100 protein-coding genes, 1 other RNA gene, 3 pseudogenes and 1 riboswitch (1 of these 105 running past the window's edge) are annotated in these 115343 nt (G+C 36.0%); of the genes and pseudogenes, 75 read left to right on the forward strand and 29 right to left on the reverse strand.

The window, feature by feature from the left end; translation table 11 throughout:
* The first annotated feature begins 9 nt into the window (after positions 1-9).
* The 3 genes from rnr (at position 10) to ssrA (ending at position 3286) form a co-directional block, all read left to right on the forward strand.
* Entirely contained in the window at positions 10-2364 is a 2355-nt protein-coding gene (rnr, locus tag FGL66_RS01975) for a ribonuclease R (protein WP_180809949.1), read from the forward strand.
* A gap of 16 nt (positions 2365-2380) precedes the next feature.
* Positions 2381-2845 (forward strand): SsrA-binding protein SmpB, encoded by a 465-nt coding sequence (gene smpB / locus FGL66_RS01980; protein WP_180809950.1) that lies wholly within the window; start codon positions 2381-2383, stop codon positions 2843-2845.
* Positions 2846-2925: 80 nt separating this feature from the next.
* Positions 2926-3286: a transfer-messenger RNA gene (gene ssrA / locus FGL66_RS01985) on the forward strand.
* A 189-nt stretch (positions 3287-3475) separates the two neighbouring features.
* Here ssrA and FGL66_RS01990 read toward each other — a convergent pair.
* A complete protein-coding gene (locus tag FGL66_RS01990; protein ID WP_180809951.1) occupies positions 3476-3868 on the reverse strand; it encodes a hypothetical protein in 393 nt (130 codons plus the stop codon).
* Between the two features lie 594 nt (positions 3869-4462).
* Here FGL66_RS01990 and FGL66_RS01995 point away from each other — a divergent pair.
* The 3 genes and pseudogenes from FGL66_RS01995 to FGL66_RS02000 all read left to right on the forward strand — a co-directional run bounded on the left by FGL66_RS01995 (position 4463) and on the right by FGL66_RS02000 (position 13067).
* Positions 4463-5230: a helix-turn-helix domain-containing protein gene (locus FGL66_RS01995; protein ID WP_180809952.1), complete on the forward strand. Its 768-nt coding sequence runs from the start codon at positions 4463-4465 to the stop codon at positions 5228-5230.
* A 1261-nt stretch (positions 5231-6491) separates the two neighbouring features.
* A pseudogene (locus tag FGL66_RS09905) lies at positions 6492-6600 on the forward strand (YSIRK-type signal peptide-containing protein); the annotation flags it as partial.
* Positions 6601-6662: 62 nt separating this feature from the next.
* Positions 6663-13067 carry a GA-like domain-containing protein gene (locus FGL66_RS02000; RefSeq protein ID WP_500862569.1) on the forward strand — a complete coding sequence of 2135 codons (6405 nt, stop codon included), beginning with the start codon at positions 6663-6665 and terminating at the stop codon, positions 13065-13067.
* A gap of 172 nt (positions 13068-13239) precedes the next feature.
* Here the strand turns inward: FGL66_RS02000 and FGL66_RS02005 are convergent, their stop codons facing one another.
* Entirely contained in the window at positions 13240-13659 is a 420-nt protein-coding gene (locus FGL66_RS02005; RefSeq protein WP_180809954.1) for an Ohr family peroxiredoxin, read from the reverse strand.
* A 137-nt stretch (positions 13660-13796) separates the two neighbouring features.
* Between FGL66_RS02005 and FGL66_RS02010 the strand changes: the two genes are divergently transcribed.
* The 3 genes from FGL66_RS02010 to FGL66_RS02020 are packed head-to-tail and all read left to right on the forward strand — an operon-like array spanning position 13797 to position 16154.
* Positions 13797-14801, forward strand: a complete 1005-nt coding sequence (locus tag FGL66_RS02010) for a D-2-hydroxyacid dehydrogenase (protein WP_180809955.1) — start codon at positions 13797-13799, stop codon at positions 14799-14801.
* Positions 14802-14821: 20 nt separating this feature from the next.
* A complete protein-coding gene (gene aroD / locus FGL66_RS02015) occupies positions 14822-15547 on the forward strand; it encodes a type I 3-dehydroquinate dehydratase (RefSeq protein WP_180809956.1) in 726 nt (241 codons plus the stop codon).
* A 58-nt stretch (positions 15548-15605) separates the two neighbouring features.
* Entirely contained in the window at positions 15606-16154 is a 549-nt protein-coding gene (locus FGL66_RS02020; protein WP_180809957.1) for a nitroreductase family protein, read from the forward strand.
* 59 nt (positions 16155-16213) lie between these two features.
* On the opposite strand, the gene FGL66_RS02025 is transcribed toward FGL66_RS02020, so the two are convergent.
* The gene (locus FGL66_RS02025; protein WP_180809958.1) at positions 16214-16537 is read right to left on the reverse strand and encodes a thioredoxin family protein; all 324 of its coding nucleotides are present in this window, start codon (positions 16535-16537) and stop codon (positions 16214-16216) included.
* A gap of 166 nt (positions 16538-16703) precedes the next feature.
* Here FGL66_RS02025 and FGL66_RS02030 point away from each other — a divergent pair, with 166 nt between their 5' ends.
* The 7 genes from FGL66_RS02030 to FGL66_RS02060 all read left to right on the forward strand — a co-directional run bounded on the left by FGL66_RS02030 (position 16704) and on the right by FGL66_RS02060 (position 21848).
* Positions 16704-17057, forward strand: a complete 354-nt coding sequence (locus FGL66_RS02030) for an arsenate reductase family protein (RefSeq protein ID WP_180809959.1) — start codon at positions 16704-16706, stop codon at positions 17055-17057.
* Between the two features lie 71 nt (positions 17058-17128).
* The gene (gcvH, locus tag FGL66_RS02035; RefSeq protein ID WP_180809960.1) at positions 17129-17509 is read left to right on the forward strand and encodes a glycine cleavage system protein GcvH; all 381 of its coding nucleotides are present in this window, start codon (positions 17129-17131) and stop codon (positions 17507-17509) included.
* Between the two features lie 264 nt (positions 17510-17773).
* Positions 17774-18091: a thioredoxin family protein gene (locus FGL66_RS02040; RefSeq protein ID WP_180809961.1), complete on the forward strand. Its 318-nt coding sequence runs from the start codon at positions 17774-17776 to the stop codon at positions 18089-18091.
* Between the two features lie 39 nt (positions 18092-18130).
* Positions 18131-18240: riboswitch (SAM riboswitch) on the forward strand.
* A gap of 93 nt (positions 18241-18333) precedes the next feature.
* Positions 18334-19362 carry a methionine ABC transporter ATP-binding protein gene (locus FGL66_RS02045; protein ID WP_180809962.1) on the forward strand — a complete coding sequence of 343 codons (1029 nt, stop codon included), beginning with the start codon at positions 18334-18336 and terminating at the stop codon, positions 19360-19362.
* Positions 19355-20050 carry a methionine ABC transporter permease gene (locus tag FGL66_RS02050; RefSeq protein WP_180809963.1) on the forward strand — a complete coding sequence of 232 codons (696 nt, stop codon included), beginning with the start codon at positions 19355-19357 and terminating at the stop codon, positions 20048-20050. Before FGL66_RS02045 ends, FGL66_RS02050 begins: the two co-directional genes overlap by 8 nt.
* A 23-nt stretch (positions 20051-20073) precedes the next feature.
* Positions 20074-20889 carry a MetQ/NlpA family ABC transporter substrate-binding protein gene (locus FGL66_RS02055; RefSeq protein ID WP_180809964.1) on the forward strand — a complete coding sequence of 272 codons (816 nt, stop codon included), beginning with the start codon at positions 20074-20076 and terminating at the stop codon, positions 20887-20889.
* A 137-nt stretch (positions 20890-21026) separates the two neighbouring features.
* Positions 21027-21848, forward strand: coding sequence for a MetQ/NlpA family ABC transporter substrate-binding protein (locus FGL66_RS02060; RefSeq protein ID WP_180809965.1), 822 nt, complete (start codon positions 21027-21029; stop codon positions 21846-21848).
* 390 nt (positions 21849-22238) lie between these two features.
* Here the strand turns inward: FGL66_RS02060 and FGL66_RS02065 are convergent.
* Positions 22239-22655, reverse strand: a pseudogene (locus FGL66_RS02065) (transposase); the annotation flags it as partial.
* On the opposite strand from FGL66_RS02065, the pseudogene FGL66_RS02070 reads away from it, so the two are divergent.
* Together FGL66_RS02070 and FGL66_RS02075 are read left to right on the forward strand one after the other, a co-directional pair.
* A pseudogene (locus FGL66_RS02070) lies at positions 22608-23160 on the forward strand (transposase); the annotation flags it as partial. The pseudogenes FGL66_RS02065 and FGL66_RS02070 sit on opposite strands and share 48 nt — an antisense overlap.
* A gap of 331 nt (positions 23161-23491) precedes the next feature.
* A complete protein-coding gene (locus tag FGL66_RS02075) occupies positions 23492-24682 on the forward strand; it encodes an Abi family protein (protein WP_180809968.1) in 1191 nt (396 codons plus the stop codon).
* A 535-nt stretch (positions 24683-25217) separates the two neighbouring features.
* Here FGL66_RS02075 and popT read toward each other — a convergent pair.
* Positions 25218-26066 (reverse strand): polyprenyl-phosphate transporter PopT, encoded by an 849-nt coding sequence (popT, locus tag FGL66_RS02080; RefSeq protein ID WP_180809969.1) that lies wholly within the window; start codon positions 26064-26066, stop codon positions 25218-25220.
* 367 nt (positions 26067-26433) lie between these two features.
* On the opposite strand from popT, the gene sufC reads away from it, so the two are divergent.
* The 13 genes from sufC (at position 26434) to FGL66_RS02145 (ending at position 38970) form a co-directional block, all read left to right on the forward strand.
* On the forward strand, positions 26434-27204 hold the full coding sequence (gene sufC, locus FGL66_RS02085; protein ID WP_180809970.1) for a Fe-S cluster assembly ATPase SufC: 771 nt from the start codon (positions 26434-26436) through the stop codon (positions 27202-27204).
* 24 nt (positions 27205-27228) lie between these two features.
* Positions 27229-28536, forward strand: a complete 1308-nt coding sequence (sufD, locus tag FGL66_RS02090) for a Fe-S cluster assembly protein SufD (RefSeq protein ID WP_180809971.1) — start codon at positions 27229-27231, stop codon at positions 28534-28536.
* Between the two features lie 27 nt (positions 28537-28563).
* Positions 28564-29805, forward strand: coding sequence for a cysteine desulfurase (locus FGL66_RS02095; RefSeq protein WP_374757668.1), 1242 nt, complete (start codon positions 28564-28566; stop codon positions 29803-29805).
* Entirely contained in the window at positions 29795-30253 is a 459-nt protein-coding gene (gene sufU / locus FGL66_RS02100) for a Fe-S cluster assembly sulfur transfer protein SufU (protein WP_180809973.1), read from the forward strand. The genes FGL66_RS02095 and sufU overlap by 11 nt, the downstream gene beginning before the upstream one ends.
* Before the next feature lie 112 nt (positions 30254-30365).
* The gene (gene sufB, locus FGL66_RS02105; RefSeq protein ID WP_180809974.1) at positions 30366-31763 is read left to right on the forward strand and encodes a Fe-S cluster assembly protein SufB; all 1398 of its coding nucleotides are present in this window, start codon (positions 30366-30368) and stop codon (positions 31761-31763) included.
* A 296-nt stretch (positions 31764-32059) separates the two neighbouring features.
* Entirely contained in the window at positions 32060-32395 is a 336-nt protein-coding gene (locus FGL66_RS02110; RefSeq protein ID WP_180809975.1) for a nucleoside triphosphate pyrophosphohydrolase family protein, read from the forward strand.
* A gap of 218 nt (positions 32396-32613) precedes the next feature.
* Positions 32614-33117: a YagU family protein gene (locus FGL66_RS02115; RefSeq protein WP_180809976.1), complete on the forward strand. Its 504-nt coding sequence runs from the start codon at positions 32614-32616 to the stop codon at positions 33115-33117.
* Positions 33118-33455: 338 nt separating this feature from the next.
* Positions 33456-34454, forward strand: coding sequence for a hemolysin family protein (locus FGL66_RS02120; protein WP_180809977.1), 999 nt, complete (start codon positions 33456-33458; stop codon positions 34452-34454).
* Positions 34455-34556: 102 nt separating this feature from the next.
* Entirely contained in the window at positions 34557-35405 is an 849-nt protein-coding gene (locus tag FGL66_RS02125) for a DUF72 domain-containing protein (RefSeq protein WP_180809978.1), read from the forward strand.
* A gap of 12 nt (positions 35406-35417) precedes the next feature.
* Positions 35418-36242 (forward strand): sulfite exporter TauE/SafE family protein, encoded by an 825-nt coding sequence (locus FGL66_RS02130; RefSeq protein ID WP_180809979.1) that lies wholly within the window; start codon positions 35418-35420, stop codon positions 36240-36242.
* Between the two features lie 15 nt (positions 36243-36257).
* Entirely contained in the window at positions 36258-37577 is a 1320-nt protein-coding gene (locus FGL66_RS02135) for a bifunctional metallophosphatase/5'-nucleotidase (RefSeq protein WP_180809980.1), read from the forward strand.
* An 85-nt stretch (positions 37578-37662) separates the two neighbouring features.
* Positions 37663-38580, forward strand: coding sequence for a lipoyl synthase (gene lipA, locus FGL66_RS02140; protein WP_180809981.1), 918 nt, complete (start codon positions 37663-37665; stop codon positions 38578-38580).
* A gap of 18 nt (positions 38581-38598) precedes the next feature.
* The gene (locus FGL66_RS02145) at positions 38599-38970 is read left to right on the forward strand and encodes a YutD family protein (RefSeq protein WP_180809982.1); all 372 of its coding nucleotides are present in this window, start codon (positions 38599-38601) and stop codon (positions 38968-38970) included.
* 35 nt (positions 38971-39005) lie between these two features.
* Here the strand turns inward: FGL66_RS02145 and FGL66_RS02150 are convergent, their stop codons facing one another.
* Positions 39006-39272: a DUF3055 domain-containing protein gene (locus tag FGL66_RS02150; protein ID WP_180809983.1), complete on the reverse strand. Its 267-nt coding sequence runs from the start codon at positions 39270-39272 to the stop codon at positions 39006-39008.
* Between the two features lie 102 nt (positions 39273-39374).
* Between FGL66_RS02150 and FGL66_RS02155 the strand changes: the two genes are divergently transcribed.
* From FGL66_RS02155 to FGL66_RS02165, 3 genes are read left to right on the forward strand one after another with little or no spacing between them, the layout of a single operon-like run.
* On the forward strand, positions 39375-39806 hold the full coding sequence (locus tag FGL66_RS02155) for a DUF86 domain-containing protein (RefSeq protein ID WP_180809984.1): 432 nt from the start codon (positions 39375-39377) through the stop codon (positions 39804-39806).
* Between the two features lie 3 nt (positions 39807-39809).
* Positions 39810-40595: a 5' nucleotidase NucF gene (gene nucF, locus FGL66_RS02160; protein WP_180809985.1), complete on the forward strand. Its 786-nt coding sequence runs from the start codon at positions 39810-39812 to the stop codon at positions 40593-40595.
* 4 nt (positions 40596-40599) lie between these two features.
* Entirely contained in the window at positions 40600-41556 is a 957-nt protein-coding gene (locus FGL66_RS02165) for a 2-hydroxyacid dehydrogenase (RefSeq protein WP_180809986.1), read from the forward strand.
* A 105-nt stretch (positions 41557-41661) separates the two neighbouring features.
* Here the strand turns inward: FGL66_RS02165 and FGL66_RS02170 are convergent, their stop codons facing one another.
* A complete protein-coding gene (locus tag FGL66_RS02170; protein WP_180809987.1) occupies positions 41662-41982 on the reverse strand; it encodes a YuzD family protein in 321 nt (106 codons plus the stop codon).
* Positions 41983-42084: 102 nt separating this feature from the next.
* Here FGL66_RS02170 and FGL66_RS02175 point away from each other — a divergent pair, with 102 nt between their 5' ends.
* Complete coding sequence (locus FGL66_RS02175) at positions 42085-42327, forward strand: NifU family protein (protein ID WP_044360536.1); 243 nt, start codon at positions 42085-42087, stop codon at positions 42325-42327.
* 95 nt (positions 42328-42422) lie between these two features.
* Here the strand turns inward: FGL66_RS02175 and FGL66_RS02180 are convergent, their stop codons facing one another.
* Positions 42423-43487 carry an NAD(P)/FAD-dependent oxidoreductase gene (locus FGL66_RS02180; protein WP_180809988.1) on the reverse strand — a complete coding sequence of 355 codons (1065 nt, stop codon included), beginning with the start codon at positions 43485-43487 and terminating at the stop codon, positions 42423-42425.
* Positions 43488-43913: 426 nt separating this feature from the next.
* Between FGL66_RS02180 and FGL66_RS02185 the strand changes: the two genes are divergently transcribed.
* The 8 genes from FGL66_RS02185 (at position 43914) to FGL66_RS02220 (ending at position 50881) form a co-directional block, all read left to right on the forward strand.
* A complete protein-coding gene (locus FGL66_RS02185; RefSeq protein ID WP_180809989.1) occupies positions 43914-44150 on the forward strand; it encodes a YuzB family protein in 237 nt (78 codons plus the stop codon).
* A 12-nt stretch (positions 44151-44162) separates the two neighbouring features.
* Positions 44163-44522 (forward strand): HesB/IscA family protein, encoded by a 360-nt coding sequence (locus FGL66_RS02190; RefSeq protein WP_180809990.1) that lies wholly within the window; start codon positions 44163-44165, stop codon positions 44520-44522.
* Between the two features lie 311 nt (positions 44523-44833).
* Positions 44834-46036, forward strand: coding sequence for an NAD(P)/FAD-dependent oxidoreductase (locus FGL66_RS02195; RefSeq protein WP_180809991.1), 1203 nt, complete (start codon positions 44834-44836; stop codon positions 46034-46036).
* 126 nt (positions 46037-46162) lie between these two features.
* The gene (locus tag FGL66_RS02200; RefSeq protein WP_258007296.1) at positions 46163-47659 is read left to right on the forward strand and encodes a leucyl aminopeptidase; all 1497 of its coding nucleotides are present in this window, start codon (positions 46163-46165) and stop codon (positions 47657-47659) included.
* A gap of 281 nt (positions 47660-47940) precedes the next feature.
* Complete coding sequence (locus FGL66_RS02205; protein WP_180809992.1) at positions 47941-49254, forward strand: Na+/H+ antiporter family protein; 1314 nt, start codon at positions 47941-47943, stop codon at positions 49252-49254.
* Between the two features lie 24 nt (positions 49255-49278).
* Positions 49279-49650 carry a PaaI family thioesterase gene (locus FGL66_RS02210; protein WP_180809993.1) on the forward strand — a complete coding sequence of 124 codons (372 nt, stop codon included), beginning with the start codon at positions 49279-49281 and terminating at the stop codon, positions 49648-49650.
* 773 nt (positions 49651-50423) lie between these two features.
* Positions 50424-50675, forward strand: a complete 252-nt coding sequence (locus tag FGL66_RS02215) for a hypothetical protein (RefSeq protein WP_180809994.1) — start codon at positions 50424-50426, stop codon at positions 50673-50675.
* Positions 50672-50881 carry a hypothetical protein gene (locus tag FGL66_RS02220; RefSeq protein WP_180809995.1) on the forward strand — a complete coding sequence of 70 codons (210 nt, stop codon included), beginning with the start codon at positions 50672-50674 and terminating at the stop codon, positions 50879-50881. Before FGL66_RS02215 ends, FGL66_RS02220 begins: the two co-directional genes overlap by 4 nt.
* Positions 50882-51003: 122 nt before the next feature.
* Here the strand turns inward: FGL66_RS02220 and FGL66_RS02225 are convergent, their stop codons facing one another.
* The 8 genes from FGL66_RS02225 to kapB all read right to left on the reverse strand — a co-directional run bounded on the left by FGL66_RS02225 (position 51004) and on the right by kapB (position 57279).
* Positions 51004-51360, reverse strand: coding sequence for a Na+/H+ antiporter subunit G1 (locus FGL66_RS02225; RefSeq protein WP_180809996.1), 357 nt, complete (start codon positions 51358-51360; stop codon positions 51004-51006).
* A complete protein-coding gene (locus tag FGL66_RS02230) occupies positions 51338-51631 on the reverse strand; it encodes a Na(+)/H(+) antiporter subunit F1 (RefSeq protein WP_180809997.1) in 294 nt (97 codons plus the stop codon). The genes FGL66_RS02225 and FGL66_RS02230 overlap by 23 nt, the downstream gene beginning before the upstream one ends.
* Positions 51621-52109, reverse strand: coding sequence for a Na+/H+ antiporter subunit E (locus FGL66_RS02235; protein WP_180809998.1), 489 nt, complete (start codon positions 52107-52109; stop codon positions 51621-51623). The genes FGL66_RS02230 and FGL66_RS02235 overlap by 11 nt, the downstream gene beginning before the upstream one ends.
* 1 nt (position 52110) lies before the next feature.
* Positions 52111-53610, reverse strand: coding sequence for a Na+/H+ antiporter subunit D (locus FGL66_RS02240; protein ID WP_180810451.1), 1500 nt, complete (start codon positions 53608-53610; stop codon positions 52111-52113).
* Positions 53600-53947 carry a Na+/H+ antiporter Mnh1 subunit C gene (mnhC1, locus tag FGL66_RS02245; RefSeq protein WP_180809999.1) on the reverse strand — a complete coding sequence of 116 codons (348 nt, stop codon included), beginning with the start codon at positions 53945-53947 and terminating at the stop codon, positions 53600-53602. Before mnhC1 ends, FGL66_RS02240 begins: the two co-directional genes overlap by 11 nt.
* Positions 53947-54375 (reverse strand): Na(+)/H(+) antiporter subunit B, encoded by a 429-nt coding sequence (locus FGL66_RS02250; protein ID WP_180810000.1) that lies wholly within the window; start codon positions 54373-54375, stop codon positions 53947-53949. The genes mnhC1 and FGL66_RS02250 overlap by 1 nt, the downstream gene beginning before the upstream one ends.
* Positions 54356-56773 (reverse strand): Na+/H+ antiporter subunit A, encoded by a 2418-nt coding sequence (locus FGL66_RS02255; protein WP_180810001.1) that lies wholly within the window; start codon positions 56771-56773, stop codon positions 54356-54358. Before FGL66_RS02255 ends, FGL66_RS02250 begins: the two co-directional genes overlap by 20 nt.
* A gap of 125 nt (positions 56774-56898) precedes the next feature.
* Entirely contained in the window at positions 56899-57279 is a 381-nt protein-coding gene (gene kapB, locus FGL66_RS02260) for a sporulation phosphorelay system protein KapB (RefSeq protein ID WP_180810002.1), read from the reverse strand.
* A gap of 71 nt (positions 57280-57350) precedes the next feature.
* On the opposite strand from kapB, the gene FGL66_RS02265 reads away from it, so the two are divergent.
* Both FGL66_RS02265 and FGL66_RS02270 read left to right on the forward strand, forming a co-directional pair.
* Positions 57351-57959, forward strand: a complete 609-nt coding sequence (locus tag FGL66_RS02265; RefSeq protein WP_180810003.1) for a peptidylprolyl isomerase — start codon at positions 57351-57353, stop codon at positions 57957-57959.
* Positions 57960-57969: 10 nt separating this feature from the next.
* A complete protein-coding gene (locus tag FGL66_RS02270; protein ID WP_180810004.1) occupies positions 57970-58230 on the forward strand; it encodes a DUF1871 family protein in 261 nt (86 codons plus the stop codon).
* Between the two features lie 174 nt (positions 58231-58404).
* Here the strand turns inward: FGL66_RS02270 and ygs are convergent, their stop codons facing one another.
* On the reverse strand, positions 58405-58794 hold the full coding sequence (ygs, locus tag FGL66_RS02275) for a S1 domain-containing post-transcriptional regulator Ygs (protein ID WP_374757669.1): 390 nt from the start codon (positions 58792-58794) through the stop codon (positions 58405-58407).
* A gap of 477 nt (positions 58795-59271) precedes the next feature.
* Between ygs and pruA the strand changes: the two genes are divergently transcribed.
* The 3 genes from pruA (at position 59272) to FGL66_RS02290 (ending at position 63562) form a co-directional block, all read left to right on the forward strand.
* On the forward strand, positions 59272-60816 hold the full coding sequence (gene pruA / locus FGL66_RS02280) for an L-glutamate gamma-semialdehyde dehydrogenase (protein ID WP_180810005.1): 1545 nt from the start codon (positions 59272-59274) through the stop codon (positions 60814-60816).
* 194 nt (positions 60817-61010) lie between these two features.
* Entirely contained in the window at positions 61011-62210 is a 1200-nt protein-coding gene (locus FGL66_RS02285) for an ornithine--oxo-acid transaminase (RefSeq protein ID WP_308413116.1), read from the forward strand.
* A 107-nt stretch (positions 62211-62317) separates the two neighbouring features.
* A complete protein-coding gene (locus tag FGL66_RS02290; RefSeq protein WP_180810007.1) occupies positions 62318-63562 on the forward strand; it encodes a Glu/Leu/Phe/Val family dehydrogenase in 1245 nt (414 codons plus the stop codon).
* Between the two features lie 115 nt (positions 63563-63677).
* Here FGL66_RS02290 and argH read toward each other — a convergent pair whose 3' ends face one another.
* Entirely contained in the window at positions 63678-65057 is a 1380-nt protein-coding gene (argH, locus tag FGL66_RS02295) for an argininosuccinate lyase (RefSeq protein WP_180810008.1), read from the reverse strand.
* Positions 65050-66252, reverse strand: a complete 1203-nt coding sequence (locus tag FGL66_RS02300; protein WP_180810009.1) for an argininosuccinate synthase — start codon at positions 66250-66252, stop codon at positions 65050-65052. Before FGL66_RS02300 ends, argH begins: the two co-directional genes overlap by 8 nt.
* Before the next feature lie 381 nt (positions 66253-66633).
* Between FGL66_RS02300 and FGL66_RS02305 the strand changes: the two genes are divergently transcribed.
* The 6 genes from FGL66_RS02305 (at position 66634) to FGL66_RS02330 (ending at position 77689) form a co-directional block, all read left to right on the forward strand.
* The gene (locus FGL66_RS02305) at positions 66634-67965 is read left to right on the forward strand and encodes a glucose-6-phosphate isomerase (protein WP_180810010.1); all 1332 of its coding nucleotides are present in this window, start codon (positions 66634-66636) and stop codon (positions 67963-67965) included.
* A 285-nt stretch (positions 67966-68250) separates the two neighbouring features.
* Entirely contained in the window at positions 68251-68829 is a 579-nt protein-coding gene (lepB, locus tag FGL66_RS02310) for a signal peptidase I (RefSeq protein WP_180810011.1), read from the forward strand.
* Positions 68830-68965: 136 nt separating this feature from the next.
* Complete coding sequence (addB, locus tag FGL66_RS02315; protein ID WP_180810012.1) at positions 68966-72433, forward strand: helicase-exonuclease AddAB subunit AddB; 3468 nt, start codon at positions 68966-68968, stop codon at positions 72431-72433.
* The gene (addA, locus tag FGL66_RS02320) at positions 72430-76074 is read left to right on the forward strand and encodes a helicase-exonuclease AddAB subunit AddA (protein ID WP_180810013.1); all 3645 of its coding nucleotides are present in this window, start codon (positions 72430-72432) and stop codon (positions 76072-76074) included. The genes addB and addA overlap by 4 nt, the downstream gene beginning before the upstream one ends.
* Positions 76075-76156: 82 nt before the next feature.
* Positions 76157-77071, forward strand: a complete 915-nt coding sequence (locus FGL66_RS02325) for a fumarylacetoacetate hydrolase family protein (RefSeq protein ID WP_180810014.1) — start codon at positions 76157-76159, stop codon at positions 77069-77071.
* A 228-nt stretch (positions 77072-77299) separates the two neighbouring features.
* Positions 77300-77689 (forward strand): YisL family protein, encoded by a 390-nt coding sequence (locus FGL66_RS02330; RefSeq protein WP_180810015.1) that lies wholly within the window; start codon positions 77300-77302, stop codon positions 77687-77689.
* A gap of 73 nt (positions 77690-77762) precedes the next feature.
* Here the strand turns inward: FGL66_RS02330 and FGL66_RS02335 are convergent, their stop codons facing one another.
* Together FGL66_RS02335 and FGL66_RS02340 are read right to left on the reverse strand one after the other, a co-directional pair.
* Complete coding sequence (locus FGL66_RS02335) at positions 77763-79088, reverse strand: CoA-disulfide reductase (RefSeq protein ID WP_180810016.1); 1326 nt, start codon at positions 79086-79088, stop codon at positions 77763-77765.
* A 22-nt stretch (positions 79089-79110) separates the two neighbouring features.
* Positions 79111-79929: a Cof-type HAD-IIB family hydrolase gene (locus tag FGL66_RS02340; RefSeq protein WP_180810017.1), complete on the reverse strand. Its 819-nt coding sequence runs from the start codon at positions 79927-79929 to the stop codon at positions 79111-79113.
* A gap of 112 nt (positions 79930-80041) precedes the next feature.
* Between FGL66_RS02340 and FGL66_RS02345 the strand changes: the two genes are divergently transcribed.
* From FGL66_RS02345 to clpB, 3 genes are all read left to right on the forward strand, one after another.
* Positions 80042-80350 (forward strand): metal-sulfur cluster assembly factor, encoded by a 309-nt coding sequence (locus tag FGL66_RS02345; RefSeq protein ID WP_180810018.1) that lies wholly within the window; start codon positions 80042-80044, stop codon positions 80348-80350.
* Positions 80351-80534: 184 nt separating this feature from the next.
* Entirely contained in the window at positions 80535-82355 is a 1821-nt protein-coding gene (locus tag FGL66_RS02350) for an acyltransferase family protein (protein WP_180810019.1), read from the forward strand.
* A gap of 374 nt (positions 82356-82729) precedes the next feature.
* Positions 82730-85345: an ATP-dependent chaperone ClpB gene (clpB, locus tag FGL66_RS02355; RefSeq protein ID WP_180810020.1), complete on the forward strand. Its 2616-nt coding sequence runs from the start codon at positions 82730-82732 to the stop codon at positions 85343-85345.
* A 49-nt stretch (positions 85346-85394) separates the two neighbouring features.
* Here clpB and FGL66_RS02360 read toward each other — a convergent pair whose 3' ends face one another.
* Positions 85395-85592, reverse strand: coding sequence for a DUF2929 family protein (locus FGL66_RS02360; RefSeq protein ID WP_180810021.1), 198 nt, complete (start codon positions 85590-85592; stop codon positions 85395-85397).
* 152 nt (positions 85593-85744) lie between these two features.
* Here FGL66_RS02360 and FGL66_RS02365 point away from each other — a divergent pair, with 152 nt between their 5' ends.
* The gene (locus FGL66_RS02365; protein ID WP_180810022.1) at positions 85745-86686 is read left to right on the forward strand and encodes a beta-ketoacyl-ACP synthase III; all 942 of its coding nucleotides are present in this window, start codon (positions 85745-85747) and stop codon (positions 86684-86686) included.
* A gap of 17 nt (positions 86687-86703) precedes the next feature.
* Positions 86704-87951, forward strand: a complete 1248-nt coding sequence (gene fabF, locus FGL66_RS02370) for a beta-ketoacyl-ACP synthase II (protein WP_180810023.1) — start codon at positions 86704-86706, stop codon at positions 87949-87951.
* Between the two features lie 79 nt (positions 87952-88030).
* On the opposite strand, the gene FGL66_RS02375 is transcribed toward fabF, so the two are convergent.
* Positions 88031-88408, reverse strand: a complete 378-nt coding sequence (locus FGL66_RS02375) for a DUF3899 domain-containing protein (protein ID WP_180810024.1) — start codon at positions 88406-88408, stop codon at positions 88031-88033.
* 251 nt (positions 88409-88659) lie between these two features.
* On the opposite strand from FGL66_RS02375, the gene opp3b reads away from it, so the two are divergent.
* The 5 genes from opp3b to FGL66_RS02400 are packed head-to-tail and all read left to right on the forward strand — an operon-like array spanning position 88660 to position 94358.
* Entirely contained in the window at positions 88660-89586 is a 927-nt protein-coding gene (gene opp3b / locus FGL66_RS02380) for an oligopeptide ABC transporter permease (RefSeq protein WP_180810025.1), read from the forward strand.
* Positions 89586-90641 carry an oligopeptide ABC transporter permease gene (gene opp3C / locus FGL66_RS02385; RefSeq protein ID WP_180810026.1) on the forward strand — a complete coding sequence of 352 codons (1056 nt, stop codon included), beginning with the start codon at positions 89586-89588 and terminating at the stop codon, positions 90639-90641. The genes opp3b and opp3C overlap by 1 nt, the downstream gene beginning before the upstream one ends.
* 14 nt (positions 90642-90655) lie before the next feature.
* Positions 90656-91729, forward strand: a complete 1074-nt coding sequence (locus FGL66_RS02390) for an ABC transporter ATP-binding protein (protein WP_180810027.1) — start codon at positions 90656-90658, stop codon at positions 91727-91729.
* Positions 91729-92670 carry an ABC transporter ATP-binding protein gene (locus FGL66_RS02395; RefSeq protein WP_180810028.1) on the forward strand — a complete coding sequence of 314 codons (942 nt, stop codon included), beginning with the start codon at positions 91729-91731 and terminating at the stop codon, positions 92668-92670. Before FGL66_RS02390 ends, FGL66_RS02395 begins: the two co-directional genes overlap by 1 nt.
* Before the next feature lie 56 nt (positions 92671-92726).
* Entirely contained in the window at positions 92727-94358 is a 1632-nt protein-coding gene (locus tag FGL66_RS02400; RefSeq protein ID WP_180810453.1) for a peptide ABC transporter substrate-binding protein, read from the forward strand.
* 124 nt (positions 94359-94482) lie between these two features.
* Here FGL66_RS02400 and trpS read toward each other — a convergent pair whose 3' ends face one another.
* Positions 94483-95478 (reverse strand): tryptophan--tRNA ligase, encoded by a 996-nt coding sequence (trpS, locus tag FGL66_RS02405; RefSeq protein ID WP_180810029.1) that lies wholly within the window; start codon positions 95476-95478, stop codon positions 94483-94485.
* 320 nt (positions 95479-95798) lie between these two features.
* On the opposite strand from trpS, the gene spxA reads away from it, so the two are divergent.
* The 4 genes from spxA to pepF all read left to right on the forward strand — a co-directional run bounded on the left by spxA (position 95799) and on the right by pepF (position 100207).
* Complete coding sequence (spxA, locus tag FGL66_RS02410) at positions 95799-96194, forward strand: transcriptional regulator SpxA (RefSeq protein ID WP_044360477.1); 396 nt, start codon at positions 95799-95801, stop codon at positions 96192-96194.
* A gap of 341 nt (positions 96195-96535) precedes the next feature.
* Positions 96536-97243: an adaptor protein MecA gene (locus FGL66_RS02415; protein WP_180810030.1), complete on the forward strand. Its 708-nt coding sequence runs from the start codon at positions 96536-96538 to the stop codon at positions 97241-97243.
* 113 nt (positions 97244-97356) lie between these two features.
* Positions 97357-98322, forward strand: coding sequence for a competence protein CoiA (locus tag FGL66_RS02420; protein WP_180810031.1), 966 nt, complete (start codon positions 97357-97359; stop codon positions 98320-98322).
* A 73-nt stretch (positions 98323-98395) separates the two neighbouring features.
* Complete coding sequence (gene pepF, locus FGL66_RS02425) at positions 98396-100207, forward strand: oligoendopeptidase F (RefSeq protein WP_180810032.1); 1812 nt, start codon at positions 98396-98398, stop codon at positions 100205-100207.
* A 476-nt stretch (positions 100208-100683) separates the two neighbouring features.
* Here the strand turns inward: pepF and yjbH are convergent, their stop codons facing one another.
* The 3 genes from yjbH to FGL66_RS02440 form a co-directional block, all read right to left on the reverse strand.
* Complete coding sequence (yjbH, locus tag FGL66_RS02430) at positions 100684-101472, reverse strand: protease adaptor protein YjbH (RefSeq protein ID WP_180810033.1); 789 nt, start codon at positions 101470-101472, stop codon at positions 100684-100686.
* Between the two features lie 15 nt (positions 101473-101487).
* Positions 101488-101859: a truncated hemoglobin YjbI gene (locus FGL66_RS02435; protein ID WP_180810034.1), complete on the reverse strand. Its 372-nt coding sequence runs from the start codon at positions 101857-101859 to the stop codon at positions 101488-101490.
* A 308-nt stretch (positions 101860-102167) separates the two neighbouring features.
* On the reverse strand, positions 102168-102767 hold the full coding sequence (locus tag FGL66_RS02440) for a CYTH domain-containing protein (RefSeq protein ID WP_180810035.1): 600 nt from the start codon (positions 102765-102767) through the stop codon (positions 102168-102170).
* A 131-nt stretch (positions 102768-102898) separates the two neighbouring features.
* Here FGL66_RS02440 and FGL66_RS02445 point away from each other — a divergent pair, with 131 nt between their 5' ends.
* The 7 genes from FGL66_RS02445 to FGL66_RS02475 all read left to right on the forward strand — a co-directional run bounded on the left by FGL66_RS02445 (position 102899) and on the right by FGL66_RS02475 (position 113626).
* Positions 102899-103246 (forward strand): UPF0738 family protein, encoded by a 348-nt coding sequence (locus FGL66_RS02445; RefSeq protein ID WP_180810036.1) that lies wholly within the window; start codon positions 102899-102901, stop codon positions 103244-103246.
* Between the two features lie 16 nt (positions 103247-103262).
* On the forward strand, positions 103263-103895 hold the full coding sequence (gene yjbM, locus FGL66_RS02450; protein ID WP_180810037.1) for a GTP diphosphokinase: 633 nt from the start codon (positions 103263-103265) through the stop codon (positions 103893-103895).
* An 11-nt stretch (positions 103896-103906) separates the two neighbouring features.
* Positions 103907-104716, forward strand: coding sequence for an NAD kinase (locus FGL66_RS02455; protein ID WP_180810038.1), 810 nt, complete (start codon positions 103907-103909; stop codon positions 104714-104716).
* Positions 104713-105567, forward strand: a complete 855-nt coding sequence (locus tag FGL66_RS02460) for an RluA family pseudouridine synthase (protein WP_180810039.1) — start codon at positions 104713-104715, stop codon at positions 105565-105567. The genes FGL66_RS02455 and FGL66_RS02460 overlap by 4 nt, the downstream gene beginning before the upstream one ends.
* Positions 105568-105591: 24 nt before the next feature.
* Positions 105592-106977 (forward strand): magnesium transporter, encoded by a 1386-nt coding sequence (gene mgtE, locus FGL66_RS02465; RefSeq protein WP_180810040.1) that lies wholly within the window; start codon positions 105592-105594, stop codon positions 106975-106977.
* Positions 106978-106988: 11 nt separating this feature from the next.
* Entirely contained in the window at positions 106989-108821 is a 1833-nt protein-coding gene (locus FGL66_RS02470) for a monovalent cation:proton antiporter family protein (RefSeq protein ID WP_180810041.1), read from the forward strand.
* A gap of 353 nt (positions 108822-109174) precedes the next feature.
* Entirely contained in the window at positions 109175-113626 is a 4452-nt protein-coding gene (locus FGL66_RS02475) for a G5 domain-containing protein (RefSeq protein ID WP_180810042.1), read from the forward strand.
* A 125-nt stretch (positions 113627-113751) separates the two neighbouring features.
* On the opposite strand, the gene fabI is transcribed toward FGL66_RS02475, so the two are convergent.
* Together fabI and cozEa are read right to left on the reverse strand one after the other, a co-directional pair.
* Positions 113752-114522 carry an enoyl-ACP reductase FabI gene (gene fabI, locus FGL66_RS02480; RefSeq protein ID WP_180810043.1) on the reverse strand — a complete coding sequence of 257 codons (771 nt, stop codon included), beginning with the start codon at positions 114520-114522 and terminating at the stop codon, positions 113752-113754.
* A 166-nt stretch (positions 114523-114688) separates the two neighbouring features.
* On the reverse strand, positions 114689-115343 hold the 3' portion of the coding sequence (gene cozEa, locus FGL66_RS02485; RefSeq protein WP_180810044.1) for a lipoteichoic acid biosynthesis protein CozEa. Its footprint extends 443 nt past the window's final position; 655 of the gene's 1098 nt are visible here — the last part of the coding sequence; its start codon lies beyond the right edge, outside the window — the gene reads right to left on this strand; it ends in the stop codon at positions 114689-114691.

A 115343-nucleotide genomic window follows, 5' to 3' on the forward strand; every position in this document is an offset into this window, starting at 1 on the left:
AGGCATATCATGGATTTAAAACAAGAAATTTTAGCGTTGATACAACAATCAGATTATCGTGCAATGTCAGTATCAGATTTTCAAGATGCGCTCGGTTTAAGCAGTGCAGATTCGTTCCGTGATTTGATTAAAGTGTTGAATGAGTTGGAACAGGGAGGCGTTGTCACACGAACGAAGCAAGATCGCTATCAAAAATCAAGTACACAACAAAAGATAGTGAAAGGGATACTAAGCCAAAATAAGAAAGGGTTCGCTTTTTTACGTCCAGATGATGAAACGATGGAAGATATTTTTATCCCACCACATAAAATTCACTACGCTATGGATGGCGATACGGTAACAGTAGAAATACAAAAATCACGCGGAGAACATCGTAAAGGCAAGACAGAAGGAGAAGTTAAATCTATTGAACGTCATGCGATACGACAAGTGGTAGGTACATTTTCAGAGGCACGTCATTTTGGTTTTGTTGTACCAGATGATAAAAGAATCATGCAAGATATTTTTATTCCAAAGGGGCACGATTTAGGTGCAGTAGAAGGTCACAAAGTCCTCGTTCAAATTACGCAATACTCTGATGGGACAAATAACCCAGAAGGGCATATTTCTGCAATATTAGGACATAAAAATGATCCAGGTGTGGATATTTTGTCCATCATTTATCAACATGGTATTGAAATTGAATTTCCAGATGATGTATTGCGAGAAGCAAAGGCGATACCAGAGACAATTGGAACAGATGAGATTACGGGACGCCGTGATTTGAGAGACGACTTAACCATTACTATTGATGGTGCAGATGCAAAAGATTTAGATGATGCTATTGCACTGAAACAACTTTCTAACGGTCATATAGAACTTACAGTAAGTATTGCAGATGTGAGTTACTACGTTCAAGAAGGAAGTGCATTAGACCGTGAAGCGTATGATCGAGCGACAAGTGTCTACCTTGTAGATCGTGTAATACCTATGATTCCACATCGACTAAGCAATGGAATTTGTTCATTAAATCCTGACGTCGATCGTTTAACGATGAGCTGTCGTATGGAGATAGATGAACGTGGAGAAGTGGTGAGTCATGATATTTTTGAAAGCGTGATTCACTCCAATGCACGTATGACATATGATGAAGTTAATGAAATCATTACTGAAAAGAATCAAGATGTACGTCAACAATACGCACATATTACGCCGATGCTAGATTTAGCCAAAGATTTATCTCAACGTTTGATTGCAATGCGTAAACGACGAGGAGAGATTGACTTTGATATTCCTGAAGCACAAGTACAAGTCAATGAAGAAGGTATTCCACAAAATATTGTTACGCGTGATCGAGGGGAAGGCGAGCGCTTGATTGAATCATTTATGCTTGCGGCGAATGAAACGATAGCAGAACACTTTGATAAGTTAGAAGTGCCTTTCTTGTATCGTATTCATGAGCAACCTAAGTCAGAGCGTTTACGTCAGTTTTTTGATTTTATTACGAATTTTGGCATCATGGTTCGAGGAACAGGAGAGACGATTCATCCAAGTACATTGCAACACATTGCAGAAGAAGTGACAGGTCGTCCAGAAGATAGAGTGATTTCAACGATGATGTTACGCTCTATGCAACAAGCACGTTATGAAGCGGATAACTTAGGTCATTTTGGTTTGGCAGCTGATTATTATACACACTTTACATCACCGATTCGTCGTTATCCAGATTTGATTGTCCATCGTTTAATTCGTAAATACTTAATTGAACAATCAATGAATGGTAAAGCACAACATGAGTGGGAAGAGAAACTGCCGCAGATTGCTGAACATACCTCTCAGCGTGAACGCCGTGCAATTGATGCAGAGCGAGATACAGATGAATTGAAAAAAGCAGAATTTATGATTCAGCATATTGGTGATGAATTTGAAGGGGTTATTAGTTCTGTTGCAAACTTTGGCATGTTTATTGAATTACCTAATGCGATTGAAGGACTCGTCAGTATTCAAAATATGACAGACGACTATTATCACTTTGATGAACGTCATATGGCATTAATAGGTGAGCATCAAGCTAAAGTATATCGTATTGGCGATACAATAAAGGTTAAGGTGATACATGTCGATGTAGATGAACGTCAAATTGACTTTCAAATTGTAGGCATCCCCATAGATTTCGGCTCCAAACGGGATAAAAAAGTTCAAGGTACAACCATTCAGATTAAATCTAAGGGCGATCAATTTAAAAGTAAAAAAGACGGGAAGAAAAAGCGTAAACAGCGTAAAGGAAAACACGCACGTCGTCGTGATAAAAACAATAAAACAAAACATAAACCTTTCTATAAGGATAAAAGTTTGAAGAAAAAAGCACGTAAAAAGAAAAAATAAGTTGAGGTGAGGCTTCATGGCTAAAAAGTCAGGCAAAGGAACCTTAGCAGAAAATCGTAAAGCACGTCATGATTATCAAATTGAAGATACGATTGAAGCAGGCATTGTGTTGCAAGGCACAGAAATTAAATCAATTCGTCGAGGGAGTGCCAACCTAAAGGATAGTTATGCACAAGTCAAGCATGGAGAGATTTTCTTACAAAATATGCATATTGCGCCCTATGAAGAAGGCAATCGTTTTAATCATGACCCTTTACGTGCACGCAAGCTATTGTTACACAAGCGAGAAATTTTAAAGCTCGGTGAACGTACAAGGGAAATTGGTTATGCGATTGTACCGCTTAAACTTTATTTAAAACATGGAAATTGTAAAGTATTATTAGGTATTGCAAGAGGTAAGAAAAAATTTGATAAACGCCAAGCATTAAAAGAAAAAGCAGTCAAACGTGATATTGATCGTGCAATGAAACAAAAATATTAAGTCATTGCGTAGGGGTTAAATATTTGTTAAGATATAATGTGCTTTCAAATATTTATGTGGAAGCACATATATCACATGACGGGGGCGTTTTTGGATTCGACAGGGGTCCCCAGAGCTTATGAAGCGTGTCGGAGGGTTGGCTTCGTTACAAACACACTCAGTTTATAATAACTGGCAAAACTAACAATAATTTAGCAGTAGCTGCCTAATCGCACTCTGCATCACCTAGCAGTATCGCCTATGTACTGCTAACGTGATTCAACTTGAGTAGGATACGCACGTCACTGCCGTTTGAAGTCTGACGTGAAGAGATCAATCAAGCTAGCACAATGTTGGTTGTCTATCACCTTGCATTGTGTGAAATATATCGATAGACTACACACGTAGAAACATTTGTATCAGGACCTTTGGACGCGGGTTCAACTCCCGCCGCCTCCATTAATAATAGTTTGAACCGTTGATATAACGGTATTTAAGAGTAGTGAGTGTCAAATATGTGTCAAGAAAATAATTTTTTGACACGTTGACCTTGCTCCTTTTTTACATTGAAAAACACCACAAAATCCAATTCAAAGGATTTTGTGGTGTTTCATTTGCGGAACTGAAACCTTATGCTCCAGTCTCTTTTGTTTAATTATCAATGTTATTAGGATTAAAATACTTGTATATTGTGTGACCTTCTTCACTTATGATACGGTTAGCTATTTGTTGAAGTTCGGGATAATAATGGTGAGCAAAACCTATGATTATTTTATTTAATATAACATAAGAAAGCTCTCGATCCTTAGGTAATGTGTTATTAATAATGTCAATCAAATCTAAGTATTTAATTTTGTCAATGTTTCTATGGGCTAAATATTTAAGAAATGCACTTTGAATCTCTTCGAAAACACTATATCTTAAATCCATTTCTACAAAAATTAAACTTACAGTATTAGTACCATTTCGATTTAATCCAACAGATGAATTTAATTCTTGTATGGCTTGGTAGAGAAGTTTAATATCTCCTTCATCCTCTAACATTTATATCACTCTCCTTAAAATAACCAAGTAATGGTTTCTTTGGTTGATGTCAATAGAACAGCACTAGCAACTAATGCAACAATTGTTTTTGTGGCTTTCATTATACAGTTATTCCCCTTAATTATATAATTACAAAATCAACAGTTTGTAATATATGTATACAATATTTAAAAACAAAAAGATTGAAAATGCTTAAGTGGTGGGGGATGAGGGCAATTGTTTTTTATAAATAGCAAAAAATAAACGGTACGACTTATATAAATAACAACTATAAATATTAAAAAAGTGATTATTAGGGGATAATTCGTCTTAAAATGGCATGTCGTAATAAATAGTAGTTATTCAGTAAATAAAAAAGATAAAAATTAATGTAAAATTTATAAATAATTGCTCATAATGAAATTCCTATGTTTACAGATTATGTAAAACGGTAAAATGATAAGGCTGAATGATTAATGAATTTAGCAATATTATTAATGTAAGACTTATACTTTATAGTTTCTACTAACAGCTGATTTCAATGGGAGTGCTTGTAGAGCTGATAAAGTATGAGAACGATATGAGTAATTTGTATTTTTGAAAAAGGGGACGGCTATGGATTATAAACAAAGAATTTTAAGCGATACTGTCAATATTAAGTCGAGTTTTGAGCATGTCGTGATATATTACATTTTATCTGGAGAAACAGAATTGAATAAGAACCATACAACAACAATATTTCAGGAAAATGAATTCTTTTTGATTAACCCGTTTTCTCCGCCAATTATTATTAAAAATACAGGAGAAGTTTTAGAACTCACGATCAATAAACTGAGCTTTAATCGTTTTTCATTGTTAAATTCCGATAAAAATTATAAGGCGGATACAGATATAAATGTAATAGAAGGCGCTATTAAGCGTGAAATTATAAGTTTAATACACGCAGAGGAACAAGCGAATACGTTTAATTCCGATATGCATATGATTAGGCTGATTAACTATATCGATTTGGGAGATTATTACAACAATCATTCTAATGTCACCAATCCACTTATTGTGAAGGTTTTGAATCATATTAATGAAAATTATAAGCAACAGTTGACAGTAACTAAAATAGCAGAACACTTTTTTGTTAATGCGAGTTATCTTTCAAGGTTATTTTCAGAAACATTAAATATACCCTTGTTAAAATATATTCGTAAAATAAAAATGTATAATATTGCTGCTGATATTATTATTATCGGGAGCGATCAAGATTTATGGAAGTTGTATGGATTTAAGTCATATGAATCCTATTTAAAAAACTTCAAAAAGATATTTAATATGACACCTACAGAATTTTTGAAGAAAAATCGCTCAGACGATATCTACTATAAACAATAAACATGCTCCATAATTCATTTATAACGCATATTAGGCTACAAACACACTATCTTCGTATGGGGATAGGTAGTCTCGATGTGCGAAGCCTTCATAAATACATATTAGGAACTTTTAACTCTTTTGATTTTAACGCTGCATAACACCTCTTAATCTTTTGAAATAAAAAACACCCTGAAAGAAGCATATTACTATTTCTCTTCCGTTTTTTACTGTTTCCTAGAAGTAATAGCTTTACTAACAAAATACTGTATAGAATGAATATACTTGCTCAATGATTTGACAGGACAGATTTATTATATTTTATAGGTGTTCCATTTATTAATATGAATGTATGGTCTTTTTTTGTTATTAGAAATAGGTTAGAGAATTTGATATGAGATTTGGGAAGCCTTGAGCGGTTTTGGAATGTCTTTTAGTAATTTAATCAGAGTAAGTACAATTTTTAGACCATGATGGGAATCAATCTTGATTTGAGTGTAGCAGAGCCAAGACTTAAGTTTACATATCAAGAGTTATTAGTTTAAAAATAAAGCTATTTTAAATATTCAGTGCATTCACTATTGTTATAGTTATCAAGATTTTTCAGATAATGAAGAGATTATAAGCCCCAAACTTATTAGCCAAAGATATTATAGTGAATAGTTGCTGAATACGACTTAAATAGAAAAATAACCCAAGCTAAGGTGCTAAATGTAAACACGGGCTAAGAGAAGAGATAAATACTTAAAGGATTGTTATAACCATAGCATTTGTAATAATAAAACATATTGAATGAACTATGTTTAGACATTAGGATCGACCTAATTCTAATATGAAATATAGAGAATAGCGATAAAGGAATTCTGTAATAATTGATTTCTTTGTCGCTATTTTTAGGTACTTATTTTCTGTGAAGATTAAATAAGTACCTAAGTTTATTTTGATCATACTTTTATATTATGTAGGAATAGTCAGGTATATCTAAGCATTATGGTAGGTTGTGTTTGTATGCCAAAAAAGTAAAATACTTTTTGTTATTCTATCATGAAAAATGAAGAGTATTAATGAAAAATATAATCTATATCTAGCTACTTTCATAAAGAGAATAGCTGAAAAATATAAAATAATGTATGGGTTATTGTGTTATATTACAACACTATTTTTTACTATTTGTTATACTTTTTGTTTTGATATTAGCTGATTGTATTTTTAGTATCTAAAAATACTTTAATATAGGCAACAGGAAACGAAATATTAATTAACATGGAGGAATTCCAAATATATGAAAAATCAAAAACGTAAGACGAGATGGGATTTTTTGCCGAATAGGTTAAATAAATACTCAATTCGTAAATTCACAGTAGGAACAGCTTCATTATTAATTGGAGCAACTTTAGTATTTGGTGTCAGCAAGGATGCAGTAGCATCAGAGGAAGATTCACCAAATACTCAGTTGTCGGAAAATACTTCAAAAAATAATGATGTATTAAATGAACAGCCTGATAATTCAGAACAATCAACAGTTAATACACCAGACCTGACGACAGAAGGAACTATTGAACAAAACTCACAAACAGAGAATAATATAGATGCATCATTAGAAGAAGGGTCAGTAGAACAAGAAACTGAAACAGCAGAAACTAAAAATATAGAAGATAAAGTATTAGATGTTAAAGAAAAAAATGAACAAACAAAAAATGTAATATCTAATGAAGAAAGTGATTTAAAAACTCAGGAAGAGTTAGATACTAAAGAGCCAGAAATAAATAAAACAGAAGAAAAATATATAAATAAACAAATAGAAAATAAGAATAATACAGTTGACTTAACATCAGAGAAGAAAACAATTGTCGATGAAAATGTGGACAATCCATTAGATGCAAAGGTTAGGGAATTAGAACAAAAATTAACAATGTCATCGGACAAAGCGCAAATAATAAAAAGTGAACTGTCAGAAGTTTATTCAGAAAAAGATGTTGAAGGTATTTCAAAACTGATTGATATTGATTATGAAAATGCGACAGCACAAGAAATCCTTGATGCTATTATTTATGCAGGTATTCAATACAGTGCAAACCAACAAAAAGCACATAGTTTTGTTGCGTTACCTAGGTCTGTAAGTACTCAAACAAGAGCTGTTAGTGATACAGGTAATAATACAATTTCAGAAACAAGTAGAGATTTTTATGATCACTTTGAAACATACTTTGGTGCTGCTTACACACCAGATGGAGATCGAGATATCGTTACATTGACACCAGATATAGGTGGGCAAATGGGCGCAGTGACATTAAAAACACAAGTAAATTTAAAGAACGATTTCTCCATAAGTGGGAAAGTTAATTTGGGTGATAAGTATGAAGGAAATCCTAAAAATGGTCGTTATGGTGGGGACGGCATATTATTTGGATTTGCAGAACATAATGTAGGAAGTACACCAGGATTACCTGGTGCTGGACTAGGTGCTGCAGGAATGAAGAATATGTTTGGATTTAAACTTGATACATGGCATAATACTAGTCACCCAAGTGCTAAAGATAAAGCTTCAGCAGACCCAGCAAGATTACGAGACAAAGGTGCTTTTGGTGCATTTGTATTTTCAGATGGAGTTGGAAAAGTAATAACTCATGATGGAGGGATAAGAGGAACTGATGGTGCAGCACCATTAGAAATACAACCTGATGATAGTAGCTATGTCTCGTTTGAGTTGACGTATACAAGTGCGGATAGAACATTAAGCTTTGAATATGGTGGACAAACGTGGATTAAAGATGTCACTTCATGGGTGAATAGAGTTAGATCCGGTAACTATTTATTTGCGATAACAGCTACGACAGGTCAAGGAAGTAACTTACAAGCAGTTGACTTAACGTCTGGTAGTTACACACAAGCACCTAACTCAGAACCACTACAAGATGTTACACCGCCTAAGCCACCTACAATAGTTGAAGAATTAACACCTGCTACTACTTCGATATCGGGGATTGCTGAACCAAATACGCAAGTGACTATCACTCTCCCAAATGGTAATTCAGTTGAAACAACTGCCAATGAAAATGGGGAATATACTGCACCGGTAGAAGGTTTAACTGCAGGTGGAGAAGTGAGTATTATTTCAACTGATAATGCTGGTAATGTTTCAGAACCAACGAAAAAAATTGTTGAAGCAGGTGATTTTGATTTAAGACCGGCAGAAGAGGCAGTAGCGAAAGCGGAAGCAGCGGAAAAAGCAGCAGAAGATAAATTAGCGGAAGTGAACGAAGATGGCGTCGTAACACCAGCGGAACAAGCGGAAGTAGAAGCAGAGAATACGAAAGTCACAGCAGCGAAAGAAGCAGCTGAAAAAGCGTTAGCAGAAGTACCAGAAGGTACAGAAGGTAAGCAAGACTTAGTAGATCGCTTAGCGGAAGTGAACCCAGTTGCGGTACCAGCTGTGACAGATGCGAACGATAATGGAAAAGCAGATACAGCAGACTTAGCGTTAGCAGAAGAGGCAGTAGCGAAAGCGGAAGCAGCGGAAAAAGCAGCAGAAGATAAATTAGCGGAAGTGAACGAAGATGGCGTCGTAACACCAGCGGAACAAGCGGAAGTAGAAGCAGAGAATACGAAAGTCACAGCAGCGAAAGAAGCAGCTGAAAAAGCGTTAGCAGAAGTACCAGAAGGTACAGAAGGTAAGCAAGACTTAGTAGATCGCTTAGCGGAAGTGAACCCAGTTGCGGTACCAGCTGTGACAGATGCGAACGATAATGGAAAAGCAGATACAGCAGACTTAGCGTTAGCAGAAGAGGCAGTAGCGAAAGCGGAAGCAGCGGAAAAAGCAGCAGAAGATAAATTAGCGGAAGTGAACGAAGATGGCGTCGTAACACCAGCGGAACAAGCGGAAGTAGAAGCAGAGAATACGAAAGTCACAGCAGCGAAAGAAGCAGCTGAAAAAGCGTTAGCAGAAGTACCAGAAGGTACAGAAGGTAAGCAAGACTTAGTAGATCGCTTAGCGGAAGTGAACCCAGTTGCGGTACCAGCTGTGACAGATGCGAACGATAATGGAAAAGCAGATACAGCAGACTTAGCGTTAGCAGAAGAGGCAGTAGCGAAAGCGGAAGCAGCGGAAAAAGCAGCAGAAGATAAATTAGCGGAAGTGAACGAAGATGGCGTCGTAACACCAGCGGAACAAGCGGAAGTAGAAGCAGAGAATACGAAAGTCACAGCAGCGAAAGAAGCAGCTGAAAAAGCGTTAGCAGAAGTACCAGAAGGTACAGAAGGTAAGCAAGACTTAGTAGATCGCTTAGCGGAAGTGAACCCAGTTGCGGTACCAGCTGTGACAGATGCGAACGATAATGGAAAAGCAGATACAGCAGACTTAGCGTTAGCAGAAGAGGCAGTAGCGAAAGCGGAAGCAGCGGAAAAAGCAGCAGAAGATAAATTAGCGGAAGTGAACGAAGATGGCGTCGTAACACCAGCGGAACAAGCGGAAGTAGAAGCAGAGAATACGAAAGTCACAGCAGCGAAAGAAGCAGCTGAAAAAGCGTTAGCAGAAGTACCAGAAGGTACAGAAGGTAAGCAAGACTTAGTAGATCGCTTAGCGGAAGTGAACCCAGTTGCGGTACCAGCTGTGACAGATGCGAACGATAATGGAAAAGCAGATACAGCAGACTTAGCGTTAGCAGAAGAGGCAGTAGCGAAAGCGGAAGCAGCGGAAAAAGCAGCAGAAGATAAATTAGCGGAAGTGAACGAAGATGGCGTCGTAACACCAGCGGAACAAGCGGAAGTAGAAGCAGAGAATACGAAAGTCACAGCAGCGAAAGAAGCAGCTGAAAAAGCGTTAGCAGAAGTACCAGAAGGTACAGAAGGTAAGCAAGACTTAGTAGATCGCTTAGCGGAAGTGAACCCAGTTGCGGTACCAGCTGTGACAGATGCGAACGATAATGGAAAAGCAGATACAGCAGACTTAGCGTTAGCAGAAGAGGCAGTAGCGAAAGCGGAAGCAGCGGAAAAAGCAGCAGAAGATAAATTAGCGGAAGTGAACGAAGATGGCGTCGTAACACCAGCGGAACAAGCGGAAGTAGAAGCAGAGAATACGAAAGTCACAGCAGCGAAAGAAGCAGCTGAAAAAGCGTTAGCAGAAGTACCAGAAGGTACAGAAGGTAAGCAAGACTTAGTAGATCGCTTAGCGGAAGTGAACCCAGTTGCGGTACCAGCTGTGACAGATGCGAACGATAATGGAAAAGCAGATACAGCAGACTTAGCGTTAGCAGAAGAGGCAGTAGCGAAAGCGGAAGCAGCGGAAAAAGCAGCAGAAGATAAATTAGCGGAAGTGAACGAAGATGGCGTCGTAACACCAGCGGAACAAGCGGAAGTAGAAGCAGAGAATACGAAAGTCACAGCAGCGAAAGAAGCAGCTGAAAAAGCGTTAGCAGAAGTACCAGAAGGTACAGAAGGTAAGCAAGACTTAGTAGATCGCTTAGCGGAAGTGAACCCAGTTGCGGTACCAGCTGTGACAGATGCGAACGATAATGGAAAAGCAGATACAGCAGACTTAGCGTTAGCAGAAGAGGCAGTAGCGAAAGCGGAAGCAGCGGAAAAAGCAGCAGAAGATAAATTAGCGGAAGTGAACGAAGATGGCGTCGTAACACCAGCGGAACAAGCGGAAGTAGAAGCAGAGAATACGAAAGTCACAGCAGCGAAAGAAGCAGCTGAAAAAGCGTTAGCAGAAGTACCAGAAGGTACAGAAGGTAAGCAAGACTTAGTAGATCGCTTAGCGGAAGTGAACCCAGTTGCGGTACCAGCTGTGACAGATGCGAACGATAATGGAAAAGCAGATACAGCAGACTTAGCGTTAGCAGAAGAGGCAGTAGCGAAAGCGGAAGCAGCGGAAAAAGCAGCAGAAGATAAATTAGCGGAAGTGAACGAAGATGGCGTCGTAACACCAGCGGAACAAGCGGAAGTAGAAGCAGAGAATACGAAAGTCACAGCAGCGAAAGAAGCAGCTGAAAAAGCGTTAGCAGAAGTACCAGAAGGTACAGAAGGTAAGCAAGACTTAGTAGATCGCTTAGCGGAAGTGAACCCAGTTGCGGTACCAGCTGTGACAGATGCGAACGATAATGGAAAAGCAGATACAGCAGACTTAGCGTTAGCAGAAGAGGCAGTAGCGAAAGCGGAAGCAGCGGAAAAAGCAGCAGAAGATAAATTAGCGGAAGTGAACGAAGATGGCGTCGTAACACCAGCGGAACAAGCGGAAGTAGAAGCAGAGAATACGAAAGTCACAGCAGCGAAAGAAGCAGCTGAAAAAGCGTTAGCAGAAGTACCAGAAGGTACAGAAGGTAAGCAAGACTTAGTAGATCGCTTAGCGGAAGTGAACCCAGTTGCGGTACCAGCTGTGACAGATGCGAACGATAATGGAAAAGCAGATACAGCAGACTTAGCGTTAGCAGAAGAGGCAGTAGCGAAAGCGGAAGCAGCGGAAAAAGCAGCAGAAGATAAATTAGCGGAAGTGAACGAAGATGGCGTCGTAACACCAGCGGAACAAGCGGAAGTAGAAGCAGAGAATACGAAAGTCACAGCAGCGAAAGAAGCAGCTGAAAAAGCGTTAGCAGAAGTACCAGAAGGTACAGAAGGTAAGCAAGACTTAGTAGATCGCTTAGCGGAAGTGAACCCAGTTGCGGTACCAGCTGTGACAGATGCGAACGATAATGGAAAAGCAGATACAGCAGACTTAGCGTTAGCAGAAGAGGCAGTAGCGAAAGCGGAAGCAGCGGAAAAAGCAGCAGAAGATAAATTAGCGGAAGTGAACGAAGATGGCGTCGTAACACCAGCGGAACAAGCGGAAGTAGAAGCAGAGAATACGAAAGTCACAGCAGCGAAAGAAGCAGCTGAAAAAGCGTTAGCAGAAGTACCAGAAGGTACAGAAGGTAAGCAAGACTTAGTAGATCGCTTAGCGGAAGTGAACCCAGTTGCGGTACCAGCTGTGACAGATGCGAACGATAATGGAAAAGCAGATACAGCAGACTTAGCGTTAGCAGAAGAGGCAGTAGCGAAAGCGGAAGCAGCGGAAAAAGCAGCAGAAGATAAATTAGCGGAAGTGAACGAAGATGGCGTCGTAACACCAGCGGAACAAGCGGAAGTAGAAGCAGAGAATACGAAAGTCACAGCAGCGAAAGAAGCAGCTGAAAAAGCGTTAGCAGAAGTACCAGAAGGTACAGAAGGTAAGCAAGACTTAGTAGATCGCTTAGCGGAAGTGAACCCAGTTGCGGTACCAGCTGTGACAGATGCGAACGATAATGGAAAAGCAGATACAGCAGACTTAGCGTTAGCAGAAGAGGCAGTAGCGAAAGCGGAAGCAGCGGAAAAAGCAGCAGAAGATAAATTAGCGGAAGTGAACGAAGATGGCGTCGTAACACCAGCGGAACAAGCGGAAGTAGAAGCAGAGAATACGAAAGTCACAGCAGCGAAAGAAGCAGCTGAAAAAGCGTTAGCAGAAGTACCAGAAGGTACAGAAGGTAAGCAAGACTTAGTAGATCGCTTAGCGGAAGTGAACCCAGTTGCGGTACCAGCTGTGACAGATGCGAACGATAATGGAAAAGCAGATACAGCAGACTTAGCGTTAGCAGAAGAGGCAGTAGCGAAAGCGGAAGCAGCGGAAAAAGCAGCAGAAGATAAATTAGCGGAAGTGAACGAAGATGGCGTCGTAACACCAGCGGAACAAGCGGAAGTAGAAGCAGAGAATACGAAAGTCACAGCAGCGAAAGAACTACCAGAAACAGGTCAAGAAGCTGCAAATACAACTTTACTAGGAACATATGCAGCATTACTCGGTTCACTCTTCCTTTTAGGTAGACGTAGAAAAGAGAATGAAGAGAAGTAATACTCACATTTAAAATTTATCGATGAGTACTAAAGAAAGACCATCAAAGTCCTTTTGAGGATTTTGATGGTCTTTTGTTATATCATTTATAGAACAAGAAACCTATAAAAGAAAAACTGAGCTAAAAGTGAGGAAATATCATACCTCTCAGCTCAGTTAGGGCGTTATATAATTATGCTACAACTTCGACGTCTAACTGTACATCAACGTTTCCATTAATAGCTTTTGAATATGGGCAAAATGCATGCGCTTCTTGTAATGATTTTTCAGCGTCTGCCTGTGACATATTTTTAACTTGTGCATGAATAGCGACTTCAAGTTTTGGGCTTTCTGATTCTGAATCGTCCACTAAGCGTACTGTTAAGTTAACAACAGGTTCAGCATTACGGAATTTATTGCGTTTTAAGATTAAATCAAATGCGCCGTTGAAACATGATGCATAGCCTGCTGCAAATAATTGTTCAGGGTTTGTTGCTTTGCCGTCTGCTTTATCTGGTGGTGTAATTTGTAAGTCTAAGGCTTTATCGTCTGTGTGTACAGTGCCTTTACGACCACCTGTATTTGTTGCAGTTGTTTCATAAATGATTGACATGCTTGATTCCTCCTTAAAAATGTTTCTTCATTATACTACTTGTTTCTTATATTTCCAATAATTTAGTCTTTTCAAACATAGAGATATAAGGTATAGTTATTTTATTCTGAATTGACAGACAAATTAGGGGTGACATTATGAAAAAGATCAAAGTATTTGATGTGAGAGTAGACGAAAAACAAGCATTGCAACAATGGATTGAACGCCATCAAGATGAGGTAGAAGTTGTTTTGACGACTGATTCTTTTGGTGGAGAACATTTGACACAGTTGGAAGATATTGATGGTATCAGTATTTCTCAGACAACGACATTCAATGATGAATATTATCCTATCTTAACTGAGAATGGTATTTATCATATTGCCCAACGTTCAGCGGGTTTTGATATGTATAATTTGGTGGCAGCAACGGCATCGGGTGTTAAAATATCTAATGTGCCAAGCTATTCACCTCAGTCTATTGCAGAGTTTGCAGTGACTCGAACATTAGCACTTGTTCGTCATACACATCGTATTGATCGTAATGTTGCACTTCAAGATTTTACATGGGATTTAGCAGTACAAGGACGAACAGTTGAGTCTTTAAAGATAGGTGTATTGGGGACAGGACGTATTGGTAGTCGCGTTGCAAAAATTTTTAAAGGGTTTGGTGCAAAAGTATATGCGTATGATATTGCTCCAGACCCTACGCTTGAAGGCATTGTGACCTATGTTGATACACTTGAAGCGTTAGTCAAAGATATTGATGTATTGACATTACATATCCCGGGATCTCCAGAAAATAAATATGTTGTAGACGAAAAGATTCTTGAACAAGCTAAACCGGGCTTATTTGTTATCAATACAGCTCGGGGTATCGTATTAGATACAGAGGCTTTGATTCGTAAATTAGATGATGGAACGGTGGCTGCTGCAGCATTAGATACGTATGAAAACGAAGGCGCTTATTTTAAAAATGACTGGACAAATAAACCACTAGGGGATCCAATATTAAGCCATTTGTTAGAACGTGATGATGTGATTGTTTCACCACATGTTGCATTTTATACAGATGAAGCTGTCCAAAACCTTGTTGATATTCCATTGGACGACGTATTATCCTATATCAATAAGCATACAGCCGAAAATATTGTCAATCCATAAAGAGAGAAAGGAAGATAGGTGTGAAACCCAAAATTGTAGCAAGTTTAATGCCTAAACACCGTATGTTAACATCTGATGAAGTCACTCAAGTTGTACAAAATGTAAGTTATTTTGATATTTTAGAACTACGAATAGATGCAATACCGTCGTGTGATGTCACAAGCGTGTCAGAAATGATGACAACACTAAAACGGATAAAATCAGATATACAAGTGTTAGTAACGTATCGTAGTGCACAGCAGGGTGGGAAGGGATTATTAGATAATAATGCATATGGTGAGCTACTGGAGGCATTAAGCCAAGTGTCTACAATCGATATGATTGATGTAGAGTGGGATTTTCATTATTCTGATCGTCAAAATCTTGTGCAAACGATACAAGCACAAGACAAAAATGTCGTAGTGTCATATCATGATTTTGATAAGACACCATCCATCGATGAATTGAAGAAAATATATTTCCATCTATCTCAAATGAAGGGAAATTATCTTAAAGTTGCTGTAATGCCAAATAGTCGTCAAGATGTACTTGTATTATTGCAAGCTATCTCAGAGGCGAGTGAGTCTTTGAACCAGTTGGTTGCAGGGATTTCAATGTCTGAGTTAGGCATAGTGACAAGGATAGCACAAGGTACATTTGGTGGGGCATTAACATTTGGTGCATTAGGGAGCGAAGCAGTAGCGCCAGGACAAATCCCCGTCCAACAGCTCATACAAGCCATTCAACCGTATCATTTGTTTGATTAATGTATTTAGTTTGCGTATAATTGATAATTGTTATCAATATTGAAGGGGAAGATAAAAAATGGAACTTCAAGACGCCATTAAGTATAGAAGAAGTATCAAGAAGTTCAAACATGATATGCACATTGACGAAGTAGCAGTACGTCAAGCATTAGTAGATGCAGCAGAAGCACCAAACCATGGTATGAGGGAGCCTTGGCGAGTCGTTTATGTACCTAAACATAAACTAGGTGAAATGAGTAGAGATATCTCGAAATATGCATTTCCAAGAGATCATGACAAACAACAAAGTCACTATGACGCGGTAACAAAGTTAGGTGGCTTTGTAGCAGTTATTATGAAGTGTGATGCACGTCAACGTGAAGAAAATGAAAATTATCTTGCAGTTGGTGCATTTGCCCAAAATTTATTGTTATTACTTTATGAACAAGGAATTGGTTCATGTTGGAAAACGCCACAATACATTTTTAATCCTAAAATTCGTCAAGTGTTTGGTGTTTTACCTGATGAACGTTTAGTTGGCTTTATCTATCTTACAGATTTACAAGAAGAGGATAATACTAAGCATGCAGTGCGTCAAAATAGAGGACTTGTGACAGATTACATTTAGCTATAATTATAAAAAAGGGACGGTAGTTATAGAGCCGTCCCTTTTTGATGTTTCAATTACTATTGACCTAAACTGTCTGCTAAAAAAGATTCAACTTGTTCAGGTGATTTTGCGTTTGCAGAGTGTAAATGATGAAGTTTTTTACCATCTTGGAAGATTAAAATACTTGGAATGCCCATCACTTCATTTTCCACAGCAGCTTCCTCTACTTCATCGCGATTAACAGTATACCAGCTGTATGCACTGTATTTTTCAACGATAGGGTCAATCCACATATCCATTGCTTTACAATCTGGACACCAACCTGCTTCAAATTTAACAATTACAGGTTCAGTATTTTGGATAACCTCGCGAAATTGATTCATATCTTTAATGGCTTTCATGACATTGCCTCCTTATAATGTTTCGTAGCACTATTATAGCGAACCTTGATTATGAAGTCATTCAATGTGCAACTTTACTGTTCAAATGACAAAAAAATTATAAAAAATAAGCAATGTTTTTAAATTTTTGTTATATTTGAAATAAGCGAGTACAGGAGGGTTCATTATGATTAAATTTTATCAATACAAAAATTGTACGACTTGTAAAAAGGCAGCTCAGTTTTTGACAGATCATGGTGTAAGTTTTGAACCGATTGATATTGTTCAACATACACCAACACAAGAGGAATTTAGAGAAATCGTTGATAAAACAGGGATTGAAGTCAAAAAGTTGTTTAATACACATGGTGCAAAATATCGTGAATTAAATCTTAAAGATAAACTTTCAGATATGTCAGACGAAGAAAAATTAGAATTATTGGCTTCAGATGGCATGCTTGTTAAAAGACCGTTAGCCATTTTAGGTCATAAAGTCACAGTTGGCTTTAAAGAAGATACTTATCGTGATATATGGCTATAAGAAAATAGTTGATAGAAACACTTCAATATGTCATGATTAATCTATAATTATAAATTTTGGAGGGGATTTAAGTGGCAGTACCAAACGAACTAAAATATTCAAAAGAACATGAGTGGGTAAAAGTTGAAGGGAATACAGCAGTTATCGGTATTACTGACTTTGCACAAAATGAATTAGGCGATATCGTATTTGTTGAGCTTCCAGAAGTAGATGACGAAGTATCAGAAGGTGATACATTTGGTAGTGTTGAATCAGTAAAAACAGTATCAGAACTTTATTCTCCTGTATCTGGTAAAGTGATTGAAGTCAATGAAAATTTAGAAGATGAACCAGAAGCGGTAAACGAATCACCATATGAAAATGCTTGGATGGTTAAAGTTGAGTTAAGTGATGAGAGTGAATTAGATGCATTAATGGATGCAGCAAGTTACGAAGCAATGATCGGTGAATAATTTTATAATTTCAACTCGGAATAGTGCGATGAGATATTGTGCTGTTTCCGAGTTTTTTATTTGCAATAATAGTTGTAACTTTTTATATTGAGTGATATAAGCATCAGGTTTAAATTTAAAAAGCGACAAGACATTGATCTTGTTCAAGTTCAGTAATGTGTATACACTCTTGTAACAGATGAGGAAGTTTTGTTGTACGCTCACTTTTATTACGATATGTGTTGAAAGAAAATGTAAGCGTAAGTTGAGAAGGAACGAAGGTATATGACATACAATGTAGAACGTAATGTATCAATAGATATAAACTTTGATAAAGCGATACACCTTATATTTGGCTATACAGCAATGTGTGGTACGTGCAAAGTATCTGAACGTATGTTGGATATTGCGAATGATATTGTTCAATTGCCAATAATAAAGGTGGATCTTAATTATTATCCTGAATTTAATCAAGCGCAGAGTATTCAATCTGTACCTGTATTATTAATTATGAACTATGATCAAGAGGTTGAACGACTCTATGCGTTTCGCTCTGTACCATTTTTATTAGAAAAAATGAAAAAAGTCATTGACGAAACTTGATTAGGGTGGTAAGATTTAAACAATTCAATATTCAGAAAACTCTTATCAAGAGTGGTGGAGGGATGTGCCCTGTGAAGCCCGGCAACCGTCTAGTAATAGAAATGGTGCCAAGTCACATAAAGTTGTTGATTAACTTTTGGAGATGAGAGAAAGGTTGCATCATTTTATACTTTCTCTTTCATTAGCAAAAGAGGAAGTATTTTTATTTGGTGTAAAAGATGTTTTGCACAAGGAGGAGCAGTATGATTGAGCTAAAGAATATTGTTAAAAAATATGAAAGCAAGTCGAAAACAGTTACTGCGGTAGATCATGTCAACTTGGAGATTGGCAAAGGAACGATCTATGGTATTATCGGTTTTTCTGGAGCTGGTAAAAGTACACTCGTTCGACTCTTTAACTATTTAGAGACACCGACTTCGGGTGACGTTATTATCGGTGGCGATAATATTGGTACATTAGATAAACAGGCATTACGCCAAAAAAGACAAAAAGTAAGTATGATTTTCCAACATTTTAACTTACTATGGTCAAGAACTGTTTTAGATAATATTAAGTTTCCGCTGGAGATAGCTGGTGTATCAAAAGCTGAGGCAACACACAAAGCAGAAGAGTTAGTCAAAAGAGTAGGACTAGCAGGACGTGAACATGCCTACCCGTCAGAACTTTCGGGAGGACAGAAGCAACGTGTGGGTATTGCAAGAGCATTGGCAAATGATCCAGAGGTTTTGCTTTGTGATGAGGCAACCAGTGCATTAGACCCACAAACAACAGATGAAATATTGGATTTATTGTTGCAACTTAAAAAAGAACAAAACTTAACAATTATTATTATTACACATGAGATGCATGTTATTCGTCGTGTATGTGATGAAGTAGCCGTAATGGAAAATGGACGTGTTATTGAACATGGAGAAGTATCAGAAGTTTTTGAAAATCCACAACATCAAGTGACGCGTCGATTCGTACAAGAAGATTTACAACCAGAAGACGATTTTAATAGCATTATTAATTCGTTAAAACTCGAGGCAAATGATTGTATTGTTAAGTTAATATTCGCTGGTGAAAATACGATGCAGCCAGTCGTATCTTATATTGCACAAAAACATCATGTTGCAGTTAATATTTTGGAAGGTAATATTAAGCATTCTAAATCTGGGTCTGTTGGATTTTTACTTGTACACATTCCGGACATTTCAGGTGATCGCTTTAATCAATTAAAACAAGATTTAATTGCACAAAACATTCAAGTAGAGGTGATCGAGCATGGGTAAAAGTTTCAGTGAAATATTACAAGAGATGATTACGATGCCGAATGTTCGTTGGCCTGATGTATGGATAGCTACATATGAAACATTATATATGACGGTTATTTCAACAGCTTTCTCATTTGTTTTAGGATTAGTATTAGGTGTTATTTTGTTTTTGACATCTAAAAGTAAATCAAAAGTTGGACGCCTGTTTTATAGTATTGTATCGTTCTTTGTTAACTTATTCCGTGCGATTCCATTTATTATTTTGATTCTATTACTTATTCCATTTACAAGTTTGTTACTTGGTACGATTAGTGGTCCTACGGGTGCACTACCAGCACTTATTATTGGCGCTTCTCCGTTTTATGGTCGCTTAGTTGAAATCGCATTAAAAGAAATCGACAAAGGTGTTATTGAAGCTGCACGTTCAATGGGTTCGACAACATGGACAACCATCTTAAAAGTGCTTATACCAGAGTCATTACCTGCTTTAATTTCAGGTATTACGGTAACAGCTATTGCCTTAGTAGGTTCGACAGCAGTAGCCGGTGTTATCGGTGCAGGAGGTCTGGGTAACTTAGCATACTTAACCGGTTTTACACGAAATCAAAATGATGTCATTTTAGTTTCAACCATTCTTATTTTAGTCATCGTTTTTGTAATTCAGTTTCTTGGAGATTGGTTTACAAATAAAATAGATAAACGATAATAATTTTAAAGGGGTTTATAAATATGAAAAGAATTTTATCCGTTGCACTTATTTTTGTTTTAACGGTTGCACTTGCTGCTTGTGGAAACAAAGAAGAGAAAAATGACAAAAAGATTGAAGTGGGTGCTTCGCCAGCACCACACGCTGAAATTTTAGAGGAAGCTAAACCATTGTTGAAAGATAAAGGTTATGATTTAGAAATTAAAACAATTAATGATTATACAACACCGAACAAATTGTTGGATGCAGGTGAATTGGATGCGAACTTTTTCCAACACACACCTTATTTAGATACTGAGAAAAAAGATAAAAAGTATAAAATCGAATCAGCAGGCAATGTACATTTAGAACCAATGGCTGTTTATTCACAAAAATATGATAGCTTAAAAGATTTACCGGATGGGGCTGAAATTTTTGTATCAAACAATCCAGCTGAACAAGGACGTTTCCTTAAGTTCTTTGTGGATGAAGGGTTAATTAAAATAAAAGATGGCGTTAAAATCCAAGACGCTACATTTGATGATATCGTAGAAAACAAAAAGAATATTAAGTTTAATAGTAAGCAAGCTGCAGAATTTTTACCTAAGACATATCAAAATAATGAAGGGGATGCAGTGATTATCAACTCTAACTTTGCGATTGAGCAAAAGTTAAACCCACAAAAAGATTCTATTGCAGTTGAAAATGGGAAAGATAATCCATATGCGAACTTAATCGCAGTACAAGAAGGTCACAAAAACGATGAAAAAATCAAAGCATTGATGGAAGTTTTACAATCTAAAGACATTCAAGACTTCATCACTAAAAAGTATGATGGTGCTGTAACGCCAGCGAAATAAGATGTGCTTTGACAAGTAAATAAGAAGATGGGGGTAGGATAGGCGATGCACTGAGCAATGATTTGACAGTGTATGACACGCTATGATGCTAACCTCGTCTTCTTTAATTTTACATAGAAAATGAAAGGGGTATTCTGATGAGAAAGATAGCATTGATGATAACAGGGATTGCAGCGTTACTACTTGTGTTAGCAGGGTGCGGTAATACGAAAGAAGCAAATAAAGAAGACAAGAAAATCGTCGTTGCGGCAACACCAACGCCACACGGTGAAGTAGTTAAAAAAGCAGGGGAAATATTGAAAAAAGACGGCTATGATGTAGAAGTGAGAGAAGTGAACGACTACAAAATTCCGAACAAACTTTTGGACAAAGGGGACGTCGATGCGAATATGTTCCAACACGTGCCATACTTAAAGGCCGAGCAAAAATCGCACGGCTATCAAATTGAAGAGGTGGGCAAAGTGTTGACAACGCCAATGGGTGTCTATAGTAAAAAGCACAAAAGCTTGAAAGACTTGCCAGATGGCGCCAAAATTTACATTTCAAACAATCCAGCTGAAGAAGGACGCTTTTTATCATTTTTCGTTAAAGAAGGTCTCATCAAAATTAAAGACGGCGTCAAAATTGAAGATGCCAAGCTAGACGATATTGTCGAAAACAAAAAGCATTTGGAGTTCGATAATCAACAAGGCGCAGAGTTTTTGCCAAAAACATACAATAACAATGAAGGTGATGCGGTCATTATGAACTCAAACTATGCGATTGATAATGGCTTGAAACCATTGAAAGATAGCATTGCCGTTGAAGATGAGTCTTCACCATTTGCCAATATTTTAGCTGTACAAAAAGGGCACAAAGACGACAAAAAATTCCAAGACTTGATCAAAGCATTGCAATCCGATGAAGTGCGTGACTATATCAATGAAGAATTTGACGGTGCCGTAATTCCAGCGAAATAATCGTTAACAAAACGCCCCTTATCCTACATGAATAGTGGATAAGAGGCGTTTTGCGCTAATAAGTCCTCTCAACTAAAAGCGTTGAGTCAGATACTTATTGCTCTAGGGCTGAGACATTGTAGATGCCATTCTTCCTTAGAAAACTACAAAGCATAAAATGGCAGTAGGTATCGGAAGTGAAAATGCGTTTTAACAAACTTTTTCCACTTCTCGTTACCCTTGCCGGGGTGGGACGACGAAAACGTTTAAGATTAATACGTTTTCTGTCCCACTCCCGTTCCTACGATTAGTCAAGAACTTTATTCAAGTGAGCACTAAAAAAGACATCACTAAATAAACCTACAACAGTAAAAGTTTTTTGAATATGTTAACATAGGGTTGGATAGGTTATCAGTGTGGTGACATTCGATAATCGTATTCTTTATTGTTAATAACTAAGTGATGAATAGTTTTTAACAGCTTGTTCACACAAGCAATTATCGCAGTCTTATGGCCTTTTCCATAAGGCTGTTCTTTTAATTTATAGTAGTAATCAACGATATGGCTGGCATATAACCTTTGTCCCTTTAATATGTTTTGTATAACGATATAAAATAATGCTCTTGCGTGCTTGTTTCCCCGTTTATTAATTTTGTCTTTGTAATGTGTTTTTCCGGACTGGTATCTTTTTATATCAATGCCAATATAAGCATTCAACTGTTTGTGAGAAGAAAAAGCACGTATATCCCCTAGCTCCCCAATAATCATAGCTGCAGTTAACTCACCAATGCCTGCGAAAGCGATCAAAACAACCTTGATATTTTCATAGATGATAAGGAATGTACGTATGTTTTTGATCGTGGCTATATGAACTATGAACGCTTTGATTGCATGTTTGACATATGATGTAGCTGAAAGTCATAATGTTCTATCAGATCAAATGGTTTATATTGGTACGCCACAAAACCGTTCAGAGAATCCATATCGGTTATTAAAAGTCTATGACCATTCTGGCAAGCTGTTTTTGATTATTACGACGAGATTCGACTTATCCCCAGAAGAAATAGCGGATATTTACCAATCACGTTGGGCAATTGAGCTCTTTTTCAAATGGGTTAAACAACATGTGAATATCAAAAAATTTTATGGACACTCACAAACAGCTGTAACCAATCAAGTGTATATCACATTGATTGTGTACTGTCTTAATGTTTTAATGAAACTCAAGACCAACAGTCAAAAGACACTTCTACAAATCGTTCGATTACTTAAAGCTGTAATTTGGGAAGATCCAAAAAATTGGCTAAAAAATATTAAAGAGACAGTACCATAACACACAGTCTTGTTTGTCACGATTGCCATGCGAAATTGAATATGTCAAAAAATGGATGATTACTACCTTTATTAAAGTGTTTTCCTTTTTGGGATTCAAACAAAACAATTTAGTTCAGAATATTCTGTATGGTTTTGTGCGACACTAGTGATTGAAGTTGAAATGACGAAATTCCTTCAATTTGATACGCAAAAATGAATCAATAGTTAAAAAATACTATGATTTTTGTAGCATATACTGTATAATATGAAATGTAAAGATCAGTTTATGAGGGTTTGTTATACGTGAATTCGTATAGGAAACCCCTTTTTTATGAGGTGGATGGTTAAAAATGGAGGAGAAAAAATATCGAAGTCATCGTAAAAGACTTGAATTATTAAGAAATAGAAGAATGAGTATACCAATTAATTCGAGTAAAGAAAGAAATATTATAAAAAAATATAACTATTATACTTTGGTTAATGGGTACAAAGATCCCTTTTTGGTTAATAGAAGAGATTATCCTGCAGATTATCCTCAAAATGAAGATTTATACATAAGGGGTACAAATCCATCGCATTTAGAGGCGCTATTAAATTGTGACAATAATTTAAGAAATATATTTTTAAAAAGATTATTATTTATAGAAGAAGAAATTAAGAACGCTATAGTGGAATCTTTTTATGACTACTATTCGAAAAACCTAACAAGCAAACACAAAAAAGATAATTTACATAGAGAAAATGAGTATTTAAGAAGAGATTATTATGATTTAAATAATAATAAAAAGAAAATAATAATGTATAAAAGCGGGAAAATAAAGATTTTTGATTCTGAATTTAGTGATATTCCATCAGATAAACCTATAAAAAATTGCAAAAAAGGGGAAATTAAAAGAGTAAATCAATATGAAGAATTTGTTTCTAATGTGTATGGAACAATAAGCAGGCAAAGAAACAAAAAACAGTCTTTGAAATATTATTTAGATAACCATAGATATATACCTATGTGGGTGCTTGTTCAAGTATTAACATTCGGAAATATATCGAAAATGTTTGATATCCAAATATTTGAAGTTCGAAAACAAATTGTAAATATACTTAATTTGAATAGCGGAAATTTAAACTTGAATGAAAATTTCCATACAATTTCCAACATATTTAATATTTTGAACATTTATAGGAATATTAGTGCTCACGGTGAAAGGCTTTTTTGTACATCTACTAAAATTGAAATTGATGATGATTATCAAAAATTCAGTTTATTATTACCAGGTTATAATAGAGTGGAACGTTGTCATAAAAGGAACGTAGAATTATATGCTCGAGAATTCACTACTTTACAAAGAAGAAAAAATGGTCTGTTCAAACTTATTTTTTGTATAAGTCTTTTTTTAAACAAAACTGAATTGAAAAAACTAGTTAAAGAAATAAAAAAAGAATTAAAAGATTTAGAAAGTGTTTTAAAATCAACTAGTTATAATAATGTTTTGTTTATGATGGGGTTGGATTTTGATTGGGAAGAAAGGTTATTAAATCGTTAAAATAGTTGAATTAAGTTGAGAAATGAGAAATACAATAGGTAGGGTTAGTATTATAAAAGAGATACAGACAAAATTGTTCGTTACTAAAATATTTTAATTTGTAGTAGTTTGTAGTATGTTAATAAATAAGTCTGACGCATGGAATGTATGCTTCAGTTTTTCGCCAGTTTTAAAAATTAATTTGCTCTTAAAATAAAAAGGGCGAGATATTGATAGAAAGTGCGAGGTCATGAAAGAATTTTACGATTAAGAACGTCTATAACCCTTGATATAACAACACTTTGAATAACTAAGAATAACCACCGATATAAGTGCAATTATCCCAGCGAAATAATTATTCATTTTATTAAGAACCAACAAAACGCCCCTTATCCTACATGAATAGTGGATAAGAGGCGTTTTGCGCTAATAAGTCCTCCCAACTAAAAGAGTTGAGTCAGATACTTATTGCTCTACTTGAATGTTATTCTAGCGTTACTTTACTTAAATATCAAGTGTGGATGTCATCTGTCCTTATTCTAATGCGCTATGACAATCAATCTTTTGTGAAGATGCCAAGAATATAGCTGATCACAAAACCTAGACCGAGTGTTACGATCGACACCAGCCAAGTGAGTGGGCTAGTAGGCAGTCCGGGATAAACGGAAAACAAGGAGCCGATGACGAGCCCTAAAATCGCGGCGTATGTCATAAAAGTATAGTGCTGTAATAAGTAGGTGATCAGTTTACTTGCAATAAGAAAACCGGTCACAACACCTAAACCGACTGTCATAATGACAGGTAGAGCTGCAAAGTTCAACCGAACTATCTCTGAAATTGAATAAGTGACTGTACTATAAACGCCGAAAAGTAATAGAATGAATGATCCTGAAATACCAGGTAACAACATCGCACTAGAGGCGCATATTCCAGCAATAAAGTATTTAAATAACATAGGCATCGATAAATCAATATATGATGGAGCACCGTGAGTAGTGTCACCTTTGAAAAAAGCCATTGCACCTAAAAGGACAATAGAGATAATCATAATCAACCAATGTCGGATTGTAAATGTTTGTTTGACTTTGGAAATCCGGAGTAAAAAAGGGATGACGCCTAAGATGAGACCAAAGAAAAAGAACATAGTCGGTACTTCATGAGCTGCAAGCAGATAGTTAATAACACTGCTTAAAATACCTATTGCTAAGCCCATTCCAATTACAATAGGAAGTAAAAAAGAAAAGCTCTTTTTAAAGTTTTTGGAAAATATACCGCTGACTGATGCGATAAAGTCATCATATATACCGAGAAGTAGTGCGATTGTACCACCACTCACTCCCGGAATTAAATCACTAATCCCCATTGCAAAGCCACGAGGAATGTTTGAAAGTTTGAATTTAGACATAAAAAGCGTCCTTTCTGTATCGGTCATTTTATCATACCATAATATGATAATAAGTGTGAGTTTAAACATACAAAGTATATTTATGCGTTCGTATAATCTGATCTGGTGTCTCCATTAGTGCCTATAAAAGAGATAGATATATATTATTTCTTGATTGAGAACAGACCCACTACTATTATCAATAACCTTTCTCATATTAGATTTATTAAAGATTCATGTCGAAAGCGCTTTTAGAACCCGAAAAGGTTTATCATTCGATTTATTTCCGTTATAATAGGCATGTAGAAAATAAGAATAATTTTGACGTTACTTTAAAATTATTATAAACTAGTTTAAGGAATTAAACATTTATTTGGAGGGAATATCAATGCCATCAGTATTAGAAATTAAAGATTTACACGTATCTATAGATGATAAAGAAATCTTAAAAGGTGTTAACTTAACGATTAACACGGGTGAAATTCATGCGATTATGGGGCCGAATGGTACAGGTAAGTCCACTTTATCTTCTGCGATTATGGGTCATCCATCATTTGAAATTACAAAAGGTGAAGTATTGTTAGATGGTGTCAATGTACTTGAGTTAGAAGTGGATGAGCGTGCAAAAGCAGGCTTATTTTTAGCGATGCAATATCCATCAGAAATCACAGGTGTGACTAATGCTGACTTTATGCGTTCAGCAATCAATGCACAACGTGAAGAAGGCCAAGAAATTAACTTGATGCAATTCATCAAAAAGTTAGATAAACAAATGGACTTTTTAGAGATGGATAAAGATATGGCACAACGCTATTTAAATGAAGGTTTCTCAGGTGGGGAGAAGAAACGTAACGAAATTTTACAACTCATGATGCTACAACCTAAGTTTGCAATTCTTGACGAAATTGACTCAGGGCTTGATATCGATGCTTTAAAAGTTGTGTCTAAAGGTATCAACGAAATGCGTGGAGATGAGTTTGGTTCATTAATTATTACGCACTATCAGCGCTTGTTAAACTACATCACACCTGACCAAGTACACGTAATGTATAACGGAATCATCGTAAAAACGGGTGGTGCAGAGTTAGCAAAACGTTTAGAAGAAGAAGGTTACGAGTGGGTTAAAGAAGAATACGAAGCAGTACAAGCTAACCAATAATCATCAATTTAGGAGGAAATAATTATGACGACTGAAACATTAAATATTTCTGAAGCTCAACTTGTTGATTATTCACAAGCTCAAAACGAACCTTCTTGGATGGCTACTTTAAGAAAAGAAGCGTTAAAACAAACAGAGGCTTTAGAAATGCCAAAACCTGACAAAACAAAACTCGACAAATGGGATTTTGATTCATTCAAACAGCACTATACAACAGGGGCTGTATTTGATAGTTTGAATGAACTCCCAACAGAAATTGATCGTATCATTAATAATGAAAATATCGAGAATTTAATTATACAGCATAACAATACTTTAGCTTTTACAAAAGTGAACGACCAAGCTAAAAATGATGGTGTGATTATTGAACATATTAGCGAGGCTTTACAAAACCATAGCGAACTCGTTAAGCAATATTATATGAAAGATGCCGTAACAGTAGATGAACATCGTTTAACAGCTTTGCATACAGCATTAATGAACGGCGGCGTATTCGTATATGTGCCTAAAAATGTAGTTGTAGCAGATCCAATTCAATATGTTGTTTTACATGATGATGAGCATGCCAGCTTTTTCAATCACGTATTAATTGTTGCTGAAGAAAGTGCGGAAGTGACATATGTTGAGAACTATCTTTCAACGACGAGTGGTGCAGGAAACCAATTAAACATTATTTCAGAAGTTATCGCTCAACCTAATGCTAAGATTTCATACGGTTCAGTAGACTTTTTAGATAAAGGTTTCACAGGTCATATTATTCGACGTGGTGTGACTGCTGAAGATGCATCTATTAATTGGTCACTCGGTTTAATGAACGAAGGGGACCAGATTATTGATAATACAACAAATCTTATCGGTGATCGTTCGACATCAGATTTAAAATCTGTTGTTGTTGGACGTGGTGATCAAACTGTAAACTTAACATCAAAAATTGTTCAATATGGTAAAGAAACAGATGGCTATATTTTAAAACATGGTGTTATGAAAGAAAATGCGTCATCGATTTTTAACGGTATTGGTCATATTAAACATGGTGGTAAAGGCTCATCAGCAAACCAATCTTCTCGTGTACTTATGTTGTCTGAAAATGCACGAGGCGACGCTAATCCGATCTTATTAATTGATGAAGATGACGTAGAGGCAGGTCACGCAGCATCTGTTGGACGTGTAGATCCAGAGCAATTGTATTATTTGATGAGTCGTGGTATTTCACAAGAGGAAGCAGAGCGTCTTGTTATTCATGGTTTCTTAGATCCAGTTGTACGTGAACTACCGATAGAAGATGTACAACGTCAATTACGAGAAGTTATCGAACTCAAAGTAGGTAAATAACAAACTTTAGAAAGGTCTGTGATACAAGTGGCTGATACACAACTTGATGTAAAAGCAATCATACAAGACTTTCCAATATTAGACCAACAAGTGAATGGAAAGCGCCTTGCCTATCTAGATTCAACGGCAACGAGTCAAAAACCAAAGCAAGTGATTGAAGTATTGGAAGATTATTACAATCGCTATAATTCTAATGTTCACCGTGGTGTGCATACATTAGGCTCGCTTGCGACAGATGGCTATGAAGGTGCGAGAGAGGCTGTTCGCCGTTTTATACATGCACAATATTTTGAAGAGGTTATTTTTACGCGTGGTACGACAGCTTCAATCAACTTAGTGGCACATAGTTACGGTGATGCAGTGATTGAAGTGGGTGATGAAATTGTTGTTACCGAGATGGAACATCATGCGAATATTGTACCTTGGCAACAGTTAGCTAAACGTAAAGGTGCTACATTAAAATTTATACCGATGACGCCCGATGGAACATTAACACTAGAAGCAGTCAAAGAAACGATCACAGATAAGACGAAAATTGTTGCTGTGGCACATGTTTCGAATGTGTTGGGGACAATTAATGATGTCAAAGCCATTGCTGAGGTTGCACATGAACATGGTGCGATTATTGCAGTTGATGGTGCGCAGTCAGTACCTCACATGAAAGTAGATGTGCAAGATTTAAATGTAGACTTTTATAGTTTTAGTGGTCATAAAATGTTAGGTCCCACAGGTATTGGCGTATTATATGGTAAACGACAACACTTACAAAATATGGAACCCATAGAATTTGGTGGAGATATGATAGATTTTGTTGGTTTATACGAAAGTACATGGACAGATTTACCAACTAAGTTTGAAGCGGGGACACCATTGATTGCACAGGCGATTGGTTTAAAAGCTGCTATTGATTATTTGGAAGCGGTTGGTTTTGAGGCAATTCATAGTTATGAGCAACAACTGACACAATATGCGTACGATCAAATGTCACAAATTGAAGGCATTGAAATTTATGGTCCAGCAGCAGATCAACGTGCAGGTATTATTACTTTCAATTTAGAAGGTGTTCATCCACATGATGTTGCGACAGCATTAGATACTGAAGGTGTTGCAGTACGTGCCGGACACCATTGTGCACAACCGCTTATGAAGTGGTTGAATGTATCATCAACAGCACGTGCAAGCTTTTATATTTACAACACTAAAGAAGATATCGATCAACTTGTCGAAGGATTGAAGAGAACGAAGGAGTTTTTCTCATATGAATTTTAATAACTTAGATCAATTGTATCGCTCGGTGATTATGGATCATTACAAAAACCCTCGTAACAAAGGGGTTATTGAAGATGGTACGATGACTGTTGATATGAACAATCCAACATGTGGTGACCGCATCCGTCTAACATTTGATATTGTAGATGGCATTGTTAATGATGCAAAGTTTGAAGGTGAAGGTTGTTCTATCTCCATGTCAAGTGCATCTATGATGACAGAGGCAATAAAAGGTCATAGTCTGAAAGAGGCTATGCAGATGAGTCAAGAGTTTACAAAAATGATGCTTGGGGAAGACTATACCATTACTGAAGATATGGGTGATATTGAAGCACTTCAAGGTGTTTCTCAGTTCCCAGCACGTATTAAATGTGCAACGCTTGCATGGAAAGCATTAGAAAAAGGAACCGTTGAAAAAGAAGGCAAAGGAACGACCGAAGAAGATTAAGTTTAAAAGTTGTAAGGATGCAGACATAGAGATGTCAATCCTTTATGATATATGCGTAATGCATTGCAATTTGCAGTGTGTCAAGTAAACACTATAAGAGGAGTGATGATGGATGGCTAAAAAAGCACCAGATGTGGGCGATTATAAATATGGCTTCCATGATGAAGACGTATCGATTTTTAGATCTGAGCGTGGTTTGACAGAAAATATTGTTCGTGAAATCTCAAATATGAAAGGCGAGCCTGAGTGGATGTTAAACTTCCGCTTAAAAGCATTGAAATTATTTTACAAAATGCCAATGCCACAATGGGGTGGTGACTTATCAGAGTTAGACTTTGATGACATCACATATTATGTTAAACCATCAGAGCGTTCAGAGCGTTCATGGGATGAAGTACCCGAAGAAATTAAACGTACTTTTGATAAGTTAGGTATTCCTGAAGCAGAACAAAAATATTTGGCGGGTGTTTCAGCGCAATACGAATCAGAAGTAGTTTATCATAATATGGAAAAAGATCTTGAAGAAAAAGGGATTATCTTTAAAGATACAGATACAGCACTAAAAGAAAATGAAGCGTTATTTAAAGAGTACTTTGCATCAGTCATTCCTGCCGCTGATAACAAATTTGCAGCATTAAATTCAGCAGTATGGTCAGGAGGTTCATTTATCTATGTGCCTAAAAATGTGAAGTTAGATACACCATTGCAAGCGTATTTCCGTATCAACTCAGAAAACATGGGACAATTCGAACGTACATTAATCATTGCAGATGAAGGTGCGTCGGTGAACTATGTTGAAGGTTGTACAGCACCAGTCTATACAACGAACTCATTACACTCAGCTGTTGTTGAAATTATTGTGCACAAAGATGCGCATGTGCGCTATACAACAATTCAAAACTGGGCAAACAACGTATACAACCTTGTAACAAAACGTACGCTTGTCCATGCGAATGGTAACATGGAATGGGTAGATGGTAACATGGGTTCTAAATTAACGATGAAATACCCAGCATGTGTACTTGTTGGTGAAGGTGCAAAAGGCAGTACGTTATCTATTGCTTTCGCAGGTAAAGGACAAGTGCAAGATGCCGGTGCGAAAATGATTCACAAAGCACCGAATACATCTTCAACGATCGTCTCAAAATCAATTTCAAAAGATGGCGGTAAAGTTGTGTATAGAGGTATTGTCCACTTTGGACGTAAAGCAAAAGGTGCACGTTCAAATATCGAATGTGATACATTAATCTTAGATAATGAATCAACATCAGACACAATCCCATATAATGAAATTTTTAATGATAATATTTCATTAGAACATGAGGCGAAAGTATCAAAAGTATCAGAAGAACAACTTTTCTACCTCATGTCTCGTGGTATTTCAGAAGAAGAAGCAACAGAAATGATTGTTATGGGCTTTATTGAGCCATTTACAAAAGAATTACCGATGGAATATGCCGTTGAAATGAACCGTCTTATCAAATTCGAGATGGAAGGGTCTATCGGATAATATAAACGAAGAGGTATCAAAGACTTGTGCTTAATAGCTGAGTCTTTGATACCTTTTTGATACCCAAAATACAAAGTTTTAAGTTGAAAATGAAGTGGTCGTCCAGAGGGTTCAGCTTCGTATTTTCTGCTATGAAGGTCATGAAACCCTATGATATTGTGACAATATCGTAAGTATAGATGGATTAACACTGGAATTGCATGTCAAAAAAGATGTATTTCTACGTTAACCTGAGTTGAAGGTAAAAGAATAAAAAACTATTGAATAGATATAGCTGACAGTCAAAGGAGAACTTTATGGAATTAAATGATTATCAAAGTTTGGCGTTAAGAACACATGGTGGACATGTAACAAAGCATCTTGCCTTATCTAACTATGCTTTAGGACTTACAGGAGAAGCAGGTGAGGTGGCAGATCTTATTAAAAAACATATTTTTCATGGTCATGAATTAGAGAGGGAAGCTATTGTCAAAGAATTAGGAGATGTGCTGTGGTATTTATCATCACTTGCACATGTTTGTGATATCACTTTAGATGAGGTTGCAGAACAAAATATTGAAAAGTTAACGAAACGCTACCCTAATGGCTTCAACTATCATGACAGTATTTATCGAACAGAACAAAATGAATAAAAGGGTATGGCATTACGAATAATAGAACTTGCTATCCATATGTGATATGAAGACATTTAATTATAGTAAAGATGTTTTGTCTCTGATCATTTGCACATAATATATGAAGTGACACAGTATTGTAAGTTATTGTCACTCGAATTGAATTGCACTTAATCTATATAAGGAATATAATAATATTATTATACTTTAGTGGTATTTGAGAGGAGAGACTAATAATGAAAGAAAAAACAACATTATCGTATGCTCAGGTTTTATATGCCACGCTTATTGGAGGATTATTATCAGGGATTGTCAAGTTAGGTTGGGAAGTCATGTTTCCACCACGTACACCTGAACGTAATGCTACAAACCCGCCACAAGCTTTACTGGAAAAATTGGGTTTTAGTCATGATTTTACACATATGACATATCAATTTTCTGAACAATCTATGCCATGGGTAAGTTTTATAATTCATTTTAGTTTTGCGATAGTATTTGCATTTATTTATATTATATTAGTAAAACGTTTTTCAATTGTCGCAATGGGTTATGGGGCAGTGTTTGGTATTGTTGTATGGATCGCGTTTCATCTTGTGATTATGCCAGCGATGAACGTTGTACCTAGTATGTTTGATCAGCCATTCCATGAACACTTGTCAGAGTTTTTTGGTCATATCGTATGGATGATGGTCATTGAACTTGTCAGACGATACTATGTGTATAAAAATGCATTTATGTAACGTTAATCAAAGCATATATCATAAAATAACCATCTGACCTTAATGGATTGGATGGTTATTTTTGAGCTTTTCGAGTTGTACGCTGTGCGGTGGGAATAAAATGATAACGTGTCTATTATTTTTATCAATGCAGTATAGAAAAGTGGTATACAATATGCGTTTCTTCGTTAACTGATCCTGTGACTTGATTTTCAAGTATACATATTAGAAAATAAAATTATTGTAAATAATGAAGGATTAAAGCTGAGGAATTTATAGCTTTTGTTTCATGCTTCTATTTACATGATGTCTTATAAAAATCTTTGATATTTAGAGTCGAATAGAGGAGGCGCTGCTTAGTGATCATTGCGATCATTTTACTCATTTTTGTGTCGTTTTTCTTTTCAGGAAGTGAAACGGCGTTGACAGCTGCGAACAAAGTAAAGTTAAAAGCAGAAGCAGATCAAAATAACCTTAAAGCAACAAAACTATTGAAGTTACTAGAAAAACCAAGTGAGTTTATTACAACGATCTTGATTGGGAATAATATTGCAAATATCTTACTCCCCACACTTGTAACTATTTTAGCAGTAGACATGGGGTTAAATGTTGGTGTAGCATCAGCTATTTTAACAGTTGTCATCATTATGTTTGCTGAAGTGATTCCAAAATCAATTGCAGCGACTTTCCCAGATGCTATTGCACGTATTGTTTATCCGATTATCCAGTTTTTTATTATATTATTTAAACCCATTACGCTTGTATTAAATACGATTACAGATGGATTGACAAAATTTTTATCTCGAGGACATGAAGTGAATAAAATGTCCAAAGAAGAAGTGAGAACAATGGTTGCCATTGCAGGTACAGAGGGCGCTTTTAATGAATTAGAGCGCAATCGTATTCAAGGTGTGATGGATTTTGATCGTTTGAAGATTGATGATGTGAATAATACACCACGTGTAAATGTAACATCACTGTCAGTAGATGATACATACGATGAAGTCTATGACATTGTGATGAATCATCCCTATACGCGTTATCCAGTATACGAAGGTGATATAGACAATGTTGTAGGTGTGTTTCATTCGAAGTATCTATTAGCGTGGAGTCGAGATGTCGATAAAACAGTTATGGATTATAGTTCAGAACCATTATTTGTGTATGAACATAATCGTGCAGAATGGGTATTACGAAAGATGACAGTGACACGAAAGCATATGGCAATTGTACTCGATGAATACGGTGGAACAGACGCCATTGTAACACATGAAGATTTGATTGAAGAAATGCTGGGTATGGAAATAGAAGATGAGATGGATCGTGAAGAACGAGAGAAACTAAATCAGATACGTTAACAAACGAAGGACTAGGAAAAGTTACTGTATAACAAGCCCTAGTCCTCTTTCATATAAAAAGGTTTATATTTTAAGATGTGCTAAGATAGAGAGGGAAACGAAATGATACAGATTGGATTAACAGGTTGGGGTGATCATGATACGCTATACGACCATACGATGTATAAAGGCGATAAGTTGCAAGCGTATGCAAGTCATTTTCCGGTCGTTGAGTTGGATGCGTCGTATTATGCGATTCAACCTGAACGTAACATTCAAAAATGGATAGATGAAACACCACAGCGTTTTAAGTTCGTTGTTAAAATTCATCAAGCACTAACATTGCATGCGGATTACCGGGAATATGTTGAACATATAGAAGACCTATTTGAAGCCTTTCGCTTAATGATCAAACCCTTGTATCTTACAAATAAACTTGCAATGGTGTTAGTGCAATTTCCACCATGGTTTGATTGTACGACGAAAAATATTAATTATATTCGCTATGTACGTCAACAATTACAAGATATTCCTGTATGTATAGAGTTTCGTCATCGCTCATGGTTTGATGGGGCGATGAAAGAACGTACATTAGAATTTTTAACAACGCAAAAACTTATTCATTCAGTATGTGATGAGCCACAAGCTGGAGAGGGATGTATCCCATTTGTGAATCGTATGACACAATCTACAGCTCTCATAAGATTACATGGACGGAATGTACATGGGTGGACGAAAAAAGATATGACTGATCAAGAGTGGCGAAATGTACGCTATTTATATCAATATTCTGATGATGAATTGATGGATTTGGCAGAACATATTCGCATTCTTGAACAAAAGGCAGAACAAGTGTATGTCATTTTTAACAATAACTCTGGAGGACACGCTGCAGGTAATGCCAAAGTGCTACAACACCATTTAGGTATTGATTATGAAGGATTGGCGCCACAGCAACTGAAATTATTTTAAGGAGAAGGTAATATGAGTGTGATTATTTTGATACTGATTGGCTTTTTATCTGCAGTGATTGGGTCAATTGTAGGAATTGGTGGCGGTATTATTATTGTACCAACGCTGATCTATTTTGGAATGACACTGGGCATTTTGGAAGGGATCACACCGCAAACAGCAATTGGTACATCATCTATTATATTGATCGTAACAGGATTTTCATCGACTTTAGGGTATCTTAAAGTCAAACAAGTCGATGTTAAAAATGGCATGATTTTTTTGGTGGGGATTATTCCGGGAGCTTTGATTGGTGCATATTTAAGTAGATATTTAACACTTCACTCATTTAACCTGTATTTCGGTATTTTTCTCATTATTGTTGCCATGTTATTGATGGTTCGTCATAAAATCCCGCCGATACAGTCATTTCAAAAAGAACAGTATATGAAATCATTCACTGATCTACATGGCCAAGAATATCATTACAGTGTTGTTCCTAGTACTGCGATGCTCTCATCATTTCTAATTGGTATTACGTCTGGACTTTTTGGCATCGGTGGTGGTGCACTTATGACACCGTTGATGTTACTCGTCTTTCGCTTTCCACCTCACGTCGCTGTTGGCACGAGTATGATGATGATTTTTTTCTCAAGTATCACCAGTTCAGTGGGGCATGTCGTATTGGGTCATGTTGTATGGGGATACAGTATCATATTGATTATTGCGAGTTGGATCGGTGCAAGGTTAGGTGTCAAAATCAATAAGACCGTTCAATCTGATACGGTTGTTCTTATTTTGCGTATCGTAATGCTGGTACTCGGTATCTATCTGATTGTACGTTCATTTTATAGTTAAGGCAGGTGAATATTGATGCGCGTTACACTTTATCACACAAATGATATACATAGTCATCTGAATGCTTATACACGAATTAAACAATATATGGCTACACAACGACCAACATTGAGGCACCCTTCATTATATTTGGATATAGGAGATCATGTAGATTTATCTGCACCCGTTACACAAGGTACAATGGGCAAACGCAATGTACAATTATTAAATGAAGCTCAGTGCGATATTGCAACAATTGGCAATAACGAAGGCATGACCATTTCACATGAAGCACTGAATGCATTGTATAAGGATGCACAATTCACTGTGACATGTGCTAACATTTTTGATGAACAAGGCAACCTACCTCAACATTTTGTTCAATCCTATATTCGAGAGATTAAGGGTGTACGCTTTATGTTTGTGGCTGTAACTGCACCTTTTACCCCCTTCTATCGTGCATTAGATTGGATTGTAACAGATCCGCTTGCTGCAATTAAAGATGTGGTTCAACAACAACGAGGGTCTTATGATGTTTTAATAGTGATGAGTCATGTCGGTATCTTTTTTGATGAGCAGCTTTGTGAAGAATTACCAGAGATTGATGTGATTTTCGGAGCACATACGCATCATCATTTTATAGATGGTGAAGAGAAAAATGGTGTGCTTATGGCTGCAGCAGGAAAGTATGGTCAGTTTTTAGGAGAAGTAACGCTTGATGTTGAAGAAGGCAAAGTTACGAAAAAGCGCGCGCAGTTACACGCTTTAGAGACTTTACCACAAGTAATAACAGATTTTGATAAAGAAGGTCGTGCGTTATTAGATCATCCAGTCGTTATGAAGCCTATGACTTTGCAGAGGGAGACAAACTTTATTACACAAGGAACTTATATGCTTGCACAGAGTATTCATGATTTTATAGGTGCGGATTGTACAATTATTAATGCAGGTTTATTGGTCAAAGGTTTTGAAAATAAACGTTTGACAGCATATGATATTCATCAAATGTTACCGCACCCTATTAATACTGTACGTGCTAAAATATCAGGACGTACATTGAAAGAAATTATTTTAACAGCACAAGAACAAACATATATGTATGAGCATGCACAAGGTTTAGGTTTTCGTGGTAACATTTTCGGAGGATACATTTTATATAATGTAGGTTATATTGAATCAAGCGATCGCTATTTTGTTAAAGGTGAGGAAATTGAAGATGACGTTATCTATACATTCGGTACCATTGATATGTATACTTTTGGACGTTATTTTCCGATGTTAAAAGGGCAGCCTATGGAATATTTAATGCCTGCTTTTTTACGAGATATTTTTACAGCGTACTTGCAGCGTTTATAAAACTTAAAACAAGTACATTTTAATTTTTAATAAAGTCCGTTATAATGGAAAAAGAGTTAACTTTTACGGGAGGGTACTTGTCGTTATGGCTACAAAAAATGAAGAAATTTTACGCAAACCAGATTGGTTGAAAATAAAGCTGAACACCAATGAAAATTACACAGGCCTTAAAAAAATGATGCGCGAGAAAAACTTGCACACAGTATGTGAAGAGGCAAAATGTCCAAACATTCATGAGTGTTGGGGTGCACGTCGTACAGCTACATTTATGATTTTAGGTGACGTATGTACGCGTGCGTGTCGTTTCTGTGCTGTGAAGACAGGATTACCAAACGAATTGGACTTAGGCGAACCAGAGCGTGTAGCAGAATCAGTCGAACTGATGAATTTAAAACACGTCGTTATTACAGCAGTAGCACGTGATGATTTAAAAGATGCAGGCTCTAATGTATATGCTGAAACAGTCCGCAAAGTTCGTGAACGTAATCCTTTCACAACAATTGAAATCTTACCTTCAGATATGGGTGGAGATTATGAAGCACTCAAAACGTTAATGGCAGCACGACCAGATATTTTGAATCATAATATCGAGACAGTTCGTCGCCTATCACCGAGAGTACGTGCACGTGCTACTTATGATCGTACATTAGAATTTTTACGTCGTTCTAAAGAATTACAACCTGATATTCCAACTAAATCAAGTATTATGGTAGGACTTGGAGAGACAATTGAAGAACTTCATGAAACAATGGATGATTTACGTGCTAATGATGTAGACATTTTAACTATTGGTCAATATTTACAGCCATCACGCAAACATCTTAAAGTACAAAAATATTACACACCATTAGAGTTTGGTAAGTTGCGTAAAGTCGCAATGGAAAAAGGATTTAAACATTGCCAAGCGGGTCCATTAGTTCGCAGTTCTTATCATGCTGATGAACAAGTTAATGAAGCGGCAAAAGCGAAACAACGCCTTGGTGATGAGCAGCTTAATTTATAGATATTAGGTGATGTAAAGATGATCAAAGTAGGTAACCTCTATTTTGAACTCGTAACGTCTTATAGGGATGGCTTTAACGAAGAAGATTTTGTAGCACGATATTCGGAAATTCTTGATAAGTATGATTATGTTGTCGGTGATTACGGTTATGATCAACTCAGACTGAAAGGTTTTTATCGTGATTCATATAAAAAAGCCGACTTTAACAAACGATTTTCAACGATTCAAGATTATTTGTTAGAGTATTGTAATTTCGGTTGTGCCTATTTTGTCGTAAGGCGAATGGCACAACATGAAGTGGAGAAACATTTTGCCGAAGCAGAAGACATTGATGAGAGTAATAAGCTCAAAGATGTTAAAATACAACCTACTATTCAAAATGAAAAGTAAAATAAAAACGAGCCTCCTATTTCGAGGCTCGTTTTTTAAGCGATGACATCAGAGAGATAAGCAGTAATTTCGTCAGCTTCATCATCATTAACGCCTAGAATGTAAGCGATGTAACCTTCCTCTTCTAAATCATCTGTACCAATGATACCGAATTTATTGGTTTGTGTATTTAAGACAAGTGTTTTACCATAATGGCGGTCTGTTTGGATTAAAACGAGATCGTAGCGACTATGTTCTCCGATAAACCCGACAAATCGAATTTGCGAAGGTTCGATGTCATCATATAAAAACATATCAATCATTATATGTCATACTCCTTTAAAAATTATCGTATAGACAGTATAGCGATAAATGAATCACCGTGCAAAATTATGATATGATAGATAGGAATAGAGGTGACATAAATGTATTTTGTAGATAAAGAACAACTTTCACAAAAATTACAGTATATTCAACGTTTAACGAGAGATTATGATGAAGTAAAAGGGAATCATTATGCCTTTGAACGTGTTGCACAGATGCTGATCGAATCATCTGTTGATATTGGCAATATGATTATTGATGCATTTATTTTAAGAGATCCCGGTAATTATAAAGATGTTATAGATATTTTAACATTAGAGGGTGCAATCTCTAAAGAGACGCAGACAGTATTGCATGAAACAATCGATGTGCGTCGTTCATTTGTACATCATTATGATACTTTAGACAGTGCGACATTAGTACCATTGTTTGATAAAGCAATACCTTATTATCAACAATTTATTGAAGAAGTTGTACATTTTTTAGAACATGAAAATGTACCTGTAACGGCATTTGGCAAAGGAGCACAATAAGTCATGAAAACATATAAAGCATATTTGATTGATTTAGACGGTACGTTATATAAAGGGAACGAGGTGATTCCGGGGGCAGCTGATTTTATTAAAGGCTTAAACACATACGATATCCCACATCTATATGTCACAAATAACTCAACTAAATCACCAGAAGATGTTGTTCAGAAGTTGACAGCGATGGGGATTCAAGCACAACCGTCGGAAGTTGTAACATCAGCAATGGCGACAGCGGATTATATTAGTGCAGAAAAGCCAGATGCAACAATTTATATGATTGGTGATACAGGCTTGAGAACGGCACTAACAGACAAGGGTCTGACTGTAAAAGATGATATTCATGTTGATTATGTTGTGATAGGTTTAGATGACCAAATCACATATGAAAAGTTGACAAAAGCGACATTAGCGGTTCAACAAGGCGCAACATTTATCTCAACGAACAAAGACCCTTCGATACCGAAAGAACAAGGATTTTTACCGGGCAATGGTTCATTGACAAGTGTAGTGACAGTATCTTCTAAAGTAGCACCTACTTTCATCGGTAAACCCGAAATACCTATCATGCAAAAAGCACTTGACATCTTACAACTAGAGAAATCAGATGTTGCAATGATTGGCGACTTATATGACACAGATATTATGTCTGGTATTAACATTGGGATTGATACGATTCATGTACAGACAGGCGTCACAACAGAAGCAGAAGCCATGTCTAAAAATGTACCCCCGACATACAGTATTAAAGATTTAACGGTATTATTGAATGAAATCAAAAAAGGTAAGTGATGGTATGGAGAAAATTTTAGTGACACGTCAAATTCCAGCAAAGTTTAAACAGCGGCTGGAAGCTTTAGGTGAAGTAGAAATGTGGGATCATCATCTCACACCAATGCCACGTGAAACATTTTTACAAGCAGCTGCAGATAAAACGGTATTACTTGTAACATTGAGTGAGCAAATTGATAATGCACTCTTTCAGCAGGCACCTCATCTAAAAATTATAGCGAATATGGCAGTGGGCTATGATAACATTGATCTTGTATCGGCAGAACAGCATGGTGTGGTTATTTCAAATACACCTCATGTATTAACCGAAACAACAGCAGAATTAGGGTTTGCATTAATGATGGCAGCTTCTCGCCGTTTACCAGAAGCGATAGATTATGTTCAAGATGGTCAATGGGAGAGTTGGGGTCCCTATCTGCTTGCTGGAAAAGATATTTATCATGCCAAGGTTGGTATTTTTGGTATGGGAGAAATAGGAAAAGCCTTCGCACGTCGTTTAAAAGGTTTCAATGCGGATATTCTTTATCACAATCGCTCACGTAATACAAAAGCTGAACACGAACTGGGTGCTTTTTATACATCCTTTGAAACATTGATTCGAGAAAGTGACTTTGTGGTTTGTACAGCACCATCGACACCTGAGACACAAAATAAGTTCGATCGAAGTGTCTTTCAAATGATGCGTGATGACGCTATTTTTGTCAATATTGGACGAGGGGATCTGGTTGTAGAAGAAGATTTAGTTGAGGCACTTATAGCAGGTGAAATTGCAGGTTGTGCGCTTGATGTAGTGCGTGATGAGCCGATTCGTATGGATCATCCATTACTTAAACAACCCAACGCTATTATTACGCCACATATCGGTAGTGCGACAGTATTAACACGTGATCAAATGATTCAAACTTGTGTGCTTAATATTGAAGATGTAGTTCAAGGAAGACCTGCACGTAATCAAGTGTAGAGTTAACGTTTTCAAATATGTAAAGCACGTAGAATAAAATCAACAGAGTGGACGATAAAATCTTAATAATTTCAAAGATTTTATCGTCCTATTCTATCCCATGCTTTATGCTTCAAAATTATGATTAATATAACGTTTAAGTGGTTTCAATTGAATATACCCATCTGCAACATATTCGTCATTCATCGTAATAAGTGGATAAAACAGTTCGTCTGCTTTAATTTGTTCAATAAAATGTTCATCGTGATCAGTTAAGTTTTCAGTATCTTGATCAATATCAATATAGGTAAATATAAAGTTATGATCTGGATATTGTTGAGGTAATAATGTTTGTAGCCACTCAAAAGTATTGCGTGAACTTGGTGCGTTTACACAACTAGCACAGACGACTTCTGCGCCGTACACAACAACTGTTATTTTAGTCATCTTCTTCCCCCTTAGTTAATACAATAGATTTTCAATACCATTTCTATTATAATAAGAAAAAGGGAGAATATGAACCATTTAACTTGAAAGGAGGCATAACACATGCCAACTGAAGATACAACAATGTATGATCAAGTAGCAGAAGTTATAGAGAAGTTGCGCCCATTTTTATTACGTGACGGTGGAGACTGTGCACTTGTAGATGTTGAAGATGGAATCGTTAAGCTTCAATTACTAGGTGCTTGTGGGACTTGCCCAAGTAGTACTATTACGTTAAAAGCAGGTATCGAGCGTGCACTCGTTGAAGAAGTGCCGGGTGTTATTGAGGTAGAGCAAGTATTCTAAGTGATAACACTTGATAAGATAAAGCATATAAATGCCTTTAAATTGTTAAGGCTTTCTGTTAAAAAACCTGTGGGATCATCCCACAGGTTTTTATATTACCCATTATGATGTTTATATAGCCATAACACACCAGATTTTAAAATGGAGGCAAGGCGTCCGGTAACGGTTGTATCCATTAAATAGGCAAAGCCTTTTTTCTCGCCCAATGCACCTAAAAAACCTTGGATTTTAATGTCTGGCATTTTTTCAGGAAGTGTTTTACCTTGCCACAATGTTTTAAGTACAGTAGCAATCTGGTCGGCTTGTTCTTCGGCAAGTTGTGCGCTCGGCGCAAAAGGTAAGTTGGCACAATCACCGACGACATAGACATTTGGATATGTTGGGATTTGATGATATTGATTGACTATGACACGATGACTACGACTTAAATCGACAGGTAAGTTGCGGACAAGTTCAACAGGTTGAATACCTGCTGTCCATACAATAAGATCATGTTCGTTCTTAGTATCTTTGTTATAGAGTGTCCCCGGTTCAACTTTAACGATGTTGGAGTTTGGTACGACCGTAACATCATGTTGATCAAACCATTTTTTGACATAATTGCTTAGTTTTTCAGGAAATTGATTTAAAATACGCTCACCACGATCATATAAAAAAATCTCAAGATCATCACGACTTTCACGTAATGCACTAGCAAGTTCAATCCCACTCAATCCAGCGCCTACAATACCTACTTGTGCCCCGCTTGGTAATTCACAAATATCATGATATGTTTTACGTGCAGCCGCTAAAGTTTGAATGCTGTACGTGTGTGTTTGTGCACCGGGAACATTGTGATATTTATCTTCACATCCTAGTCCGATAACAAGTTCATCAAAATCAACACGAGTTTGACCCACTGATACAATTTGGTTATCTAAATCAATGTGGGTAATTTCACCGTAAACAGTATTAATGCGCGCATCCTTTGGAAAATTGACTCTTACTTCTTTATCAGATTTTGATCCAGCAGCTAGAGCATAAAACTCGGTTTTCAATCCGTGATAAGGCATACGATCAATGAGTGTTACACTATAATCATTTGGCAATGCTTCTGGTAAAATTTTCGATAAGATACGCATATTGCCATATCCCCCGCCTAACAAAACTAAACTCTTCATATCTTGATTTCCCCTTTAATCATGAATATTTTGAAAAGAGTAGGATACACAATGTCTAGTCACACCATTGAATGGTCCTACTTTAACAAAGATGTCTCAAGTTCAGACTTTGTAAAAGATACATAAAAAGTATTGTAAAGCGTAAGACTATACAAAGCTTTCATCTCTAATCCCCTAAGATAGTGCTACCTACTTCTCATGCACCAAAAGTTTGATAATTGTTCATATTCAATTATAGACTTTTTTTGAAGGGCTTACAAACAAACTTTAAATAAAATCACTCAGAAATGAAAAGTCCAATGGTGAGTATATATTTTTAGGTCCATTATTTGTACAAAAGCTGAATAATGTTATGAGCGATGCGATAGATGATTGATATAAAATTTGTTATAATGACATCATTAAACTTGAAAAAGAAGGTGTCACATGAATCCAATTGTCGAGTTTTGTATTTCAAATTTAGCAAGAGGTTCTCAAAAGGTATTTGAAATATTGGACAATGACCCAAATGTTGATGTATTGGACTATGGGTGTTTGCAAAATTGTGGCGTTTGTAGTTCAGGACTTTACGCACTCGTCAATGGTGACCTTGTCGAAGGAGAAACATCTGAGGAATTGTTACAAAATATATATGCACATATAGAAGAAACATGGATTTTTTAAGGAGGAATTGAGATGGCTACAATCAATTTAACAGAGGCAGCGGCTTATGAAGTCAAAGATATGTTAAAGCAAAACGATATGCCAGAAGGTTATTTGAAAGTTAAAGTCAACGGTGGTGGTTGTACAGGCTTAACTTATGGTATGACAGCTGAGGCAATGCCTGGAGATAATGATGAAATTTTAGAATTTTACGGTTTGAAAGTTTTAGTAGACCGTGAAGATGCACCGATATTAAATGGTACAACGATTGATTTTAAGCAGTCATTAATGGGTGGCGGTTTTCAAATTGATAATCCGAACGCAATAGCTTCATGTGGGTGTGGTAGTTCGTTCCGTACGGATAAAGTAGCAGGAACGCCTGAAGAATGTTAATGTAGGGCATGTCATTTTAGAGCAGCAGTATGATCTATTGTAGAAGTGTGATAGATGTCGTACTGCTGCCTTTTGCTATCGAAAGAAAAATATAAAGAATAAAGCGCTTTCAAAAAGGTAGCTATAATCTTTAAAATGTAAAAGAAAATCAATGTTGAAATATGAAAGAAATTGCGTGAAAACTTGAATTCACTCATAAAAAACTATAAACTAATAAATGACTGTATTTTACAATTTTGTGTACTGTTGAAATCATGAGGGTATACAGTATAAATAGAATGATAATATTTAAGAAGGAATAGGTGAATACAATGGCAGAACGTAAAAAAGTACTCGTTTTAGGTGCCGGTTATGCAGGATTGCAAACTGTTGTGAAACTTCAAAAACAAATTGCAGAAGAAGATGCACAAATTACGTTAATCAACAAAAATGATTACCACTATGAATCAACTTGGTTACATGAAGCTTCAGCAGGAACGATTAGTTATGAAGATTTACTTTATCCAATTGAGAGTGTGTTAAAAAAACAGGTTGATTTTGTTAGTGCCGAAGTTACAAAAATTGATCGCAATGCGAAAAAAGTTGAAACTTCACGTGGTATCTTTGATTTCGATGTTTTAGTTGTCGCATTAGGCTTTGAATCTGAAACATTTGGAATTGAAGGTATGAAAGAACATGCTTTCCAAATTGAAAATGTTCATACAGCACGCCAAATTTCACGTCATATTGAAGATAAATTTGCTAACTATGCAGCGTCAAAAGAAAAAGACGATAAAGACTTAGCAATCTTAGTGGGTGGTGCTGGTTTTACAGGTGTTGAATTTTTAGGGGAGTTAACAGACCGCATTCCTGAGTTAGCAAATAAATACGGTGTAGATCAAAGCAAAGTGAAAATCACATGTGTAGAGGCTGCTCCGAAAATGTTACCAATGTTCTCAGATGAGTTAGTAAACCATGCAGTGAGCTACTTAGAAGAACGTGGTGTAGAATTTAAAGTGGGTACACCAATCGTAGCAGCAAATGAAAAAGGCTTTGTAGTTAAAGTTGATGATAAAGAGCAACAGCTCGAAGCGAACACAGTAGTTTGGGCTGCAGGCGTACGTGGTAGCAATTTGATGGAAAAATCATTCGAAGGTGTAAAACGTGGCCGCATCGTAACTAAACAAGACTTAACAATTGAAGGTTATAACGATATTTTCGTCATCGGTGATGTGTCTGCATTCATTCCTGAAGGTGGCGAACGTCCATTGCCAACAACTGCACAAATTGCAATGCAACAAGGTGAGAAAACAGCTTCAAACATTGCACGTATTTTAAAAGGTGAACCAACAGAAAACTTCACGTATGTTGATCGTGGTACAGTATGTTCATTAGGTCGTCATGATGGTGTAGGTGTTGTTTATGGTCGTGAAATTACAGGTAAAAAAGCAGCATTTATGAAACGTGTCATTGATACACGTGCCATTTTCAAAATGGGTGGCTTAGGTTTAGCTTATAAAAAAGGTAAATTTTAAGGCAGTATAATTAAATATTATTTATAGCAGAAGCTGTAAATTTATGAGCAAACTGAGCATTAATCAATGATTATTATGCAATGTTTGCTCATTTTTATTACTTATATCATTAAGGAGTGAAGCAGTTTGAAACAATCAGACAAGCAAGCTAATATTCTTGTGATGGGTGTGCCAGAGCATTTGAATCAACTTGAAGAAGATGCAATTCAAGATAAGGCACTTATTGAAACTTTACAAACGTTAAAAACACATCGATTGATTAAAGGACAGTGTGGTGTGATAGCGACAGCACCAGTGTATCTGAATAAACAATACGATAGAATCGTTACAGTAGGCATGGGTAATCTGAATCAATTAAAACCTCAGGATTATTTAAAGATTTGGGGACAACTTTTTCAATATTTACATCGAGAACAACTGACAAATGTCACATTATATCCTCGTACTTTTTTAACTCAAACGATACAGCCACAAAAGATTTTTCAATTAATGGGATTACAAATGGAGCAGGCAATTTATCAGTTTGATGACTATCGTTCAGATAAAAAAGCAGCCTTTAAAGTACAAGTTGAATGGATACCATCAGACCATAATGGTATGTATCAGGAAGCGGTCAATTCAGGACAAATATTAGGACGTGCGGTGAATAGAGCACGTGATTTGAGCAATATGCCTCCTAATATTTTAACGCCGGATTATTTAGCAACTTGTGTTCAATCATACTTTAAAAATACTGAAGTTGATGTATGTATAAAAGATGAAGAGGCCTTACAACAAGAAGGTTTTGGTCTAATTCATGCTGTGGGTAAAGGTTCTATTAACCCACCACGTTTGATTACACTACGATATAACGGAAACCCTAAACATGCAGACGATGTTATTGCGTTGGTAGGTAAGGGCATAACGTATGATTCAGGGGGCTATTCTATTAAGACAAAAACAGGCATGCCTTCTATGAAATTTGATATGTGTGGTGCAGCGAATGTCGTCGGAATGGTCGAGGCTATTGCATCTTTAAAATTAAAGGTAAATATAGTAGCAGTTATAGCTGCTGCCGAAAATATGATTGCCAATAATGCAATGAAACCAGATGATGTATTTACAGCACTAAGTGGTGAAACTGTTGAAGTACCTAATACAGATGCAGAAGGGCGACTTGTTCTAGGAGATGCATCATTTTATGCAAATCAATTTCAACCACGCGTTATATTAGATTTTGCGACATTAACAGGTGCAGCCGTTGTTGCATTGGGTGAGGATAAAGCAGCAATTTTCAATAAAAATGAAGATACCGAGATTTTGGATCAAATATTAGCATCTGCACGTGCAATGGATGAAGCATTATATGAATTACCCATCACTGATACTGAAAAGAGAAATATTAAGAAATCGGATATTGCAGATTTAACAAACCATGTAAATGCAAACGGCAAAGCTCTATTTGCAGCAGCTTTCGTTACACATTTTAGTGGAGATACACCACACTTGCATATTGATATTGCAGGGCCAGCAACGACATCAGTATCATCTTATAAAGGGCCTAAAGGTCCAACCGGCGTAATGATCTCAACGATTGTTAACTGGTTAGCAACACAGTATGAAAATGAAAGTAGCAGAAGTTAGATGTTTTGAACTTATCATAGCCGATAATAAGAATAATGATATATGTCTATTTTGTTAAGACATATGTATACAGAGATATATTCATTCTAAAAGCGGGACTACAAAAGCTTCGTGTAAAAGCAGCTTTCTGTTCCGCTTCTTTTATTATTTCTATTCTTTTTAGTCATTAATTGAATCATCATTTTAAAATCTTTGGCAATTCGTATTGACTAAAGTTAGGGGAGCTGTTATATTAAACACACGATACTTTAACTTGATAATGAACTAAAGGAGTGGGCGGAATGAATGCTGTTCTTATAGCAGTTGTACTGATGATTATTTTATGTTTGTGTCGCTTAAATGTAGTGATCAGTTTATTTATCAGTGCATTAGTCGGTGGTATGATTGCAGGGTTATCTCTGGAAAATACGATTTCGATTTTTACATCAAATATTGTGGATGGTGCAGAGGTAGCATTAAGCTATGCGCTATTAGGTGGATTTGCGGCATTAATCTCATATAGTGGTATAACAGATTATTTAGTGACAAAAATTATTAAAGCCATTCGTGCAGAAGATACAAATGTATCGCGTATCAAGGTAAAAGTGATTATTATTATTAGTTTATTAATATTAAGTGTTATGAGTCAAAACGTTATACCCGTTCATATTGCGTTTATTCCGATTGTTATTCCACCTTTAATTAGCTTGTTTAATGAGCTAAAAATGGATAGACGTTTAATTGCAGTGATTATTGGTTTTGGTTTATGTTTTCCATATATACTATTACCATTTGGTTTTGGTCATATCTTCCAAGAAATCATTCAAAAAGGCTTTGAAAAAGCGAATCATCCTATTGAATTTAACATGATTTGGAAAGCAATGTTAATCCCAGCTTCAGGATATATCATCGGTTTAATACTGGCAATGTTTTATTATCGTAAACCAAGAGAATATAGAACGATTGAAGTACAAGAAGAGGAGAATACAGCTCAATTAAAACCTTATGTTTTAGTTGTAACAGTGATTGCAATCTTAGCAACATTCATTGTTCAAACATTGATAGGTTCTATGATTTTTGGTGCATTAGCAGGAGTACTTGTATTCTTCTTATCTGGAGCTTATGCATGGCGTAAGTTGGATGATCAGTTTGTTGATGGAATTAAGATTATGGCATATATCGGTGTGGTTATTTTAACTGCTAACGGTTTTGCAGGTGTAATGAATAAAACAGGAGATGTTGAAAAGCTTGTTGAAGGGTTAACAATGATTGCAGGTGACAATCAGTTTATAAGCATTGTGCTTATGTATATTATTGGTTTGATTGTGACACTGGGTATTGGTTCATCTTTTGCAACAATTCCAATTATTGCAGCACTTTTTATTCCATTTGGTGAATCAATGGGATTAAGTACAATGGCATTAATTGCACTCATTGGTACAGCTAGTGCATTGGGTGATTCAGGATCGCCAGCTAGCGACTCAACATTGGGACCTACAGCAGGGTTAAATGTTGACGGTCAACATGATCACATTCGTGATACATGTATACCGAATTTTCTCTTCTATAATATTCCGCTTATTATTATGGGAACAATTGCAGCACTTGTATTATAATCAAGTGTGAAAGAAGGGATTGCAATGACAAATTTGATTGAACTTTTAGAAATGGATATTCTTGAACAGCATGAAGGTTATGTCAAAATGTCTATGCCTATCAGTGATAAAGTGAAACAACCTTTTGGCTATCTTCACGGTGGTGCAACAATGGCACTTGGGGAAACGGCATGTTCAGTAGGCTCAGCAGCACTTGTAGATATTGCACAAGAAATACCAGTAGGCCTAGAAATGAATGCCAACCATATCCGATCTGCAACAGAGGGATATGTTTATGCGGAAGCAACAATTATACATCAAGGACGTACGACGCACATATGGGATATTCGTATTACAGATCATAATAAACGATTAATAAGTATGATGCGTGGTACTATTGCGATAAGAAGAAAATAGAAAATAATGGCGCTTCACTTTTTGTGGTGGGATGGCATATGCTGTCTCACCTTTTTTGGTATACAAAAAGCGCATATGTCTCTTTATATACCCCCTTATAGTCATACTATTATTATCTTTTAGTCTAGGAATAATAATTTTCACAATCATAGCTACTGTTATATTCGCTATAATATATGGATATTTTGTAGATGAAATATTTGTAACTATTTTAGGTTTAATTTACATACCATTACTAATGATTATTTTGTTTTAACAGAGTATTTACTTGGTTGTAAAAGTTAATAAACAAATTGGTCACATGATGTCAGAAAACGAACAACAAGTTAATAAATTTTTTGACATAGGGTTAAAATCGTTTGGTTTACTTTCAGCGGGAATATCAGTGGCTAAATATATATTTAATATGACTAAAAATCATTTGAGAAAAATACAGAAGTTCCAGATTTTGTTGTATCAATTATTTCTGATTTAAATACTTCATAAACAAACCTCCAAAATTAAATTAAAACTAAAACAACATTGGAAACACTTAAGCACGATTTTTGACCATTTAGGAATTATTGAACTTTTTAACTAATTATTTTGTTAGGTTAGATACAAGATAATTAGTGGGAGTGGGGAAAATGAATAAAAATATTAGTTTTAAATCTAGAATAACAAAAGGGTGTGATGCATTTGCTATTGTATTAAGTGTAGTTTTAAGCTCTGTATTAGCTGATCATTATTCTTATGCATAGGAAAGTAAAACTATAGAATCAACTGAAAATGGTTTGGGTGTTTTACAAGTAGTTAATGATGAGCAAGCAGTTTTTAAGTTAAATAAAAATATTGGTTATCAATTAAACGATGATGGTAGTATATCATTGATTGATAATAATAAAAACGAAAGTAAAAAACTTCCTATAGAAGGTAAAGACAGAAACAATGAAAAAATAAGATATGTTTATACAGAAGATAATAATCAATTAGTATTAAATGCTGTAAGTGAAAATGCTACATCAACCAGAGGGGCTAGAGAATGAATGTTGAAAAGATAATGAATGGTTATATTTTGATAGCTTTGATAATTATTATACTATTAGGACGTTTATTAGTTTATGCGTTATCGGGAGATGTTACGAAAACAATAAACTCTTTTAGCTTTTTTTGTCATTTAATGGGTTTAGCTGTTTATATATATTGTTTATTTTTAGTGAAAAAGCAAGGTAAGATTGATAGTTTTTGGTGAATTTGTTTTTTAGTACTAATATTGCTTAAAGATATATAAATAAAAGGCTGTCCACCACAGAAGATGAACAGCCAATAATAAAGGGAATTGGATGGCAAGTGCCATTCAATTCCCTTTTTATGTTAAAGTTTAGTGCCTTTAAGATCGTCTTTAACTTCATCCAATTTCATTCTTTTTGAAGCAGGTGTCTTTAAGTTATATGCAGACTTCAATACCATATGACTGGCAAGAGGACCTGTTAAAAAGACGAACATAATACCGATCAAAAGTTGAAAGTTTACATAGCCTTCTTTACCGATAAAATAAATAAATGTACCAGTGAGTAAGAGCATAGTTCCAAGTGTGGCCGCTTTACCAGCAGCATGTGCGCGCGAATAAACATCATCCAAACGCAACATACCGATAGCAGCGAGGGCACTAAACAGAGCACCAGAAATTACAAGAATAAGACCAATACTAATCACGATCGTTTCTGTCATGCTCAATCACCTGTCCTTTATCCATAAATTTTGCGAATACAGCCGTACCAAGGAAAGCTAAAATACCAATTAATAAAATAGCAACCATCATATAGCGTGTTCCAAGAATAATAGAGAATAAACCGATAATGGCCATAAGTTGAATACCAATTGCATCTAATGCAACGACACGGTCAGGCAAAGATGGTCCAATAATAACACGAACAAGAATAGCTAAAATTGAGAGTACGACAATGACAAGTGCAATAATAATAAAAATATCATAATTCATCGTATTCACCGACCTCTCTCACTGCTTTTTCAAGTGAATTTTTAATTGCAGCAACTTCTTCTTCTTTAGTTGAAAAATCTAATGAATGAATATATAGACGTTTCATATCATCATTCACACCGATGACTACGGTACCGGGTGTTAATGTGATCAGATTGGATAATAATGCCACTTCCCATTTATATTTTAAGTCTGTTTCATAGACAAAAAAGGCAGATTCATTTTTGATTTGAGGTTGAAGAATAATACGCAATACATCAATATTGGCTTTAATCAATTCTGAAATAAAGACGAAAATTAATTTAATAATGTTATAAAGTGTTACGATATAGAACCGTCCTGGCAATAGTTTGCGCATAAGAAATACTAATCCCATCGCAAACAAATAGCCGAGAACAAAAGCATTCATCGTATAACTATTTGATAAAAATAACCAGAAAATTGCTAACAATAAGTTGATTACAATTTGTACTGCCATATTATTTCACCCCCAATACACTATTAATATAATGATCTGGTTGATAGAAGGACTTCGCTGCTTCTGCCACAATAGGGTACAATTGATCAGCAAACAAACCGAATGCCACTGTAATGACAACAGCTAAAATGGATACAGCGAGTAGTCCACGATGATGCAAACGAGGATTGTAAATGTAACCATAGCTCTTACCAAAAAAGCCTTTGAGAAAAATATTAATAACAGAATATAGAACGACTAAGCTTGAGAGTAAAACGATTATACCGCTAAAGTAGAATCCTTCCTCAAATGTAGCACGGACAATATAAAGTTTACCGTAAAAACCACTGAATGGTGGGATACCTGCTAAGCTGAGTGCTGCAATAAAGAAAGTCCAACCGAGTACAGGATAGTGATGAATCAAGCCACCAAAGTCACGTAAATCTGTTGTTTTTGTGATTTTATACATAATTCCAATCAAGAAAAACAACGCAGCTTTGACGAGCATATCATGCAATGTATAGTAAATGGCACCGATCATACCAGACTCATTCATCATAGCGACACCTACTAGAATGACACCGACTGCAATCATAATATTGTAGAGAATAATTCTTTTCGTATCTCTAAAACCAACTGCACCGACACAGCCAAATATAATTGTCAATAGTGCGAGTGCTAAGATGGTATAGTGCGAGAATGTCAAAGTATCATGGAAAAATAAACTCATTGTACGTGCAATAGCGTATACACCTACTTTAGTTAATAACGCACCAAAGAAAGCAATAATTGCAAATGGAGGTGCATAGTAAGCACCTGGCAACCACACGTACATTGGGAACGCTCCGGCTTTTGTTGCAAATACAAAAATAAATAAGACAAAAACAATGCTAACAAGCCCCGGGTGTGATTGATAAACGGTGTCGAGTTTCATACTAATATCTGCCATATTTAAAGTGCCAACCACAGAATATAAAATACCAACTGCAATAATAAAGAAAGCAGAAGAAACCACATTGACTAATAAGTATTTAACACTTTCTTGGAGCTGGATTTTAGTTCCACCGATAACCATTAAGCCATAAGAGGCCATTAAAAACACTTCAAAGAATACGAATAAGTTGAAAATATCACCCGTGATAAAAGCACCATTAATCCCTGTTAGCATAAACATGACAGTAAAGTAATAGTAATATGTTTCACGATGTAGGCCGATAGATTGATATGAAAACAGAATGATTAAGAGTGTCACGATTACACTTGTTGTGACGAGCAATGCACTGAATAAATCGAGTACAAAGACGATACTATATGGTGCTTTCCATGAACCAAGTTCGAGGACAATGGGATGTCCGAGTTGCCACACGTGGTATAAATTAATTAAAGCGAATACGAGTGTGATGAGTGTTCCTGTTAAAGCAAGGTAACGCTTGATATAAGGGCGTAAACCACTAAATATTAATAGGATTGCAGTGATTACCGGTACAACAAGTACCATAACGAGTAAGTTCTCATTCATCATCATCTTGTGGCACCCCTTTCATACGTTCTACGTTATCTGTTCCTAACTCCTTGTAGCTTCTAAAAGCTAAAACTAAGAAAAATGCTGTCACCGCAAATGAGATAACGATAGCTGTTAAAATCAAAGCTTGCGGAATGGGGTCAACGTAGTTTGAAATCCCTTTTTCATAGATAGGAACGTTACCATTTTTTAGACCACCCATTGTTAAAGTGAATAAGTTTGCAGCGTGTGATAATAGTGCAGTACCGATAATGATTCTGATTAAACTTTTAGACAGAATGAGGTAAACGCTAATAGAAGTTAAAAAGCCACAAACAATGATTAATACAATTTCCATTACTCATTCTCTCCAATCGTTAAAATTATTGTTAATACTGTACCGACTACAACAAATAAAACCCCGGTATCGAATATAACCGCTGTGTGTAAATGCATCGGAGCTAAGAAAGGCAATGGAATGTCAAAAGAAGTATGTGTAAAAAAGTTTTTACCATATGTCCAACTTAGCATAGGTGCAGCGATACAAAAGGTTAGTCCTAAAGCGATTAACTTTTTAAAGTCCCAAGGAAAGACTTTACGAAGTGTCTTCACATCAAATGCCACTGCAATAATAACTAAAGCACTTGAAACAAGGAGCCCTCCGATAAAGCCACCACCGGGTGTGTAATGTCCAGCTAAAAAGAGCGAGAAGCCGAACATCATGATTAAGAAAAAGATAATCAGTGCGGAATATTGAGATATTAAATCATTTTTTTGCCTGTTCAATCTTCTCCACCCTTTCGTAACCGTTTTTATGTTTTGCGCGTAATTTAATTAATGTGTAAATGCCCATACCTGCAATACCGAGCACAGCTGATTCGAATAATGTATCGGTACCACGGAAGTCAACGAGAATAACGTTAACCATATTTTTACCTTCTGCAAGATCATAGACATGCTTTTTATAGAATTCACTAATTGAATCGAAATGTCTGTTGCCATATGCAATTAAGCCGAGAACTGTAACAACAGCTCCAACACCGATAGAGATGATAATATTACCTAATTTATATGATGTTGATTCATTATAACGACTCATATTAGGAAGATGGTAGAAACACAACAAGAATAATGCTGTTGAAATCGTTTCTACAACAAATTGTGTTAGTGCAAGGTCAGGGGCATTAAAGAAAATAAAGAATATAGCCATTGAATAGCCCACTGCACTAAGCATAATAATGCTGAATAAGCGCGAACGTGCGAAAACAATCATTGTTGCAGCTATTGTAATCGTAATGATCGAGATAAATTCGTATAGTCTGATAGGAGATACTTTAACGAAATCCCATGAGAATGGTACAAAAGCAAGTGTTACAAATGTGAGTAAAATCATCATAAAAAAGATGATGACTAAATTATTACGAATAAATCCTGTCATATAAGTACGTGTAATTTGTGTTGCGTAATAAGGTGTATAACGTGCGGTTTGGTCATACCAATGATTTAATGTCACATTCTTAGGGATAGCCCGTAAAAAGGGTACCCAATATTTAAACGTTAACAATAATAACAGACCTATACCATAAATAGTGAGTGTTGCAAAAAAGGCAGGTGTGAAACCATGCCACATATGGAATTCAGCCTGTACATTGTCGACATTAGCGATTGCTTTAGTAGCAGGTTCTACAAATGGTGCTGATACAATGCTAGGGAAGAAACCAATCGCAATAACTAAAGTAGCTAAAATGATAGGTGAAATATTCATCAAAATTGAAGCTTCATGTGCTTGGTTAGGTAAGCGATTTGGACGATATTCTCCTAAAAAGATTTCAGAAATGAATTTAAACGAGTACACGAATGTAAACATACTGCCCACAATTGCAACGATAGGGATTAATAAACCAATCGTATTTAAATTAAAAATACCTGACTCCGTTACAGTAATCATAGATTCTAAGAATTGTTCTTTTGATAAGAAACCATTGAATGGTGGTACACCTGCCATACTAAGTGAAGTGATAATCGACAATGTAAAAGAAATAGGCATAATGGTCATTAAACCGCCTAATTTTTGAATATCACGTGTACCAGTAGCGTGATCGACAGCACCGGTAATCATAAAGAGTGCGCCTTTAAAGGTCGCATGGTTAATCAGATGAAAAATAGCCGCACTAAAGGCTGCAATGTATAGCTGGCTTTCTGCACCTTGAAAATGATAACTGACTGCACCGATACCGAGCATAGACATAATCATACCCAGTTGGGAAACGGTAGAAAATGCAAGAATACCTTTTAAGTCTTGTTGCTTTGTAGCATTGAGTGATCCCCAGAATAACGTAACGAGTCCAAATGCTGTTACGGTCCATATCCACCCTTGTGAAATTGCAAAAACAGGTGTTAGACGAGCAATTAAGTAAATTCCTGCTTTAACCATTGTTGCTGAGTGAAGATATGCACTGACAGGGGTAGGCGCCTCCATTGCATCAGGTAGCCATATATAAAATGGGAACTGTGCTGATTTTGTCATTGCACCCATAATAATAAAGACCATAGCCAATATGAAGAATGGAGAAGACTGAATGCTTGAAACATGTGCAATGATTTCACGGATACTCCAACTACCTGAAGCAATATATAGTAGAATGAAGCCACCAAGTAATGATAAGCCACCAAATACAGTAATCATCATAGATTTCATTGCCCCATAGAGTGACTTATCTTTATGACGCCAAAATGAGATGAGTAAAAAGCTTGAGAATGATGTAAGCTCCCAGAAGAAATATAAGATGAGCAAGTTGTCTGAGAGTACAACACCGAGCATAGCACTCATAAAGATCAGTAAGTAACAGTAAAAGTTTCCTAACTGTTCTGACTGACTTAAATAACTAATAGAATACAATACGACTAGGCTTCCAATACCAGTGATAAGTAAACTGAATAGTAAGCCGAGCCCATCTACATAAATGTCAAAGTTCATACCGATTTGTGGCATCCATGCAGCGGACTGTTGGGTATAATGTCCGGACATAGTAGGTTTGATGTATGATAAAAAATACACAAACAACACAAAAGGAATCGGTAACACAAACCACCCTAAATGTATACGTTTATAAAATCGATACAAAACAGGGATGAGTAGTGCAAATATCAGCGGTAAAATTACCGCAATATGTAACCAACTCATAAATTGTCCTCCTTTAAAAAACTACGATATGCTTATTATACATGATAATGAATGGTGTGAAAAACATGACCCGGATGTGATGACTGTCCTTCACGCCTTCATTTAAATAAGAAGAAATAAGCGAATTAATGAAATTTAATTTTATATTGGCGTGTGTAATCTTCTTTGAGACGTGATAAACAATTTAAAGCAGCTGAAGCATAAGGCGTATTCATCGTTTTCAATTCGTTCTCCAAATTAGTAACAGCTTGCTGTAATGAAGAGGTATAGTCTTGCAGCTCATCTTCAAAAAGCTTGAGCTTACTTTTAGTTGTGTAACGTTTCTCGTATAAGCTCAATGCTTTGCGTTCGTGGAAAAACACACCTTCAACTTCATTCGGGCTATGAAGATCACCTTGTTTAGGATGTTTAATGACTTGAACTACTTTGACGAGTATTTGATCTCCTGTATTTTCGACAATTTCTACCACATAAACACCCGTTTTATGTGCAAAACGATAAAGCATGTTGATTTCATCCTTTCATAAATATGTTAAAATAAAGATTATACTAATTTTATCATGAATGGAGTATGAAAATGACAAACTACCCACAATTAACGAAAGAAATCCAAGATAATGAAATAAAAGTTGTGATGCACACAAACAAAGGTGATATGACTTTAAAGTTATTTCCAGAGATTGCACCAAAAACGGTTAAAAATTTTGTTGAATTGGCGCAAAAAGGATACTATGATGGCATTACGTTTCATCGTGTAATTAATGATTTTATGATTCAAGGTGGAGACCCAACCGGTACAGGTATGGGTGGCGAAAGTATCTATGGTGGTCCATTTGAAGATGAGTTTTCAATGAATGCTTTTAATCTTTATGGTGCACTTTCTATGGCAAATGCAGGACCGGGTACAAATGGTTCTCAATTTTTTATCGTACAAATGAAAGAAATCCCAGCACAAATGGCAGATCAATTAGAAGATGGGGGATGGCCTAAAGAGATTGCTGAAGCGTATCGTGAAAAAGGGGGTACACCTTGGTTAGATCAAAAGCATACAGTATTTGGTCAACTCATAGAAGGTGAAGAAACATTAGAAGATATTGCGAATGTGCGTGTTGGCGCGCAAGATAAACCGATGTATGATGTTGTCATTGAATCAATCGATATTGAAGGAGAAGTCCTATCTGACTAGGAGCAACGTTATGGCGAATAATGAACTGAATATTAGACTATATCAATATTTAGCAGCATGGAATCCAATGCATTTCGAAGATCCGACAATGGGTGATGCAGAAGTATATGAGATGATGGATGCTGTTCATCATCTCGGAGAGCCAGAACAGATTGCAGAGAGATTTCAATATATTTTTACGTTTGCGTTTGATGTCACTTTGTCTAAAGCAGAATGTTTACAAAAAGCGACAGAAGCCGTACAGTTAAAAACATCTTGTGAAGTCAACTAAAATATAAGATCGAGTGTAATAGTATATAATTGTTACACTTGATCTTTTTGTATGCATAGCGGCACGGAAGGAACGTCTTAATATATAAACACAGGTATGTTTTATACTCGATGATGAAACATACCTGTGTTTATTTTAGTTAAAATAGAATAATTCAACTGTTTTATGTACGTGCTATTTAGACGTATATTCAATTCGTTTTTTTGACTGTCTCACCCAATTTGGCAATCGTTCTGCTAAAGATTGAAACCCGTATTTTTCAGTTTCTTTAATCTCATCCAATACTGAACGTTTTGCTTTTTTACGCTCATAATTTTTAAAATAGTCATTGTCCCTAAGTGATAAATTTAATTTGCCAGTTTTATCAATAGAAATAATTTTAGCTCTGACTATTTGACCAGGCGATAAAAGTTTTTTCAAATTATGGACGTAATCATCCATAACTTCTGATATATGAATAAGGCCTTCAGTATTGTCAGGGGTTTCAACAAAAGCGCCGTAGGGTTGAATACCAGTCACACGCACCTTGATATGTTGGCCAACACGATACTGTTTCTTCAACATGAATAACCCCTTATATTATTGATATTTAACACTATTATCATAGCATAAATTTTAAATTTCTCCTAATTATACAGTATATCAATAATTTGGACATTATATATGGTATTCAAAAAAGGGAGAGCAAGAACGATTGTAGAAAGTATTTTTATGATTTCACTAACAAAGAAATAAAGAAGATATTTTAATTCAATCATATGTGATTTTTAACACATATGATAGGCTAAACATTTAATGAAAATACAGCGTATTATAGTTGCAATAAGTAAGGCATTAAGGCTATAATGCTTGTAAATGAAAGCGCTTTAAATTTTATAGTGACAAGCTCAAAATAATAAGATGAATAAGTTTAAAAGAGTAGTATAGTGTCTATAATTTTAGATAATTCTGTAAAGACTGAAAAAATCTTTTACAAACAATGCTCACTTATGTCATTATAAGTATAAAGCTTTCTCAATTATAACAAAGGAGGATTTTTGAATGATTCCATATAAACACGAACCATTTACAGATTTTACGAAAGAGGAAAATCGCCAAGCCTATTTCCGAGCTTTAGAAAAGGTAGAAAGTGAGTTAGGTAAGGAGTATCCACTTATTATTGGAGGGGAACGTGTATATACGGACGATAAAACACGTGTGTATAATCCGTCGAACAGAGAGGAAACAATTGGCTATGTTTCAAAAGCATCAAAAGAGCATGCAGAACAAGCATTAGAAGCGGCTAAGGAAGCCTTTAAAACATGGCGCAATGTAGATCCTAAAGTACGTGCTAACGTGTTGTTCCGTGCTGCAGCGATAACACGTAAGCGTAAACATGAGTTCTCAGCGTTGTTATCTAAAGAAGGGGGAAAACCATGGAAGGAAGCTGATGCTGATACAGCAGAAGCAATCGACTTTATGGAATACTATGGTCGTCAAATGCTTGAGTTAAAAGATGGTAAGGCAGTCAATAGTCGTCCAGGCGAATACAATCAGTTTGACTATTTACCTGTTGGTGTAAGTGTCGTTATCTCACCATGGAACTTTGCGTATGCCATTATGGCGGGTACAACAGCAGCACCAGTTGTGACAGGTAATACAGTATTATTAAAACCATCATCAAATACGCCAATTATTTCTTATAAGTTTATGGAAGTATTAGAAGAAGCTGGTTTACCAAAAGGTGTTGTAAACTGGATTCCAGGTTCATCAAGCGAAATCGGTGACTTTTTAATAGAAAATAAAGATGTTGGTTTAATTTCGTTTACAGGTTCTAAAAATGTAGGTAAAGAAATCATCCAAAAAGCAGCAGTGATTCAAGAGGGACAAAATCATATTAAACGTGTCATTGCTGAAATGGGTGGTAAAGACGCATTAGTTGTAGATAGTGAAGCAGACTTAAAAGTAGCAACTGACGCGATCGTATATTCAGCATTTGGTTTCTCTGGTCAAAAATGTTCAGCATGTTCACGTGTTATTGCGCATCAAGATATTTATGATGAATTGTTAGAACGTGTAAAAGTAGAAACTGAAAAAATCAAAGTAGGTAATGCCTCAGATCCTGATACTTATGTAGGTCCAGTTATCGACCAAAAATCTTTAGATAAAATTAAAAATTATATCGAAATAGGTAAAGAAGAAGGTCGCCTAGTAACAGGAGGTAATACAGACGAAGAAAAAGGAAACTTTGTACATCCAACAATCTTTGCTGACTTAGATCCAAATTCTCGTATTATGCAAGAAGAAATCTTTGGACCAGTTGTAGGCTTTACAAAAGTTAAAGATTTTGATGAAGCGATTCAAGTGGCAAATGATACAGAATATGGTTTAACAGGCGGTGTTATTTCAAATAACCGCATGAAACTAGAACAAGCACGTCGTGACTTTATGGTAGGTAACTTATACTTCAATCGTGGCTGTACAGGTGCAGTTGTAGGCTACCAACCATTTGGTGGATTTAAAATGTCAGGTACAGATTCAAAAGCAGGTGGACCAGATTATTTAGTACTTCATATGCAAGGTCGTACAGTTTCTGAACATCTATAAAATAGTGATAAAAGTTCAAAACCAGCTATCAAGTAAGATTATCGGAATGAATATTCTTGATTAGTTGAAAGTAGGGTATATCTTTACAGAATTATTTAAACGAATCAAGTAGGTGGGACGTTTTCTTGAACTGTGAACGATATACCCTATTGTTATGTGATATAGATTATTAGAGTGTAAAGGGGAGAATGCGTGTGGCAAATCAATCAGAATCAATTATCGAATTAACAAATCATTATGGTGCACATAACTATTTACCGTTGCCAATCGTGATTTCAGAAGCAGAAGGTGTGTGGGTAAAAGACCCAGAAGGTAAAAAGTATATGGATATGTTAGCAGCGTATTCAGCAGTGAATCAAGGTCATCGTCACCCTAAAATTGTGCAAGCATTAAAAGATCAAGCCGATAAAGTAACCCTTGTATCACGTGCTTTCCATAGTGATAATTTAGGGGAATGGTATGAAAAAATTTGTAAGCTTTCAGGTAAAGAAAAAGCATTACCGATGAATACAGGAGCTGAAGCAGTAGAAACAGCATTGAAAGCAGCTCGTCGTTGGGCTTATGAAGTTAAAGGCATTAAACCTAATGATGCTGAAATTATTGCAATGGTAGGGAACTTCCATGGTCGTACAATGGCACCTGTATCTATCTCGTCAGAAAAAGAATATCAACGTGGCTATGGTCCATTGTTAGAAGGGTTTAAAAATGTACCGTTTGGTGATATTGAAAGTTTAAAAGCATCTATTAACGAAAATACAGCAGCTGTGTTAATTGAGCCAATTCAAGGTGAAGCAGGTATCAATATTCCACCTGAAGGTTATTTGAAAGCAGTACGTGAACTTTGTGATGCGCATAATGTTCTTTTTATTGCAGATGAAATTCAAGCAGGTCTAGGTCGTACAGGTAAACTATTTGCAACAGATTGGGACAATGTGAAGCCAGACGTATATATTTTAGGTAAAGCTCTAGGTGGTGGCGTATTCCCGATTTCTGTTGTGTTAGCAGATAAAGAAGTATTAGACGTCTTTACACCAGGTTCACATGGCTCAACTTTTGGAGGTAATCCGTTAGCTTGTGCAGCTTCGATTGCCGCTTTAGACGTTATTGTAGAAGAAGATTTGGCAGGTCGCTCTCAAGAGCTTGGTGAATATTTTAAAAAGGCATTGTTAGAAATTGATCACCCAGCAATTAAAGAGGTGCGTGGTCGAGGTTTATTTATTGGTGTTGAACTGCATGAAAATGCACGTCCATATTGTGAACGTTTAAAAGAAGAAGGTATTTTATGTAAGGAAACACACGATACTGTCATTCGATTTGCGCCACCATTAGTCATCACGAAAGAAGAGTTAGACTATGCAATCGATAAAGTGAAAAAAGTATTTTCACAGGCGTAGAAATCACCTTAAAACCTTAAATTTAAAAGGCTTTAAAAACGAATAGCTTATGTTACAATAAATAATGTAAGCGAAAACAAAAGTAGAAAAAAGAGGCGAGATGGATCATGTCTGAAAAAAATAATCTAGTGACGTCAACGCAAGGTATCATCAAGGAAGCGATGAATAAATTGGGATTTGATGATGCAATGTATGAATTAATCAAAGAACCTTTAAGATTTTTGACGGTGCGTATTCCAGTGAGAATGGATGATGGGACGGTTAAAACTTTTACAGGTTATCGTGCACAACACAATGATGCGGTTGGACCAACAAAAGGTGGCGTACGTTTCCATCCAGATGTTGATGAAGAAGAAGTAAAAGCATTGTCTATGTGGATGACGTTGAAATGTGGTATCGTCGACCTTCCTTATGGTGGGGGTAAAGGAGGAATTATTTGCGATCCACGTCAAATGAGCATTCATGAAGTAGAACGCTTATCACGTGGTTATGTTCGTGCGATTTCACAGATTGTAGGGCCAACGAAAGATATTCCAGCACCCGATGTTTTCACTAACTCTCAAATTATGGCATGGATGATGGATGAATACAGTCAAATGGATGCGTTTAACTCTCCTGGCTTTATTACGGGGAAACCTATCGTTTTAGGTGGTTCACAAGGGCGTGATCGTTCAACAGCATTAGGTGTTGTTATTGCGATTGAAGAAGCAGCGAAACGTCGCGGCAAAACAATTAAAGGTTCACGTATTGTTATTCAAGGCTTTGGTAATGCGGGGAGTTTCTTAGCCAAATTCTTATACGATGAAGGTGCAAAAATTGTAGGTATTTCTGATGCGTATGGTGCCTTACATGACCCAGAAGGATTGGATATCGACTATTTATTAGATCGCCGTGATAGTTTTGGTACGGTTACTAATTTATTTGAAGATACCATTTCAAATAAAGAGTTATTTGAGTTGGATTGTGATATTTTAGTGCCAGCTGCAATTGCGAACCAAATTACAGCAGATAACGCAGCAGATATCAAAGCAGAGATTTTAGTTGAAGCAGCTAACGGACCAACAACACCAGAAGCAACTAAAATTTTAACAGAACGTGGCGTTTTATTAGTACCTGATGTATTGGCAAGTGCTGGCGGTGTAACAGTGTCATATTTTGAGTGGGTACAAAATAATACAGGTTACTATTGGTCAGAAGAAGAGGTCAATGAAAAGTTACGTGAAAAGCTAATCACAGCTTTTGATACGATTTATAGTTTATCAGAAAATCGAAAAATTGATATGCGACTTGCAGCATATATTGTTGGTATTAAACGCACAGCTGAAGCAGCAAGATACCGTGGCTGGGCATAAAAAATAAAGAGCAGGGAAGATGCTTACGCGTCTATCCCTGCTTTTTATTTATCTGTTATTAAGATCTAAAGAGGAGCAAAGCAATAGCTCCTTTTCCCATCATAATTATACTTCATTAACTGTTTAGGTGTTGTTTTGCGATATGAATTTGATGACGTACGGCATCTTGTCCCGTTGCGCCATAACTTTTACGACGCTTAACGGCTTCGTTAGGTTGAAGATAGGTGTAAATATCTTGTTCGATATCAGTGTGATGTGCTTTATAAACATCTAGTGGGACATCAAGTAAATACATATTATTTTGGATAGACCAAAGGACAAGTTTACCCACTATTTCGTGTGCCTCTCTGAACGGAACACCTTTCATAACTAAATAGTCCGCTAATTCTGTTGCATTTGAAAAATCTTGGCGCACGGTTGTTTCAAGACGATGTGTATTTACGGTCATAGTTGAAAGCATACCCTCGAATATTTTAAGTGCACCTTTTAAAGTATGAACAGCGTCAAATAGACCTTCTTTGTCTTCTTGCATATCTTTATTATAAGCAAGAGGTAAGCCTTTAAGTGTGACTAACATACTCATGAGATGACCTGTTGTACGCCCCACCTTGCCACGAATCAATTCAGCCATATCTGGATTTTTCTTTTGTGGCATAATAGACGACCCTGTTGAAAAAGCATCGGATAATGTTACAAACTGTGCTTCTTCTGATGACCAGAAAATGATTTCTTCTGCAAAACGTGAAAGATGCACCATAGTTAAACTAATATTATGCAATGTTTCCACAATATAATCACGGTCACTGACTGCATCTAAACTGTTTTCATAGATACCTGTAAATCCTAGAAGTTTTTGTGTTTCGTGACGGTCGATCGGATACGTTGTACCACTTAATGCTGCAGCACCTAATGGAGAAAGGTCAATACGTTTAAGTGCGTCTTCAAATCTTGATTTATCACGTTCTAACATCCAGAAATAAGTCATAATATGATGTGCGAATGAAATAGGTTGGGCACGTTGTAAATGTGTATAACCCGGCATAATCGTATCGATATGTTCTTCGGCAAGATTGACAATCGTTTGTTGGAAAGAGGAAATCAAATTTAAAATATGTTGCACTTCTTTTTTTGTATATAGGTGCATATCGGTTGCTACTTGGTCATTACGACTACGTCCCGTATGCAATTTGCCGCCAATAGCACCAATACGCTGAATCAATTCATGTTCAATGTTAAGATGAATATCTTCTAGCGATTCTTTTAATTCAACTTTATCATTGTGGATATCTTGCTGGATAGCTTTGAGACCATCGATGATTTGAGTCGCTTCGTCCTGAGTCAAAATGCCTTGATTAGCGAGCATTGTGGCATGGGCGATACTACCTTGAACATCTTCGTCAATTAAATTTTTATCGAAGTGGATAGATGCATTGAACGCATCTACCCATGCTTCTGGTTTTTCTTCAAATCTACCGCCCCATGCTTTCTTACTCATCTGCATAACCTCCATGTAACATTGCGTTGACTTGTGTAGGTAAACCAAAGATTTCGATAAAGCCAACTGCGGATTCTTGATTAAATGCATCTTCTTTTGTATATGTTGCAAGTTTTTCATTATAAAGTGTATAGTTTGATTTTCTTCCGTTTACAATTGCATGACCTTTGAATAATTTGACACGTACATCACCTGTTACGACTTTCTGTGTATGGTCAACAAATGCTTTAAGTGCATCTGTCAAAGGAGAGAACCATAAGCCGTTGTACACGAGTTCAGCCAATTGCTTTTCAACAACAGGTTTAAAGTGAGCAACGTCTTTTGATAAAGTGATCGTTTCTAAGCCTTTATGTGCTTTTAAGATCACTTCTGCCCCTGGAGCTTCATAAACTTCTCTTGATTTAATACCAACAAGTCTATTTTCAATATGGTCAATACGTCCAATACCATGCTTACCTGCAATATCATTGAGATGTAAAATAAGATCGTCTAGTTGGTAAGCTGTACCATCAATATGTGTCGGAATACCTTCTTTGAATGTTATTAAAATTTCTTCAGGTTCGTCTGGTGTATCTTCGAGTTCGTTTGTTAAGTCAAAAGCATCTTTAGGTGGCGCAACATAAGGATCTTCTAATACACCACACTCATTACTGCGTCCCCATAAGTTTTGGTCAATAGAATAGGGAGATTCTTTGCCGATAGGTACTGGGATATTGTGTTTTTTAGCATAATCAATCTCTTCTTCACGGCTCCAACCCCATTCTCTGACAGGGGCAATCACTTTTAAGTTTGGATCTAAAGCTTTGATTGCTACCTCGAAGCGTACTTGGTCATTCCCTTTACCTGTACAACCATGTGCAATCGCACTGGCATTTGTATTATGAGCAATTTCAACTAATTTTTTAGAAATTAATGGACGTGATAAAGCGGAAACTAGCGGGTATGTTTGTTCGTACATTAAGTTTCCTTTAATAGCATAGCCGACGTATTCTTCGGCAAATTCTTTTGTTGCATTAATAACGTGTGACTCGATAGCACCCATGTCCAAAGCTTTTTGATAGACAAGGTCTAAATCTTTACCTTCACCAACGTCCAGACAACATGCTACAACATCATAACCTTGATCAATCAACCATTGCACTGCGACACTCGTATCTAATCCACCTGAATATGCTAAAACTACCTTCTCTTTCATAAAACAGTCACCTCTGTGTTAATTTGTTTTGCTTAGGTATTATATTAGCACTACGTGTTTTATTATGCAAGTATTTAAATAAATATACATAAAATAGGTGGTTGGAAATACTACGAAATTAAAAACAAGATATATTATTTCTAAGTGAATAAATAAGAGGAGTAGCTCACTGTACTTACAATACATTTTAGGTTTACTTTCATTTCTGGTTAATCGTTAACGGATGGACTTACAAATTTTGACGAATATAAGATTTTTGGCCTGAATTCAACTTTTAACAAGTTAAAGTATCTATTTTATAATCTTTAGTTGAGTTAATTGAATTTAATAATATATGTTAGTAAAATATAAGCGAGTTCAGTTTATTAGGAGGCTAAATGCATGACACATATCCAGTTTGATTACCAAAAAGCTTTAACATTTTTTGAACAACATGAATTAACGCAATTACAAGACCAAGTAAAGCTTATTCATCATACCATTCATGAAGGGACAGGTGCTGGTAGTGACTTTTTAGGTTGGGTTGATTTGCCAGTAGATTACGATAAAGATGAATTTCAGCGTATTTTAGCAGCAGCTGAACAAATTAAAGCACATTCTGATGTTTTAGTTGTTATTGGCATTGGAGGATCCTATTTAGGGGCACGTTCAGCAATTGAAATGTTAACCCCTGCATTCAAACAAGATGATAGTTTACCTGAAATTATTTTTGCAGGACATCAGTTATCATCTTCTTATACGCAAGAGTTAATCGACTACTTAGAGGGTAAAGACTTTTCGGTTAATGTAATTTCGAAGTCAGGAACAACAACAGAACCTGCTGTTGCGTTCCGATTATTTAAGCAGTTATTAGAAGATAAATATGGTAAAACAGAAGCACAGAAACGTATTTTTGCTACAACTGATAAAGCAAAAGGTGCATTGAAACAGCTTGCGACAAATGAAGGCTACGAATCATTTGTTGTACCGGATGATGTGGGTGGTCGTTTTTCAGTATTAACAGCTGTTGGTTTATTACCGATTGCAGTAGCAGGTATCGATATCAAAGCGATGATGGACGGTGCAGCAAAAGCACGTGAAGAGCTTGCAACAGATCGTTTAGACGATAATATTGCGTATCAATACGCAACAATTCGAAATGTACTTTACAATAAAGGCTATACTACTGAAATGTTAATTAACTACGAGCCATCATTACAATATTTTAATGAGTGGTGGAAACAATTATTTGGTGAGTCTGAAGGTAAAGATTTAAAAGGGATTTATCCATCAAGTGCAAACTTTACAACAGATTTACATTCGTTAGGACAGTATGTACAAGAAGGTCGTCGTTTCTTATTTGAAACAGTATTAAAAGTAGCAACTCCTAAATATGATATTACTATTGAAGAAGATGCAGATGATTTAGATGGCCTCAACTATTTAGCTGGTAAAACAGTAGATGAAGTGAACACTAAAGCGTTTGAAGGGACATTGCTTGCTCATACAGATGGTGGTGTACCTAATCTTGTCATTACATTGCCAAAACTTGATGCTGAAACATACGGCTATCTAGTATATTTCTTTGAATTAGCAGTAGCAATGAGTGGTTACCAATTAGGTGTTAATCCGTTTAATCAGCCAGGTGTAGAGGCGTACAAACAAAATATGTTCGCATTATTAGGTAAACCTGGATTTGAAGATAAGAAAAAAGATTTAGAAGCGCGTTTATAATTGTAGGTACAATATCAATCAAGCTAAGCCATGAGTCGTGTAATAATGTCTTTCATTATTGCACGCACTGATGGCTTTTATGATCTTTACAGTGTAAAATGAATAGCGTCAGTAACGCTGAAAAAATTTTATGATAAAATATTGAAATAGAAATTGAAGACCATCATTTGGATTGCTAAAAATAAAATGAGATAATCCTAATTTTTAAAAGGTGGAATAACAATGTATAATATGATTTATCTAAAATTTTACAATTAAAGTTTGATTTCAAGAGAGGTGTCAAAAGTGAAAAAAGAAGCAGTTGAATGGATTATTTCGATAGGTCTAGCATTAATTATTGTTGGTTTACTGTATACGTTTATCGTTAGACCGTATAATGTACAAGGAGATTCGATGGATCCAACATTAAAAGATGGTGATCGCGTGATTGTTAATAAAATCGGTAAGACATTAGGACATCTGGATAATGGTAATGTTATTGTATTCCACGCAGATGATTCATCCGATTATGTGAAGCGTATTATTGGCAAACCCGGGGATCATGTTGAATATAAAAACGATCAACTTTACTTAAATGGCAAAAAAGTAAAAGAACCATATTTAGATTATAATATGAAACATAAAACATATGATGAAATTACAGGTCCGGTCAATTCACAATCATTGGCAGGAAGTAAAGGACAGTATAAAATCCCGGAAGATAAGTATTTAGTATTGGGAGACAATAGAGAAATCAGTAAAGACAGTCGTACTATTGGTTTGATTGATAAAGATCAAATTGTTGGAAAGGTTTTTGTCAGATTTTGGCCGTTTAGTGACTTTAAATTCAATTTCAATCCAGATCATACTGAAAAACAAGCATAGCCCTTTGAGCTTAGTGTTGAATCAATTTTATTCAACGCTAAGCTTTTATTATGCACGCTATTTTTTAACTAATAATGTTATAATAAAACACAATAAGAAAACACTTTTTAGAACAGTTGAATCGAGAGGGGACACTATGTTTCGTACATTTATAGGAAGAGCAGGAACGGGTAAAAGTACTGCTATGATGCGTGAAATTAAAGAAAAAATACAAGCTGCACCACTCGGAGACCCTATTGTTATTATTACACAAGCCCAAGGGACATACTTATATGAACAAGCTTTTGTCAACGATCCGGATTTAAAAGGCAGCTTACGTGCTGAAGTACTACATTTTGAGCGTTTAAGTCATCGCATATTTCAAGAGGTGGGGGGCGTTTGTGAAACACGCTTATCATTATCTGCTACTGAAATGATGACATACGATATTTTGCAGTCAGTACAGTCAAAATTAAAATTGTATAAATCGCAAGTGAAGTATCTTGGTTTTAGTACAAAAATACATGAACAAATTCAAGACTTTGAAAAATATGCTGTGGATGCGGAGCGGGTTAAAGCAGTATCTGAAGATTCCCGATTACAGCGTAGAACACGAGATAAATTGCATGATATCGGATTAGTCTATGAGTGCTTAAAAGAACGTCTTGGAGAAGAATATATTACAGCTGAAGGTTTGATGAATCGTTTTATTCATTTAATCCCTCATTCTGATTGGTTACGTCGTGCAGAAATTTATATTGATGGTTTTCACAGTTTTTCTATACAAGAATATCAAATTATTGAAGCGTTAGTACAACAAGCTAAGTGTGTAACAGTATTGTTGACAACTAATGGTGATCATCATGAGCTCAGTATGTTTCGCAAGACTTCGGAATCACTGAAACGTATTCAAGATATCGCCGTTAATACCCAAAATACTTTGGATATACATCGCTTTGAACATACACATCGTTTTAAATCTGAGAGTTTAAAGGCGATTGAATCGCAGTTTGATGCGCTACAACCCCAATCTATACAAGTGGAAGATCAAGGTGTTCAAATACTAGAAGCAGCGTCTATGAGAGAGGAAGTCACTGAAGTTGCACGGCATATTTTGGAGGATGTACGTCAAAATCATTATAGATATAACGATATTGCCATTTTATATAGAGATCCAAACTATATTTATTTATTAGAATCTATTTTGATGCAACATGATATTCCGTACAATATCGATCAAAAGAAATCTATGATACATCATCCAATTATGGAAATGTTTCTAAGTTTAATCGAAGTGCTGCGTACAAATTGGCAATTTGAACCAATGATGCGTTTGCTTAAAACGAATATCTTAACACAACATTTTACCGATAGTCGTTATTTAATTGATCTATTAGAAAATTATGCGATAGAACGTGGTATATATGGGGAACGGTGGTTTGATAAACAATATTTTCAATTAGAGGACTTTAAAAAGATGGGATTCAAACAGCATCAAAAAATGTCAAGTGATGATGTAGAGCTATTCCAACGTGTTATCGCAATGAAAGAAGATGTCATCGGAAAACTGTTAATGTTTGAAGAGCAACTATCAAAAGGTAAGCATGCACGCGACTATGCAACAGCATTTTATAAAGTCATGGAAGCATTTGAACTTCCCAATCAGCTGATGACGCAAAGAGATATTTTAGATACTCAAGGACAATATGAACAAGCAGAAGAAATCGATCAAATATGGAAAGGTTTAATCCGTATTTTAGATGAAACTGTTGCGGTATTTGATGAACAACCATTATCCCGAACACGCTTTTTAGAAGTGTTAGATGTTGGGCTGAATACACTTGAATTTTCAATGATACCTCAAACTTTAGATCAAGTGACAATTGGTACCATGGATTTCGCTAAAGTTGAAAATAAATGTCATGTTTATTTAGTAGGGATGAATGACGGGGTGATGCCACGAACAATGAGTGGGCATCATCTCATATCAGATGATGAGAAAAAAGATTTGGAGCAATATGCAGGTGTATCACTAAGCCCGACAACAGATGTATTACAGATGGATGAAGCATTTGTTTGTTATTGTGCAATGACTCGAGCACAAAAACATATCACGTTGACATATAGCTTGATGGATAGTGCAGGCGCTGAAAAAGAACCGAGTCCATATATTCAAGAGGTTCAGAGTATTTTGCCCATGTTGAGTGTGTTAAATATTGGACAACAAAATTCAGCAGATATGGTGCGACTTATTGCTCATCCTCATCAATCTAAAGTGCATTTATTTGAAGCATTACGTGCATGGTTAGAAGGTAAAGTAGTAGCAGATGGTTGGTTTGAACTGTATCGAATAATGGTACAAGAAGATACATTACAATCAGGAATGGCGCACTTGACAACATCACTGGAGTATACCAATGATACCACTCAACTGAGTCAGCAACTGACTTATGATTTATATGGTCAGACGATGAATGCGAGTGTATCTCGATTTGAGCGTTATAATAGTTGTCCATTTAAACATTATGTTTCTCATGGATTAAAACTTAATGAACGTACGAAATATCAATTGCAAAATTTTGATCTTGGAACTATTTTTCATGATGTTTTAAGCTATATTGCAGAAAAAGTGGAAGGGCGTTTCAACCAATTATCTCCGCAACAAATCCAAACATTAACACAAGAGGCACTTGACATATATTTACCACAGGTACAGTTTAACTTATTAAATGCAACATCATATTATCGTTATTTATCACGCCGTATTGGTGAGATTGTTCAAGCAACATTAAAAGCAATGAAACATCAAACAACCTATTCTCAATTTCATCCTATTGCATTTGAAAAAGCATTTCGTAAAGCACCTCGTTCAGAAGATGAGCTATATGCTATGCCATTAATGACGGAACAAGGTATTCCAATTAATGTGAGAGGACAAATTGATCGTATTGATCTCTATGAACACAATGGGAAAAGCTTTGTGAATATTATTGATTATAAATCGTCTAACACAAGTGCCAAGCTAGATTTAGTGAAAGTGTATTATGGACTGCAAATGCAAATGATGACTTATATGGATGTCGTATTGCAAAATAAATCACGCTTAAATTTAGTAGGGGATGTTAAGCCTGGTGGCTTTTTGTATATGCATGTTCATAAGTTTAAAGACAAAAAGCGAAACTGGGACAAGGCAGACAAAGAAGATCACCAAACCACCTTCTTAAAGTCTTATCAGTTACAAGGTTTATTAAATAGTGACTCTGATGTTATAGAAGCTTATGATCAACGTTTAGAGCAAGGCGTTGGCTCAGACATTGTACCTATTAAGTTGAACAAAAATGGGGGGTTCGACTCAAATAGTACTGTTGCAGATGAGCAGACAATTTATCGGTTAATTGAACGAAATAAACGTAACTTCGTAACGACAGCAACACATATTATGGAAGGTCATACAGCGGTAGCCCCATTAAAGTTTAAGAATACGTTGCCTTGTCAGTATTGTCAGTATAAATCGGTTTGCCATGTGGATAGCATGATTGATACACCTAAGTATCGCCAAGTGAATGAACATATTAAACCACTTGAGATATTGAAGTGTGAGAAAGATGAGGAGGAAACGCGATGATTCCAACAAAACCAGCAGATGTGCAGTGGACGGATGCGCAGTGGGAAAGTATCTATGCGACAGGGCAAGATGTGCTTGTGGCTGCTGCTGCAGGATCTGGCAAAACAGCAGTCTTAGTAGAACGTATCATTCAAAAAATATTACGAGACGGTATCGATGTTGATCGCTTACTTGTTGTGACATTTACAAATATGAGCGCACGTGAGATGAAGCACCGCGTAGAAGCTCGAATTCAACAGGCTGCATTAGAAGATCCAACCAACCAACACTTAAATAATCAGCGTGTTAAAATTCATCAAGCCCAAATGTCAACACTGCATAGTTTTTGTTTAAAACTGATTCAGCAGCATTATGATCAACTCAATATTGATCCCAACTTCCGTACAGCGAGCGAAGTGGAGAATACATTATTATTAGAACAGGTAATAGATGACGTCTTTGAACAACACTATGAAACATTAAATCCTGAGTTTGTAGCGTTAGTTGAGCAATTGGGATCAGATAGAAATGATGATGCATTGCGAGGGATTATTAAGCAGTTGTATTATTTTAGTGTTGCTAATCCAGATCCTCAATCTTGGTTGTTGAATCTTAGCCAACCGTATTGTGATAAAGAAAAGCAACAGCATTATTTTGATATTTTAAATACCTATATTCGTCTTTATTTAGAGGCTGCACAAGATGAGTTGGAACAGGCATATGAGCAATTTGAACTCATAGCAGAGTGTGATAAGCAACACGCACATATTGAAGGGCAGCGTCAATTTTTACGTACACTTTTAAATGACATGATTGTTGATAAGAAGGCATTACAAGAATATGACTTAAAAAATATACCGAGAAAACCGTCGGCAGTGAGTAAAGATCCTAGTGCTAATGCACAGTATGAAAGTGCTAAAGCATCCTATGATCGTTTTAAACAATATTTAAATCGCGTTAAGGCGGAGATGGTGAGTAGAGATGAGGCAACATTGGTAGAAGAGCTGAATGAACTCGCACCGAGAGTTGCGTACTTAGCAACATTAACGCAAGATGTGATGGCTGCGTTTGATGAAGTTAAGCGAGCAAGAAATATTATAGACTTTTCCGATTATGAACATTTTGCATTACGTATTTTATATAATGAAGATGGTACACCGTCTGATGTTGCAGCACAGTATCGTGCACAGTTTGAAGAAATTTTAGTCGATGAGTATCAAGATACAAATCGTGTTCAAGAGAAGATTATCGCAAGTATTAAACGTGGCGATGCATCTAATGGGAATTTATTTATGGTAGGAGACGTCAAACAATCAATTTATAAATTTCGTCAAGCAGATCCTAGTTTATTTATCGAAAAGTATCAACAATTCAATCAACCTGATCATTCAAGTGGTTGGCGTATTGATTTGTCGCAAAACTTTCGCTCTCGTAAAGAAGTGCTATCGACAACGAACTATCTATTTAAACATATGATGGATATGACAGTCGGTGAGATAGATTATGATGAAGCGGCAAGTTTGTATTATGGTGCGCCGTTTGATGAAGTCAATCAGCCTATCCATTTGAATGCAGTCATTAAAGATGATGAATCAGATATGGATTCGTATGAACAAGAAGCGCATATGATTGTACAACAAGTGAAAACAATACTGGAAACGCAACAAGTATATGACATCAAAACACAAACATATCGTGCGGCAACATATAGGGATATTGTGATTTTGGAATCCACTATGGGAAATGTTAGACATATCCAGCAAGTATTTAAAGATGCGAATATCCCATTATTTGCTAAAAGTAAACAAGGTTATTTCGATCAGACTGAAGTGCGTTTGATGTTGTCATTTTTAAGAACGATTGATAATCCTTTACAAGACATTTATTTAGTAGGTTTAATGCGTTCTGTAATTTATCAATTTACGGAGGAAGAACTGGCGCAAATTAGAGTGATTGCACCTTACGAAAACTATTTTTATCAGTCAATACAAAAATATATACAAGCGTCTGAATCAGAATCTCAATTAGTTCATCGATTAAAACAATTTTTAAGAGATATTGAGATGTATCGTACGTATAGCCAAGAACATCCTGTATATCAGTTGATTGATAAAATATATAATGATCATTATTTAATTCAATATTTTAGTGGTTTAGTTGGAGGAAAGGGACGTCGTGCGAACTTGCATGGTTTATTCAATCGGGCGATAGAGTTTGACAATTCAAGTTTTAGAGGATTGTTTCAATTTATTCGCTTTATTGATGAAATGATTGAACGTGGAAAAGATTTTGGTGAAGAAAATATTATTGGCCCAAATGATAATGTCGTGCGCTTAATGACTGTACATAGTAGTAAAGGGCTAGAATTTCCGTTTGTTATTTATTCGGGGTTGAGTCGAAAATTTAATACACAAGATTTAACACGTCCTGTTTTGTTAAACCAGCATGAAGGTTTAGGTTTGCACTATTACGATGTAAAACAGGCGCGCGTTTATCCATCTTTAATCTCTATGGCGATTCATTTAGTAAATCGAAAAGAATTGATTTCTGAAGAGATGAGATTAATCTATGTAGCGTTAACGCGTGCTAAAGAACAGCTTTACTTAATTGGTACAGTAGATAAAGAAGAAACGTTGAATCAATTATCTACACGACCTATATCCAACAATCGTTTAATGACAATTGATCGTTTTAATGCAAAACATCCATTTGAATTAATTTATAGTATACTTAGCAAACATTTGTCGACACATCTTTTGAAAAATCAGCAGTTTTCACCTCCGATAGCAAAATTACCAAAGTATATGACACCATACGTTACGTTGAATCATATTGAAGCAAGTGATCTTTTATCGTTAACAGAAGAAGATGAATATGCGACACAACCGTCTGTTGAGATATTAAAAACAAAAGCAACACAACCTTCAGCTGACCAAAGTTTAGCCGATCAGATTCAAGAGCGATTACTGTTTGAATATCCCTATGATCAGGCGATAACTCAGCCATCAAAGCAGTCTGTCTCAGAGATTAAACGTCAACTTGAAACAGAACAAGCAGATACTAATTATGATCGTATCCGTCAATACCGTATAGGTGTCGCAACATATGAAAGGCCACAATTTTTACAAGAAACAAAGCGTAATGCAGCAGAAAGAGGGACGTTGATGCATACAGTGATGCAACATCTACCTTTTAAAGAAACACGTTTAACAGAACAAGAGTTATATGCATATTTTGATGATTTGGTAGCACATGCAATTATTGAAGGTGAGGCGATCAACGACATTGCGGTGGAGGACGTTTTGCGTTTTATCCAGAGTGATTTGTATATGCGTATTGCACAAAGTGATGTATGTTATCGAGAGTTACCATTTATTGTTAACCAAGCCGCAATAGATACAGAAAAGGGACATCAAGGGTCTTCTATTATTCAAGGTATGATTGATCTGGTTTTTAAAGAAGGAAATGCGTATTATTTTGTAGACTATAAGACAGATGTTTTTGTCCGTCGAAAAGGGATAACGGATGCGGAGCTTGCACAACAATTAAAAGAAAAGTATCAGATTCAGATGCAATATTACCAAAAAGCATTAGAAACTACGCTGAAACAACCTGTATCAGGCTCATTATACTTTTTTAAATTTGGTGAAATTCATATTTGATTGATATAATGACAAAAATTTGTGATTTATCTAAAATTTTCGTTATAATGACAATAAGATATACGTTAGGAGCTGATTATGGATGAAATTTTTATCATTCAACCACAATGGTGAAACATCATATGGTGTGAAAGTAAAACGAGAAGAAGCAGCGTGGGATTTGAAAAAAGTATTTGCTGATTTTAGCGATGCAGAATTTCAACCTAAGACGTTGTTAGAAGGATTGCAACATAATCAAACAGTACATTTCCAAGAACAAGTTCGTAAAGCTGTTGTAGCGGCTGAAGAGAGTGGTAAAGCAGAGGCGTATAAAGTACAATATGAAGATATTACATTTTTACCACCTGTCACGCCACCTAATAATGTAATTGCTTTTGGGCGTAATTATAAAGCACATGCAGAAGAGCTGGATCATGATGTAGAGCGCTTATATGTCTTTACAAAAGCAGCATCTTCTTTAACTGGAGACAAAGCAACGATTCCGAATCATAAAGATATTACAGATACGTTAGATTATGAGGGTGAACTGGGTGTTGTTATTGGTAAATCTGGAGAGAAGATTCCTAAAGGTCTAGCACTTGATTATGTTTATGGTTACACAATTATCAATGATATTACAGACCGCACAGCACAAAAAGCACAAGATCAAGCATTCCTATCTAAAAGTTTAACAGGCGGTTGTCCTATGGGCCCGTATATTGTCACTAAAGATGAAATGCCAACACCTGAAAATGTTAATATTGTGACAAAAGTCAACAATGAAATTCGTCAAGATGGTAATACATCACAAATGATATTGAAAATTGATGAATTAATAGAAGAAATTTCTAAATATGTTGCGTTACATCCGGGAGATATTATCGCAACAGGTACGCCAGCAGGTGTTGGTGCAGGCATGAATCCACCTAAGTTTTTACAACCGGGGGATGAAGTGAAAGTGACAATTGATAACATTGGTACACTGACAACATTTATTGCGCCAGAAAATAATCAATAGATGACATGGTTTTAAAGTGAGGACGTGAGACTTCACTGAATAAATATTTATTGATTGCGTGTCAGGTATAGGTGCATTCAATTTTAATCGTTTTGATAAGGGTGGGATGATGAAATCTTTCATATGTGAGATTTCTGTCCCACTCTTTTGTTATATTTTGATTTCTATCCTATAACCTTTGAGCTGTGGTATGATATGTAAGGTATTTATAAAGGAGGATTTTACGCTATGGTATTAATTAATTTACACATTATCAGTTTTATTATGTTGTTAATTCTATTTTTTGCAACATATGAAAACTTTTCGAGCAAACAAGGTGCAACACCATTATTTAAGCCACTACATATGACAATGCGTTTATTTATGATTTTTGTATTAGTAACGGGCTTGTGGCTGATTGCTAAAGCTTTTACAAGTGCTGATGCAAGTCATATGCTATTGACATTGAAAATGGTAGCAGGTTTAACTGTTGTAGGTTTAATGGAAGTGACGATTACACGTAAAAAGAAACATGTATCGAGTCGCCGATTATTTATTTGGACGTGGATTATTGTTATTGTTACAGTAGTACTTGGAACGATACTACCATGGGGACCTATCACATCACTTTTTCACTAATATAATTAATAAAAGTCAACTTTCAATTTGTAGCTATCATATGAAAGTTGACTTTTTATATTGTGTGTATGGGTTATGGTCGAGCTTTATAGCCAAGCATATTAATCAAATCTTTTGGATGGCTATATGGTGGTGCATATGCTACTTCGAATTCAGTTAAATCATCTATTGTTGCATTATACGTCATGGCCATCGATAAAACGTCTATACGCTTATCTACACCAGCTTTACCTACTGCTGCAGCACGTAAAAGTTGGCGTGTATGTTTATCGTAATATGCACGCAAACGGATTTGACTATTGTTGGGATAGTATCCGGCATGTGTACCATTCATAACTTCAACCATTTCATAGTCAAAATGATCAAGTTCAGTAGGGGATATACCTGTACTTGCTAATGTATAATCAAAAAACTTTACGATACTAGAGCCAAGATACCCTTTAAATATAACATCTTGATTACCAGCAATTTGTTCAGCGATGATACTAGCGCCACGATGCGCCCCCCAAGCAAGTGGAACATGTGCAGGTAAATCAACATGACGATAATGATGGGTAACAATGTCACCTACTGCATATATATTTTCAATATTGGTTTGAAAACGTGCATTGACTGGGATATAACCGTTTTCATCTCTATGAATGTCAGATGTATGCAGGAATTCAGAGTTTGGTAAGACACCCACACCAGCAATAATCATATCATATGTTTCAGTGATACCAGATGTAAAGGTAACGGTGTGACCCTCGATCGTTTTAATTTCTTCATTGAGACGATATGGAATATGACGTGCATCCAGTTCAGAAAAGATGACATCATTTAAATCTTGATCCATAAGTTTATTGACTGTTTCTGAGCGATGAATGAGCGTAGGAGATATACCACGATGATATAAATTTTCTAATACTTCCAAACTGATATAACCCGCACCAACAATGAGCGCATTTTTTACATTGTGTGATGTAATATAAGATTCAATCTTATCTGTATCTTCCATATTACGCAATGTAAAAAGGTGTGGTACATTGAAATCCAGTTGTCTTGCCCGAGCCCCCGGACTTAATATAAGGGTGTCGTAAGTGTCTTTGATGACTTCTCCTGTTTGATGATTTTTAACTGTAATGACTTGTGTATCAGTATCTACACCAGTCACTTCATGTTGTAACTTGACGGTAATTTGTTTCTTATCATAAAAAGTGTCAGGTGTTAATGGCAGAAGTTGATCACGTGAAGTTACAATATTTCCCAGGTAATAAGGCAAGCCACAATTGGCAAAACTCATATGACGATCTTTTTCATAAATAATAATATCGCTGTCTGAATCTAGGCGACGAATTTGACTTGCACTTGTTGCTCCACCAGCAACAGCCCCTATAACCACAATTTTTTGTTTTTTCATAGTTAATCCTCCTCATATAGTGTTATTTTGGTATATTTAAGTTGAAAAAGTGATTGAGATAGACGCCAATACCGTCATCGTTATTAGATAATGTTGTTTCTTTGGCGACATATTTTAATTCGTGAATTGCATTGTCCATTGCTACCCCATGTTTGGCGTACTTAATCATTTCAAGGTCGTTATCTTCATCACCGAATGCGATGATTTCATTGCGGTCAATACCGAGGTATTTGCGTACGACATCGATACCAACGGCTTTACTTATGCCACGTTTGACTAATTCTATAACAGGAAAGGGGGCACCCCAACGTCGATGTTCAATATTTTCAGCATAAAAGCGAGTGAGGACTTGTTTGACACGTGGAATCATATGTTCTTCCGCTTCAACGAGAAGACTTGTAGGGTCTTCGTGTAATAATTCACATAAATCTCCCATTTTAACATTGGGATTGCCCATACTAAAACCGTCGAAAAGTCGAGCATCTGGACGATCAATATAAACTTGATCTCCGACTTCAGCAATAATATTTTGTATATTCATCTTTTTTAATGTATCAATAATACTCATAGCTAAGCCTTCATCAAGGCGTTCATGATAAGTTGGAAAATGAGTATCAAGAGGATGATGTATAAAAGCACCATTAAAGTTAACGATAGGTGTGTTAAGTGCGAGTTGATTATAATAAAGTTTACTAGCACGATATGGACGACCTGTGGCAATCATAATATAGTGACCTTGTTGTTGGAGTGTTTTCAATACACGAAAGGTATAATCAGAGATGTTTTTTTCATCATTCAATAAAGTTCCATCTAAATCCAAGCATATTAAGTGTTTCTTCATAATTTTCTCCTAAGTCTAAAAGTTTCAACGTATCAATATCATAGCATTTTATTGTCGAAATGTGGTGATTTTGATATATTGATAGTAGTTATATTAAAAAGAGGTGATAGGCATGGAAGAGGCATTAAAAGACAGTATTTTAGGTGCGTTAGAAAACGTTATTGATCCTGAGTTGGGTATTGATATCGTCAACCTAGGTCTTGTTTATAAAGTTGATTTAAACGATGATGGTCTTTGTACCGTTGAGATGACATTGACATCAATCGGTTGTCCGTTAGGGCCACAAATTGTGGATCAGGTAAAAACAGCACTAGGTGAGCTACCAGAAATAAAAGATACTGAAGTTAACATCGTATGGAATCCGCCATGGAATAAAGATATGATGTCACGCTATGCTAAAATTGCATTAGGCGTAAACTAATCAAAAGTAGTTTAAAGCTATGTATTATAAATAAAGTGTAAAGGACTGAACGAATAATAATATGTTTCAGTCCTTTTTTCTAGGTTTAAAGCAAAAGATATATTGATAAAGTTTGTTCATACAATTAATATATTATAATAAATAAGTATTTTTGACTATTATTTACGAGGGAAGAATGATCGTTATGTGGAATTTTGATAAACCTTCGCATCATTCGTTATCAACACGTTATATGCCCGGATTGGATGGATTACGTGCTATCGCTGTGATAGCAGTCATTATCTATCATCTAAATCCACAATGGTTACCAGGTGGATTTTTAGGTGTAGATACATTTTTTGTGATTTCAGGCTATTTGATTACCAGTTTATTATTAACGGAATATCACAACAATCATTACATTGACTTATGGGCATTTTGGATAAGACGTTTGAAGCGACTTGTTCCAGCAGTTATCTTTTTAATTATGGTCGTCTTGATTTTGACATTATTTGCTGCACCGGGAGAGGTTAAAGCAGTGCGTGGCGATGCTTTTGCTGCTCTTTTTTATATCAGCAACTGGTGGTATATCTTTCAGGATGTGGATTACTTTGCACAATTTGAAGTCGCACCACTTAAACATTTGTGGTCATTAGCCATTGAAGAACAATTCTATTTGTGCTTTCCAATTATTTTATTAATCATGCTCTATTTTATCAAGAGAATCAAACCTATATTATATGTATTACTCACTTGTATTGTTTTGTCTATGATTGCAATGGGTGTAATGTATGAGCCACAGGGTAATGTTGCGCGTGTATACTTTGGAACAGATACACGTTTACAAACTTTATTACTTGGTGTTTTACTTGCATTTGTATGGCCTGCTTTCAAGCTAAAAGTACAGACAGCTGTAAAAGCTAGAGTAGTGATTGACAGTATTGGTGTTGTAACACTATTAGGTGTGTTAATTTGTTTTCGATATGTCAGCGATACACATCATTGGTTGTATTATGGTGGCTTTGGATGGATTAGTTTTCTAACACTCGGCGTTATCGCAAGTGCAGTGCACCCTAGTGGTTGGTTTGCAAAATTACTAGGTAATCCTCTCTTTACATATATTGGTTCACGCTCATACAGTCTTTATTTATGGCATTATCCAATTATTGTTTTTGTACAACATCAATTTGTACAGGGACAATTACCGAATTATGCCTATATGATTGAAGTGATATTAACGATTGCTATGGCAGAATTCTCATATCGTTGGATTGAAACCCCCTTTCGCCAAAAAGGCTTTCATATTTTTGATTTTCGCCATCTTAAACATTGGCAATTGCGCAATGTCAAACGTACGTGGTTGGTCATCTTATTGCTTGTGCCTTCGATTTTAATTTTAGCAGGTGTATTTAATGGTTTGTCTAAAGAGAAAGCACATACGACAGCAATTAACACAGATGAAGTTGAAAAATATATTGCAACACCCATCCCACTCGATACGATAAAGATAGATGGTTTAGAAGTGAAGGGGCATAAATCACCTTATGCGCACTGGAAGCCACTACTGATTGGAGATTCAGTTATGGTTGATATTGGAGATGCATTTAAAGAAAAAGTGCCTAATGCAAGTATTAACGGTCTAATTGGTCGTCAACTTGTACAAGCAATTCCTCTTGTACGTGAAAGTTATCCAGAGTATAAAGATCCGGATGATATCGTTGTTTTAGAGTTGGGGACAAATGGTGACTTCACAAAAGAACAACTGGATACATTATTAGGGTTATTCGATAAAGCGCAAGTTTATATTGTGAATACAAGAGTACCTCGCGACTATGAAACACATGTCAATGAACTATTTGCTAAAGCAGCTGAAAAGAGAGACAACGTGCAACTTGTTGATTGGTATTCAAGATCAGAAGGACATCCAAATTATTTCGCACCTGATGGTATTCATTTAGAGGCAGATGGTGTACGCGCATTGAACAATGAGATTATCCGTACAATTGAAAAGTATAATAAAGAGTAAGCGTAAAAAGTTGTAGGGACCGGACATAGAAAAATGATTCTAAATAAATGAATAAATATTTGTGAAGGGTGTCTGAAGTAAAAATACATTTGACAATCTTTTTACGCCTAATCACAACTTACCAGAGCGAGACTACGAAAGCTTTTTATAAAAATCTTTCTGTTTCGCTCCTTTTAACTTATTGTGGGGTGAATTAAATGAAGGGAAAGTATAATCCTTTAATCTAGTGTATAGAACATAAGAAATTTATTCACTAACGTATCATTTGTTTGAGTTGATTTTTAGATTAAAGGGCGTTATAATTTAATTAAGGTCAAAGAAAGTCAAAGTCAAATTGACGCTTTGGTGATTTGAAAATAGAGGAGTGATTCATTTTGGATATTAATAAGATGACACATTCTATTCAAAGTGCTTTACAAAAAGCAATAGAATACACACAGACATATCAATTAACAAATATTGAAGTTGAAGCGATTTTAAAAGCAATATTAGAAATACAAGATAGCTTATTTCATACCATATTAGAGCGTGCCAAGGTAGATACACAGGCACTTGAAAAAGCATACGAACAAAAGTTGAAGCAGTATCCGAAAGTATCTGGAGATCATGTACAATATGGTCAATATCTCTCACAACAAACACATACATTATTGAATAAAGCAGAACAATATATGCACGAATACGATGATCAATTTATCTCTATGGAACATATGCTACGTGCAGCAATAGATACTGACCCAACGACACAATCTTTTGTGCAATATAAAGAAGAAGCTATTAAAGAAATCATTAAAAAAATTAGAGGAGGTAATCACGTGACAACACAAAATCCTGAAGTAAACTATGAAGCATTATCTAAATATGGCCGTGATTTAGTAGAAGAAGTGCGCAAAGGCAATATGGATCCTGTTATTGGTCGAGACGAAGAGATTCGTAACACGATTCGTATTTTAAGTCGTAAAACAAAAAATAACCCTGTATTAATCGGTGAGCCGGGTGTTGGTAAAACAGCGATTGTTGAAGGACTGGCACAGCGTATTGTAAAAAAAGATGTACCAGAATCACTGCTGGATAAAACAGTGTTTGAACTTGATTTAAGTGCGTTAGTAGCAGGTGCAAAATATCGTGGTGAATTTGAAGAAAGACTTAAAGCAGTATTAAAAGAAGTAAAAGAATCTGACGGACGTATTTTATTATTTATTGATGAGATTCACATGCTTGTTGGTGCAGGTAAAACTGATGGTGCAATGGACGCTGGAAATATGTTAAAACCAATGTTGGCAAGAGGAGAGCTGCATTGTATCGGTGCAACAACACTGAATGAATATCGTGAATATATTGAGAAAGATTCAGCCTTAGAGCGTCGTTTTCAAAAGGTTAATGTCAAAGAGCCGAATATTGAAGATACGATTTCGATTTTGCGTGGACTTAAAGAACGTTATGAAGTGCATCATGGTGTGCGTATTCAAGACCGTGCATTAGTAGCTGCAGCAGAGCTATCAGATCGTTATATTACAGATCGCTTTTTACCAGATAAAGCGATAGACCTTGTCGATCAAGCTTCAGCAACCATTCGTACGGAAATGGGATCTAATCCAACAGAACTCGATCAAGCCAATCGTCGTGTCATGCAGCTTGAAATTGAAGAAAATGCATTAAAAAAAGAATCTGATGATGCAAGTCGTATGCGCTTAAAAGAGTTACAAGAAGAACTTGCTGAAGAAAAAGAAAAACAATCACAGTTACAGGCACGTGTAGAAGAAGAAAAAGAAAAAATAGCTAAAGTTCAAGACAAGCGTGCGGAACTTGATGAAAGTCGTAAAGCATTGGAAGATGCTGAAAACAATTATGATCTTGAAAAAGCGGCAGTCTTACAGCACGGTAAAATACCAGAACTGGAAAGAGAGTTAAAAGAATTAGAAGCAGCATTTCAGGAATCTCAAGGAGAAGATGGGGAACGTATCATTCGCGAAGTTGTGACTGATGAAGAGATTGGTGAGATTGTCAGTCAGTGGACAGGTATTCCCGTGTCGAAACTTGTGGAAACTGAACGCGAAAAGTTACTCAACTTATCAGATATTTTACACAAACGCGTTGTAGGTCAAGACCGCGCTGTCGATCTTGTATCAGATGCCGTTGTTCGAGCGAGAGCAGGTATTAAAGACCCAAATCGTCCAATTGGTTCATTTTTATTCTTAGGACCTACAGGAGTGGGGAAAACAGAGTTGGCTAAATCACTGGCTTCAACACTGTTTGATTCTGAAAAGCATATGATTCGTATCGATATGAGTGAGTATATGGAAAAACACGCGGTGTCTCGATTAATTGGTGCTCCTCCAGGTTATATTGGTCATGATGAAGGTGGTCAATTAACAGAAGCAGTAAGACGTAACCCTTACTCTGTTATTCTGCTTGATGAAGTTGAGAAAGCACATACTGATGTTTTTAATGTATTACTACAAATTTTAGATGAAGGGCGATTGACGGATTCTAAAGGACGTAGTGTAGATTTTAAAAATACAATCATCATTATGACAAGTAATATTGGCTCACAAATCTTATTGGAAAATGTAAAAAATTCAGGTGTTATTACTGAAGAAACTGAAAAAGCAGTGATGAATAGTTTAAATGCATACTTTAAGCCAGAAATTTTAAACCGCATGGATGATATTGTGTTATTCCGCCCATTATCAGTAAGTGATATGCAGATGATTGTGGATAAGATTTTAACAAATTTAAATATGCGTTTAATGGATCAACGCATTACAATAGAGATGACAGATGAAGCAGAACAATGGATGGGAGAGACAGCTTATGAGCCAGAGTTTGGTGCACGTCCATTGAAGCGCTTTGTCCAAAGACATGTAGAAACACCGTTGGCACGCTTAATGATTAAAGATAGCTTGCCTGAAGGAACAAAAGTATATGGTTATTTACAAGATGGCAAAATTCAATTTAATATTGAGCGACCTGAATCAATAGAATCATAACTGAAAAAGCGTCGATGAAGTGTTTTAGTGCTTCATCGACGCTTTTTATTTAATGTGATTCAGTTGATTGGTGGTTATTGTTTGATCGTCCGGCAATATCAATAATAAAAATAATGATAAAAACAAATACAGCAAGACCAATTGGAGCAACAAGATTAAGTGGACCACCACCACCTAAGCTATTCAATACAAAGTTAACCATCTCAAATAATAGTACAGCCCAAATGAATGTGATGATATATTTCATTATGTCTAGCCTCCATATTTACTGATAATACTATTATAAATATCTTTTGTACGTTTGTATAGTCATGATGATGAGTATCTGGCTTGTCATTATTTAGTACCTTGTGTTAAATTAATACCTGGTATTAAAATTATGAAGAAGGTGTTCAAACCATGAATGTAGGAATTAAAGGATTTGGCGCTTATGTTCCAGAACGTGTAGTGGATAATGCATATTTTGAGGCATATCTTGACACGTCAGATGAGTGGATTTCACAAATGACAGGAATTAAAGAACGCAGATGGGCAGATGAAGACCAAGATACATCTGACTTGGCATATGAAGCAAGTTTAAGAGCGATAGAAGATGCGGGTATTCAAGCTGAAGATGTAGATATGATCATTGTTGCAACTTCAACAGGAGATCATCGTTTTCCGACCGTAGCCAATATGTTGCAAGAACGTTTAGGATTGAAAAAAGTAGCCTCTATGGATCAGTTGGCAGCTTGCACGGGTTTTATGTATGGCATTATAACAGCAAGAGCATTTATACTATCGGGTGATTATCAAAATATTTTAGTTGTTGGTGCGGATAAGTTATCTAAAATTACAGATTTAAACGATCGTGGTACAGCTATTTTATTTGGTGATGGTGCTGGTGCAGCGATTATTGGCGAAGTATCAGGTAACCGTGGTATTCTAAGTTATGAACTGGGTTCTGACGGTATCGGAGGTAAATATTTGTATCAGGAGCAAGATACAGATCTGATTCGAATGAACGGACGGGAAGTGTTTAAATTTGCTGTGCGTATAATGGGTGAGTCTTCTACGCGCGTTGTTGAAAAAGCAAATTTAACAGCAGATGATATTAATATGTTTATTCCACACCAAGCGAATATTCGTATCATGGAGTCAGCACGTCAAAGATTAAACTTACCTAAAGAGAAGATGAGTGTATCTGTTGATAAGTATGGTAATACATCGGCAGCATCTATCCCTTTAAGTATCGGACAGGAACGTGATCACGGAAATCTTAAAGATGACGATATACTTGTATTAGTAGGATTTGGCGGTGGATTGACTTGGGGATCAATAGTGATTCGCTGGGGCAAATAAAAAGAGGAGGAGAACGAATGGTAAAGAAACAACGTGTTGTAGTAACTGGTTTAGGTGCATTATCACCTATTGGAAATGATGTGCCTACAATGTGGAACAATGCTTTAAACGGTGTGAATGGTATTGATAAAATTACGCGTATTGATACGACACCTTATCAAGTACATATTGGAGGAGAGCTCAAGGACTTTGATATAGAGGACTTTATTCCAAAAAAAGAAGTAAGAAAAATGGCACGTTTTACACAATATGCAGTCGTTGCAGCGCGTCAAGCATTGGAAGATTCAGGACTAAAAATTGATGAATCGAATGCAGATCGCGTTGGTGTTTGGATCGGTTCTGGTATTGGAGGCATGGAAACATTTGAAGAAGCGTTTGATCAGTTACAGAAGCGTGGTCCTCGTCGTGTGAGTCCATTTTTTGTACCAATGCTCATACCAGATATGGCTTCAGGACAGGTTTCTATTGATCTTGGCGCCAAAGGTCCCAATGGTTCAACGGTAACAGCTTGTGCAACAGCAACAAATTCCATTGGAGAAGCATTTAAGTTTATTGAGCGTGGTGATGCCGATGCGATGATTACAGGTGGTACAGAGGCACCGATTACACATATGTCTATCGCTGGATTTAGTGCAAGTCGTGCATTGTCCACAAATGATGATGTAGAAACAGCGTGTCGTCCATTCCAAGAAGGTCGAGATGGTTTTGTGATGGGAGAAGGTGCAGGAGTTATTGTTTTAGAATCATTAGAATCTGCACAAGCACGTGGTGCAACAATTTATGCAGAAATTGTGGGTTATGGTACAACGGGAGATGCACATCATATTACAGCACCAGCACCGGAAGGAGAAGGTGGTGCGCGTGCAATGGAAGCCGCGTTAAAAGATGCTGATGTCGCCCCAGAATCCATTCAATATCTAAATGCACATGGAACGAGTACCCCGGTAGGAGATTTATTTGAAATTCAGGCGATCAAGCGTACATTCGGAGAAGCTGCCAAGTCCTTAAAAATCAGCTCTACAAAATCAATGACAGGTCACTTATTAGGTGCAACTGGTGGCGTAGAGGCGATTTTCTCGATTTTATCGATCAGAGATGGAAAAATCGCACCGACTATACATGCAAATGCGATTGACCCAGAAATTGACTTAGATATTACACCGAATACAGCGGTTGAACATGATATTACTTATGCTATGAGCAATAGTTTAGGGTTCGGTGGACATAATGCAGTATTAGTTTTTAAAAAATATAACGAATCTTAAAAAAAGCGTAAACGCGATTATAGTCAATATAGTCGTGTTTACGCTTTTAATATAGTGATTGATTACGAGTGATCTCAAATTAAATGGTAAATGCCAATATGAATGAAAGGATAATATAGGTAAGGTTAGCAAACAATGTCGGTTTAATCCAAGATTGTACAGCATAATGTTGGCGTTTTGGAGATTTGGGGTTATAAAAGTCATCTTCTTCATAGAGATGTCTATTTTTTTTGCGCATCATTTGGTAACGAAACTTTCTAAACCCATAGCTTGTTACATCAAAAATGCCTTCTTGTACGAGTAGTAGTAAAAATGAAAACATAGTCATAATGATAGAAAGTACAAATAATGTATTAATAAAATGGAGCCATGTATGCGTTGTGATAGACCAGATACAAAAAGTGAATATAGGTGTTATAAAAATGTAAATAATTGTATTAAGATTAAGTTTTTTCATCGAATCTTCCTCATATCAAGTTAAGTGTTTCTTCAATATTGTAACGCAAATTTTTATAATTAACAGTTATTTGTGAACTTTTTCTAACAAATATTTTAGACTTTGAATACCGATTTAATAGGCTTTTATAAAAAATAAGGAAATGTTAAATAAAATTAATATTGATTCTAAAAATCGCAAAGTTTATAATTGTGTTAATATTTCTGAATATTTAGAAGGGAATGTTAATTAAACATAGGGGGAATGAATATATGCTTAGATATACAATTAAGCGTCTATTGTATATGGTGATTTCATTGTTAATCATTATTACGATTACATTTTTCTTAATGAAATTAATGCCAGGATCACCATTCAATGATGAAAAATTGAGTGAAGATCAGAAAATCATGTTGAATGAAAAATATGGTTTGAACGATCCACTACCTATACAGTATGCAAATTATATGAAAAACGTTATGAAGGGTGACTTTGGTAACTCTTTCCAATATGATAATCAGCCTGTATGGGATTTAATTAAGCCACGATTAGTACCATCGTTTCAAATGGGGCTTATTGCGATGGTTATTGGTGTTTTAGCTGGTGTGATACTTGGGGTTATTGCAGCAACCAGACAAAATACATGGGTGGATTACTTAGCTACTTTTATCTCAGTTATTGCCATATCCGTACCTTCTTTCGTATTGGCAGTTTTATTACAATATATGTTTGCTGTAAAGTTACAGTGGTTTCCTGTTGCGGGATGGGAAGGCATATCTACAGCTATCCTGCCGTCATTGGCACTATCAGCTGTTGTACTTGCAACAGTAGCACGATACATTCGAGCAGAGATGATTGAAGTTTTGAGTTCGGACTACATACTACTGGCACGAGCAAAGGGGAATTCTACATATACCGTTTTATTCAGACATGCATTGCGTAATGCACTCATTCCAGTCATTACAATTCTTGTACCAATGTTAGCCAGTATTTTAACAGGTACGTTAACAATTGAGAATATCTTTGGTGTACCGGGACTTGGTGATCAGTTTGTAAGATCGATTACAACAAATGATTTTTCAGTCATTATGGCAATTACATTATTATTTAGTACATTGTTCATCGTATCCATTTTCCTTGTCGATGTACTTTACGGTTTAATCGATCCACGTATTCGCGTACAAGGAGGTAAAAAATAATGACGAAATCATATTTTCCACAAGATGATCAATCCAATGCCACAATGACAAGCACATCTGGTGTAATGCATGAAGACTTTGTACGTACAGGGGCACCTGATGGAAATGAACAAGCACTCCAGCGTGAAGGGAGAACGTTTTGGCAAGATGCTTGGTTACAGTTAACACATAATAAATTGGCAGTATTAGGTATGATTGGTTTAATTATCATTTTATTATTTGCATTAATTGGACCTTTACTTAATAGCCATGGTTATGCAGAGCAAGATGTAGAGAGACGTAATTTACCACCTAAAGTTGCTATTTTAGATCAAGTTCCTTTTCTACCGTTTGATGGTAAGGGCGTAGATGGTAATGCTTATGAACAAGCTCATGTCAAAGAGAATTTTTGGTTTGGCACAGATCAGTTAGGTAGAGACTTATGGACACGTACTTGGCAAGGGGCACAGGTATCGTTGTTTATTGGTTTTGTCGCAGCAGCATTAGATATTTTTATCGGTGTAATCTATGGAGCGATTTCAGGTTACTTTGGTGGACGTGTTGATAACATTATGCAGCGTATTATTGAGATTATCTCATCTATTCCAACGTTAATTGTTGTTATTTTATTTGTATTAATTTTTGAACCTTCCATTTGGACGATTATTTTAGCGATGACTATCACGGGATGGATTGGTATGAGTCGAGTTGTTCGTGGAGAATTCTTAAAGATTAAAAATCAAGAGTTTGTTCTTGCGTCACGGACATTAGGAACATCAGATTTAAAGTTGATTTTTAAGCATATTTTACCGAATACGTTAGGTGCAATTATTGTAACATCTATGTTTACAGTACCGAATGCAATTTTTTTCGAAGCGTTTTTAAGTTTTATTGGTATCGGTGTACCTGCACCACGAACTTCTTTAGGTTCGCTTGTCAATGAAGGACGTGCAATGCTATTAATACACCCACATGAGTTATTTATCCCGGCGATTATATTGAGTTTATTAATTTTATTTTTCTATCTATTTAGTGATGGTCTGCGTGATGCTTTTGACCCTAAAATGCGTAAATAAAGGAGGAATTTTCAATGTCTGAACATATTTTAGAAGTAAAGGACTTGCATGTTTCCTTCGACATTACTTCGGGGGAAGTACAAGCAGTACGTGGTGTTGACTTTTATTTGAACAAAGGGGAAACGTTAGCGATTGTTGGGGAGTCTGGATCAGGTAAATCTGTAACAACAAAAGCCATTACAAAACTTTTTCAAGGTCCGACAGGAAGAATTAAACAAGGGCAAATTATTTTTGATGGTGAAGATTTAACTCAAAAAACTGAGAAGGAATTAATGAAATTAAGAGGTAAAGAAATTTCTATGATCTTCCAAGATCCAATGACCTCTCTTAACCCAACCATGAAAATAGGTAAACAAGTGATGGAACCTATTATAAAACATATTGGTCTCAATAAAGCTGAGGCAAAAAAGCGTGCAATTGAGTTGCTAAAACTAGTCGGATTAAAAAGAGTAGATGAACGCTTCAATGCTTATCCACATCAATTTTCAGGAGGACAACGTCAGCGAATTGTTATTGCTTTGGCATTAGCATGCGAGCCGAAAGTACTTATTGCTGATGAACCGACAACAGCATTAGATGTAACGATGCAAGCACAGATTTTAGAATTGATGAAAGAATTGCAACAAAAAATAGATACAGCAATTATTTTTATTACGCATGATTTAGGTGTAGTTGCTAATGTAGCAGACCGTGTAGCCGTAATGTATGGGGGTCAAATGATTGAAACAGGTAATGTGAATGAGATTTTTTATGATCCACGTCATCCGTACACATGGGGATTACTTTCTTCGATGCCAGATTTAGAGACAGAGGGTGAAACAGAGCTGCTTGCAATTCCAGGGTCGCCACCAGATTTGATTCATCCACCTAAAGGAGACGCCTTTGCACCACGAAGTCAATATGCACTAGCTATTGATTTTAAAGAAGCACCTCCGTGGTTTAGTGTCTCACCGACACATTATGTTCGTTCATGGTTATTGGATGAGCGTGCACCACATGTTGATCCTCCCGAAATGGTGAAGAGAAAACAGCGGGTTATGCCAAATAACTATGAAAAACCAGAGCGTGTAGAAAGGGTGTCATTTTAATGGAGAATAAAGAAGTTTTATTAGAGGTTCAAAATTTAAAACAATATTTCAATGCAGGTAAACGCAATGAAGTACGTGCCATTGATGATATTTCTTTCAATATTTTTAAAGGGGAGACTTTTGGTCTAGTAGGTGAGTCAGGATCCGGGAAGTCTACAACAGGTAAAGCAATTATCAAACTAAATGATGTAACAGATGGCAAGGTGCTTTATGAAGGGGTAAATATTCAAGATATTAAACAACGCAAAGATTTATTAAGATTTAATAAAAAAATACAAATGATTTTTCAAGATCCATATGCATCGCTTAATCCACGTTTAAAAGTTATGGATATTGTCGCAGAAGGTATCGATATTCATGGTCTTGCTCAAGATAGAAAAGATCGTAAAAAACGTGTATATGATCTATTGGAAATAGTAGGATTACGTAAAAGTCATGCCAATCGTTATCCACATGAATTTTCGGGAGGTCAGCGTCAACGTATTGGTATTGCTCGTGCTTTAGCAGTTGAACCTGAATTTATTATTGCAGATGAGCCTATCTCAGCATTGGATGTTTCCATACAGGCACAGGTCATAAACTTAATGCAGAAGTTACAAAGAGAGCGTAATATCACTTTTTTATTTATTGCACATGATCTTTCAATGGTGAAGTATATTTCAGATAGAATTGCAGTGATGCATTTAGGGCGAATTGTAGAGATAGGCACAGCAGAGCATATATACAACCACCCTATACATCCTTATACGCAATCATTATTATCGGCAGTGCCACAACCTGACCCAGAAAGTGAACGTCAAAGAAAACGTATAACTTATACACATGATGCAACACAAAATGACCGACGTACATTGCAAGAAGTGAGTTCAGGACATTATGTGTTTGCGACAGATGAAGAGTTAAAGGAATACCAACAGACAAATAAGAAAGTGGATGTATGAGCTTAGGGAAAGGGGAATGACAAGTGAATACTAGAAAAATATTAAAAATATGCATTATGATGATCAGTGCTGTACTTGTTCTTTCAGCTTGTGGCAGTGCAGAAGGCATTTACGATAGTAAAGGACAAGTTTTTCGTAAGGTAATTCCACAAGATATGTCATCATTGGACTCTGCCAAAGTAACAGACGCTGTAAGTTTTGATAAATTCAATCAAGTTTATGAAGGTCTATACGTGTTAGATGAAAAAGATCAGGCTATACCAGGTGTTGCCAAAGGGGATCCTCAAATATCTGAAGATGGTAAGACATGGACAGTCCAACTGCGAAAAGATGCAAAATGGTCAAACGGTGATCCTGTGACGGCACATGACTTTGAATTTGCATGGAAACGTGTACTCGATCCAGAAACAGCATCTGAATATGCGTATATTATGTATGATTTGAAAAATGCAGAAGCGATTAATGCAGGAGACAAGCAACCTGAATCTCTAGGGGTTAAGGCGTTAGATGATTATACGTTGGAGTTTGAACTAACAAAACCTGTACCGTATTTCAAAGAGATGTTAGCGTTTGGTACATTTTTACCACAAAATGAAAAAGTAGTTAAAAAATATGGAGAACGCTACGGAACAACAGAAAATAAGACGGTATACAATGGACCGTTTAAAGTAAAAGAATGGGCTGTTGAAGATAAAATTTTATTAGTTAAAAATGACAAATACTGGGATAAAGATGTTGTGAAGTTAGATAAAGTCAATTATAAAGTTTTAAAAGATGGTCAAGCAGGTGCTTCTTTATATGACACAAACTCAGTAGATGATACGACAATCTCGTCAGAACAAGTAGATAAATATAAGGAGAACCCAGCATTAGAAAAACGTTTATTAGCCTCAACATTTTATTTGAAGTTAAATCAAGGAAAAGTGCCTGCGTTAAAAAACAAAAACTTGCGTCTTGCACTTGCGCAATCAATAGACAAACAAGCATATGTTGATGCCGTGCTAAATAACGGTTCAGAACCAAGTGATGGTTTTACAGCAAAAGCTACAGCAAAAGCACCGAATGGTTCGGACTATGCGGATCAAATTAACTCACCGTTAACGTATAATCCTAAAATGGCACAAAAAAACTATGAGACTGCTAAAAAAGAACTCGGTGAAGGCACTTTTACATTTAGGTTGAATACAGAGGATACACCTAGCTCTAAAATATCTGCAGAATTTATTAAGTCTCAAATTGAGAAAAATTTACCTGGTGTTACGATTAAAATTCAACAATTACCGTTTAAACAGCGTATTGCAAGAGAACAAAGTGAAAACTATGATATTTCACTTTCTGGTTGGGGGCCAGATTATCCAGATGCATTAACGTTTTTAAATATTATGACAACAGGTAATTCATCAAACAACACAGGATGGAGTAATAAAAAGTACGATAATATGTTAAAAGAGGCGAATGGTGCATTATTGCAAAAAGAAAATGAGCGTAATGAAAAGTTGATCGAGGCAGAAACAATTTTATTAAATGAAGTGCCTATTGCGCCTATTTATCAAAAAGGAGAGGCACATTTAACGAATCCGCAAGTGAAAAATTTACAGTATCATAACATTAGTGGAGATACGACTTTAAAATACACATATATTGACAAAAGTATTGATCGTGAAACAGGTAAGAAAAAAGAAAAGTAGTTAAAAAGGATTGCACACCGAGGAACATTACAAGGTGTGCAATCCTTTTGTATGATATGTGAGGTGACGTGGAATGAGCGGTATAGAAAGTTTTAAGTCAGATTTTTGTTGCTCTGAATTTTTCTCAGGACTTATTTTTGCGACCAAGTCCCATTGCTTTTTCCATTTTTTTAAGTGTTTTAAACGACGCACGCTGCGCTTTGTCGCGCCCCTCATCTAAAATAGTATCTAAACGTTCAGATTGATAAAATGTATTATATTTTTCTTGGAAATCTATGAGAAACTGTTCAACAACTTCCGCTAAATCCGACTTGAATACACCATAGCCTTTATTTGTGTATTTTTCTTCTAGTGAAGCTATGGATACATCCGTTAAACTCGAATAAATGGTGAGCAGGTTTGAAATACCGGGTTTATTTTCTTTATCGTACTTAATGATGCCATCTGAATCTGTTACTGCACTTTTGATTTTTTTAGCAGCCAAACGTGGTTCGTCTAATAAAGAAATAAAGTTTTTTTGATTGTCATCACTTTTACTCATTTTTTTAGTAGGGTCTTGTAGACTCATAACACGACCACCTACTTTTGGCATATGGACATCAGGTTTTATGAGTACATCATTATAGCGACTGTTGAAACGGTCAACAAGGTTACGCGTGAGTTCGATGTGCTGTTTTTGGTCATCACCTACTGGTACGATATTAGTGTTGTATAACACAATATCAGCAGCCATTAAAGGAGGGTATGTAAGTAACCCGGCAGGAATACCATCATTTTGTTTTTGTGCTTTGTCTTTAAATTGAGTCATACGTTCTAACTCGCCAACAGAAGAAATAGTTGTTAACATCCAACCTGCTTGGACGTGTGCAGGCACCTCTGATTGAATAAAGAGTGTTACTTTATCAGGATTGAGACCAGATGCGAGATATATTGCTGCAAGTTGACGTGTTTGCTCGCGAAGTTTTAGACGATCTTGAGGTACAGTGATTGCATGTTGGTCTACAATACAAAAAAAGCAATGATAATCGTCTTGTATTTCTGCGAATTGTTTAAGTGCGCCAATATAGTTTCCGATTGTTGGGATACCACTTGGCTGAATACCGGAGAATAAAGTTTTCATAATGCAAATGCCTACTTTCTATCATAGATATACTTAATAATATTATAACAGTATTTTCATTATTTGTAATTTGTGATAAGGTAGAAATAACAATTGATTAGATAGGTTGAATAGCTCTACGACTAAAGTCTGATTATTTGAATAAAAAATTTTTAATTGTATTTTCTCATTTAATTTTAATGTTCAAGATTTATAATATAACCATAGCGTTAGAAGACAAGGGCTAGAAAGTTTTAAACGTTTTGACATATATTGTGCGGTCAATCTTGAAACGTTAAATTTTAAATGAATTTAATTCATTAACTAGGAGAGTGAGATGTATGGTAACATTATTTACTTCACCAAGTTGCACATCTTGCCGTAAAGCGAAAGCATGGTTACAAGAACATGACATTCCGTATACGGAGCGAAATATTTTCTCTGAGCATTTAACATTAGATGAAATCAAAGAAATTCTTAAAATGACTGAAGATGGAACAGATGAAATTATCTCAACGCGTTCAAAAACATATCAAAAGTTAAACGTGGATATCGATTCTTTACCACTTCAAGATTTATACACAATCATTCAAGATAATCCTGGAATTTTACGTCGTCCAATCATCCTAGACGAAAAAAGATTACAAGTGGGTTATAACGAAGATGAAATTCGCCGATTCCTACCACGCAAAGTGCGTACGTTCCAATTGCTTGAAGCACAACGTATGGTAGACTAAACTATTTTTGAAGACACTTTTTAATTTAAATACTCCTCTATTTATGGTTGATTGCGTCCATAAATAGTCTAAAAACAGTGCGTCGCATAACGTACTGTTTTTTGTATGTAATCAAATAATATCGATGATTGATAAGCACCGAATCTCATATGCTAATCATAGTTTGTAATGATAAGGTTGAAATAATGAATGATATTGTTTAATCTCTTCTATTTAGGGAATGATGGTATATGTTACAATAAGAGTATATTAAGGAAATAAAGAAACAAAAAAATTGTAATTTGAATGATGATTTCATACAATAGGGGTACTATTCATCGACTGTAAGGGAGTGTGATGATATGAGAATAGAACGTATTGACGATATGACAGTAAAACTATTTATCACATATACAGATATTGAAGCACGTGGTTTTCGTCGTGAAGATTTATGGACAAACCGACAACGTGGAGAAGAGTTTTTTTGGTCTGTTATGGAAGAAGTTAATGAAGAAGAAGATTTTGTTGTAGAGGGTCCACTTTGGATTCAAGTACACGCTTTTGAAAAAGGTGTAGAAGTGACAATTTCAAAATCAAAAGATGAATCTCTTATGGATGTATCAGACGAAAATAACGCTTTTGAAGAAATTGATAATCACTTAAATGATCTCTTATCACAATCACTAAAAGAACAAGATACATCTGATCAAAACAAAGAAAGAAAGCAGCGTGAAACAACGAAAAATCATAGTGCTTCACGAGGTACAATGCCATTAACTCGAACAGCATTATTCAAGTTTGAAGGTTTAGAATCATTAATTGATTATGCCTATCACAACAATCAACAATTGACAAAATTTGAAGATTTATTGTATATGATTGATAAAACGTACTATTATGCAGTTCATTTTGATACAGATGTGACAGAAGAACAAATCCATGATTTTTATAGTCAAATGTTAGAGTTTGCGAAGTTAAGTGATAAAACGGAAGTATATCTCAATGACTATGGAAAGATCGTTATGAGCCATAATGTAACAGAACAAGTTAAGAGATATTTTTCATTGTGATTAATGTCATCGATAAAAGGTGTCATGCAAGCATTTTCTGTTTGTATGGCATCTTTTTTATGGTTTAAAGTAATTAGGCAGAAATAGACGTGTGATATTATGAGGTGATTGTTTTGCTCATAGCTTATAATAAAAGGAAAGAACGTATATTAGCCCAATATGCAGACCAAACAGAAGCTTACTATTGTCCCATATGTCAAGCGCCTGTGATTTTAAGGAGTGGTTGTTGTAAGGTACCGCACTTTGCGCATCGTACATTGTCACATCATAAACATACAGGAAGGAGAGAATCAGAAGTACATTGTTATTTAAAGCATAAAATTTATGAGTTATTTTCTAAAAAATATAATGATGTTCAACTTGAACCCTATGTTTACAATATTAATCAAATCCCTGATATTATTGTGGATCAATATGTTATTGAAATACAGTTGAGCGCCATATCGCCAGTAGACATTGCTAATAGAACTAAAGGGCTAACATCAGCAGGATATAAAGTGATATGGTTAACAGCATTACCACGATATAAGTGTGGAACTTATTATTTCAATCAGTTACAACAAACGTGTATAAGACCAGAACAGCATGGTTTGTATAGTGTAGATATTCACACAGGTAAGCTGTTTTATCTATCGAACATAATAGCGATTACGCCTCGTCAGTTTGTGGCAGAGAAGCATGAACTGTCATATTATCAGTTATTAACACATTATGACTCGACACAATATACAAATAATATGATAAGAAAAATAAGTGTGACGCGTATTCTTCAATATATTGCACAATGTCGTCGTAAAAACACGGTCCACGATGAAGTGTTATCGATTATGTATCGTTTACAATTATCAGACATACAAGTGACTCGAATAACGGGTTTTATTTTTCCAGAACAGTTGTACGTTTCTACGCATCCTGTCTTATGGCAGCTTAAACTGTTGGAAGCAATCTATTATCAACGCTCTGTGTATGATGTATTATCTAAATGTATGAAGTTTAGACATTTTGCAATCAATGATAAGCCACATCCTGAAATTATTAATCGATTAAGTGAGTGTTATAGAAAAATTTTAAAAATATAACTTAATGATGTGCATTTTTTATCTAAAAATGAGAAAATAGCGTTAATTATCAAATAATTGTAGGAGGCATACGATGACAAATCAAGTTACGAGAGAAGCACAGGAACAAAAGTATCCAGAACATACATGGGATCTGACAACCATTTTTAAAGATGATACAGCTTGGGAAAGTGCGTTTGAACAAGTATCGAATCGTATTGGTGAAGAACAACAGTATAAAGGTCACTTGGGTGACAGTGCTGAAACGCTTTATGCAGCGCTGTGTTTACAAGATGAAATAGAGGGAGATCTAGAATCTGTTTATGTTTATGCACACTTGAAACAAGACCAAGACACTAGCAACGATAAGTATACAGGTTTTGAAGCGCGTGCACATCAGTTAATCATTCGTTTTAGTTCAGCATGGAGCTTTTTAGTGCCTGAATTATTACAAATCGATGAAACAACACTTCAAACATTTTTAGATACACATGACGATTTAAAACATTATGCATTTGCGTTAGAGATGATTAATCGTCAACGACCACATGTTTTAGATGCTGATAAGGAGAAACTTTTAACTGAAGCACAAGATGCGCTGTCGACAGCGAGCAATGTATTTAGTATGTTCGATAATGCAGATTTGACATTTGAGGACGTAACAGATAAAGATGGACATCAACATCCTCTGACACAAGGAACATTTATTAAATATTTGGAATCCGATGATCGTGTGTTACGTGAATCAGCATACAATAGTGTGTATAAAGCTTACGGTGCATACAATAATACTTTGAGTGCGACACTTGCAGGAGAAGTAAAAAAACATGTATTTAATGCACGTGCACATCATTATAAAACAGCACGTGAACAAGCTTTAAGTCATAATTATATACCGGAAACGGTGTACGATAACTTGGTGAAAACCGTACATAAGCATTTACCTTTGTTACATAGATATACAAAGTTACGTCAAAGATTGTTAGGTATCGATGATTTGAAAATGTATGATATGTATACCCCACTTGTAAAAGATATTAAGTTTGATATGCCTTATGATGAGGCGGTTGAATGGATGCTTAAAGGCTTAGCACCAATGGGCGACACATACTTAAATGTAATTAAAGAAGGTTTAAGCAATGGTTGGGTAGATGTTTATGAAAACAAAGGTAAACGTTCAGGTGCATATTCATCAGGTGCACACCAAACCAACCCGTTTATTTTATTAAATTGGTCAGACACAGTATCAGACTTATTTACACTTGTGCATGAGTTTGGTCATTCTGTACATAGTTATTTTAGTCGTAAACATCAATCTTCTACATATAGTGGTTACTCCATTTTTGTAGCAGAAGTGGCATCAACATGTAATGAGGCATTACTGAGTCACTACATGGAACAGCATTTAGATGACAAGCGTAGACTTTTATTGCTTAATCAAGAACTGGAGCGCTTTCGTGCTACTTTATTTCGTCAGACAATGTTTGCAGAATTTGAACATAAAATTCATCAAATAGAAGAAGCAGGGGAGCCATTGACAGCACAGCGCATGAATGAAGAATACGCACAATTAAATCGTCAATATTTTGGAGATACGGTTGAAACAGATGAGCATATTAGTAAAGAGTGGTCACGCATTCCACACTTTTATATGAATTATTATGTATACCAATATGCAACGGGTTATAGTGCAGCTCAAAGTTTAAGTCATCAAATTTTAACAGAGGGCCAACCTGCAGTTGAGAGATATATTAATGAATTTTTGAAAAAAGGAAGTTCTAATTATCCTATCGAGTTATTGAAAAATGCAGGGGTAGATATGAATACACCTCAGCCAATTGAAGAAGCATTACATGTTTTTGAACAAAAGTTAGATGCGTTTGAAAAGTTAATGGAAACAGTATAATTGTGAATTCGCTTACAATATGACGGAATTGTGAAATTTTTAATTTTTGTAAGTTAAAGGGTTGAAAGCCATCAAGAGGCATGATATATTATGAGCATGAAATTAATCACATAACAAACATACCCCTTTGTTTGAAGTGAAAAATTTCTCCCATCCCCTTTGTTTAGCGCCGTGTTCGAACACGGCGTTTTTTTATGATATTTTTTAAAATGATAAACGCATACCGTAGATGTATAAAACTACAATGACTACGGTATGCGTTTATATTTATAGAAGTGACTAAGTTTATTGTACTTCATTTCACATGTATCAACAAAAAAGAGTGGGAGAGAAAGCGCTTTTTGCAAAAGCTTTCGTAGTCCCACTCCAGCAAGTGTGATTAACAGTAAAAAATACTTTTTACTTTAGATACCTACTGTCAATTACAAGTATTTACGCACGCATTTAAGATGATTTCCTTTTGTATGAATCAATGGTTACATACGTGATCTCCAGTATTCACCCTCTGGATGTTTTAATTTTTCAACTTTACGTTGTAACATTAGTTTTTTTAGTTCTTTACGCAATGTACGTTCAGGCCATTCATAGATCGTACGCAATTCTTCTTCAGTAACCAATTGTTTTTGTTGAATATAGTCAGCAAGTGCAGGTGGTAGGCTCTTTTCTATCGGCGCCCCCATCATTTCATTAATAATATACGTATAAATATGATAAGGATAGAGTCCTTCAACTTTTAATCCTTCTTCTTGAACATCTTCATTAAAAAATACAAGAGAAGGTGCTATATCAATTTCCATTTCACGTGCAATATGCAAATCAACTTTTAGACTGTCACGTAATTTGCCGTTTTTCAAGTCTTCTTGAAATACGTCGAAATCAAGACCAGCATTAATAATACATTTTGCAATCATCTTTTCAGTAATAATATCTTTTTTAGGGATAATTTCATTTTGAATAAGATGCATAAAACGATGTGCCCTTGAACGACCTTGTAATTCTGCTGCCTTGAAAACGAGTGCAATATTATCACGATCTGATGTACTCTGTGCTTGGCATTTTGTAAGTATGCGCAAAGACGGATTTAGAATATGGCGAATACGGATATATTGGTTATATTCAATTCTTAATTTAGATAAAATAGCAGATAGTTTAAAACTGTCTTTACTAAACGGATCGAAAAACGAATAGATTTCAATCTTACTTACCGGTGAAAGGTCTGTATCATTCGAACAGCTATTCACTACAACCCTTAATTCTTCCGTCATGTTTTTCACCTACAATTAATTTTCTGTGTTAACCATATAATTGGCAGTTAACCGCAGTCTTTCATATAAATAATCACCTACATTATCTGGAAACTGCGCGGTTTGAATGGCAGTATGCATATTTTCAAGCCAAGCCTCTTTAGCATACTCATCGATAATGAAGGGCATATGCCTTTTTTTCAACATGGGGTGACCATGCTCTTGTGTGTAAAGGTCAGGGCCACCTAAAAATTGTGTGAGAAATTGCTTTTGTTTACGTGCAGTTTCAGCAAAGTCGCCCGGAAATAAATGATTAATACGATTGTCTTGCTCGACTAATCTATAAAAATGATCAATCATGCGATACAGTGCATCTTGACCAATCACTTCATAAGGCGTTTTTGTCATACTTATCACCTTTTTTAGTTTCATTCTATACATAAATAATAACATGAATTTTTACATTTCAAAGTAAAAACACTTATAGCATAAGTCTGGATATTGTTGACTCAGTGCAGTGTTCAACTTCCTATTCGTATATCAATGTAATAATCAGATATACTCAAGAGATACATCGCTTATTTTCTGTTATAGTAATCTAAAATTAAGCCACTTTAAATGAGATATTCATCACTAGTACAGTCAACTGGATTGACAGTATATGAATAGCAAGATGTTTCAATCTGAGTTGCTGTTCTGAGAAGGTGATATTCATCTTAAGAACTTGTATGATTGTTGAATAAGTTTTGTTGCTGTTCAAAAAAACGTTGAACTTTATTGGCAGGTTGTTGATGTTTAAGTTGAAATTGACTTAAAATTTGTTCAAATGCACACAGACCTTCTTTATAAGAAGAGACTTCAAATTCAAGTTCGTAATCTTCCTTGCCTAAGTATTGGCTGTGATCGAGTACAAGAAGTCCCATACGAAGCTGCGTTTCCATTCGATGTGTGGTCAGTGTCCCTAAGACTTTTAAAGAGGATACATCGATATGATATTGTTGCAAAATTTTTTTAATATCGGGTGTGATGTATGTTTCAGGTACATGGTGATCTGAGATAGGCTGGAAGGATGTGAGATGATTGTATTCTGTTAATCCGACATGAGCAGGCACTTTTAATGTTAATTCATTGGTTCCGTTAGCTTTCTCACGTATACGTAACGCCATTTTATGCTTAATAATTTGTAAGTCGGGTGTGTCAATATAGTGATTGATTTGCGAAAAGCTCTGAGAAGATGAAAAGTAAGTTGCTTTGATTGCTTCATATGTAGAAGGTTCTAATATTTGCTTAAACTCGATTTCGTGTTCGACTGCCATAATGAGTCACTCCTTTGAATTTATTATGCCTGACATTGTTGATGAATAAAAGTATTTCAAATATCAAAGAATTGAACAATGAGCAGACTTTCAAAGTATGTTAAACTATAATTTGATAAGGAGGCGTACATATGCGTATTTATGTAAATGAAATCAAAATTAAAGATGGAGCTATTTTATGTTATACAGACCAACCTACAGAAAATTATGCGGAAGCTGGACAGATGATTGTTGATAGTGATAATAATGCATTTGTCTATCTTTTAGATGATGGTGCGTCGTTTTCGTATTTAATCTTTGTTCAAGAAACATGGTCTATGTTGCATGAACATCGAGACAAGAAAGTAATTATTAATGATCAATTGGAATTAACGCGTTTTAAAACAGAGTTGGATTATTTATTAGAGAATATCGAGGGGAACTCGAATTATGGGAAGGCGTTTGTAGAGGCTGTTGAAGAAACGTTTGAACTCGTATGAAGCGGAGTGAAGTAGTATGAATCAATGGGATATTTTTCTAGCACCTTATCGACAAGCCATTGATGAACTCAAGGTGAAGCTCAAAGGATTGCGTAAACAATATGAAGTTACAGAACATCATTCGCCGATTGAATTTGTAACTGGACGTGTTAAACCGATTACGAGCATTATCGATAAAGCGAACAAAAGGGGGATTCCTTTCGACTGTTTGTCTGAACAAATGTATGACATTGCAGGGCTGCGCATGATGTGTCAATTTGTAGAAGATATTGATCAAGTAGTCGCTTTGTTACGTCAACGTGAAGACTTTAAAGTTGTTGAGGAACGTGATTATATTAATAACACTAAGCAAAGTGGTTACCGTTCTTACCATGTGATCATTGCTTATCCAATTGAAACATTAGGTGGAACCAAAACAATTTTAGCAGAGATACAAATTCGAACGTTAGCGATGAACTTTTGGGCGACAATTGAACATACGCTGCGTTATAAATATGATGGAGATTATCCTCCAGAAATACAGACGCGTCTTGAAAGAGCAGCAGAGGCAGCATTTTCATTGGATGAAGAGATGTCTGAGATTAAGGATGAGATTCAAGAGGCACAAAAATATTATTCTAAAAAACGTGCACATAAGCATGAAGAGTGAGAGGTGGAGCTATGCGTTATGTCATCTTGTCAAAGGGAGATGCGAAGTCTGAAGCGTTGAAACATAAAATGATGCGTCATATGCAAGATTTTCAGATGGTAGAGGATGCAGAAGATCCAGAAATCGTTATTTCTGTTGGAGGGGATGGAACACTATTACAGGCGTTTCACCAATATAGTCACATGTTATCACGCTGTGCATTTGTAGGTATACATACCGGTCATTTGGGCTTTTATGCAGATTGGCTTCCACACGAAGTAGAAAAGTTGATTATTGAAATCCATAACTCAGATTTTCAAGTGATTGCTTACCCATTATTAGAAATTATTGTGCGCTATAATGATAAAGGCTACGAAACGCGTTACTTGGCGCTGAACGAAGCAACGATGAAGACAGAAGATGGCACGACATTAGTTGTAGATTTAGACTTACGCGGACAACATTTTGAACGCTTTCGTGGGGATGGATTGTGTATATCTACACCATCAGGGTCTACCGCGTATAATAAAGCATTGGGTGGTGCATTGATTCATCCATCACTAGAAGCCATTCAAATAGCGGAGATTGCATCTATTAATAACCGTGTGTTCCGTACAGTAGGCTCGCCACTCGTTTTACCGAAACATCATACATGCCACGTCAAGCCAGTGAATCATGATGTTATTTTAACAACAATTGATCATGTGAGTGTAAAACATAAAAATGTTAATGCCATTCAGTATCGTGTAGCCAATGAAAAAATTCGCTTTGCACGTTTTCGACCTTTTCCGTTCTGGAAACGTGTACATGATTCCTTTATTTCCAGTGGTGATGACATGTGATTTTTACATATACAGTAACTGAAACACAATCGCTTAAAACATTTTTATATACGCAATATTTTTCAAAAAAGACGATTAGCGCCATTAAACGGGATGGCGCTTTACTCGTTAATCATATCCCGAAGACAGTGCGTCATATTTTGCAGGTTGGGGATAAAGTAGAAGTGCGTTTACCTATTGAACATCCTAGTCCACATCTTATACCGTATGATGTACCACTTGATATTTTATATGAAGATGAAGGGTTACTTGTCGTAGCTAAGCCGCAACATCAAAATAGCGCACCATCCCGTGAACACCCACATAAGAGTCTAGTTGAGCAGGCTTTAGCGCATATGACACGACAGCAAGAAAAGGGAATACCTCATATTGTGACGCGTTTAGATCGCGATACAATGGGAATTGTAGTGATAGCGAAATCACGTCATTTGCATCATATTATGTCTTTGACTCCAATAAAAAAGGTATATGAGTGTATATGTCTAGGTCAAGTACGTAAACCGGGGATAATAGATGAGCCGATAGCACGTGCAGCTGATAGCATTATCACACGAGTTGTTGCACCGAATGGCAAATATGCCAAGACGCTATATGATCCGATTAAAGTTACGTCACAATATACATGGTGTCGTGTACAATTGTTAACGGGTAGAACACATCAAATTCGCGTACACTTTCAACACATGGGTCACTCAATAGTAGGAGATGCATTGTATGGGGGAGCGCATAAAGAAGTTACGGCTCAGCTACTCAAATGCTCAGAAATATGTTTTAATCATCCTTTAACGGATAAACGTATACATATTGTATCTCATACGCCGAACTTTGATACGCTATTAGCAACACTATAAAATCAATTAATGGAGGTGACGCATATGTCCAATGATAACGAAAAATTACGATTAGACGATGAGGAAAAATATAATAAAGCATTTTTAGATGATTTAATCGCAAATGAAGATATTGATGCCTTTCGTGATGAATTTTTAGAGATGCATTCGTACGATCAAAGTGAATATTTTGAAGAAAGTAACGACGACATACGTCAAAAAATGTACCAATATTTATCTCCGGAAGAGGTCTCAGACTTCTTTGAAAACTTGGAAATCGATGAATCTGAGTATGAAGACTTATTTGAAGAGATGAATGCGACATATGCCAGTCATGTCTTACAGCATATGTCTTATGACAATGCCGTAGATATATTAAATGAACTCTCAAAACGCAAAGTTGCGAGTCTATTAATGTTGATGGATCGTGATGAAGCAAAAGAAATTAAAGCATTATTGCATTATGAAGAGGATACTGCTGGTGGTATTATGACAACGGAATATATTTCGTTGACAATTAATACCCCTGTACACGAAGCATTAATGCGCGTTAAAGAGCAAGCACCCGATGCTGAAACAATATATATTATTTTTGTAGTTGATGAAGATAAAAAACTTGTCGGTGTACTCTCGTTACGTGATCTTATTGTTGCAGAAAATGATGCGTATATTGAAGACATTATGAGTGAGCGTATTATTAGTGCAAATGTCGCAGATGACCAAGAAGATGTTGCGCAAATGATGAGAGACTATGATTTTATCGCAATACCTGTTGTTGATTATCAAAATCACCTTTTAGGGATTATTACAATTGATGATATCGTTGACGTTATTGATGAAGAAGCCAGTGAAGACTATTCACGTTTAGCCGGGGTGTCTGATATTGATTCAACAGATGATACAATTTTTCAAACTGCACTTAAACGTTTACCATGGTTATTAATTCTAACAGTATTAGGGATGATAACGGCTTCTATTTTAGGTTCATTTGAAAGTACCTTAGAACAGGTGGCTTTATTAGCAGCATTTATTCCTATTATTAGTGGGATGTCAGGAAACTCAGGCACACAATCACTCGCCGTGTCTGTTCGCAATATTTCTACTGGTGAAATTAACGAAAAGAGTAAGTTTAAATTAGCGTTACGTGAATCAGGAAGTGGCTTTTTAACAGGTATTACTTGCGCAGTATCACTCTGTTTGATTATTATTATTATTTATCATCAACCTTTTCTTGCACTTATTGTTGGCGTGAGCTTAACAATTGCGATGACAGTAGGTACAACGATTGGTTCAGTGATACCACTCTTGATGAATAAACTAGGTATTGACCCAGCTGTTGCGAGTGGCCCATTTATTACAACGATTAATGATATTGTGAGCATGCTTATTTATTTTGGCTTAGCAACATCATTTATGAATTATCTCATTTAAGGGGGTAACCTATGGAATTTGTTTCACTTGTTATCGTCATCGTTGCGGCGTTACTTACACCGATTATCATTAGTAAATTAAAAATAGCGTTTTTACCTGTGGTCGTCGCAGAAATTTTGATGGGGATTGTCATCGGAAATTCATTTTTAAATCTTGTACATCGTGATGATGTTCTTAATATCTTGTCTACACTTGGCTTTATTTTCTTAATGTTTTTAAGTGGTTTAGAGATTGACTTTAATGCATTTAAAAAAGATAAGTCGAAAAAGAAAAAAGATGCAGATAATGGACCGAGTCATTTTACATTGGCACTTTATGTTTTTATGCTGATCATGATTATTTCAATAGGATTAGCGTATGCATTCAAATGGGTTGGCTTGATTGATGATGTATTGTTAATGGTTATTATTATTTCAACAATCTCACTGGGTGTTGTTGTTCCAACACTCAAAGAGATGAATATGATGCAGACAACGATTGGACAATTTATTTTACTCGTTGCTGTATTAGCTGACTTAGGGACAATGCTATTACTGACTGTATATGGCGCGATCAATGCCTCAGGTGGTGGCACGATATGGTTGATTGGGATATTGGTTGTATTTACGATATTGTTTTACTTTTTGGGTGGACTTTTTAAACGAGCGCCCTTATTTGATAAACTTATGGATGGAACAACCCAAATCGGTATTCGTGCTATATTTGCATTGATTATTTTATTGGTCGCTTTAGCAGAAGGTGTAGGTGCTGAAAACATCTTAGGTGCCTTTTTAGCAGGTGTGGTTGTGTCTCTCTTAGGTCCTGATCAAGACCTTGTTGAAAAGTTAGATTCTTTTGGTTATGGTTTCTTTATTCCTATCTTTTTTATCATGGTAGGTGTTGATTTAGATATTCCATCTTTAATCAAAGAGCCTATGCTATTAATTATTATTCCTATTTTAATTTTAGCGTTTATTATATCGAAACTTATTCCTGTAATGTTAATTAAGCGTTGGTTTGATATGAAAACGACGATTGCATCTGGATTTTTATTGACTTCGACATTGTCGCTTGTGATTGCAGCAGCTAAAATTGCTGAGAGTCTGGGTACCATTAGTGAAGAAATATCAGGTATCTTAATTTTGAGTGCTGTAATCACTTGTGTTTTTGTTCCAATTGTATTTAAGCGATTGATCCCAATTCCAGATGAAATGCAACGTATAATTAAAGTTGCTATGATTGGAAAAAATCAGCTCTCAATTCCAATTGCACAAAATTTAAGCTCGCAACTCTATCAAGTGACGTTATACTATCGTAAAGATTTAACAGATCATCGTACATTATCCAATGATATTACGATGGTTGAGATTGCAGATTACGAGTCAGAAATATTAGAACGACTAGGGTTATTTGAAAGTGACATTGTGGTATGTTCGACAAATGATGATGAGATTAATCGTAAAGTTGCGTTAATGGCAAAAGATCATGGTGTGGAACGTGTCATCTGTCGTTTGGAGACTAATGATGAAGCGCAAGTGTTACGCAATAAAAATATTGAGTTGTTTAGTAATTTCCAAAGTAATCAAATTTTACTTAAAGGTATGATAGAAACACCAAATATGCTGAACTTATTAAGTAATGTAGAAACATCGTTATATGAAATCGGAATGTATAACTATGCCTTTGATCAGATGCAACTACGCAACTTCCCATTTGGTGGAGATATCATTTTTGTGCGTATTATCCGTAATAATGAATCCATTGTGCCACATGGTGATACGCAATTACAATATGGCGATCGTTTGATTGTTACAGGTACAAAAGAATACGTAGACCAACTTAAAATTGAATTAGAAATGTTCTAAAATATTGAAAAGACTAATGTGTATCATTGCACGTTAGTCTTTTTGTGTTTAGAAAGTAAAGTGATTAAAATGTGTACAAATTCGTAATATTTTTCGTCTAAAATGATACAATCTTGCCATATATAAAATTGTTTATTTAAAATTATGTACGACCTTAATATAATAAATAGAAATACATTTTCATTATTAATTAAATAGTGAAGAGTTGTATTGTGCAATGTTTAAATTTTATTTATGGAAATTTTAATGCGCACTGAATAGGTGTCATAATAGATGAATCTCCCTAATATGAGTACGCCTTAAAATGAACAGGTATCTCATATTAGATGAAATAATGGAAAGGATTTGGATTAATGAAGATGCAACAATCTACTAAGAGAAAAAACATTTTTAGCATTCGTAAATTTTCTGTTGGGGTAGGATCAGCGATGATATCTACACTTATCTTTTTAGGGGCAACACACTCCGTAGAAGCAGCAGAAAATAGCTTGAATCCGACGTCTCAATCAACATCAGACGTATTAGGTGATACGACACAACATCAAACAATAGAAGAACTTGATAAAGATGTGTCTAATGAAACGGAAAATACGCAACCCATGATTGAACAAAATGATGAAGCGTCGAACCTAGGAGAAGTTGAGAATATAAGTGATACAAATGCAACAATGGCAGAGACGAGTCATAATGTAGCATCATCTTTATCAGATGATAAGGAAATACAGTCTGCCAACGCGCTTAAGTCGACAACAGAGGAAAATGTAAACACTGTTCATCATAATTCAACAGACACAACATCGGTCAAAAAACAAACAGCAGAATCATTGGATGAAGATAAAGCAATATCTACAAGAAGTGCAACAACAAATGAAGCAGATATATCGGCTACCAATAGTACAGAGCCAACAGAAGAAACAACCAATTTACGTCAAGTTGGTGGAGGCGGTGTAGACGTTACACCGGGACAAGCACGTGTTCAAGAAGATGGACGTGTAAAATATGATTATCAAGTTTCATTAAACCCTGTTTTGTCTAGTGATCATATTCAAACGGGAAGTACGTTCAATGTGACACTGCCACTATTTGCCGAAAATGTTAAATTTACTTTGATTGGGACACGAGAAGAAGAAACGCATACACCACACGACGTTGAAATGGAATTAGGACAGATGTCGTATGATGAATATGAAGAATGGACAAAAGAATACACAAGTATTCCAAGCTATGAAAAATATTTAGAACTGAAAGCCCAAGGTATTACACCTATTTCAGTTGTTAAAAATAATATTGGAAAAGACGAATACGGTAGTATTTGGCCTAACACGGGTGCACAAACACTGTCAGAAGTTGTTCAATCTTATGCTATTAATACCCTTGTTAAAGGGGCAATCGGTCTTAAGGTAGAATTTGATATTTCAGCAGAACAATATCAAAAAACGCCTTATTTACCATTGGATGCACGATTAGCGTGGCGTAGTTTTGTGGAGATGGAAGATGGTGTAAATGATGCATCAAGCGGCTCACAATCTATTGATGATATGCGTTACATGCCTGATGATACAAATGCTAATGATTCATCGTATTATTATATTGAACATCCAGAAGAAATAAAAGTGGGTGATTTTAATGAACATGGTCTTTATGCGCAAAAAGGTATTGGGATAACGCGTAACACAGGTGAATGGCATACAATTGGTGATGATATTAATAAAAGTGATTTTTACTATGCAGACGTATTTAATTTGAGACAGTTCACTCATAATACATATTGGGTACCAGAATATGAAGATTTAGCTGATGTTGCTGTCGTTAGTGAACTTGTAAAAAGAGAAGAGGCTGCTTTTGATACGGTATATCAAGCCAAACCTAATCCAGATAAAGAGATAGGCGAACAAGAAACGCTTGTTGAAGGCAAAACCGGTTCGCAAATTGTTACGATAAAACCGAATGAAGCACCACAAATAGAAGTAGTACAAAAACCTGTAACAAAGGTGATAAGTGTAAATAATCAAAGTATAGAAGAAGAAAGTACAGAATTTGATACAGAATATATAGGTGTAGATAAAGAAAAGGGTCATATCAAAATTAACCAAAAGGGTCAAGATGGTCTAAAAACAACGATAACAACATATGAAGTTGATCCAAAAACAGGGGAATTATCAAACCCAACACAGAACGTCGAAAATAGAGAAGCGGTAAAGCAAATTATAGAAGTGGGTACAAAAGAAACATTAATGGAACCGATCCCGTATAAAAAGAGATATGTAAGTGTAGATCAAGAGGTAGGGTACGTTCGTGTTCAACAAGAAGGACAAGAGGGACAAAAAACAACAATAACAACATATGAAGTCGATTCGGAAACAGGAAAACTATCCAATCCAACACAGAATGTCGAAATTAAAGAGGCGATAGAACAAATCATAGAAGTAGGTACAAAAGAAATTGATATAAGATCGATTCCATATAAGACAATCATTAAATACAATCCAGATCTACCAGCTGGAACAGAACAAGAAATACAATCAGGCATTAATGGTCAGAAAGAAATTACTAAAGTCTATCAAGTCAATGAACAAACCGGTGTACTTGAGAACCCAAAAACAACAGAAAAAGTTTTAACTGAAAAACAAGATCGTATTATTGAAATAGGAACAGGAGAAACAATTGTTGAAAAAGAAGTGATTCCATATGAAACAGAAAGAAAACTAGATAAGAGCTTAAAACCGGGAAGTGAAGATGTTGTAAAACAACAAGGAGAAGTTGGAGAAAAGACAACGACAAAAGTACCGGGAAAAGAAGCAGTGGAAGAAATCACAAAAGAGCCTGTGAAAGAAATCATTCACTATGCGCCAATCGAAGAGCCATACAAAACGAGAGAAGTGTTCGATAAGGACATACCTGCTGGTGAAAGAGTTATAGTGACACAAGGACAGCCTGGTCTAAAAGACCCAGTCACAGGGGAAGTCATAGAAGCACCAGTGGATGAAGTCGTCAAAGTAGGAACAGGAGAAACAATTGTTGAAAAAGAAGTCATTCCATATGAAACAGAAAGAAAACTAGATAAGAGCTTAAAACCGGGAAGTGAAGATGTTGTAAAACAACAAGGAGAAGCTGGAGAAAAGACAACGACAAAAGTACCGGGAAAAGAAGCAGTGGAAGAAATCACAAAAGAGCCTGTGAAAGAAATCATTCACTATGCGCCAATCGAAGAGCCATACAAAACGAGAGAAGTGTTCGATAAGGACATACCTGCTGGTGAAAGAGTTATAGTGACACAAGGACAGCCTGGTCTAAAAGACCCAGTCACAGGCGAAGTCATCAAAGCACCAGTGGATGAAGTCGTCAAAGTAGGAACAGGAGAAACAATTGTTGAAAAAGAAGTCATTCCATATGAAACAGAAAGAAAACTAGATAAGAGCTTAAAACCGGGAAGTGAAGATGTTGTAAAACAACAAGGAGAAGCTGGAGAAAAAACAACGACAAAAGTACCGGGAAAAGAAGCAGTGGAAGAAATCACCAAAGAGCCTGTGAAAGAAATCATTCACTATGCGCCAATCGAAGAGCCATACAAAACGAGAGAAGTGATCGATAAGGACATACCTGCTGGTGAAAGAGTTGTAGTGACACAAGGGCAACCGGGTCTAAAAGACCCAGTCACAGGGGAAGTCATAGAAGCACCAGTGGATGAAGTCGTCAAAGTAGGAACAGGAGAAACAATTGTTGAAAAAGAAGTGATTCCATATGAAACAGAAAGAAAACTAGATAAGAGCTTAAAACCGGGAAGTGAAGATGTTTTAAAACAACAAGGAGAAGTTGGAGAAAAGACAACGACAAAAGTACCGGGAAAAGAAGCAGTGGAAGAAATCACCAAAGAGCCTGTGAAAGAAATCATTCACTATGCGCCAATCGAAGAGCCATACAAAACGAGAGAAGTGATCGATAAGGACATACCTGCTGGTGAAAGAGTTGTAGTGACACAAGGGCAACCGGGTCTAAAAGACCCAGTCACAGGGGAAGTCATAGAAGCACCAGTGGATGAAGTCGTCAAAGTAGGAACAGGAGAAACAATTGTTGAAAAAGAAGTGATTCCATATGAAACAGAAAGAAAACTAGATAAGAGCTTAAAACCGGGAAGTGAAGATGTTGTAAAACAACAAGGAGAAGTTGGAGAAAAGACAACGACAAAAGTACCGGGAAAAGAAGCAGTGGAAGAAATCACAAAAGAGCCTGTAAAAGAAATCATTCACTATGCGCCAATCGAAGAGCCATACAAAACGAGAGAAGTGATCGATAAGAATCTACCTGCTGGTGAAAGAATTATAGTGACACAAGGACAGCCTGGTCTAAAAGACCCAGTCACAGGCGAAGTCATCAAAGCACCAGTGGATGAAGTCATCAAATATGGTTCTAAAGCAGTTGAAGGTCCAACATTGCCGGAAGAAGAAACAATGGTTATTCCTGGAAAAGGAGAGAAGAAAAATCCAATAAGTCCAAAATCAACTAAAGAGTCGTCGGATAAAATCAGTAAAACAGATATAAAAGAAGTAGAAGAAATCGTAACGCGTACAGAAGATCAAACATTAATAAATAAAGAAAAATCTAATATAGTTATTGATAATCAATCTTCAGTAGCTAGACAGGAAATGGATGATCATCGTCGGAAAAAACAACAAGCAGTAAGTCAAACTCAAGATATGTTGCCTAATACAGGTCATGAGAATAACAATAAAACGTTATTAGGTGCATTTACAGTATTGTTAGGCTCAATATTCTTATGGGGTAGACGTAAACAAGAGAAGTCATAAAAATGAGATAGAATAAGCTAGCTGTGAAAAAACGGGTTTCATGTTTAAGTTCATGAAACCCGTTTTTTGATTTTAGTAAATTTAATTTTTGTTTTGTAATATGATAGAGATAGAATACCCTTGATTTATCTTATAGCATGAAAGCCTGCATCAACATGGATGTTTTCACCTGTAACACCAGATGAGAAGTCACTCAGTAAGTAAGCGGCTGTTTTGCCCACTTCTTCTTGGTCGACGTTACGGCGCAATGGAGCGCGTTCTTCTATTTCTTTTAAAATAGTTGTAAAGTTACCTACACCACGTGCGCTTAATGTACGGATAGGTCCAGCAGAAATAGCGTTGACACGAATGTTATCTTGACCTAAGTCTGCAGCCAAATATTTTACTGATGCTTCTAAACTTGCTTTAGCGATGCCCATTACATTATAGTTAGGAACTGCAAACTCACCGCCAATATAACTCGATGTTACAATGCTGCCAGCTTCATTCATAATCTTACGTGCTTCGCGAGCTACGATTGTAAGTGAATAGGCGCTAATGTCTTGAGCGAGCAAAAAGCCATCACGTGATGTGTCGGAATAACGGCCACGCAAATCTTCAACATTAGCAAACGCAATAGAATGGAATACGCCATCAATTTTGCCGATGTCTTGTCCGATTTGTGCAAATCCATTTTCTACATCGCTATCACTTTGTACATCTATTTGATAAACGTTTTTTGTGGATTGATTCAGTTGATCGATAAGTTTGTCAAGTTCTTTAAAACTTCTTTCTTTACGATAAGTAAATACGAGTTTGGCACCGAGTTGATCTAATACCTTAGCCACGCCAAAACCGATACTACGTTTATTCGCAATACCCATAATTACAAAAGTTTTGCCTTCTAAATTCATCAATATTCTATACTCCTTTATCATTAGTTATAGATTGTATTAATTTTAACATCAGCTGCTAAAATAATACAATGAATAACCCTCTCTGCTATATTATTCGATTTTTAAGCTAAAAAGTGAGATAGAAAGCTCGATTGATATCAAGGATTTCTATCTCATTTAAAATATATTATTGAAAAGATTTGTCATCAACGATACTTTGGGCTTTGTGCATAATTTGATGACGGTATTTGAAGATATTACGTACAATTGTTTTTAAGACAGCATAGAGTGGTACTGCCACAAGGATAAGCATAAACCCTCCAAGACTACCCGAAGCTAAGATGACAACAATAATTGTTAACGGATGAATATTTAGTGATTTCCCCATAACATTTGGTGTAATAACATTACCTTCCAACTGTTGGGCAATTAATGTAATAATACAAACCCAAACAAATGTGGTAGGGCTTTGAATCAAACCTAAAATACCTGCTGGCAAAAAGGCCATCCATGGACCTAAAAATGGAATCATATTGGCTACAATTGCAAACATCACAAGTAAAAGTGTGTATTCAAGTCCGATAATTGTGTATCCGACATATAAAATGGCACCTAGAATGAGGCTAACAGTAACTTGACCTTGGATATAAGACATCAAAGTTTGGTTTAAGTCTTTAAGTAAGTTAACAACGAAAATTTTACGTTCTCCATTAAAAACATTAGCAATAGCAGGGATAAAACGCTCATGGTCTTTGAGCATATATATTAAGAAGAACGGTACTAAAATTAATAAAAATAATGTAGAAATAATACTTGTTACGATATTTAATGAATTGGATAAA

Origin of the sequence: Staphylococcus sp. 17KM0847 (assembly GCF_013463155.1) — a bacterium.
GTDB lineage: Bacteria > Bacillota > Bacilli > Staphylococcales > Staphylococcaceae > Staphylococcus.

Coding starts and splice junctions, on each gene's coding strand:
- FGL66_RS02020 (WP_180809957.1), top strand. CDS start 15,606: ATGGAACTTCAAGACGCCATTAAGTATAGAAGAAGTATCAAGAAGTTC.
- FGL66_RS02325 (WP_180810014.1), top strand. CDS start 76,157: ATGAAATTTTTATCATTCAACCACAATGGTGAAACATCATATGGTGTG.
- FGL66_RS02375 (WP_180810024.1), bottom strand. CDS start 88,408: ATGAAAAAACTTAATCTTAATACAATTATTTACATTTTTATAACACCT.
- FGL66_RS02050 (WP_180809963.1), top strand. CDS start 19,355: ATGGGTAAAAGTTTCAGTGAAATATTACAAGAGATGATTACGATGCCG.
- FGL66_RS02345 (WP_180810018.1), top strand. CDS start 80,042: ATGGAAGAGGCATTAAAAGACAGTATTTTAGGTGCGTTAGAAAACGTT.
- FGL66_RS01995 (WP_180809952.1), top strand. CDS start 4,463: ATGGATTATAAACAAAGAATTTTAAGCGATACTGTCAATATTAAGTCG.
- sufD (WP_180809971.1), top strand. CDS start 27,229: ATGACGACTGAAACATTAAATATTTCTGAAGCTCAACTTGTTGATTAT.
- FGL66_RS02190 (WP_180809990.1), top strand. CDS start 44,163: ATGGCTACAATCAATTTAACAGAGGCAGCGGCTTATGAAGTCAAAGAT.
- FGL66_RS02145 (WP_180809982.1), top strand. CDS start 38,599: ATGATCAAAGTAGGTAACCTCTATTTTGAACTCGTAACGTCTTATAGG.
- FGL66_RS02045 (WP_180809962.1), top strand. CDS start 18,334: ATGATTGAGCTAAAGAATATTGTTAAAAAATATGAAAGCAAGTCGAAA.
- FGL66_RS02440 (WP_180810035.1), bottom strand. CDS start 102,767: ATGGCAGTCGAACACGAAATCGAGTTTAAGCAAATATTAGAACCTTCT.
- FGL66_RS02265 (WP_180810003.1), top strand. CDS start 57,351: ATGACAAACTACCCACAATTAACGAAAGAAATCCAAGATAATGAAATA.
- rnr (WP_180809949.1), top strand. CDS start 10: ATGGATTTAAAACAAGAAATTTTAGCGTTGATACAACAATCAGATTAT.
- FGL66_RS02115 (WP_180809976.1), top strand. CDS start 32,614: ATGAAAGAAAAAACAACATTATCGTATGCTCAGGTTTTATATGCCACG.
- FGL66_RS01990 (WP_180809951.1), bottom strand. CDS start 3,868: ATGTTAGAGGATGAAGGAGATATTAAACTTCTCTACCAAGCCATACAA.
- FGL66_RS02335 (WP_180810016.1), bottom strand. CDS start 79,088: ATGAAAAAACAAAAAATTGTGGTTATAGGGGCTGTTGCTGGTGGAGCA.
- FGL66_RS02025 (WP_180809958.1), bottom strand. CDS start 16,537: ATGAAAGCCATTAAAGATATGAATCAATTTCGCGAGGTTATCCAAAAT.
- yjbH (WP_180810033.1), bottom strand. CDS start 101,472: ATGACGGAAGAATTAAGGGTTGTAGTGAATAGCTGTTCGAATGATACA.
- opp3b (WP_180810025.1), top strand. CDS start 88,660: ATGCTTAGATATACAATTAAGCGTCTATTGTATATGGTGATTTCATTG.
- smpB (WP_180809950.1), top strand. CDS start 2,381: ATGGCTAAAAAGTCAGGCAAAGGAACCTTAGCAGAAAATCGTAAAGCA.
- FGL66_RS02400 (WP_180810453.1), top strand. CDS start 92,727: ATGATGATCAGTGCTGTACTTGTTCTTTCAGCTTGTGGCAGTGCAGAA.
- mgtE (WP_180810040.1), top strand. CDS start 105,592: ATGTCCAATGATAACGAAAAATTACGATTAGACGATGAGGAAAAATAT.
- FGL66_RS02470 (WP_180810041.1), top strand. CDS start 106,989: ATGGAATTTGTTTCACTTGTTATCGTCATCGTTGCGGCGTTACTTACA.
- spxA (WP_044360477.1), top strand. CDS start 95,799: ATGGTAACATTATTTACTTCACCAAGTTGCACATCTTGCCGTAAAGCG.
- FGL66_RS02340 (WP_180810017.1), bottom strand. CDS start 79,929: ATGAAGAAACACTTAATATGCTTGGATTTAGATGGAACTTTATTGAAT.
- FGL66_RS02175 (WP_044360536.1), top strand. CDS start 42,085: ATGCCAACTGAAGATACAACAATGTATGATCAAGTAGCAGAAGTTATA.
- FGL66_RS02170 (WP_180809987.1), bottom strand. CDS start 41,982: ATGACTAAAATAACAGTTGTTGTGTACGGCGCAGAAGTCGTCTGTGCT.
- FGL66_RS02300 (WP_180810009.1), bottom strand. CDS start 66,252: ATGAAAGAGAAGGTAGTTTTAGCATATTCAGGTGGATTAGATACGAGT.
- FGL66_RS02180 (WP_180809988.1), bottom strand. CDS start 43,487: ATGAAGAGTTTAGTTTTGTTAGGCGGGGGATATGGCAATATGCGTATC.
- FGL66_RS02060 (WP_180809965.1), top strand. CDS start 21,027: ATGAGAAAGATAGCATTGATGATAACAGGGATTGCAGCGTTACTACTT.
- opp3C (WP_180810026.1), top strand. CDS start 89,586: ATGACGAAATCATATTTTCCACAAGATGATCAATCCAATGCCACAATG.
- FGL66_RS02255 (WP_180810001.1), bottom strand. CDS start 56,773: ATGAGTTGGTTACATATTGCGGTAATTTTACCGCTGATATTTGCACTA.
- FGL66_RS02330 (WP_180810015.1), top strand. CDS start 77,300: ATGGTATTAATTAATTTACACATTATCAGTTTTATTATGTTGTTAATT.
- FGL66_RS02165 (WP_180809986.1), top strand. CDS start 40,600: ATGGAGAAAATTTTAGTGACACGTCAAATTCCAGCAAAGTTTAAACAG.
- FGL66_RS02125 (WP_180809978.1), top strand. CDS start 34,557: ATGATACAGATTGGATTAACAGGTTGGGGTGATCATGATACGCTATAC.
- mnhC1 (WP_180809999.1), bottom strand. CDS start 53,947: ATGGAAATTGTATTAATCATTGTTTGTGGCTTTTTAACTTCTATTAGC.
- FGL66_RS02220 (WP_180809995.1), top strand. CDS start 50,672: ATGAATGTTGAAAAGATAATGAATGGTTATATTTTGATAGCTTTGATA.
- FGL66_RS02185 (WP_180809989.1), top strand. CDS start 43,914: ATGAATCCAATTGTCGAGTTTTGTATTTCAAATTTAGCAAGAGGTTCT.
- FGL66_RS02240 (WP_180810451.1), bottom strand. CDS start 53,610: ATGATGAATGAGAACTTACTCGTTATGGTACTTGTTGTACCGGTAATC.
- FGL66_RS02075 (WP_180809968.1), top strand. CDS start 23,492: ATGGAGGAGAAAAAATATCGAAGTCATCGTAAAAGACTTGAATTATTA.
- argH (WP_180810008.1), bottom strand. CDS start 65,057: ATGAGTAAGAAAGCATGGGGCGGTAGATTTGAAGAAAAACCAGAAGCA.
- sufU (WP_180809973.1), top strand. CDS start 29,795: ATGAATTTTAATAACTTAGATCAATTGTATCGCTCGGTGATTATGGAT.
- nucF (WP_180809985.1), top strand. CDS start 39,810: ATGAAAACATATAAAGCATATTTGATTGATTTAGACGGTACGTTATAT.
- pruA (WP_180810005.1), top strand. CDS start 59,272: ATGATTCCATATAAACACGAACCATTTACAGATTTTACGAAAGAGGAA.
- FGL66_RS02155 (WP_180809984.1), top strand. CDS start 39,375: ATGTATTTTGTAGATAAAGAACAACTTTCACAAAAATTACAGTATATT.
- FGL66_RS02040 (WP_180809961.1), top strand. CDS start 17,774: ATGACATACAATGTAGAACGTAATGTATCAATAGATATAAACTTTGAT.
- FGL66_RS02005 (WP_180809954.1), bottom strand. CDS start 13,659: ATGTCAATCATTTATGAAACAACTGCAACAAATACAGGTGGTCGTAAA.
- FGL66_RS02235 (WP_180809998.1), bottom strand. CDS start 52,109: ATGGCAGTACAAATTGTAATCAACTTATTGTTAGCAATTTTCTGGTTA.
- FGL66_RS02390 (WP_180810027.1), top strand. CDS start 90,656: ATGTCTGAACATATTTTAGAAGTAAAGGACTTGCATGTTTCCTTCGAC.
- trpS (WP_180810029.1), bottom strand. CDS start 95,478: ATGAAAACTTTATTCTCCGGTATTCAGCCAAGTGGTATCCCAACAATC.
- FGL66_RS02150 (WP_180809983.1), bottom strand. CDS start 39,272: ATGATTGATATGTTTTTATATGATGACATCGAACCTTCGCAAATTCGA.
- FGL66_RS02110 (WP_180809975.1), top strand. CDS start 32,060: ATGGAATTAAATGATTATCAAAGTTTGGCGTTAAGAACACATGGTGGA.
- kapB (WP_180810002.1), bottom strand. CDS start 57,279: ATGCTTTATCGTTTTGCACATAAAACGGGTGTTTATGTGGTAGAAATT.
- FGL66_RS02010 (WP_180809955.1), top strand. CDS start 13,797: ATGAAAAAGATCAAAGTATTTGATGTGAGAGTAGACGAAAAACAAGCA.
- addB (WP_180810012.1), top strand. CDS start 68,966: ATGTTTCGTACATTTATAGGAAGAGCAGGAACGGGTAAAAGTACTGCT.
- FGL66_RS02230 (WP_180809997.1), bottom strand. CDS start 51,631: ATGAATTATGATATTTTTATTATTATTGCACTTGTCATTGTCGTACTC.
- FGL66_RS02445 (WP_180810036.1), top strand. CDS start 102,899: ATGCGTATTTATGTAAATGAAATCAAAATTAAAGATGGAGCTATTTTA.
- sufC (WP_180809970.1), top strand. CDS start 26,434: ATGCCATCAGTATTAGAAATTAAAGATTTACACGTATCTATAGATGAT.
- FGL66_RS02365 (WP_180810022.1), top strand. CDS start 85,745: ATGAATGTAGGAATTAAAGGATTTGGCGCTTATGTTCCAGAACGTGTA.
- FGL66_RS02195 (WP_180809991.1), top strand. CDS start 44,834: ATGGCAGAACGTAAAAAAGTACTCGTTTTAGGTGCCGGTTATGCAGGA.
- lipA (WP_180809981.1), top strand. CDS start 37,663: ATGGCTACAAAAAATGAAGAAATTTTACGCAAACCAGATTGGTTGAAA.
- fabF (WP_180810023.1), top strand. CDS start 86,704: ATGGTAAAGAAACAACGTGTTGTAGTAACTGGTTTAGGTGCATTATCA.
- FGL66_RS02135 (WP_180809980.1), top strand. CDS start 36,258: ATGCGCGTTACACTTTATCACACAAATGATATACATAGTCATCTGAAT.
- FGL66_RS02455 (WP_180810038.1), top strand. CDS start 103,907: ATGCGTTATGTCATCTTGTCAAAGGGAGATGCGAAGTCTGAAGCGTTG.
- FGL66_RS02290 (WP_180810007.1), top strand. CDS start 62,318: ATGTCTGAAAAAAATAATCTAGTGACGTCAACGCAAGGTATCATCAAG.
- FGL66_RS02475 (WP_180810042.1), top strand. CDS start 109,175: ATGAAGATGCAACAATCTACTAAGAGAAAAAACATTTTTAGCATTCGT.
- FGL66_RS02270 (WP_180810004.1), top strand. CDS start 57,970: ATGGCGAATAATGAACTGAATATTAGACTATATCAATATTTAGCAGCA.
- FGL66_RS02415 (WP_180810030.1), top strand. CDS start 96,536: ATGAGAATAGAACGTATTGACGATATGACAGTAAAACTATTTATCACA.
- FGL66_RS02055 (WP_180809964.1), top strand. CDS start 20,074: ATGAAAAGAATTTTATCCGTTGCACTTATTTTTGTTTTAACGGTTGCA.
- FGL66_RS02305 (WP_180810010.1), top strand. CDS start 66,634: ATGACACATATCCAGTTTGATTACCAAAAAGCTTTAACATTTTTTGAA.
- FGL66_RS02030 (WP_180809959.1), top strand. CDS start 16,704: ATGATTAAATTTTATCAATACAAAAATTGTACGACTTGTAAAAAGGCA.
- FGL66_RS02360 (WP_180810021.1), bottom strand. CDS start 85,592: ATGAAATATATCATCACATTCATTTGGGCTGTACTATTATTTGAGATG.
- FGL66_RS02130 (WP_180809979.1), top strand. CDS start 35,418: ATGAGTGTGATTATTTTGATACTGATTGGCTTTTTATCTGCAGTGATT.
- sufB (WP_180809974.1), top strand. CDS start 30,366: ATGGCTAAAAAAGCACCAGATGTGGGCGATTATAAATATGGCTTCCAT.
- FGL66_RS02210 (WP_180809993.1), top strand. CDS start 49,279: ATGACAAATTTGATTGAACTTTTAGAAATGGATATTCTTGAACAGCAT.
- pepF (WP_180810032.1), top strand. CDS start 98,396: ATGACAAATCAAGTTACGAGAGAAGCACAGGAACAAAAGTATCCAGAA.
- addA (WP_180810013.1), top strand. CDS start 72,430: ATGATTCCAACAAAACCAGCAGATGTGCAGTGGACGGATGCGCAGTGG.
- FGL66_RS02395 (WP_180810028.1), top strand. CDS start 91,729: ATGGAGAATAAAGAAGTTTTATTAGAGGTTCAAAATTTAAAACAATAT.
- FGL66_RS02205 (WP_180809992.1), top strand. CDS start 47,941: ATGAATGCTGTTCTTATAGCAGTTGTACTGATGATTATTTTATGTTTG.
- popT (WP_180809969.1), bottom strand. CDS start 26,066: ATGTCTAAATTCAAACTTTCAAACATTCCTCGTGGCTTTGCAATGGGG.
- yjbM (WP_180810037.1), top strand. CDS start 103,263: ATGAATCAATGGGATATTTTTCTAGCACCTTATCGACAAGCCATTGAT.
- ygs (WP_374757669.1), bottom strand. CDS start 58,794: ATGTTGAAGAAACAGTATCGTGTTGGCCAACATATCAAGGTGCGTGTG.
- FGL66_RS02225 (WP_180809996.1), bottom strand. CDS start 51,360: ATGACAGAAACGATCGTGATTAGTATTGGTCTTATTCTTGTAATTTCT.
- FGL66_RS02350 (WP_180810019.1), top strand. CDS start 80,535: ATGTGGAATTTTGATAAACCTTCGCATCATTCGTTATCAACACGTTAT.
- FGL66_RS02435 (WP_180810034.1), bottom strand. CDS start 101,859: ATGACAAAAACGCCTTATGAAGTGATTGGTCAAGATGCACTGTATCGC.